The sequence below is a fragment of the Paracoccus seriniphilus genome, assembly GCF_028553745.1.
Taxonomy (GTDB): Bacteria; Pseudomonadota; Alphaproteobacteria; order Rhodobacterales; family Rhodobacteraceae; genus Paracoccus; species Paracoccus seriniphilus.
The window spans coordinates 1-115343 of record NZ_CP067131.1 but is presented as its reverse complement, the minus strand read 5'-3'; the positions used below and the strand labels follow the sequence as shown (position 1 = coordinate 115343).

The 115343-nt window shown below is 60.6% G+C and carries 96 protein-coding genes, 2 pseudogenes and 1 riboswitch (1 of these 99 running past the window's edge); of the genes and pseudogenes, 48 read left to right on the top strand and 50 right to left on the bottom strand.

The features are described 5' to 3' along the window. Window positions 1-301, bottom strand: partial view of a carbohydrate ABC transporter permease gene (locus JHW44_RS16905; protein ID WP_089345582.1) — the beginning only. 566 nt of this gene lie to the left of the window's left edge; only the first 301 of its 867 coding nucleotides appear in the window; it begins with the start codon at window positions 299-301; its stop codon lies off the left edge, out of view. Window positions 302-365: 64 nt separating this feature from the next. Beyond that, the gene (locus tag JHW44_RS16900; protein ID WP_089345583.1) at window positions 366-1589 is read right to left on the bottom strand and encodes an ABC transporter substrate-binding protein; all 1224 of its coding nucleotides are present in this window, start codon (window positions 1587-1589) and stop codon (window positions 366-368) included. Between the two features lie 140 nt (window positions 1590-1729). On the opposite strand from JHW44_RS16900, the gene JHW44_RS16895 reads away from it, so the two are divergent. The 6 genes from JHW44_RS16895 to JHW44_RS16870 all read left to right on the top strand — a co-directional run bounded on the left by JHW44_RS16895 (window position 1730) and on the right by JHW44_RS16870 (window position 9725). Beyond that, entirely contained in the window at window positions 1730-2761 is a 1032-nt protein-coding gene (locus tag JHW44_RS16895) for a LacI family DNA-binding transcriptional regulator (protein WP_089345584.1), read from the top strand. Beyond that, window positions 2758-3765, top strand: a complete 1008-nt coding sequence (locus JHW44_RS16890) for an ABC transporter ATP-binding protein (protein ID WP_089345585.1) — start codon at window positions 2758-2760, stop codon at window positions 3763-3765. The genes JHW44_RS16895 and JHW44_RS16890 overlap by 4 nt, the downstream gene beginning before the upstream one ends. Before the next feature lie 99 nt (window positions 3766-3864). Beyond that, a complete protein-coding gene (locus JHW44_RS16885) occupies window positions 3865-4377 on the top strand; it encodes a 2'-5' RNA ligase family protein (RefSeq protein ID WP_089345586.1) in 513 nt (170 codons plus the stop codon). 416 nt (window positions 4378-4793) lie between these two features. After that, complete coding sequence (locus tag JHW44_RS16880; protein ID WP_179217782.1) at window positions 4794-4949, top strand: hypothetical protein; 156 nt, start codon at window positions 4794-4796, stop codon at window positions 4947-4949. 112 nt (window positions 4950-5061) lie between these two features. Beyond that, window positions 5062-5904, top strand: coding sequence for a M15 family metallopeptidase (locus JHW44_RS16875; RefSeq protein WP_089345587.1), 843 nt, complete (start codon window positions 5062-5064; stop codon window positions 5902-5904). After that, on the top strand, window positions 5904-9725 hold the full coding sequence (locus JHW44_RS16870) for a peptidoglycan-binding protein (protein ID WP_089345588.1): 3822 nt from the start codon (window positions 5904-5906) through the stop codon (window positions 9723-9725). The genes JHW44_RS16875 and JHW44_RS16870 overlap by 1 nt, the downstream gene beginning before the upstream one ends. Before the next feature lie 71 nt (window positions 9726-9796). Here the strand turns inward: JHW44_RS16870 and JHW44_RS16865 are convergent, their stop codons facing one another. Continuing rightward, window positions 9797-9958: a hypothetical protein gene (locus tag JHW44_RS16865; protein WP_272850355.1), complete on the bottom strand. Its 162-nt coding sequence runs from the start codon at window positions 9956-9958 to the stop codon at window positions 9797-9799. 520 nt (window positions 9959-10478) lie between these two features. Between JHW44_RS16865 and hglS the strand changes: the two genes are divergently transcribed. Genes hglS through JHW44_RS16850 form a run of 3 tightly spaced genes read left to right on the top strand, consistent with a single transcriptional unit; the run spans window position 10479 to window position 14667 of the window. Beyond that, complete coding sequence (gene hglS / locus JHW44_RS16860) at window positions 10479-11870, top strand: 2-oxoadipate dioxygenase/decarboxylase HglS (protein WP_089345589.1); 1392 nt, start codon at window positions 10479-10481, stop codon at window positions 11868-11870. A 33-nt stretch (window positions 11871-11903) separates the two neighbouring features. Further along, window positions 11904-13430 carry an L-piperidine-6-carboxylate dehydrogenase gene (amaB, locus tag JHW44_RS16855; RefSeq protein WP_179217783.1) on the top strand — a complete coding sequence of 509 codons (1527 nt, stop codon included), beginning with the start codon at window positions 11904-11906 and terminating at the stop codon, window positions 13428-13430. A 7-nt stretch (window positions 13431-13437) separates the two neighbouring features. Further along, window positions 13438-14667 carry a pyridoxal phosphate-dependent aminotransferase gene (locus tag JHW44_RS16850; protein WP_089345590.1) on the top strand — a complete coding sequence of 410 codons (1230 nt, stop codon included), beginning with the start codon at window positions 13438-13440 and terminating at the stop codon, window positions 14665-14667. 66 nt (window positions 14668-14733) lie between these two features. On the opposite strand, the gene JHW44_RS16845 is transcribed toward JHW44_RS16850, so the two are convergent. The 5 genes from JHW44_RS16845 to JHW44_RS16825 all read right to left on the bottom strand — a co-directional run bounded on the left by JHW44_RS16845 (window position 14734) and on the right by JHW44_RS16825 (window position 18834). Next, the gene (locus JHW44_RS16845; RefSeq protein WP_089345591.1) at window positions 14734-15180 is read right to left on the bottom strand and encodes a DUF302 domain-containing protein; all 447 of its coding nucleotides are present in this window, start codon (window positions 15178-15180) and stop codon (window positions 14734-14736) included. Between the two features lie 114 nt (window positions 15181-15294). Continuing rightward, window positions 15295-15726, bottom strand: a complete 432-nt coding sequence (aroQ, locus tag JHW44_RS16840) for a type II 3-dehydroquinate dehydratase (RefSeq protein ID WP_089345592.1) — start codon at window positions 15724-15726, stop codon at window positions 15295-15297. An 81-nt stretch (window positions 15727-15807) separates the two neighbouring features. Further along, window positions 15808-16872, bottom strand: a complete 1065-nt coding sequence (locus JHW44_RS16835; protein WP_089345593.1) for a quaternary amine ABC transporter ATP-binding protein — start codon at window positions 16870-16872, stop codon at window positions 15808-15810. Further along, window positions 16865-17749, bottom strand: coding sequence for an ABC transporter permease (locus JHW44_RS16830; RefSeq protein WP_089345594.1), 885 nt, complete (start codon window positions 17747-17749; stop codon window positions 16865-16867). The genes JHW44_RS16835 and JHW44_RS16830 overlap by 8 nt, the downstream gene beginning before the upstream one ends. An 89-nt stretch (window positions 17750-17838) precedes the next feature. Further along, window positions 17839-18834, bottom strand: a complete 996-nt coding sequence (locus JHW44_RS16825; RefSeq protein ID WP_089345595.1) for an ABC transporter substrate-binding protein — start codon at window positions 18832-18834, stop codon at window positions 17839-17841. A gap of 381 nt (window positions 18835-19215) precedes the next feature. Here JHW44_RS16825 and JHW44_RS16820 point away from each other — a divergent pair, with 381 nt between their 5' ends. Both JHW44_RS16820 and JHW44_RS16815 read left to right on the top strand, forming a co-directional pair. Beyond that, complete coding sequence (locus tag JHW44_RS16820; RefSeq protein WP_089345596.1) at window positions 19216-19464, top strand: hypothetical protein; 249 nt, start codon at window positions 19216-19218, stop codon at window positions 19462-19464. A 155-nt stretch (window positions 19465-19619) separates the two neighbouring features. After that, window positions 19620-20501 (top strand): LysR family transcriptional regulator, encoded by an 882-nt coding sequence (locus JHW44_RS16815; protein WP_089345597.1) that lies wholly within the window; start codon window positions 19620-19622, stop codon window positions 20499-20501. 32 nt (window positions 20502-20533) lie between these two features. Here the strand turns inward: JHW44_RS16815 and JHW44_RS16810 are convergent, their stop codons facing one another. Next, window positions 20534-20803, bottom strand: coding sequence for an alpha-hydroxy-acid oxidizing protein (locus JHW44_RS16810; protein ID WP_089345598.1), 270 nt, complete (start codon window positions 20801-20803; stop codon window positions 20534-20536). Between the two features lie 72 nt (window positions 20804-20875). Next, entirely contained in the window at window positions 20876-22477 is a 1602-nt protein-coding gene (locus tag JHW44_RS16805; protein ID WP_089345599.1) for a thiamine pyrophosphate-binding protein, read from the bottom strand. Window positions 22478-22761: 284 nt separating this feature from the next. Between JHW44_RS16805 and JHW44_RS16800 the strand changes: the two genes are divergently transcribed. Both JHW44_RS16800 and JHW44_RS16795 read left to right on the top strand, forming a co-directional pair. Beyond that, window positions 22762-23661: a LysR substrate-binding domain-containing protein gene (locus JHW44_RS16800; protein WP_089345600.1), complete on the top strand. Its 900-nt coding sequence runs from the start codon at window positions 22762-22764 to the stop codon at window positions 23659-23661. Continuing rightward, a complete protein-coding gene (locus JHW44_RS16795; RefSeq protein WP_089345601.1) occupies window positions 23658-24395 on the top strand; it encodes a sulfite exporter TauE/SafE family protein in 738 nt (245 codons plus the stop codon). Before JHW44_RS16800 ends, JHW44_RS16795 begins: the two co-directional genes overlap by 4 nt. A gap of 95 nt (window positions 24396-24490) precedes the next feature. Here the strand turns inward: JHW44_RS16795 and JHW44_RS16790 are convergent, their stop codons facing one another. Continuing rightward, window positions 24491-25483 (bottom strand): taurine ABC transporter substrate-binding protein, encoded by a 993-nt coding sequence (locus tag JHW44_RS16790; RefSeq protein WP_089345611.1) that lies wholly within the window; start codon window positions 25481-25483, stop codon window positions 24491-24493. A gap of 655 nt (window positions 25484-26138) precedes the next feature. Between JHW44_RS16790 and JHW44_RS16785 the strand changes: the two genes are divergently transcribed. The 3 genes from JHW44_RS16785 to JHW44_RS16775 all read left to right on the top strand — a co-directional run bounded on the left by JHW44_RS16785 (window position 26139) and on the right by JHW44_RS16775 (window position 29641). After that, entirely contained in the window at window positions 26139-27368 is a 1230-nt protein-coding gene (locus tag JHW44_RS16785) for an aromatic ring-hydroxylating oxygenase subunit alpha (protein WP_089345603.1), read from the top strand. An 89-nt stretch (window positions 27369-27457) separates the two neighbouring features. Beyond that, window positions 27458-28525, top strand: a complete 1068-nt coding sequence (locus JHW44_RS16780; RefSeq protein ID WP_089345604.1) for an FAD-binding oxidoreductase — start codon at window positions 27458-27460, stop codon at window positions 28523-28525. Window positions 28526-28642: 117 nt separating this feature from the next. After that, window positions 28643-29641: a GlxA family transcriptional regulator gene (locus tag JHW44_RS16775; protein WP_089345605.1), complete on the top strand. Its 999-nt coding sequence runs from the start codon at window positions 28643-28645 to the stop codon at window positions 29639-29641. Between the two features lie 54 nt (window positions 29642-29695). Here the strand turns inward: JHW44_RS16775 and hisD are convergent, their stop codons facing one another. The 12 genes from hisD to JHW44_RS16715 all read right to left on the bottom strand — a co-directional run bounded on the left by hisD (window position 29696) and on the right by JHW44_RS16715 (window position 43246). Then, entirely contained in the window at window positions 29696-30979 is a 1284-nt protein-coding gene (gene hisD / locus JHW44_RS16770; protein ID WP_089345612.1) for a histidinol dehydrogenase, read from the bottom strand. A 64-nt stretch (window positions 30980-31043) separates the two neighbouring features. Then, complete coding sequence (cuyB, locus tag JHW44_RS16765; RefSeq protein WP_089345606.1) at window positions 31044-31736, bottom strand: cysteate racemase; 693 nt, start codon at window positions 31734-31736, stop codon at window positions 31044-31046. Beyond that, complete coding sequence (locus JHW44_RS16760) at window positions 31733-32941, bottom strand: DegT/DnrJ/EryC1/StrS family aminotransferase (protein WP_089345607.1); 1209 nt, start codon at window positions 32939-32941, stop codon at window positions 31733-31735. Before JHW44_RS16760 ends, cuyB begins: the two co-directional genes overlap by 4 nt. A 3-nt stretch (window positions 32942-32944) precedes the next feature. Beyond that, window positions 32945-33973 carry a D-cysteate sulfo-lyase gene (cuyA, locus tag JHW44_RS16755; RefSeq protein ID WP_089345608.1) on the bottom strand — a complete coding sequence of 343 codons (1029 nt, stop codon included), beginning with the start codon at window positions 33971-33973 and terminating at the stop codon, window positions 32945-32947. Window positions 33974-34044: 71 nt separating this feature from the next. Further along, the gene (locus JHW44_RS16750; RefSeq protein WP_272850354.1) at window positions 34045-35271 is read right to left on the bottom strand and encodes an ABC transporter permease; all 1227 of its coding nucleotides are present in this window, start codon (window positions 35269-35271) and stop codon (window positions 34045-34047) included. After that, complete coding sequence (locus JHW44_RS16745; protein ID WP_089346208.1) at window positions 35268-36074, bottom strand: taurine ABC transporter ATP-binding protein; 807 nt, start codon at window positions 36072-36074, stop codon at window positions 35268-35270. Before JHW44_RS16745 ends, JHW44_RS16750 begins: the two co-directional genes overlap by 4 nt. Window positions 36075-36134: 60 nt before the next feature. After that, window positions 36135-37130, bottom strand: a complete 996-nt coding sequence (locus tag JHW44_RS16740) for a taurine ABC transporter substrate-binding protein (protein WP_272850353.1) — start codon at window positions 37128-37130, stop codon at window positions 36135-36137. A gap of 82 nt (window positions 37131-37212) precedes the next feature. Next, complete coding sequence (gene purU, locus JHW44_RS16735; RefSeq protein WP_089346198.1) at window positions 37213-38097, bottom strand: formyltetrahydrofolate deformylase; 885 nt, start codon at window positions 38095-38097, stop codon at window positions 37213-37215. 52 nt (window positions 38098-38149) lie between these two features. Further along, on the bottom strand, window positions 38150-39040 hold the full coding sequence (gene folD / locus JHW44_RS16730; RefSeq protein ID WP_089346200.1) for a bifunctional methylenetetrahydrofolate dehydrogenase/methenyltetrahydrofolate cyclohydrolase FolD: 891 nt from the start codon (window positions 39038-39040) through the stop codon (window positions 38150-38152). Window positions 39041-39054: 14 nt separating this feature from the next. Next, window positions 39055-39984, bottom strand: a complete 930-nt coding sequence (locus JHW44_RS16725; RefSeq protein WP_272850352.1) for an electron transfer flavoprotein subunit alpha/FixB family protein — start codon at window positions 39982-39984, stop codon at window positions 39055-39057. After that, window positions 39984-40742: an electron transfer flavoprotein subunit beta/FixA family protein gene (locus JHW44_RS16720; RefSeq protein WP_272850351.1), complete on the bottom strand. Its 759-nt coding sequence runs from the start codon at window positions 40740-40742 to the stop codon at window positions 39984-39986. Before JHW44_RS16720 ends, JHW44_RS16725 begins: the two co-directional genes overlap by 1 nt. Window positions 40743-40825: 83 nt before the next feature. Continuing rightward, the gene (locus JHW44_RS16715; RefSeq protein ID WP_089346042.1) at window positions 40826-43246 is read right to left on the bottom strand and encodes a GcvT family protein; all 2421 of its coding nucleotides are present in this window, start codon (window positions 43244-43246) and stop codon (window positions 40826-40828) included. A 301-nt stretch (window positions 43247-43547) separates the two neighbouring features. Here JHW44_RS16715 and JHW44_RS16710 point away from each other — a divergent pair, with 301 nt between their 5' ends. Continuing rightward, window positions 43548-44558 carry a LysR family transcriptional regulator gene (locus JHW44_RS16710; RefSeq protein ID WP_089346043.1) on the top strand — a complete coding sequence of 337 codons (1011 nt, stop codon included), beginning with the start codon at window positions 43548-43550 and terminating at the stop codon, window positions 44556-44558. A 27-nt stretch (window positions 44559-44585) separates the two neighbouring features. On the opposite strand, the pseudogene JHW44_RS16705 reads toward JHW44_RS16710, so the two are convergent. After that, window positions 44586-44798 (bottom strand): annotated as a pseudogene (locus tag JHW44_RS16705) (IS66 family transposase zinc-finger binding domain-containing protein); the annotation flags it as partial. A 253-nt stretch (window positions 44799-45051) separates the two neighbouring features. On the opposite strand from JHW44_RS16705, the gene JHW44_RS16700 reads away from it, so the two are divergent. From JHW44_RS16700 to pdxR, 10 genes are all read left to right on the top strand, one after another. Continuing rightward, window positions 45052-46377 (top strand): MFS transporter, encoded by a 1326-nt coding sequence (locus tag JHW44_RS16700; protein ID WP_143811509.1) that lies wholly within the window; start codon window positions 45052-45054, stop codon window positions 46375-46377. 225 nt (window positions 46378-46602) lie between these two features. Then, window positions 46603-47607 carry a TRAP transporter substrate-binding protein gene (locus JHW44_RS16695; protein WP_089346045.1) on the top strand — a complete coding sequence of 335 codons (1005 nt, stop codon included), beginning with the start codon at window positions 46603-46605 and terminating at the stop codon, window positions 47605-47607. 78 nt (window positions 47608-47685) lie between these two features. After that, complete coding sequence (locus JHW44_RS16690; protein ID WP_089346046.1) at window positions 47686-48243, top strand: TRAP transporter small permease; 558 nt, start codon at window positions 47686-47688, stop codon at window positions 48241-48243. Next, a complete protein-coding gene (locus JHW44_RS16685) occupies window positions 48243-49583 on the top strand; it encodes a TRAP transporter large permease (protein WP_089346047.1) in 1341 nt (446 codons plus the stop codon). The genes JHW44_RS16690 and JHW44_RS16685 overlap by 1 nt, the downstream gene beginning before the upstream one ends. A 17-nt stretch (window positions 49584-49600) precedes the next feature. Continuing rightward, window positions 49601-50008 (top strand): nuclear transport factor 2 family protein, encoded by a 408-nt coding sequence (locus tag JHW44_RS16680; RefSeq protein ID WP_089346048.1) that lies wholly within the window; start codon window positions 49601-49603, stop codon window positions 50006-50008. An 8-nt stretch (window positions 50009-50016) separates the two neighbouring features. Next, complete coding sequence (locus JHW44_RS16675; RefSeq protein WP_089346049.1) at window positions 50017-51408, top strand: NAD(P)/FAD-dependent oxidoreductase; 1392 nt, start codon at window positions 50017-50019, stop codon at window positions 51406-51408. 13 nt (window positions 51409-51421) lie between these two features. Continuing rightward, a complete protein-coding gene (gene xsc, locus JHW44_RS16670; protein WP_089346050.1) occupies window positions 51422-53203 on the top strand; it encodes a sulfoacetaldehyde acetyltransferase in 1782 nt (593 codons plus the stop codon). A gap of 55 nt (window positions 53204-53258) precedes the next feature. Continuing rightward, window positions 53259-54281 carry a YeiH family protein gene (locus tag JHW44_RS16665; RefSeq protein ID WP_089346051.1) on the top strand — a complete coding sequence of 341 codons (1023 nt, stop codon included), beginning with the start codon at window positions 53259-53261 and terminating at the stop codon, window positions 54279-54281. Between the two features lie 93 nt (window positions 54282-54374). Then, entirely contained in the window at window positions 54375-55352 is a 978-nt protein-coding gene (gene pta / locus JHW44_RS16660) for a phosphate acetyltransferase (protein ID WP_089346052.1), read from the top strand. A 75-nt stretch (window positions 55353-55427) separates the two neighbouring features. Next, window positions 55428-56903, top strand: coding sequence for a MocR-like pyridoxine biosynthesis transcription factor PdxR (pdxR, locus tag JHW44_RS16655; RefSeq protein ID WP_089346056.1), 1476 nt, complete (start codon window positions 55428-55430; stop codon window positions 56901-56903). 14 nt (window positions 56904-56917) lie between these two features. On the opposite strand, the gene JHW44_RS16650 is transcribed toward pdxR, so the two are convergent. Genes JHW44_RS16650 through JHW44_RS16635 form a run of 4 tightly spaced genes read right to left on the bottom strand, consistent with a single transcriptional unit; the run spans window position 56918 to window position 61051 of the window. Further along, the gene (locus JHW44_RS16650; RefSeq protein ID WP_089346053.1) at window positions 56918-57706 is read right to left on the bottom strand and encodes an IclR family transcriptional regulator; all 789 of its coding nucleotides are present in this window, start codon (window positions 57704-57706) and stop codon (window positions 56918-56920) included. A 15-nt stretch (window positions 57707-57721) separates the two neighbouring features. After that, window positions 57722-59080, bottom strand: coding sequence for a TRAP transporter large permease (locus tag JHW44_RS16645; RefSeq protein ID WP_089346057.1), 1359 nt, complete (start codon window positions 59078-59080; stop codon window positions 57722-57724). Between the two features lie 9 nt (window positions 59081-59089). After that, complete coding sequence (locus JHW44_RS16640) at window positions 59090-59758, bottom strand: TRAP transporter small permease (RefSeq protein ID WP_089346054.1); 669 nt, start codon at window positions 59756-59758, stop codon at window positions 59090-59092. Window positions 59759-59812: 54 nt separating this feature from the next. Next, entirely contained in the window at window positions 59813-61051 is a 1239-nt protein-coding gene (locus tag JHW44_RS16635) for a TRAP transporter substrate-binding protein (protein WP_245847468.1), read from the bottom strand. Between the two features lie 67 nt (window positions 61052-61118). On the opposite strand from JHW44_RS16635, the gene JHW44_RS16630 reads away from it, so the two are divergent. Together JHW44_RS16630 and xsc (JHW44_RS16625) are read left to right on the top strand one after the other, a co-directional pair. Continuing rightward, window positions 61119-62759 (top strand): GMC family oxidoreductase, encoded by a 1641-nt coding sequence (locus JHW44_RS16630; RefSeq protein WP_089346055.1) that lies wholly within the window; start codon window positions 61119-61121, stop codon window positions 62757-62759. 36 nt (window positions 62760-62795) lie between these two features. Continuing rightward, complete coding sequence (gene xsc / locus JHW44_RS16625) at window positions 62796-64577, top strand: sulfoacetaldehyde acetyltransferase (RefSeq protein ID WP_089346050.1); 1782 nt, start codon at window positions 62796-62798, stop codon at window positions 64575-64577. 175 nt (window positions 64578-64752) lie between these two features. Here xsc (JHW44_RS16625) and purU (JHW44_RS16620) read toward each other — a convergent pair whose 3' ends face one another. From purU (JHW44_RS16620) to JHW44_RS16570, 11 genes are all read right to left on the bottom strand, one after another. Further along, window positions 64753-65637, bottom strand: a complete 885-nt coding sequence (gene purU / locus JHW44_RS16620) for a formyltetrahydrofolate deformylase (RefSeq protein ID WP_272850350.1) — start codon at window positions 65635-65637, stop codon at window positions 64753-64755. Further along, a complete protein-coding gene (gene folD / locus JHW44_RS16615; protein WP_089346173.1) occupies window positions 65634-66539 on the bottom strand; it encodes a bifunctional methylenetetrahydrofolate dehydrogenase/methenyltetrahydrofolate cyclohydrolase FolD in 906 nt (301 codons plus the stop codon). Before folD (JHW44_RS16615) ends, purU (JHW44_RS16620) begins: the two co-directional genes overlap by 4 nt. Before the next feature lie 3 nt (window positions 66540-66542). Further along, the gene (locus JHW44_RS16610; protein WP_089346172.1) at window positions 66543-67463 is read right to left on the bottom strand and encodes an electron transfer flavoprotein subunit alpha/FixB family protein; all 921 of its coding nucleotides are present in this window, start codon (window positions 67461-67463) and stop codon (window positions 66543-66545) included. Further along, entirely contained in the window at window positions 67463-68215 is a 753-nt protein-coding gene (locus tag JHW44_RS16605; RefSeq protein WP_089346171.1) for an electron transfer flavoprotein subunit beta/FixA family protein, read from the bottom strand. Before JHW44_RS16605 ends, JHW44_RS16610 begins: the two co-directional genes overlap by 1 nt. 52 nt (window positions 68216-68267) lie before the next feature. Continuing rightward, the gene (locus tag JHW44_RS16600) at window positions 68268-70712 is read right to left on the bottom strand and encodes a GcvT family protein (RefSeq protein WP_089346170.1); all 2445 of its coding nucleotides are present in this window, start codon (window positions 70710-70712) and stop codon (window positions 68268-68270) included. Window positions 70713-70727: 15 nt separating this feature from the next. Continuing rightward, window positions 70728-73169, bottom strand: coding sequence for a GcvT family protein (locus JHW44_RS16595; RefSeq protein WP_089346169.1), 2442 nt, complete (start codon window positions 73167-73169; stop codon window positions 70728-70730). 325 nt (window positions 73170-73494) lie between these two features. Then, window positions 73495-73848: a cupin domain-containing protein gene (locus JHW44_RS16590; protein ID WP_089346167.1), complete on the bottom strand. Its 354-nt coding sequence runs from the start codon at window positions 73846-73848 to the stop codon at window positions 73495-73497. A 41-nt stretch (window positions 73849-73889) separates the two neighbouring features. Continuing rightward, on the bottom strand, window positions 73890-75116 hold the full coding sequence (locus JHW44_RS16585) for an ABC transporter permease (protein ID WP_089346209.1): 1227 nt from the start codon (window positions 75114-75116) through the stop codon (window positions 73890-73892). Further along, the gene (locus JHW44_RS16580; protein WP_089346208.1) at window positions 75113-75919 is read right to left on the bottom strand and encodes a taurine ABC transporter ATP-binding protein; all 807 of its coding nucleotides are present in this window, start codon (window positions 75917-75919) and stop codon (window positions 75113-75115) included. Before JHW44_RS16580 ends, JHW44_RS16585 begins: the two co-directional genes overlap by 4 nt. Before the next feature lie 60 nt (window positions 75920-75979). Continuing rightward, window positions 75980-76978 (bottom strand): taurine ABC transporter substrate-binding protein, encoded by a 999-nt coding sequence (locus JHW44_RS16575; RefSeq protein WP_419182520.1) that lies wholly within the window; start codon window positions 76976-76978, stop codon window positions 75980-75982. A 259-nt stretch (window positions 76979-77237) separates the two neighbouring features. Next, window positions 77238-77738, bottom strand: coding sequence for a helix-turn-helix domain-containing protein (locus JHW44_RS16570; protein WP_272850349.1), 501 nt, complete (start codon window positions 77736-77738; stop codon window positions 77238-77240). A 17-nt stretch (window positions 77739-77755) separates the two neighbouring features. On the opposite strand from JHW44_RS16570, the gene JHW44_RS16565 reads away from it, so the two are divergent. From JHW44_RS16565 to nrdF, 5 genes are all read left to right on the top strand, one after another. Then, a complete protein-coding gene (locus tag JHW44_RS16565; protein WP_272850348.1) occupies window positions 77756-77956 on the top strand; it encodes a hypothetical protein in 201 nt (66 codons plus the stop codon). A 113-nt stretch (window positions 77957-78069) separates the two neighbouring features. Further along, window positions 78070-78255, top strand: a riboswitch (cobalamin riboswitch). Between the two features lie 95 nt (window positions 78256-78350). Then, window positions 78351-78572 (top strand): glutaredoxin-like protein NrdH, encoded by a 222-nt coding sequence (nrdH, locus tag JHW44_RS16560; RefSeq protein ID WP_089345017.1) that lies wholly within the window; start codon window positions 78351-78353, stop codon window positions 78570-78572. Between the two features lie 9 nt (window positions 78573-78581). Beyond that, on the top strand, window positions 78582-78995 hold the full coding sequence (gene nrdI / locus JHW44_RS16555; RefSeq protein ID WP_089345018.1) for a class Ib ribonucleoside-diphosphate reductase assembly flavoprotein NrdI: 414 nt from the start codon (window positions 78582-78584) through the stop codon (window positions 78993-78995). Beyond that, a complete protein-coding gene (gene nrdE / locus JHW44_RS16550) occupies window positions 78980-81103 on the top strand; it encodes a class 1b ribonucleoside-diphosphate reductase subunit alpha (protein ID WP_089345019.1) in 2124 nt (707 codons plus the stop codon). Before nrdI ends, nrdE begins: the two co-directional genes overlap by 16 nt. 86 nt (window positions 81104-81189) lie before the next feature. After that, window positions 81190-82146 (top strand): class 1b ribonucleoside-diphosphate reductase subunit beta, encoded by a 957-nt coding sequence (gene nrdF, locus JHW44_RS16545; RefSeq protein ID WP_372800498.1) that lies wholly within the window; start codon window positions 81190-81192, stop codon window positions 82144-82146. Window positions 82147-82296: 150 nt separating this feature from the next. Here nrdF and JHW44_RS16540 read toward each other — a convergent pair whose 3' ends face one another. Both JHW44_RS16540 and JHW44_RS16535 read right to left on the bottom strand, forming a co-directional pair. Then, entirely contained in the window at window positions 82297-82827 is a 531-nt protein-coding gene (locus tag JHW44_RS16540) for a GAF domain-containing protein (protein ID WP_089345021.1), read from the bottom strand. 402 nt (window positions 82828-83229) lie between these two features. Then, on the bottom strand, window positions 83230-83916 hold the full coding sequence (locus JHW44_RS16535; RefSeq protein WP_089345023.1) for a helix-turn-helix domain-containing protein: 687 nt from the start codon (window positions 83914-83916) through the stop codon (window positions 83230-83232). A 293-nt stretch (window positions 83917-84209) separates the two neighbouring features. On the opposite strand from JHW44_RS16535, the gene JHW44_RS16530 reads away from it, so the two are divergent. The 7 genes from JHW44_RS16530 to JHW44_RS16500 are packed head-to-tail and all read left to right on the top strand — an operon-like array spanning window position 84210 to window position 95014. Next, on the top strand, window positions 84210-86927 hold the full coding sequence (locus JHW44_RS16530; protein WP_089345024.1) for a nitrate/nitrite transporter: 2718 nt from the start codon (window positions 84210-84212) through the stop codon (window positions 86925-86927). A gap of 20 nt (window positions 86928-86947) precedes the next feature. Then, complete coding sequence (locus tag JHW44_RS16525) at window positions 86948-90766, top strand: nitrate reductase subunit alpha (RefSeq protein WP_089345025.1); 3819 nt, start codon at window positions 86948-86950, stop codon at window positions 90764-90766. Beyond that, a complete protein-coding gene (gene narH / locus JHW44_RS16520) occupies window positions 90763-92280 on the top strand; it encodes a nitrate reductase subunit beta (protein WP_089345026.1) in 1518 nt (505 codons plus the stop codon). The genes JHW44_RS16525 and narH overlap by 4 nt, the downstream gene beginning before the upstream one ends. Beyond that, window positions 92277-92963 carry a nitrate reductase molybdenum cofactor assembly chaperone gene (gene narJ / locus JHW44_RS16515; protein WP_089345027.1) on the top strand — a complete coding sequence of 229 codons (687 nt, stop codon included), beginning with the start codon at window positions 92277-92279 and terminating at the stop codon, window positions 92961-92963. Before narH ends, narJ begins: the two co-directional genes overlap by 4 nt. A gap of 13 nt (window positions 92964-92976) precedes the next feature. Beyond that, window positions 92977-93696 (top strand): respiratory nitrate reductase subunit gamma, encoded by a 720-nt coding sequence (gene narI / locus JHW44_RS16510; RefSeq protein WP_089345028.1) that lies wholly within the window; start codon window positions 92977-92979, stop codon window positions 93694-93696. A gap of 5 nt (window positions 93697-93701) precedes the next feature. After that, the gene (locus JHW44_RS16505; protein ID WP_089345100.1) at window positions 93702-94499 is read left to right on the top strand and encodes a peptidylprolyl isomerase; all 798 of its coding nucleotides are present in this window, start codon (window positions 93702-93704) and stop codon (window positions 94497-94499) included. 2 nt (window positions 94500-94501) lie between these two features. Further along, window positions 94502-95014 carry a DUF2478 domain-containing protein gene (locus JHW44_RS16500; protein WP_089345029.1) on the top strand — a complete coding sequence of 171 codons (513 nt, stop codon included), beginning with the start codon at window positions 94502-94504 and terminating at the stop codon, window positions 95012-95014. Window positions 95015-95017: 3 nt separating this feature from the next. Here JHW44_RS16500 and JHW44_RS16495 read toward each other — a convergent pair whose 3' ends face one another. Next, a complete protein-coding gene (locus JHW44_RS16495; RefSeq protein WP_089345030.1) occupies window positions 95018-97855 on the bottom strand; it encodes an FAD-binding and (Fe-S)-binding domain-containing protein in 2838 nt (945 codons plus the stop codon). 69 nt (window positions 97856-97924) lie between these two features. On the opposite strand from JHW44_RS16495, the gene JHW44_RS16490 reads away from it, so the two are divergent. Further along, entirely contained in the window at window positions 97925-98836 is a 912-nt protein-coding gene (locus JHW44_RS16490) for a LysR family transcriptional regulator (RefSeq protein WP_089345031.1), read from the top strand. Between the two features lie 232 nt (window positions 98837-99068). Here the strand turns inward: JHW44_RS16490 and JHW44_RS16485 are convergent, their stop codons facing one another. Beyond that, window positions 99069-99275 carry a cold-shock protein gene (locus tag JHW44_RS16485; RefSeq protein ID WP_089345101.1) on the bottom strand — a complete coding sequence of 69 codons (207 nt, stop codon included), beginning with the start codon at window positions 99273-99275 and terminating at the stop codon, window positions 99069-99071. Between the two features lie 322 nt (window positions 99276-99597). On the opposite strand from JHW44_RS16485, the gene JHW44_RS16480 reads away from it, so the two are divergent. The 5 genes from JHW44_RS16480 to JHW44_RS16460 all read left to right on the top strand — a co-directional run bounded on the left by JHW44_RS16480 (window position 99598) and on the right by JHW44_RS16460 (window position 105119). Next, window positions 99598-101499: a DEAD/DEAH box helicase gene (locus tag JHW44_RS16480; protein WP_089345102.1), complete on the top strand. Its 1902-nt coding sequence runs from the start codon at window positions 99598-99600 to the stop codon at window positions 101497-101499. Window positions 101500-102032: 533 nt separating this feature from the next. Then, window positions 102033-103397, top strand: a complete 1365-nt coding sequence (locus JHW44_RS16475) for a selenium-binding family protein (RefSeq protein WP_089345033.1) — start codon at window positions 102033-102035, stop codon at window positions 103395-103397. 57 nt (window positions 103398-103454) lie between these two features. Then, on the top strand, window positions 103455-103808 hold the full coding sequence (locus JHW44_RS16470; RefSeq protein ID WP_089345034.1) for a 2Fe-2S iron-sulfur cluster-binding protein: 354 nt from the start codon (window positions 103455-103457) through the stop codon (window positions 103806-103808). Continuing rightward, window positions 103805-104608 (top strand): DUF2182 domain-containing protein, encoded by an 804-nt coding sequence (locus JHW44_RS16465; RefSeq protein ID WP_089345035.1) that lies wholly within the window; start codon window positions 103805-103807, stop codon window positions 104606-104608. Before JHW44_RS16470 ends, JHW44_RS16465 begins: the two co-directional genes overlap by 4 nt. Before the next feature lie 241 nt (window positions 104609-104849). Further along, window positions 104850-105119: a helix-turn-helix domain-containing protein gene (locus tag JHW44_RS16460; protein ID WP_089345036.1), complete on the top strand. Its 270-nt coding sequence runs from the start codon at window positions 104850-104852 to the stop codon at window positions 105117-105119. A gap of 52 nt (window positions 105120-105171) precedes the next feature. Here the strand turns inward: JHW44_RS16460 and JHW44_RS16455 are convergent, their stop codons facing one another. Further along, entirely contained in the window at window positions 105172-106335 is a 1164-nt protein-coding gene (locus JHW44_RS16455; RefSeq protein ID WP_089345037.1) for an S-(hydroxymethyl)glutathione dehydrogenase/class III alcohol dehydrogenase, read from the bottom strand. 121 nt (window positions 106336-106456) lie between these two features. Between JHW44_RS16455 and JHW44_RS16450 the strand changes: the two genes are divergently transcribed. Continuing rightward, the gene (locus JHW44_RS16450) at window positions 106457-107479 is read left to right on the top strand and encodes a GlxA family transcriptional regulator (protein WP_089345038.1); all 1023 of its coding nucleotides are present in this window, start codon (window positions 106457-106459) and stop codon (window positions 107477-107479) included. A 34-nt stretch (window positions 107480-107513) separates the two neighbouring features. Here JHW44_RS16450 and JHW44_RS16445 read toward each other — a convergent pair whose 3' ends face one another. From JHW44_RS16445 to JHW44_RS16420, 6 genes and pseudogenes are all read right to left on the bottom strand, one after another. Beyond that, complete coding sequence (locus JHW44_RS16445; RefSeq protein WP_089345103.1) at window positions 107514-108161, bottom strand: DUF1826 domain-containing protein; 648 nt, start codon at window positions 108159-108161, stop codon at window positions 107514-107516. Window positions 108162-108184: 23 nt separating this feature from the next. Further along, the gene (locus tag JHW44_RS16440) at window positions 108185-108664 is read right to left on the bottom strand and encodes a phosphoribosyl-AMP cyclohydrolase (protein ID WP_089345039.1); all 480 of its coding nucleotides are present in this window, start codon (window positions 108662-108664) and stop codon (window positions 108185-108187) included. An 81-nt stretch (window positions 108665-108745) separates the two neighbouring features. Continuing rightward, window positions 108746-110669 (bottom strand): annotated as a pseudogene (gene thrS, locus JHW44_RS16435) (threonine--tRNA ligase). 308 nt (window positions 110670-110977) lie between these two features. Then, on the bottom strand, window positions 110978-112126 hold the full coding sequence (locus tag JHW44_RS16430; protein ID WP_089345040.1) for a CobW family GTP-binding protein: 1149 nt from the start codon (window positions 112124-112126) through the stop codon (window positions 110978-110980). An 812-nt stretch (window positions 112127-112938) separates the two neighbouring features. Beyond that, complete coding sequence (locus tag JHW44_RS16425) at window positions 112939-114042, bottom strand: ParB/RepB/Spo0J family partition protein (RefSeq protein WP_089345041.1); 1104 nt, start codon at window positions 114040-114042, stop codon at window positions 112939-112941. Continuing rightward, window positions 114039-115343, bottom strand: coding sequence for an AAA family ATPase (locus tag JHW44_RS16420; RefSeq protein ID WP_089345042.1), 1305 nt, complete (start codon window positions 115341-115343; stop codon window positions 114039-114041). The genes JHW44_RS16425 and JHW44_RS16420 overlap by 4 nt, the downstream gene beginning before the upstream one ends.

Genomic DNA, 115343 nt, shown 5'->3' with positions numbered 1-115343 from the left:
ACCGGCTGCCCGGCAGTTTCCCGTTTACCATCAGCGCCAATATCAGGCCGATGCCTACCTCGCTTACAGTTGCGAGAATGGCGAAAACCAGGGTGTTCCATGCTGCCGTGCGAAAGAAGCGATGCGCCAGCAAATCAGAGTAGTTTTCCAGACCGACATAGGTTGCATCCTCGAACCCGTAGTCGGTTGCAAACAGGGACAGCGCAAAGACCCGGATCAGGGGATAGATGGTCAACGCGACAAATAGCAGGATGGCAGGGGAAAGAAGCGCTATGGCCAGCGCCCCACTGTTTCTGTTCATGATACCGTTCCTTGAGAATGGGCGCCCGTCGTGCAGCAACGCGCGCCCGGCCTTGTCGATTCAGTTAGCGACGCAAGGCCTTGGCAATCTGCGCGTCCGCTTCTTCAAGCGCGACTTCAGGGCTGAGATCGCCGATCAGGGCAAGCTGCAGGTAATCGCCAAGAATGGCCTCTACCTTGTTCCATTGCTTGATACGGGGACGCGGCTTGGCATCTTTCAGTGCTGCCAGTTGGTTGGGATACCAGCGATATTTCGACACGACCTCTTCGTCGGTATAAACGCTTGCGCGGGTCGGCGGCTGGCCAATTTCCAAGGCGAGCTTCTTCTGGAATTCGGCAGAGGTAATGAAGTCGATGAATGCGCGGCCATTTTCCGGGTGCGGCGCATCGGCGGGAACCGCAAGCAACCAGGAGCCCAGCATCGGGCTGGAGCCGACATTCTGGCCAGGGGCCGCAATCACTTCGATGTCACCTGGTACACGGGATTTTTCCGGATCATCGAGAGAGGGCGCCCACGACGGCCAAAGTTCGATGGACATGGCCGTCGTGCCTTGCAGCAGCGCGTCACGCACTTCGGAAGAATTGTAGGTTTCGACACCCTTCGGTGCGTATTTCTTCAACTCGAGATACAGGTTCAGAGCTTCAAGCGCTTCGGGACTGTCGAGAGCGGATGTGCCGTCATCGGCAACCACTTTTGCGCCATGCGCCCAAAGGATCGGCAGAAAGCCTGTTACGATCGGATTTGCCTTGATGCCACGGAAAACGACTCCGGAAACGCCGTCATCGGCTTGGGAAACCTGCTTTGCCGCAGCAACAACATCCGTCCAGCTTTCGGGGCGCTCGATCAAGTCAGAGCGATAGGCGAACATCTCGACGTTGCCGACAAACGGAATGGCATAGAGCGGTCCATCCCCGGCCGGGTAGCGCGATACGCTTACCGTGGCGGGGACGAAATCCTCTTCGATTCCGCCACCCAACTGATCCAGATCGGCCAGCCAGCCACGGGACATGAATTCGGTCGCCCAGGTGTCATCCATCATGATGACATCATAGGCTCCAGCCTTTTCACGCATCGAGATCGTGGCCTTTTCCAGCAAACCGCCATAAGGCAATTCCAGCCGGTTGACCTCAATCCCCGGATTGGCGGCCTGATATGCCTCTACCGCCATGTTCAATGCCTGGGCATAACCGCCGTCACGGCCGGCAATCACAAGATCGGCAGCCGAGCTTGACCCGGCAGCCAATGCCGTCGCCGCCACACAGGCAAGCGCCTTCACCTTGAAAGTCATTCTTCCTCCTCCCACCCGAAAAGGGTCGTTGTGATGCCCTAATAAAACGGTTTCTCAAATCATGCAATAATTTTCTCAAAATCAATTTTTAGCCAATAAATTATCTTGAAAACGGTTTCTCACAATGCCATAGGTTCCGTATGAAACGCACAACCATCAAAGATGTAGCCGCATTAGCCGGCGTCTCCGCCGCAACAGTGAGTCGCGTGTTTTCCAAGGAGCCGTCCGTGTCACTTGAGATCGCCTCGAGGGTCAAAGAGGCGGCGCAGCAACTGAATTACCGGCCAAGCGTCATGGCGCGCAGCCTTACCAGTTCGCGGACGAATCTTGTCGCCCTGGTGGTGGGGCGTCTGCACAATCCCTTTGACGCAAAATTGGTCGAATCACTTTCTCAAGGCCTTCAGAAAAGCGGGCGACGGCTTTTGCTGGTGCCGGCAGATTATGGCGAAAACGATCCGGCAGCGATGGTTGCACTGGACTATCAGGTTGACGGGGTGATCGTCGCCGCTGGACATCTGTCCAAGGATTCCGCCGAACGTTTCGTGCAGCTTGGCGTGCCGGTCATTCTCTATGGCAGGACGCTTGACGCACCGGGTGTGGATTGCGTCGTCGCGGACAACCATCTTGGATCCCGCATGGTCGGAGAGCTTTTCAGGAAAACCGGCCTGAAACGCGCAGCCTTCGTGCGTCACGTTCGCAAGACTTTTTCTGACGACGAACGCGAAGCCGGCTTCAAGGCCGGGCTCGGGCCGCGGGTGGCCTGCGACGTCCTCAGGTTCACCAAGGACACCGCCCGGGAACTGTCGCTTGGCGTATTGTCCGCCGACGACAGACCAGAAGCCATTTTCTGTGCCAATGATGTATTGGCCTTTGGCGTCATAGAGGCCGCGGTGCAACTTGGTCTCGGGATTCCCGAAGATCTGAAGGTTTGCGGATTTGATGACATCGATATGGCGTCTTCGCCCTTCTACGACCTGACAACATTGCATCACTCACCAGCCGAAATAGCCGAGTGGATCGTATCGCGTCTAAATGTGCGCCTGTCTGACCCCGAAAGCGAAGTCGTGATCAAGCGCATGCCGGTTCGCCTCAAGCTGCGGCGGTCCACTCCGAATTCTTCTCAAATCGGCGGCGTCGCTGCTAAGAACCCTAGCCGAGAGGTAATTTCATGATCGAACTGTCCAATGTCGGGAAAGCCTACGGAAAGATAGAAGTAATCAAGAGCATTTCACTTTCGATTGCCAAAGGTGAATTCGTCGTTCTGGTCGGACCTTCGGGATCGGGGAAATCCACGTTGCTGCGAATGATCGCGGGACTCGAAGGTATTACCAGCGGCGACTGCTCCATTGCAGGAAAGCGCGTCAACAACCTTCCGCCCAAAGAGCGGGGGCTGGCAATGGTCTTTCAGAACTATGCTCTTTATCCGCATATGACGGTCTTTGATAATCTAGCCTTTGCGCTCAGGGTACAGGGCCTGTCGAAAAACGAGATCAAGGAACGGGTGGCGCGCGTTTCGGCTATCGTTCAGCTTGATCAATACCTGGATCGCAAACCCTCGCAGCTGTCAGGCGGCCAGCGACAGCGCGTGGCAATGGCACGTGCAATGGTTCGCGATACTGGTCTGTTCCTGTTCGACGAACCGCTGTCGAACCTTGATGCAAAACTGCGTGGGCAGATGCGGGTGGAAATCAGGAAGCTGCACGACAATCTGGGTGCGACATCGATCTATGTGACCCATGACCAGACCGAAGCCATGACGCTGGCCGACCGCATCGTCGTTCTGGACAAGGGGAATATCGAACAGGTCGGCACGCCTCACGAACTTTACGAGGATCCGAGAACCCGTTTTGTTGCCGGTTTTCTGGGATCACCTTCGATGAACTTTATCGATGGCGATATCGGCAACCTTCAAGCAAACGAAGCATATGGAGTTCGCCCCGAAAACATCAAGCTGTCTCCGACCGGCGAAGACGATCTGAAAATCATGTCTCGGCTGGAGCTGATCGAGTATCTGGGCTCCAGTGCGCTTTGCCATTGCAACTTCCACGGCCAGAACATTGTGGCCCAATTGCCGCCAGCCGAGGCATCAGCGCTGCAAGCAGGCGGGGATGTCGAACTTTACATCGCGCGAGACACGGCCATGAAGTTCAACGGCAATCAACGACTTGCAGCGTGAAACGGTCAAGCAGGTTCAGCGGACCTCTTTGATCCCAAGATGACCTTTGCTGCTTCGGCCAGTCGGTATCGGGCGAACAATTGACAGAAGGAAGCTCCATTGGGTTATTCCATTTGGCTGCAATTTTGCGAGCGTGGCGAGAAGCTTCTGCAGAACAAGATTCAGGAAATCGCTGACGAATGCGCCAGCCCCGTGTTCAAGCCGCATCTGACATTGGTCGGTGACATCGAAGTTGACCCAAGCACCATCAGGCAGCAGATGGAACTGCTCGCGCAAAAGATAGTGCAGTTCGATATGCCCGTGCGTGATATCGGTGCCTCGGACAGCTTCTTCATGGCATTGTACCTGTCTGTCGAAATCCCCCGCGCTCTCTTGAACATGCGTATTGAGGTCGCGAGGAAGCTGAAAGTTGATCTCTGCAACATCGACACGCCTCATGTCAGCCTGGCCTACGGAGATTCTCGGCAGCGCAGGGCGCTGAAGCAGCAAATCATGCTCGCTCAGGATCTCCGCGGCGCGATCCTGCGTGCAAAGGGGATAAGTCTGGTTCACTCCTCAAAGGATGTTCCGATCCAACAATGGAAGATCATTGAAACCCTCGCCTTTCAATAGATTGAATCTGCGGCACCCCCGAAGAGGTGGTCGCGAGATTTCGGACCAGTTGCCAAGCTGTAGCGACTGACGAAGGAACGAGCCAGATGGCGAAGCGAAGCCGCTATTGGGCGGAGTTCAAGGAGCTATGGCTGAAAATGGGTGATGCGGCCTGAGAGGGCGGCGTATCGTGGGGGAGGATTACCGACCCATCGCAACGGAAGTCCGAGCGGATCACTCTTGAACTCGCAGCGTGACCGGATCCAGATTCTTATGACCGGAATGCGCCGCCAGAGAATTGCCACCACCGCCGGATACGGTCCACCGCACGTTCGCGCACGTCTGGTGATTATTTGTTCGTTGTCTTGTTCATGATGCTCCAGCCTAGTCACGAGTTGGAGCCTCCGAAAAACCCGGCGCGGTTCACGTCCGGAACGGTGGAAGTACCAGATGGCAACCGGCGTTACTTGCTCAGCGTCGGTCAGGATCGCGGCTTCAATGCGGTCTTCGTGGCACCGAACGCCCTTGGTCAGCAGGACAACTTCATGGATGGCTTTGCCAGCCACGCCACCCGCCACATTGCATGGCCGTGAGCCAGGTTGCGAACGAGAAGCTTTATTCGTTGCGATTAAAGTGCAAGGATAAAGAGCACAATTACAGTTCGCTCCGATCTCATGGGAAACCGACACAGGACGGGGGGTGCCGATGTTTCGAGGTTCCGCCGCGGTGCTTGCGGTGGCCGTTTTGGCCTTCGGCCTGCTTGGCAGCAGTGCCGGCGCACAGCAATGCCCGGCGCGTGATTTCCTGAGCGAACCCATGCCCGCCGATTTTTCCGCTCCAGATCGGCGCGCAGCGATCCTGCAGGCCTATCCCGATCTGATGCCGGGTGAAGGCCCCGGCAGCTTGATTGGCCCGGACGGCAGCCTTTTCACGATATCGGGGCCCACCGACCGGGCAGCTCGCGCTCGCCTTGAAGCGCCAACGATGGGCGACCAGTTCATCCCGGTTTATCCCTTGTCGCGCGATCTGGACAGCCGCACCAAGCCTTTCTTCGATCCGGGCCGTGTGCGCGATGGCGCATTTTTCGCGATGCTTTACGGCAATGACCGTGCCCAAGTGGAGGCTGCGCTGGAAACGGTTGTCTTTGGCAACGCGCGTTTTCATGTGACGACACGGCATGGCGTGGCCTGTCAACTCCGCTCTGCCTTCGCAAGTCTGGAACCGCAGAAGACGGCGCTTGCCCCCTTCTTCGAAACCGTTGGAGGTGGCTATGCCTGGCGACCTATTTCCGGGACCAACCGATTGAGCCCGCATTCCTGGGGCATCGCGATCGACATAAACGCATCGCTTGGTGGCTATTGGCGCTGGACCGGTGCGTCCGAGGGCGCGGTTGGCGACTACGACAACCGCGTTCCGTGGAGTCTTGTCGAGGCGATGGAGCGATCAGGCTTCATCTGGGGCGGCAAGTGGCACCATTTCGACGGCATGCATTTCGAGTTTCGCCCCGAGTTGATCCTTTACGGGCGGATGGCGCAGGGAGACAGGTGATGACTGATCGGTTGAAGGCAGCAGCAGCGGGGGCGCTGATTGCAATCTTGCCCGCGAATGCAGGGGCGCAGGCGCTTCTGGAAACCTATCGCGCCGAGATCGCCCCGGTGGATCGCCGCAATTCCGCGGGTGCCGCGCTTACGGACCCGGGCGCGATCCTTGCCCAGGACCGTGCCAATGTGCATCGCTTTGGGCACAGGCAGGCTGGCGACACGATGGATGCAACCTTTTCTTCGCGCAATCTCCGTGCGGCGATGAGCAGGTTTCTTTCGCGCGGGTCTGTCAGCCCGGCGGCCTCGCAGGTGCTGCGCTCTGGAGGGGCCCTGCTTGAGGTCGGTATCTGGGGGCGTGCCGGATCGGTCAGCCATATCACCGTCGATGTCGCGCAGGACATGGCACCGCAGGGTGGCGATCCGGGCGATATGTTGTTGCCGCCAGCCGATATTGCTGAGAATGCCGCAGGTATCCAGGCAGCGCTGAACGCCAGGGGCTTCGACGCGGGCCCGGTTGACGGTCAGCCCGGTCGCCAGACACGTGATGCGATCCTGGCCTTCCAGCGAAGCCTCGGGCATCGCGCCACGGGTGCGTTGACCCGCTCGGAATGGGAGACGCTGACTGCCTTGGCGCGCGCTCCCGGGCCAAGCTTTGACTGCGCCCAGGCCGGCACCGCGACCGAGCGGGCGATATGCGTCAATCCTGCGCTGGCGGCGCTGGACCGTGCGCTTGGTGATGCATGGACTGCGCGGCGGCGGGTCGACAATTCCGAGGCCAGCCTCTCTGAGCAGCGCCGGTGGATTGCCGAGCGGGATAGCTGTCAGGGTGACATGACCTGCCTTCAGGCGTCGATGAGCGAACGCGTTGCGGTCTTGGGCGGAGAGGTTCCCGACCTTCCCGCCATGCCCACAGCGACAACGGACATTCCCGTCCATCATTCCGAAAACGAAGCCACGATGACGGTCGCCGCGCAAGGCGGTCTTGTCACCGTGGATGGGCGTATCCTTTACAGCGACGACCACTTGGGCGCGCTGATCGTGCCCCAACAAAGCAGCATCAGCTATCGCGATCACAAACAGGAACTGGAGCGTCGTCTGACCTATACGGAATGGTTGGTGGGTTCGGAAGATCTGGAGGCAGGGCTTGCGAAGGGAGAGACCGCGCTGCAGCGCTACTTTGACCAGATACCGCGCGCCGCACAGGACGAGATCGTCAGGCTGGCTTTGTCCACCTCGGGTGTGAGTGATATCACGAACGACCCCTGTTTCAAGAACGCGCGGTCATCACGTTACGGCTGCGCCATGAGAAATCTGACGACCGAATTCGATCGCCGGCGCTTCCAGCAGGCCGCGGCAAGAATCATCACCCGAACTGCCATGGCGGAACAGTTCGATCTGCCGCTTCGGGCGCGCGCATTCTGTGCGCTTGGCCCGATCGATCGTGCGTTCGATTTCGATACGGGCATGGTCGACTGGGCATCGATGATCGCAAACAGCTGCCAGTTCAACACAGCAGAGACCGATCTGGCCTCGGCCGTGCCGCAACAGTCGAAAATGGACCCCGCGCGGGTCGAAGACCTCGCGCGACGGTACAACGGTCGCGATGCGCGGGGACAACGCCGCCAGATGCCGCTGATGCTTGTTTTCGACGTCGAGCTGTCATTGAAGCGACACCCGAATGGGCGGATGGGACCTGATGGGGTGATGCAGACAATTCGAACGCTGCGTCGGACCGGCCCCGTCGAATTGCGCTGGAGCGGCGCGCCGGAAAAGCTTGTCCTGCAATTCGAAGCTCCGACCGGCAATCGACCACCCGAGGCGGTTGACCTGCGGCAGGCAGGTCCGGCCTTTCGCCTGTTGGAGCGCGCGCCAAAACTGGACGCAACGGATCTTGGTGCGGCATTGACCACTCATGCGTCGTCCAGCGATGGCATCATGGTTCGCCTGCCTGCCTGGGCCACCAGCCAAGAGCCTGCGCGCCTCTCCATCGCCAATTTCTTTCAGTCCGAGGGTGTGGCGCAACAGATTGCCGCTCTGACCGCTCAGCCATTGGAACATGTCGCCTGGACACAACTGTCTTCGCGTGAAAGGGGTGTGCCCGACATCGAATTGGTCCTGGTCTTTCCCACGCCTTTTGCCCTGGTCGAAAGCGCAGCCATCGATCCCGCGCTTGCGCAGCCGCGCAACGGCGAGGATCTGGCGCTGTTGGCCCGCATTTCGGAACCCATGTTGATGGAGGGCAGCGTGGACCCCGCGCTCGTTGCCGTTGTGCAGCCGGTCGCCTTCGAGATCACCGAACCGGGGATCGGCGGCGCAAGACAGGTCGTCGCGCGCCCTGAACTTGCCGAGGTCGAGGTGGATCCGAGGGAGCGGGTGTTCCTGCCGACAATCTGGTGGTTCGCTGCGAAGGCGGCCGAATTGCAAGGTCAGGATATCGACAAGTATCTGAACGCAGCCATGGATCGCGCAAACCTGCATCGCGGTGATACCTTTGCCCGGCTTGACGCCCTGGACGCAGCCAGAACAAAAGTTCAACAGGCCAGGCAGGCCAAGGAGGAAGCACCCTGGATCGCGGGGCGCATGACGCTTGGAGCCTATGATCTGGAAGGCAAGGCATGGCCCGTCAACGGCGTGCAACTTGTGCTGCCGGTTCAGGGCGCCACCGAAAAAGCCCTGATGCGCGGGGTCCAGCCCCGAATAGATGTGCGTGCCTTGACGATTCCCATGTCCATCGAGGAGGCCCGCGCTTTCGAGGCCGCGCGAGAAGCCGCCCGACGGGGATCAGGTCCACTTTCCTTCTATGCCCGTGTCGACATGCTGGCCCCGCAAGGGCCGGATCAGCTTGCAGCACAGGCCCATATACGCGAGTTGCTTCTGTTTGTTCCGCAAGGTTCGGCATCGCAGAAAATGAAGGTTTCGCCTGCGCTCGACCGGGATGCAGCCATTGCGCGGCTGGAGTTTGACCCGGTGCCCGAGGTCGAAGCCATGGAAAGCGCGCCTGCAAGAACGGCGGCGGCAGCACCCGTTTCCACCAGAACTGCGGCGTCGCAGGCTGCCTTGGCGGCAAGCAGCATTTCGCCAACCGCCACTGCGCCCTTGCCGGATGACGGCTGGCCCGAATTGCCGGAACTTGCGGTTGCGCAAAGCGACTGGGACCTGCTTGGACTTCGCACCGGCATGACCCTGCCCGTGGCCGAGGCCGCGCTGCGCGAGCGTGGTGGTATTCTTGCCGTGCTGGAACGGCCCAGAAGCGAACCAGACCCGGATCAGGTCCGCTCGACCCTGTACCAGCGGATGTATGTCGGCGCAGAGGGCACCGAAGCCATCACCCTGGCAGCGCCGGGACCAGAGGGACCGGTTCTGGCCATTCTGCGCCGGTTTCAGTTGCCGCGCGGTGATCTGCCCTTCGAGGCGATCCTGCAATCTCTGACCGAGAAATATGGCACGCCCGCGATGCAGGATGATTTGCCCGAGGGAGCCCGCATGTATTGGTTCGACGGTGCCCCTGGAGCAGCACAGGTGATTTGCCGACCGCATTTCTCTCGTCGCGTGGATGTGAGCAGATGGCGATCACTTGATGATGCTGACATCTCTTTCGACCTGTCGCAGCGGCCCGCGGCGTGGAATTGGGCCATCGCCGATATGCCGGTGGATTATGCCGAGCAGGCTTCGTCCTGCGGGCATGTGCTGGCATTCGAACCCGAAAGCATGGCGCAGCAGGGCGGAGCCGCCTTCACGATGATGCTGATCGACTACGAAGCCCTGCGAATGGTGGATGAGACATTGGCCAATGTCCCGGCAGCGCAACAACTCAAGATCGATTTCTAGTCCCCGTGATGGCAGAGTGAACTGGCTGGGTCGGCGGCCTCTCTTGCGGAACTCTCCGTTAGGGGGCTGCGTCAGATTGGCTGGCGATGGCGCTGCCGCAAACGTTCATGCCAGTCGACCAGAACCTGGAATGTGTCAGAGATATTCTCCGGCATGTCGGGCATTTCGCGACGCAAGGGCGCGACGGGCGGATCGCTCGCCAGGCGGCGAATGCTGCGCAGCCCTGATTGCACGGTGGCATAGCGGTCATCGGTTGACCTCGGAGAGAACCATGACCCTGGACGGACGGCTCGCTTTCCCGATTCACGATACCGCAATCAGAGGACCGGCCAGCGGCATGTCACGGTCGCACCTGAAAGGCCTGAAACAGATACACACCCGATCACATGTTCAGAAGGTCAAAAAAGTCTTGCATCGAAGGGGGCAACCAAACATGAGGCTCGGCGCCAGCCAACCTGGCGCAACCCTCGAACGAAGAATGCCGCCAAACCGGTCAGCGCACGCCGCGATCATCAGGTCTAACAGGGGCCGGGCCTCGTAGCGATCCGGTCACTCCTGAAACCATTGGTATTGGCGTCACGATCAAGCCGCGCGCCTTGCGACGGCAATCGGCCCCGATCATTTGAATGACAGCTTGGCTAAAAACACATTCCATTATGGAATGACAAAGCCACGAACCATCGTTTTTCATGACCGTCTGACCGGGCTAGCTTTCCCCCATCAAAACCCAACACGGGTCAGAACGGAGGCACCATGACCGATCCGAAATTTGCCCATCCCGACACGATCAGAGCCCGGTTTTCCGCGGCGATGTCCTATATGTATCGCAATGAAGTTCCGGCCTATGGCACGCTGATGAGCCTTGTCTCGGACGTCAACCAGCGTGTGCTCGACGCAGATCCCATTCTGGCAGGGAACATGCGCTGGACCGGACAACTGGCGCGGGTCTCGGAAGAACGCCATGGCGCCATCCGCGTCGGAACCGCAGAAGAGTTGTCCACGATCCGGCGGCTGTTTGCCGTCATGGGCATGCATCCCGTCGGCTATTACGACCTGACCGAAGCCGGAGTCCCCGTGCATTCGACGGCCTTCCGCCCCATTGGCGAAGAGGCCCTGCGTCGCAACCCGTTTCGGGTCTTCACCTCCTTGCTGCGTCTTGACCTGATCGCGGATGAAGATCTGCGGGCCGAGGCAGCGCGGCTGCTGGAGTCGCGCAAGATCTTTACCGACAGATGTCTGGTCCTGATCGAGCGCAGCGAAAAGCAGGGTGGCCTGACCGAAGAAGAAGCCGCCGATTTCGTCAATGAAGCGCTGGAAACATTCCGCTGGCATGCCGACGCCCTGGTGGACCGCGCACTGTATCAACGCCTGCATGACGCACATCGCCTGATTGCCGATGTCGTGTCTTTCCGCGGCCCCCATATCAATCACCTGACGCCGCGCACGCTGGACATTGACGCTGTCCAGAAAATGATGCCCGAACGAGGTATCTCCCCCAAGGCCGTCATCGAAGGGCCGCCGCGGCGCAAATGCCCGATCCTTCTGCGCCAGACCTCGTTCAAGGCGCTGGAAGAGGCCGTCAACTTTGCCGGAGAGCAGGGCCACCATACGGCACGCTTTGGCGAGATCGAGGCGCGTGGCCAGGCTTTGACGCCCAAGGGCAAGGCACTCTACGACCGTCTGCTGACCGAGACCCGCAACCGCGTGCAACCCAGGGCCGATGGCAGCAATGCCGCGGAATATGTCGCGACCCTGAACGAGGTCTTTGCCGCATTCCCCGATGATCTGGACAGCATCCGCAGCCAACAGTTGGGCTATTTCGAATATTCGGTCACGGAAAAGGCCCAGAACCTGTCGGGCAAGGTCTTTGCCGGGGATCCGGACACATTGATGGCCGCTGGCTATCTGCGCGCCGATCCAATCGTCTACGAGGACTTCCTGCCCGTCAGCGCGGCCGGAATCTTTCAATCGAACCTTGGAGATGAGGCCGGACAGGAATTCGAGGCCAGCCCGAACCAGACCCGCTTTCAAGAGGCTCTGGGGGCGCCGGTGCAAGATGAGTTCCAGCTGTATCAGGACATCCAGGATAGCTCCTTGGCGCGCTGCCTGAAGGTCTTGCAAGGACATGAACGCGAAATTGCCTGAAGGCACGCAACGACAAGAAAGGGAACTGAAACGATGAAAGATGCAATCACGATGGATCTGAAGGCCGAAGCCGCGAATATCCTGACCTCTCTGGGACTGGACGCCGCAATTCTGGATGCCGGCACCATGGCCAGCTTCAGCCCGGTCAACGGGCAGCAGATCGCCTCGCTTGCCGCGGATGATGCCGCATCGACCGCCGCTGCCATCGACCGCGCCGATGCCGCCTATCGCGCATGGCGTGACGTCCCCGCCCCGCGTCGCGGGGAGCTGGTGCGCCTGCTGGGCGACGAATTGCGCCAGCACAAGGCCGCACTGGGTCGGCTGGTGTCGATCGAAGCCGGAAAGATCGAATCCGAAGGTCTGGGCGAAGTGCAGGAAATGATCGACATCTGCGACTTTGCAACCGGCCTGTCGCGCCAGCTTTATGGCCTGACCATCGCCACCGAACGCCCCGGCCACCGGATGATGGAGACCTGGCATCCCCTTGGTGTCGTGGGCGTCATCAGCGCTTTCAACTTCCCGGTGGCCGTATGGTCCTGGAACACCGCCCTGGCGCTGGTCTGCGGCAATAGCGTGGTCTGGAAGCCGTCGGAGAAAACCCCCCTGACCGCTCTGGCCTGCCAGGCCATTCTTGATCGCGCATTGGCCCGCTTTGGCGATGCGCCGGAAAACCTGTCTCAGGTTCTGATCGGCGCGGCCGACGTTGGCGCAGCGCTGGTCGAAAGCAAGAAGGTACCGCTGATCTCGGCCACTGGCTCCACCCGCATGGGTCGGATCGTCGGGCCCAAGGTTGCCGAGCGCTTTGGTCGCTCGATCCTGGAACTGGGCGGCAACAACGCCGGCGTCGTCTGTGCCTCGGCCGATCTCGACATGGCCCTTCGCGCCGTCGCATTCGGAGCCATGGGCACGGCGGGACAGCGTTGCACCACCACAAGACGCCTCTTCGTGCATGAATCGGTCTATGATGCGCTGGTTCCGCGCCTGATCCAGGCCTATGACTCGGTGACCATCGGCAATCCGCTGACCACGAAGGCACTGGTCGGCCCGCTGGTAGACAAGCAGGCCTTCGACGCCATGGAATCCGCGCTCGAAGCCGCCAAGGAAGCAGGCGGCACCGTTCATGGCGGCGGGCGCTATGATGCCGGGGAACCGGATGCCTATTACGCCCGCCCTGCCCTTGTGGAAATGCCCGATCAATGCGGGCCGGTCACCGAGGAAACCTTTGCGCCGATCCTTTACGTCATGAAGTTCAGCGATTTCGATCAGATGCTGGAGGCACATAATGCCGTCGGCGCAGGTCTGTCTTCGGCGATCTTCACGACGGATCTGCGCGAAATGGAAACCTTCCTGTCCTCGCGCGGCTCGGATTGCGGCATTGCCAATGTCAATATCGGCACCTCCGGGGCTGAAATCGGTGGCGCATTTGGCGGCGAAAAGGAAACTGGCGGCGGGCGTGAAAGCGGCTCGGACGCATGGAAGGGCTATATGCGCCGCGCCACGAACACCGTGAACTATTCGCGCGATTTGCCGCTGGCACAGGGTGTCGTCTTCGACATCTGATGATCCGATGACACATATGAACCAGATCGAGGCCGGCTTCATGCCGGCCCACCGGATGCGGGGAATCGGCGTTTCTCTGATCCTTGAAATCGGGGCAAGGGCCGCGCAACTGAAACGCGCGGGCCGGCCCGTCATCATCCTGGGGGCCGGAGAGCCGGATTTCGACACACCAGAGCATGTCAAGCGGGCGGCCACTGCGGCCATGGATCGGGGCGAGACGAAATATACCGCTCTGGACGGATCGCCCGCGATGAAACAGGCGGTGATCACCAAGTTCAGTCGCGACAATGACCTGCATTTCGCGGCAGATGAGATCACCGTGGCATCGGGTGCCAAGCAGATCCTGTTCAATGCCATGATGGCCAGCTTGAATCAGGGCGATGAGGTCATCATCCCGACCCCTTGCTGGACCAGCTACTTGGACATCGTGCGGATCGCAGGCGGCACAGCTGTCACCCTGCCCTGCGATGACAGCGCCGGGTTCCGTCTGAATGCAGCGCAGCTGGAGGCCGCAATCACGCCACGCACACGCTGGCTGTTGCTGAACTCGCCTTCCAATCCGACGGGCGCCATCTATTCCGCCGAGGACTATCGTGAATTGAGTGCCGTTCTGCAGCGGCATCCGCATGTCTGGTTGATGGCCGACGACATGTATGAACATATCCTCTATGATGGGCGCCACTTTGTCAGCCCACTGAACGCCTGCCCCGAACTGCGCGAGCGTTGCCTGACGATCAACGGGGTCAGCAAGGCCTATGCCATGACCGGCTGGCGGATCGGCTATGCGGCGGGTCCGGCCGCGCTGATCAAGACCATGGCCGCCGTGCAGAGCCAGTCGACATCCTGTCCCAGTTCGATCAGCCAGGCCGCGGCCATTGCCGCTCTGGAAGGTCCGCAGGACCTTCTGGCCGAACGTGCCGCGTCGTTCCAGAAACGGCGTGACCTGGTCGTCGCAGCGCTGAATGACATCGACGGGCTGTCCTGCCGCATCCCGGAAGGCGCATTTTATACCTTTGCGAACTGTGCGGGCGTCATTGGTCGGACGGCCCCGGACGGGACACTGATTGACAGCGATACGAGCTATTGCCGCTGGCTGCTTGATCATGCCGATGTTGCCGTCGTGCCGGGGTCGGCTTTCGGCCAGTCACCCTATTTCCGCATATCCTATGCGACATCGCAATCGGAACTGACCGAGGCCCTGGGTCGCATTGCCCGCGCCACGGCAGAACTGCGCTGACAAGAAAACCGCGCCCGACCATACCGGGCGCGGTTCAATACCGGATGATGGCTGATAGCGCCCGCCCTATTCTGCGGCGGCGGCCTTTTGCGCGAACATCTTCATCGCGTTCTCCATCTTGGTCAGATAGGCCGCATCCTCATCGATATCGAGATCGTCAAACATCTCTTCCGGTTCTTCCCATGCGATATGGGTGGTGCCTTCCTTGCTGAAGACCAGCATTTTCAGCGGCAGATAAAGACCGGCGCGAATGTCATCCTGCATCGGCTGGCTGCCCAGCTTGGGATTGCCGAAAATCACCACTTCCGAGTCATCCAGCGCCATGTCGACAGACTTGGCACCTGCGGCGTGATCCACCCGCAGAAAGACCTTGGCACCGGCATCGGTGATTGCGCTTTCCAGACGGTCGGCCACCTGCGAGACCGAACCCTCGGCAGGGATTTCCTCGATATCGGCCAGTGCCGGCCCCGCAAGGGCAAGTGAGGCGATGAGTGCGGTAACGAGACGGGGCATTGCAATTCTCCTGTCTGACATATGCGTCACAAAACGGCGCGGACCGAAGAAGGTTCCGGTTCCACCAGATTGATGCCATGTAAATTCAAGGGCATCCACCCCGCCGGGCCCCAGTTAACCGGTTAGTGATAGAACCCGTCTGACCGCGGCCGGATAGCCCTCGACCCCGAATCCGGCCACGACCCCATCCGCACGCTGGGATACGTAGGAAAAATGGCGGAACGGCTCTCGCTTGTGGATCTGACTGATATGAACCTCGATCACCGGACCGTCGAACATGTTCAGCGCGTCCAGTACCGCCACCGAACTATGCGTCAGGGCGGCGGGATTGATGACGATGCCGCAGGCCTCGCCGCGTGCTTCCTGGATCCAGTCAACCAACTGGCCTTCCCAGTTGGTTTGGAGAAAACGGATTTGCGCCTTGTCTTCGGCGGCGGCGCGGCACATGGTTTCGACATCTGCCAGGGTCTCATGCCCATAGATTTCGGGCTGGCGCTGTCCCAGAAGGTTCAGATTGGGTCCGTTGAGAACATAAATGGTTTTCATGGGCTGTTCCCTGACTGAAATGGCGGCGCGCGCTGATCATAGCGCCGCCGCCAGAATTGATAAGTCCGAAAAGAACGCCGGTCAGGCGGTCAATGCGTCCGGGTTGACCTCTTCGCTGTCATCCGGCGCGATCATCTCTGCCACGGTCTTGGACAGGGTCACCATCCCGATATGCTGGCCCTGGCTGTCGACGACATTGGCGCGATTGGTCTCGGCATTCGTCATCGCCCGAGCCGCCTCTTCCAGAAGGGTTGTGACCGGAACGGTCACCGGCGTTTCCGCGCGCTGCCCCTTGCGCAGGATGGTGCGCACGGTGATCACATTGCCGCGCTTCACATCGCGCACGAAGCTGCTGATATAGTCATCCGCCGGGCGCAGAACGATCTGTTCACCCGTGCCCTGCTGGATGATGCGGCCATCGCGCAGGATGGCGATCTTGTCACCAAGGCGCAGCGCCTCGTCCAGGTCATGGGTGATGAAGATGATCGTCTTGCGCAACTCGGCCTGCAGATCAAGCAGGACCGATTGCATGTCGGTCCGGATCAAGGGATCCAGCGCCGAGAAGGCCTCGTCCATCAACAGGATTTCAGGGTCATTGGTCAGCGCACGGGCCAGACCGACACGCTGCTGCATCCCGCCCGAAAGCTGGTTGGGATAGCTTTCCTCGAAACCGTCAAGACCCACCCGGCTGATCCAGCGCCGGCCGCGCTCGATCGCTTCCTTGTCGCTGACCCCACGCAGCTTGAGACCATAGATCGTGTTCTCGAGCACCGTGCGATGAGGAAACAGTGCGAACTTCTGAAACACCATGCCGGTCTTTTCACGCCGGAATTGCAGCAATTCGCGCTCGGACATCTGGACGATATCCTGACCGTCAAAGACCACCTCCCCGGCGGTCGGTTCGATCAACCGGTTGATATGGCGGATCAGGGTCGATTTCCCCGACCCCGACAGCCCCATGACAACCTGAATCCGCCCGGCCGGAATGGTCAGATTGATGTCGTCCAGCCCCAGCACATGGTTGTATTTGGCCTTCAACTCGTCCTTGGTCATCCCGGCTTTCACCTTGTCGACATGGCTTGCGCCATTGGGACCAAAGATCTTGTAAAGGTGATTGATCTGAATATCGTGAATTGCCTCAGCCATGCACGGCCTCCAGATGTTTTTGCAGCCGTTTGCCATAGGCCTGGGTGGCCCGGTCAAAGATGATCGCAATCGCGACGATGGCCAATCCGTTCATCACCCCAAGGGTGAAATACTGGTTGTTGATGGCCTGCAGCACTGGCTGACCCAAACCGCGCACACCGATCATCGACGCCACGACAACCATCGCAAGGCTCATCATGATGGTCTGGTTGACCCCCGCCATGATCGTGGGCAGCGCCAGTGGCAATTGCACATCCTTCAGCTTTTGCCGCCCGTTCGAACCAAAGGCATCGGCGGCCTCAAGCACATCGGCAGGCACCTGCCTGATGCCAAGATTGGTCAGACGGATGATCGGCGGCACGGCATAGATCACGACCGCGATCACGCCAGGCACCTTGCCCAGACCAAAGATCATCACGACCGGGATCAGATAGACGAAGCTCGGCATCGTCTGCATCATGTCCAGGATCGGGGTGATGATCGAATTTGCACGATCAGAACGCGCCATCAGGATCCCCGAGGGGATACCGATCACCACGGCAATCAAGGTACAGACCGCAACCATCGCAATGGTGCGCATCGTATCTTCCCACATGCCGAAATAGCCGATCAGGCAGAGCGAGATGACAGTGCCCAGCACAATCTGCCAACTTCGGCTTAGCCCCCAGATCATCAGGGCCAATGCGGCAAGAACGATGATCCATGGCGTGTTGATCAGCAGGTTCTCGATAAAGATCAACAGGACCTGGATGGGATGGAACAGGTTCTCGAGCGTTTCGCCATAGGCCCGGGTGAACTCGCGAAAGGCGGTATCGATGGTAATCCGCAGGCCACGCAAGTCGGCCCGACCCATGGCAGGAAAATCGACAAAATCCATTATTCTTCTACTTTTCTTTAGACCTCATCCGAGGCCGGACATCTGATGGAAGGACGGGGCGCATCATGCGCCCCGCCTGATGTCCACGTTCAGAGAGCGTCCTGAACTTTGGCCGCCACATCTTCCGAGAGCCATGCGCTCCAGACCTCGGGATAGTTCTCGAGGAAGTAATAGGCACCGTCTTCATTCGTGGCCTGATTGTCGCCCATCCAGGCCAGCAGTTCGTTGACCGTGGCATTGGACCAGGCACGCTTGCCCAGATAGTCCATCGTAACCGGGTTGTTGTCGGCGAACTCCTTGGTCACCGCGGTGAACACGTCCGAACGCGACCATTCGTTCAGCTTGGGATCGGGGCAGTTGTTCACGACCGTGCAGTTGTCCCAGGACTCCTTGTCGTGCTCGACTCCGAGATCCAGCTTGGTCATGTCGTATTTGCCCAGGATCGCCGTCGGCGACCAGTAGTAACCCAGCCAGCCTTCATCCCGGTTGAAGGCCCGCGCGATCGAACCGTCCAGCCCTGCGGCCGAACCCGAATCGATCAGTTCGAAGCCTTTCTCCTCGGCATCCAGTGCGATGAACTGGTTCTGAGTGATGATCTGGCAAGCCCAGCCTGACGGACAATTGAAAAAGGCACCCTTGCTGGAATCCTCGGCACCAGGGAACAGTTCGGGATGCTCAAGCGCATCATGGATCGTCTTGATGCCATGTTCTTCGGCCAGCTTCGTGGGGATCCAGAAACCTTCGACACCGCCATCGGTCAAAATTTCCGAGGCGATCACGATGCGCCCTTCGGCGACTGCGGCATCCAGCGGCACCTTGACCGCATTGACCCATAGTTCCGGGGCGATGTCAGGCTCGGCCTTTTCGTTCATCGAGGTAAATGTTGGAACGGTATCACCCGTCACCAGGGCAACATCGCATCCATAGCCCTCTTCAAGAATGATCTTGTCGACCCAGGCGGCCAAACCCGCCGAAGCCCAATTCATCTCGGCCAATGTGACGTCGCCACAATCTTCGGCGGCATAAGCGGCAGGTGCCGCAACCATCAGGCCCAGAACCGCGAGTGCGGATTTCATTGCTGTCATGGAACTCCCCTTTGTCGTTTTTCGGACCATGTGTCGATCCGACCCATGATTGACCGCGTTGATGCGGTCGAAAGCTTAACTGCTTGCCTGAATGATAGGACAGCCAGCCCCGGATGTCACATCTTCGCGAAAGATTGTTCGTATCCTTTTGTTTTATGGCTGTTTTTTATACAGAGATTCGTGGATTTCCTCGCCTCAGGGCGACGAACTCGGCGAAAATTCCCGCCTGGCGGCGCGGTTTCACGACTTCAGATCCATTGTTCGAGAATATCGAACAGAGAAAGCGAAAATTGATGCCTAATCACTGGCGATCAAGCGGACTATCTCAGCGTCACGAAAGCGCAATAAAGCGCCGGAACAAACAAACCAAGGACGACTGATATGAAACGTTTTGCTTTTGCTCTTGCTGCACTGACCCTGGTCTCGGGCGCTGCCTCGGCTGCCACTTCGGACCACGAACGTCCCGAAGCAACTGTCCAACCCGTTCAAGCTGAAGAAACCGTTACAGTCCGCGCAGGTTCGGTCCTGACCGCAGTTGAACTGCACCGCGCGGGCCTGTCGGCTGACGAAAAACTGACCGTGACCAACTTCCCGTCGAGCGAATGGGCCATGACCCACTACGAGCGTTGATCGCCCTGTCAGAGACGCTTGCATCCATGGCAAGCGTCTCCTGACACGAGACAAGTAACAGGTCTGTGAAGGAGCCGCCGAATTTGGGCGGTTTTCCTTTTGGCGTTTTTGGCGCATGTACGCCAGGATCACGAGACAACGGATCTGACGCCTTCATGGAAACCACTGTTCTGCGTACCTTCATCGCCATTATTGATGAAGGCAGCTTTTCGGCTGCCGCCAGACGCATGGGTATTTCGCGCAGCATCTGCAGCAAATACATCACCGATCTTGAACATGATCTGGGGACGCGGCTTCTGACACGAACGACTCGCTCGGTCAGTCCGACAGCCATTGGTCTGGAATACAGTCGGCGCCTGCGCGAGGCATTGCGCCTGATGGATGAGGCCAATGAGGCGGTGCGCGTGGCCAGCGACCATCCTTCCGGCGTGCTGAAGATCGGTGCGCCCGTGGGCTATACGCTGAAGGTGCTGCAACCCCATATTCTGCACTTTACCCAGGAATTCCCGGAAATTCAGTTGGAACTGGTTCTGGATGATGGCCTTGCGAATCTGGTCAGCGACAGTTTTGACGCGGTGATCCGCATTGGCAATCTCGAAGATTCAACCCTGCATGCGCGAAAACTGGACGAGGCGGAAATCCTGCTGGTGGCCTCGCCTGATTATGTCAACAATCGCGGCATTCCGCAGGCGCCTGCGGATCTCCTGCAGCATGATTGTCTGCATTATACCAACCTGCGCGGCACCGGAACATGGCCCATGCGGCGCGACGGACAGGTCATCTTTCAACGCGTGCAGCCGGTCTTTGCAGCAAACAACTCGGAAATGCTTCACAAGATGGCGCTGAGCGGCCGCGGCGTGACTCTGTTGCCGAAATTCGCGGTGGCCGACGACCTGGCAGAGGGAACATTGGTCCCGCTGATGAGCGATTACCGCTTGCCGGGCATTCCCATTCACCTTGTCTATCCGACCGGCAAGCTGATGACGGCAGCCATGCGCAGTTTCGTGGATTTCATCACGCATCTGCCCCGAAACTGATCCCGGGCTGGCAATTTTTCCGACCGCCCTGCTCATTCTTGGAATGGGCCATGCCCGCAGATCTTCAGCGGCGTATCGTCACCACCCGCCTTGCGGATCTGCGGCAACTGGTCGATGGTGCCAGATCCGGCCTCGAATTGCGGGGCCGAATGGTTTGAAACGCAGGTGGCATCCACGCCAGAAGCCACCGGCCACCTCGCGTCGTCAGGGTTCAGCACGCCCTTGACCACAAGATCGCCAGGCCATTCGTCGCGGTTCATTCGCAGATGCGCAATCGGAGGGTGGAAAATACCCGGATCCATCAGTTGGCCTTTTTCATGCCCACCGAGGCATATTCCTTCGATTTCATCCCCCGGACAATACGCCCGTTGCGATCAATGCGCCGCACCGGATGGGGCAGGCAGTCCCTCGATCATCACGTTGACACAGGCCGGCTTGCCGCTTTGCACCGCGCGTGTCAGCGCGCCATCAAGCTGCTCCAGCTCGGTCACATATTCGCCATGTCCACCAAGAGCGGCGGCAGCCAGATCATAGCGCGCGCTGCTGAGCTGACAGCCGATCAGGCGGTCGCTGCCGTAATCGCGCATCTGGATCTGATGTTCGGCATTCCAGCGCATGTCGTTGCCAATGACCACGACACAGGGAACCCCTTCGCGGGCTGCGGTCTCGAACTCGGCAAAATGAAATCCAACCGTGCCATCCCCCATCAGCGAGAAGACGGTTGCATTCGGGCGCGCCAGACGCGCCGCAAGTCCATAACAAATTCCACCGCCGATCGCCCCCGATATCCCATTGATCACGCGTGCATTCCCCTTGGTCACGGCCTGCGCCCATTGCCCGAATTCACCACCGTCGCAAACAACGATGGAATCCGAGACCTGCTCGATCTGTCGCTGAACCGCCGCGCAAAGCTGGGCCGAGGTAATCTTGCCCGTCACGCCACCTGGGCAGAACCGCGTGGAGAGCAATGTTTCCACTCTGGCCCGCCAATCTGAATGGCTTGATCCCGCCGCCCCTCTGGCGATGAGGGCGCGCGCCATGTCACGGGCATCCGCGGCGATGCTGAGTGACAGGCGGTTGCCAAGATTGCGATGGGCGCGGCCACGCTCGGCCTCACAGGGCTGCACATCGATCCAGCGTATTTCCGGATGGAAGGATTCGGCCTTGCCGAAGGCCAGAGTGAAATCCACCCGCTTGCCCAGGTTAACGATCAGATCGGCCTGCCCGAGAATGGTGCTGATATCGCCAAGGGCCGGATCCTTGAGACCTCGCGGACTCTCCATGGGAATTACCGGCGCATCCAGCGCCTCGGCCAGGTCGTTCAGCCCGTCAAAGCGCGTATCATTCATCTGTGGTCCGCAAATCACCACGGGACGTCTGGCAGTTGATACCGCCTGAACGATGCTCTGCACATCGCCGTCGCGGGGATACATAGGCACACGCTGAAAGGCAGTGGCGTTGGGCAACTCGACGCTCTCTATACGTTCATTCACGACATCGAATGCCAGCGAAATATGAACCGGCCCGGGCCGCCCCGATTGCGCCACACGCATGGCTTGCGCGACGGCCTGGCCAAGTTGCGCCGCCCGGACCGGTCGCTGCGACAGTTTCGTCAGCGGTCCGATCATCGCCACCTGCGGCATTTCCTGAAATGCCCCCATCCCGTCCTGAGCGACCGGGCTGTCCCCGGTCAGCAGCAGCAACGGTGTTTCGCTTTCGCTCGCCACCAACAGCGCCCCGACCGCATTTGCCGCTCCTGCGCCTGCCGTCACCATCGCCACCCCGATCCGGCCGGTCAGTTGCGCATAGGCTTCGGCCATATAGACCGCCGCGGCCTCATGCCGCGTGTGCACGATCTCGATCCCCGCTTCCTGACAGGCATCATAGACCGGCATGATCTGGTTTCCAGAAAGCGAGAAAATCCGGGTTATGCCCGTTTTTGCCAGTGATTTCACAAGCAGATCTGCCCCACGCATGTCATTCCTCTCCTTCAGGCAGGCAGATGGCGCGAACTGCAATCCCGAACGCGGCCCGCGCCTTGCGCAGATCATCTGACGCCACGCCTTGGGCATCATGCCAGCCGGCTGGCAGGTTGGCTTTCTGACAAATTGACCGGATTGGCGACAGATCGTAAGGCACGGACAACACCTGCAATTATCTTTGACCTTATCTGCGTATTTGGTTAGAAGGATTTAATCCATAGGCTAGATCTTTCACTTAATGTAAGAATTTTTTACATTAAATCCGGCGAGGCAGACGCGTGTCGATTCGAATTCTGAAGACGCTGATTGCGGTTGCCGAACATGGCACCTTCAGCGGCGCCGCCAGTGCGGTCTTTGTCACCCATGCCGCCGTGTCCCAGCAGATGAAGGCGCTTGAAGAAGAATGGGGCGTGGCGATATTCGACCGTTCGAAACGCACGCCTGAATTCACGCCCGTCGGTCGCGCCATTCTTGAAAAGGCGCGCGAGGTCGTGCGCGCCTATGACGATATCGTGCCAAGCGTTCTGGGCGATGACGGATTGCGCGGCGTGCTGAAGATCGGAGCCTTGCCCACGCATATGACCGGGCTGATCCCATCGACAATCGCCATGCTCAAGGCCGATTATCCCGATCTTCACGTGCAGGTTCATCCGGCCCTGACGCCGGTTCTGATTACGCAGGTCGAACGCAACGAACTGGACGCCGCAGTCATCGCCAAGCCCAATCTTCTGCCCTTGACGGTCGATTGGGAGGAAATCGCCAAAGAGCCTTTCCAACTGGTCGCATCGACACAGGTCGAAAGCGACGATCCTTTCGAATTGCTGGCCACCAAGCCGTTCATCCGGGTGTCACGCAACGGTGTCACCGGCGGCATGATCGAGAACTGGTTGCTGGAAACCGGAATCCGCGTCAAGGACGCGATGGAACTTGAAGGAACCGAAGCCATATCCAGTTTGGTATTTTGCAATCTGGGCGTGTCCATCATGCCCCGGCTTGCCGTTTCGAACTATCATCCCATGCCGTTGAAACGGCTGTCACTGGGGGCCAACGCACCGGTGCGCTCGCTTGGGTTGATCGCGCGCAAGGACACGGCCCGGGGCCGGATGATTGATGAGTTGGAGCGCGTCCTGCTGCGCGCCGTCGAAATCGGTCATATCACGCCTGGCGGTGTCGCATGAACTGGCCGCTCTTCGTTGCCGGCGCGGCTGCCGGGGGATTCATCAACGGGCTGGCCGGCTTTGGCACCGCCTTGTTTGCCTTGGGATTCTGGTTGCAGTTCATGCCTGCCGAGCAAGCCGTCGCCATCATTGTCGTTCTGTCCACGGTCACCGGGCTGCAGGGACTGTGGATCGTTCGGCAAGCGATCTTTGACAATCCGCGTCGTCTGGCGCGCTTTCTTGTGCCCGCGATCCCCGGCATCCCCTTGGGCATCATGATCCTGTCCTCGATCCAGCCAGAGGCGCTGAAGATGGTCGTGGCCATCATGCTGCTGGTCTATGGCGGGTATTTCAGCCTGAGGCGAAAACTGCCGAAATTCGAACGCCCGACGCCGCTGACGGATATCGCCGTCGGCTTCCTGGGCGGCGTGCTTGGCGGGGCGGCGTCCCTGTCCGGGGCGCTTCCCACGATGTGGTGCTCGGTTCGGCCCTGGCCCAAGGCAGAAACACGGGCGGTTCTGCAGCCCTTCAACGTGGTTGTCCTGGGCCTGGCCTGCATCATGCTGCTGTTCGCGGGAAAATATGACGCCCAGACGATGTGGCTTCTGGCGATTTCATTGCCCATTGCACTGGTAGCCGCCCAGATTGGGATCGCAGTGTTCAGACGCTTGAAGGACGATACGTTCAGGCGGCTTCTGATTACCATGACCTTCTTGTCCGGAGCCGCGCTGATGGCCCGGGAATTGCTGGCCTGACCGGTCCGCCAACGCGGCAGGCGACTTGCCCTCGGGAAACCGCCGGGCCTTGCCAACAGGTGCAGCCCGACGGCGATTCACAGGTCGTCGGGGGTTTACTGCACCACCTCTTGCAGCGGTTGCGGGTCGATCAGCCCGGCATAGGTGGGCAGGACAGTGGGCAAGCGGCCCAGCTCATGGAAAAGCTGCGCAACCCCATCAAGATATGTGGCGACGCCTCCACCCAGCCAGGTTTCGGACAGCTGTTCTTCTGCAGTCGGGAACTGGAAATTGTCGATCACCGCGGCGGCATTGCCCTCGTCCATGCCCGCGTCCTTGGCGATGACCGGCAACATCACGTCACGGTGGTCGCCCGCGATCCACATTGCGTTCATCTCTTCGGTAACGGCCATGAAATTGGCCAGCAACTCGGCCTGATCAATGGCAAATTCCGAGGTGGTCGTGATCAGATCCGAAGAAAGAACGCCGATCTGTTCCTTTTCCGCGCCCGACAGCAGGACATTGCCATGCTCCTTCATCCGCGTAAGCCCGCCGCCCCAGCCACAGGCCATGTCGACATCGCCCTGCTCAAAGGCCACCGCGCCTTCGGCCGGCGCCATATCGACGATCGTCATGGTTCCCGTATCCACGCCGAAATATTGCATCTGTTGAAGAAAGCCGTAATGCGCGCCAGAGCCGACCGGCAGCGCCACCCGTGTTCCTTCGAGTTCAGAGACGCTGTCCTTGTCGATCTCAAGCCGCGCGGCGACGACGCAGTTCTCATTCTCGGGATAAGAGGCGGCAACCCCGACAACACGCAAATCCTGTCCGGCCGATGCAGCCGAGATGAAGGGCGGCACGCCCTGGCTGAGGGCGATCTGCACATCCCCCGCCGCCATTGCCGCAGACATGGCCGTGCCGGTATCAAAGGCCACCCAGTTGACCGGAACACCCAGCTTCTCGTCATAGATGCCTTCGACCTTTCCATATTGGAAGGGCATCGGCCATTCCAGGAAATAGGCGACGGTCAGCGGGGTCTGGGCAAAGGCGCCGGAGGCGGTGGCCAGGGCAAAGGCGGAAAAGGTTGCAAGTCCGAAAGCACGGTTCATTTGGGGCTCCTTGTTGGCTGCTGTCAGCAGTTTCATGTTCTTGTGGTTCTTTTGTTCCGGCGGCGGTCGCTTGACCGCACAAGCCCTTGCAGGGTGAAACCCCGTCACCCGAGGATCGGGGAACCCGTCCCCGACAACAGGCGGGACATATATCCATGCCGAGGGATCGCTCGGCGCGGTTCGCTTCAACTGACGCCCTTGCAGGGGCAACAGAACCTACGCGGCTGCAGACCGCCGGATTCAGCATGCGAAGCCATGCCCGAGCGGTCAAATGTTACTGCCAGGGTTCAGAAATTCAGAACATGCGGTACATAATCATGGAACTGCCGATCGCTTGGGTCAATGCCGTCTTCAACATTTGCAGGCACTTCCGCATTGAATATCCCCGATCTCGCCTTGGCAGCCGGAACGAATGACCATTTCAAGACGAAGTTTGTCGTTTTCGAGATGATCGGGAATTCTTGCCGCAGGTTATACAAGGTCTTGTAAGTTCTGGATGTTTCGGACGCCAATCGCCTTGAAAACCTGCCCGACATGTCTGAATGCGACGGCAAGGGCCAACACGTCCGCAACCCCGAACTTGCACATGTTTCACCCGCGATGACGGCCTAGCGCCGCACCGCCCCAATGCCGCCCTGCGCGGCCGGAGAGCCCCATGTGCCAGATGACGCAGCAACTGCTTGCCCGTCGCAAGCCGGGTTACAGTCTTGAAAGAGAGTTCTACACCGACGCGCAGATCTTTCGCGAGGACCTTGAGGCTTTTCACTACCGGGAATGGCTGTTCGTCACCCCGGCCTGCGAATTGCCCAAACCGGGCAACTACATCACCTACAAGATCGGTGAATATCAGGTTGTCGTCGTGCGCGGCGCGGATGGCGAAATTCGCGCCTTCCACAACACCTGCCGTCATCGCGGTTCGATCATCTGCAAGGCCGCAAAGGGCACGACGCCCAAGCTGGTCTGCCCCTATCACCAATGGACCTATGATCTTGACGGCTCGCTGCTGTGGGCACGCGACATGGGGCCGGATTTCAACCCGGCGGACCATGGCCTGCATCAGGTACATTGTCGAAATCTTGCCGGTCTGGTCTATATCTGTCTGGCCAAGGAGGCGCCGGATTTCGACAGTTTCGCCGATGTGATCCGTCCTTATCTGCTGCCCCATGACCTGGAAAATGCCAAGGTTGCCCATGAATCGCGCATCATCGAAAATGGCAACTGGAAGTTGGTCTGGGAAAACAATCGCGAATGCTATCACTGCTCGGCCAACCACCCCAGCCTGATCCGGACCTTCCCCGAAGACCCGCGGGTGTCCTATCTGGGCAATGGCGACATACCCGATTATATTGCCCGGCATTTCGCCGAATGCGAGGCTGCGGGCCTGCCGGCGTCATTCATGGTGCCTGAAGACGGGCAGTATCGGATGTCCCGGATGCCACTGGTGCCGGGAACCAAGAGCTTTACCATGGATGGGGCCTTCGCGGTGCCCAACAAGCGTCTGGGCAATGTCACGCTTGATCATGCCGGCGTGTGCAACAAATTCCATTATCCCAGCACATGGGCCTATTTCCTGCCCGACCATTGCCTGACCTTCCGCGTCACCCCCGTCAGCCCGACCGAGACCGAATTGTTGACCTGCTGGCTGGTCCGCAAGGATGCAGAAGAAGGTGTGGATTACGACCTCAAGCATCTGACAGAAGTCTGGGAGGCCACGAATGACGAGGACCGCCGCGTGGTCGAGGACAACCAGCTCGGCGTGAATTCTCCTGCCTTCGCGCCCGGCCCCTATTCGGCCGTGCATGAGGCCAGCGTCGATGCCTTTGTCGACTGGTATTGCAGCAAGCTGACGGAACGCCTGCCCGCCATGCTGTCCGCCGCCGAATAGCGGCTACGCGCCTTCTGTCCGGCACCGGCCTGATTTGCAGATCAATGGTGCCGGGCATCCCTTCCCGCCCAAGGCCAAGGAAACTCGCGATGAATCAGATTTCGACCATCACCGCCGATGTCTATTGGACCGATGACGAGCCGCTGGAATGCGTGTCGGTGGTCCCCGAAATTCCCGGCACATCCAGCTTTTCCTTTCGCGCTCCCTCGGGCCGTCCTTTCAACTTCCGCGCGGGCCAGTTCCTGACGCTGGAACTGCCGGTGCCTGATGAAACCCTGTATCGCACCTATACGATCTCCTCATCGCCCTCGCGTCCGCGCCTGATCACGATCACCGCCAAGGCGCAACCCGACAGCATCGGCACCCGCTGGATGATGGAAAATCTGAAACCCGGCATGCAGATCAATGCCCGTGGCCCGGCCGGACAGTTCACGCTGGATAGCGGCAAGGTCGAAAAGCTGCTTTTCATCTCGGCGGGGTCGGGCGTCACGCCAATGATGTCCATGACCACCGATCTCTGGGATGCGGGGCGCAGGCTGGATGTCGTCTTTATCAATTGTGCCCGCCGCCCCTCCGAAATCATCTTTCGTCAGCGGCTGGAGGAAATGGCCTGTCGAGAGCCGGGGCTGGATCTGAAATTCGTGGTCGAGGAACCTGATCCCTATCGCCCCTGGACGGGATATCAGGGCCGCTTCAACCAGTTGATGCTTGGGCTGATGGCTCCGGACTTTCTGGAACGCACCGTCTATTGCTGCGGCCCGCAGCCCTTCATGCAATCGGTCCGCGATGCGCTATCCGGCTTTGGCTATGACATGGCGGGCTATCACGAAGAGAGCTTTGGCGCGCCGCCCGATCAATCCTCCGCGCCGCCCGTAGCGGACTTGCCTGCCGATGACCTGCCCGAAATCCATTTCGCCACGTCAGGGCGGCACTATCGTTGTGAGCCGGAAGAAACGGTTCTGCTGGCGGCACGCAGCGCGGGTCTGCCCATCCCATCGGGCTGCACCTTCGGCATTTGCGGCAGTTGCAAGATCAGAAAGCTCTCGGGCGAGGTGCATATGGTTCACAACGGTGGGATCACGCCCGAGGACATCGAGGCCGGCTACATTCTGGCCTGCTGTTCGCAGCCCCTGGGCAAGATCTCGATCGAGGTCTGATCAGACAGACTGTCATCAACCGGAAGGGGGCAAGGCCACTACGAAGCGACGAGATATTGCAAAGTATAACGGCCGGGCTAACCTGCCCGAAAGACCCCGCCGCTGAGAGGCCCAGCCATGAGCCGCCCCCTGCCCTCTGAGGACCATTCTACGCCTGCGGATGACAACAAGGCGCGCGGCGTCAGTGTCATGATTCTGGTGGAACCGGGTTTTGTTCCAACCGAGCTTGGGCTGGCGCAGGATGTGCTGCGCATCGCCAATCGGCTCAGCAAGGCCGCTATTTTCGATGTCCGGCTGTGCAGTTCCTGCGATCAGGAACTTGTCGAAGGTCTGGGCGGCATGATGGCGCGCGTCGAAACGCTGCCGGATGCCAACCAACCACGACCCGATCATGTCGTGGTGCTGGGCGGAAACGGCGTAGGGCGCAACTTCAAGAAGCTGCAGACATGGATACGCGGGGTCGAGCGGCGGGGCAGCGAGGTGATCCTGCTGTCGGATGCTTCCTCTGAATGGAAAAAGCTGGATCCCGACAATCGCGATGTCACCACCCACTGGGAAAATCACCAGATACTGCGTGATGTGACCATGGCCCCGCATCTGTCGTTGCCGCTTTATTCGCGCAGCAACCGGATCATCAGCGCCGCGGGCATGATGGCCACTGCCGATGTCGTTTTGAACACGATCGTCGCACCGCGTTCGATCGGACTGGCGCATTCGGTCAGCCAGGTTCTGGTGATGCATGCGATCCGCGCGCCCGACATGGATCAGCCGCGCAGCGAAAACGACATCACCCCGTTTCGCCATGCGCGACTGGAGCGGGTCATTGAACTGATGGAAAACAATCTGGAAACGCCACTCAGCATCAGACAACTGGCAGAACTGTCCGGCTTTTCCATTCGTCAGCTCGAACGCCGTTTTCACAAGGCAGCGGGATGCAGCCCCAAGACCTTTTATCGCTCGATGAGGCTGAAACGCGGGCGGGCGCTGGTTGAACAAAGCAGCATGAGCATCACCGATATCGCGATCAGCCTTGGTTTCTCCAACAGCACGGTGTTTTCGCGCCTCTATGCCCGCGAATATGGCATTACGCCCGCACGAGCGCGGGCGTTGCGCTAGGCCGGGAACCGGCGCGGCGCAATGGGACGCCGTGCCAGCCCTAGGTGCTGCTGATCATGCAGATTTGCGATACTTCTCCAGCCGGATATCGGCGGTGCGGGCATGGCCCTCCATCCCCTCCATCCGCGAAATCCGGGCAGTCGCCTCGGCCAGCGGCACGACCGCATCAGGCAAGGCCCGCTGCCAGGTTACCAGCTTCATGTATTTGTGCACGGACAGCCCGCCGGTATAGCGCGCCGCGCCCGAGGTCGGCAGAACATGGTTGGTGCCCGAGGCCTTGTCGCCGAAAGCGACGGTGGTTTCCTCGCCCAGGAACAGGCTGCCATAACAGGTCAGCCGCCTCAGCCACCAGTCGCGGTCAGCGGCCTGCACATGCAGATGTTCCGGGGCCATCCTGTCGGACAGGGCAGCCATATCCTCGCGGTCATCGCACAGGAAAACCTCGGCATAGTCGCGCCATGCCGCCGCGGCATTCCGGGCGTTCAGTTCCGGCAGGGTCGCGATCAGTTCGGGCACACGCGCCATGACCTGTTCCGCCAGTGCCCGATCATCGGTAACCAGCCAGACGGGCGAGTTGTAGCCATGTTCGGCCTGACCGACCAGATCCCAGGCAACGAACTCGGGATCAGCGGTCCCGTCGGCGATGATCAGGCTGTCCGTCGGCCCGGCGAACATGTCGATGCCGACGCGCCCGAACAGAATCCGCTTGGCCTCGGCCACGAACTGATTGCCGGGACCGACAAGGATATCTGCCTTCGGCAGGCCGAACAGGCCGTTCGCCATGGCGGCGACGCCCTGCACCCCGCCCATGGCAAGGATGCGGTCGGCGCCGCAAAGATCGGCGGTATAGATGATCGCCGGGTGGACCCCTGTGCCCTTTTGCGGCGGCGAGCAGGCAATGATATTGCTGACCCCCGCGACCTTGGCGGTGGTGACCGTCATAAGGGCCGAGGCAATATGGGCATAGCGCCCGCCCGGCACATAGCACCCTGCCGTATTGCAGGGGATGGCGCGCTGACCAGCGAACAGACCCGGGCGCAGTTCCACCTCGAAATCGCCGATCGTGGCCTTCTGCGCCTCGGCGAAATTGCGCACATTATCATAGGCGTAGCGAATATCGTCCTTCAACTGCATGTCCAGTGAGGCCGAGGCCGCGTCGATCTCGTCCCGCGTCAGGATCAGATTGCCCGAGTAGCCATCGAAGCGTTCGGCATATTTGCGCGCGGCATCGTCGCCATTCAGCTCGATATCGGCCAGGATGGCACGAACGGCCTGTTCCACATCAGGCGCATCCTTTACGCTGCTGTGCGAGGCGGTTTTAAGCTGGGTCACGCCCATGGTCAGATCCTTCCGTTTGACTATCGAACATTCATGCAATCCCGATGCCGGCACGGGCCGGATATCATCGGGCAAATTCCACCATCGCCGCGACCAGAACATCCAGCGTGTCAAGGACAGCGGCCCGACTGGCCGCCGCATCGGCAATCAGCGAAAACTCTGTGCAGGCCACCAGTTGCAGTGCTGCACCCCTTGCCGCGACATCAGCGGCCGCATCGGCCAGTGCCGCCCGCGATTGGGCCGAGGGGCCGGATTGCTTGATCTGGCGGATCGCCCTCAACAGCCCGTCCTGATCGCTGGCATAGACGGCCTTGCAATCATGGCGGGCCAACGCCCGATCAAAGACGCCCACCTGCTGCAAGGCCGGCGATCCGAGAATTCCCACCAGTCCACCGCGGCCAACCTGCGCCACGGCCTGCGCGACCGACAGCTCGACCATATCCAGCAGCGGGATCGTCACCGCATCGCGAATGACCGGAGCGTAATGATGCGCGGTATTGCAGGGCATCGCCAAAGCCTGCGCCCCGGCCTGCTGCAATCCCGCTGCCATCTTCGCCAGCACCGGGCCGGGGTCCTCGCCACGGCCTTCGATCAGCCGTGCAATGCGCGAGGGAACCTGCGGGTTCATGTCAACCATCAACGGCAGATGATCGGCATCGTCCTTTGCGGGCGTGGCTGCGATCACGCGCGACATCAGCAGAACCGTAGCCTCGGGGCCCATGCCCCCCAACACCCCGATACGACGCGGCGCACTCATGATGCGTCACCCGCCATCTGCTCGGCGGCGCAGGCGACGATGATCTCGCCGATCTGGCGGCAATCCTCGACCGTGAAGGTCAGGGGCAGGCGCATGTCGAACAATCCTGCCAGAACGTCATCGGTGCGTGGCAACGACTGCGGCTCGACATAGTGCCAGCTGCTGTGGGCCGAGGTAAAACCGACCGGATCGCCAGCGCCAAACCATTTCAGTTCAACCCCCAGATCGGCCGCGCGGGCGATGAAGGCCTCGGCTCCTTGCGCCGAGATGCCGGGCAGACGGAACTGGATCGAACTGCCCACATAATCTTCCTGCGCAGGCCGCCGAGGCAAGACGATCTGCGGGCAGGTCGCCAGGACATTGGCCGTGACGCGGTAGCGGTCATTCCAACGGTTGATCGCATCCTCGATCCGCGCCAGCTGCGGACGCAGCAGCGCGGCGCGCAGATTGTCCATCCGCGCCGAGGTATTGGGCATGTCCAGTCGGGCCTGTCGGAAATGCTCTTCCGAGGGCGCGGCACCATGGCGACCATACAGCATGTAAGACCCCGACAGGATGATCGCGCGGGCCATGAAATCAGCGTCATCCGAGACCAGAAAACCGCCCTCGCCCGAATTCAGATGCTTGTAGGTCTGCGAACTGAAGGCCCCCGCCAGCCCGAAGGAGCCACTGCGCCGGCCATTCCATTTTGCCCCCATTGTGTGGGCGCAATCCTCGATCAGCGGCACCCCGGCCCTGTCGCAGATGGCGCTCAGGCGTTCCATGTCGCACAGATGTCCACGCATATGCGAAGCCATGACGGCCTTGGGCTGATGGGCCGCAATCTTGGCCTCCAGATCATCCAGATCCAGCCGCAGGTCTTCGGTGATCTCGACCAGAACCACCCGTGCGCCCACGGCGACAATGGCCCCCGGCACCGGTGCCAGCGTAAATGCATTGGTCAGCACCACGTCCCCGGCACCGATCCCCGCCGCACGCATTGCAATGCGCAATGCCGCGCCGCCTGAACTGCAGGCCAGCGCATATGCGCTGCCCTGCCATTGTGCCAGTTCGCGCTCCAGCGCCGAGACTTCGGCCTCCTCGCCCGGCGCGACATTGTAACGATGCAGCCGCCCCGAGCGCATGACCTCGACCGCTGCCGCGATCCCCTCTTCGGGGATCGGTTCCTGCTGGGTGAAGCTTTTGGAAAAGCGCGCTATCGTCATGGCTCAGGCTGCCCTGCTGCTGACGCGACGGTCCGAGAAATCGAAAGCCGCATCATAGCCGAACAGAGCCGCAGCACCGCCGGTATGCAGGAAGACAACCCGCTCACCCTTCTTAAAATGCCCCTTGCGGATCAGGTCGATCAGACCGGCCGCGCCCTTCGCGGAATAGACCGGATCCAGCAGTACGCCTTCCAGTTGCGCAAACATGGCAATGGCTTCCAGCCCGCTTTCCGTCGGAATGCCATAGCCTGCCCCGACATAATCACAATTGGCGACCACATCGCCGCGCTGCACCACATCGGGGGCGCCAATCTTTTGCGCCGTGGCCTGTGCCAGCTTGAAAACATTCTCTTCCTGTTTGTCCTTGGGCGCGCGCACCCCGATACCTAACAGCGGGATCTGGGCATTGATGGCCTTCAGACCGGTGATCAGACCAGCCTGCGTGCCCGCACTGCCGGTGGCGTGAACCAGGTGATCTATGACCAGCCCGCGATCATTGGCCTGACCGACCAGCTCATAGGCGCAGTTCACGTAACCCAGCGCCCCGGTCGGGTTCGAACCGCCACCCGGAATGGTATAGACCTTGCGGCCCCCGGCACGGATGCGATCCGCGACGGCCTCCATTTCGGCATTCATGTCCAGCCCGCCCTTGCAGACCTCGGTCGTGGCGCCATGCAGATGGTCCAGCAGCACATTGCCGTTGTGGTTGTAGTTGTGATCATTGCTGCCGGTGCGGTCTTCCAGCAGGATATGGCAGTCGAAGCCCATCTTGGCAGCAAAGGCTGCGGTCTGGCGGGCATGGTTGGACTGGGTCGCCCCCTGGGTCATGACCACCTCGGCGCCCTGCGCCTCAGCCTCGGCCATCAGGAATTCCAGCTTGCGTGTCTTGTTGCCGCCCGTCGACATGCCGGTGCAATCATCACGCTTGATCCAGATTTCCGGGCCGTCCAATTCCTTGGTCAGGCGATCCAGACGTTCCAGCGGCGTGGGCAGATGGGCAAGAAACTTGCGGGGAAAGCGAGAGAGCAACATGGATTGATTTCCTTTGGGTTGGTGACAGAATGCGCGACCCCGCCGGGGCCCGCGCGCAATGAAGAAACGCGTCAGCTTTGTCCTTTCCACGGGACGAGTTTTCGCTCTGCGAGTCTCATGAGGACGTCGATACCGTATCCGATGATTCCGATGAGGATGATTCCCATGAGGACGATATCGGTGAGCTGGAACTTGGAGGCGGCGATGATCATCATGCCCGCGCCCATCTGCGCGGCCACCAGTTCCGCCGCGACCACCGTGCCCCAGCAGACGCCCATGGCCACACGCGCCCCGGTAAAGATCTCGGGCAGGGAATTGGGCAGGATCACATGGCGCAGCAATTGCCATTTCGACGCCCCCAGGGAATAGGCCGCATGCACCTTGGTGATATTCACCCCCGACACGCCGGCTCGCGCCGCGATCGTCATCACCCACAGCGCCGCAAGGAACAGCAGCACAACCTTGCCGGTCTCCCAGATCCCGAACCAGATGATCACCAGCGGGATCAGCGCAAGCGGCGGCACCGGCCGCATGAACTCGACGATCGGATCGAACCAGCCCCGGAACCAGCCCGACAGGCCCATCGCATAGCCAAGCGGGATGCCCACCAGAGATCCCAGCGCAAAACCCGCCAGAACCCGCATCAGCGAGGCCCCCAGATGCTCCCACAGGGTAAAGTTCTGATAACCCGACTTGGCGATCTCGACAAAGCGGCCCGCCACCGCCTCGGGCGAGGGCAGCCAGATCGGCTCCATCTGCAGGCCCTTGTCCGCCGAGAAGCTCAGCGTGCCCTTGCCGGTCATCGAGACCGTGCCATGGGCCACATCCAGCGTCTCGCCCGGCGCGATCTCACGCCCGTCCACCGAGACCGCCTGCGCCCCCTCGGGCAGACGGATCAGCTGATCGCGCCCGCGCGGCACGCTGGCCACCACGGCGCCATCACCCGCAGGCTCGGCCGGGGCCTCGACACCGGCATAGACGACCACCCTGCCCGATTGCATCTGGCCGCTGTCGGTCCGCGCCTCATAGCTGAACGAGGTTTCCCCCAGAAACGGCCCCGGCACGTGGAAGGGCACCAGCTTCGACCCCGTGAACGCTCCCCACAGCAGGAACACCACCAGGATCGAGATGATCGAGGCCGCCCGGTCCGGACGGATCGCGCTTTCATCCCCGAAGGTCACGGTCTTCAGGCTGGTGAAGTCATTGCGCCGGCCATGGGCGCGACGGATCAGCCCGACCACAAGGGCCGAGCCCGCAAACAGGCCCGCATAGACCAGAAGAATTGCAAAACCGGTCATGCCGCTGCCCCCTGACGACCCATGATTTCCTCTTCCATGTTCCAGATCATCGACAGGATCTCTTCGCGCCGGGCGCCGAATTCCGGCAGCTTCTTGATCTCGCGCAGGTCATTGCCAACGCCCTGATCCGCAAAGGGAAGGTGATATTCCTTGTAGATACGCCCCGGACGCGGGGCCATGACGATCAGACGCTCGCCCAGAAGCAGGGCCTCTTCGACCGAATGGGTGATCAGGATCACCGTCTTGCCTGTCTCCTTCCACAGGTTCAGCACCATCGCCTGCATCTTTTCCCGCGTCAGCGCATCCAGCGCGCCCAGGGGCTCGTCCATCAGGATGACATCGGGATCATTGGCCAGACAGCGCGCCAGCGCGACGCGCTGCTGCATCCCGCCCGACAGCTCGTAGATCGCCTTTTCACGGAAATCCTGCAGACCCACCACCTCGATCAGGTGATCGACATGGGCGCCATATTCGGCCTCGCGCTGGCCCGCCATGCGCGGCCCGAAGGACACATTGTCCCGAACGTTCATCCATTCAAACAGCGCGCCTTTCTGGAACACCACGCCGCGTTCGGCATCCGGCCCGGTCACCGCATGGCCGTTCAGCGTGATCTGGCCGCCCGTGGGCGCCAGAAAACCCGCGATGATGTTCAGAAGCGTCGATTTCCCGCAGCCCGAAGGCCCAAGCACCGACAAGAGCTGGCCGGGTTTCAGATCCAGCGAGACATCCTGCAACGCCTGCACATGCGAGCCGTTGGCAAGATCAAAACGCATCGAGATATTCTTCAGCATCAGGCCGGACATGGGGCCATCTCCTTTTTGCCATGGCAGAAACGGAAGGCACCAAACGCCTTCCACCAAGCGTCAGCGGCCAGACACATCAGAAAGCGCCGACGTGTCGATCAGCGCACCATAGGACGGCAGCACCGAAGGCACGGTCCCATAGTCATGGAAAAAGGCCGCGGCACCGTCCAGATAGCTGCCGACGCGCCCGCCCAGCCATTTGTCAGACAGCAGTTCCTCGACCGGCAGGAATTCGAAATCATCGATCGTCTCGCCTGCCGCGGCCAGTTCCATACCCGCATCCTGGGCTATCACCGGCAGCATCTCGTCACGCTTGTCGCCAGCGTTCCACATCGCATTGGCATCCGCGGTCACCGCAAGGAAATCCGCCAGAAGCTGAGCCTCTTCAGTGGCAAAGCTTCCGGTGGTGGTGATCAGGTCGAAAGAGAGGATGCCGATCTCTTCCTTTTCGGCCCCCGTCATCAGGACATTGCCATATTCCTGCATCCGCGCCAGGGCTCCGCCCCAGCCACAGGCCATGTCCACATTGCCCTGAGACAGCGCCGCCGCACCTTCGGCCGGGGCCATGTCCACGATCGACATGGTCGAGGTATCAACCTGCAGATGCTTCATCAGTTGCAAAAAGGTGTATTGGGCGCCCGTCCCCATCGGAACGGCAACGCGCTTACCTTCCAGTTCCGAAGCACTGTCCTTGTCGATTTCCAGCTGCGCGGCGACGACGCAATTCTCATTGTCTGCGTAAGAGGCCGCGATATCGACGATCTTGAGATCCTGACCCGCCGATGTCGCGCCGATGAAGGGCAGCACCCCCTGGCTGACGGCGATCTGGACATTGCCCGCCGCCATGGCGGCCGACATCGCGGTACCCGAATCAAAGGCAACCCAATTGACCGGAACGCCCAGCTTTTCCTCGTACAGCCCCTTGGCCTTGGCATATTGGAACGGCATCGGCCATTCCTGGAAATAGGCCACCGTTACAGCGTCCTGTGCAAATGCTGGAGACACCGCACCGATCGCGGCCAAGGTCAATGCGGCCCTACCCAGAGAAAGTTTCATCTTCAGCTCCTTGTTGGCAGACAGGCGATGCGCGCCCGTTGCGGTCAATCGGTTTGCCCGATGTGGTTATGGATTGCGGTCGTCATCCCATTCGTTCGCTGCAGAACGATCCGGGCGAGGCCGGGAAGACAACGGTCTTGTTGCCGTTCAGAAAAACGCGGTGATGTGCATGGGCATGGATGGCACGGGCCAGCACCTGGCTTTCCACGTCGCGCCCCAGTGAAACGTAATCCTCAGCGGATTGGGCATGGGTGACGCGGGTGATATCCTGTTCGATGATCGGCCCTTCGTCCAGATCGGCGGTCACATAGTGGCTGGTCGCGCCGATCAGTTTCACCCCACGTTCATGCGCCTGCTTGTAGGGGTTCGCGCCCTTGAAGCTGGGCAGGAAAGAGTGGTGGATATTGATGATCCGGCCAGACATCTTCTGACACATCTGATCCGAAAGGATCTGCATATAGCGCGCCAGGACGATCAGCTCGGCATCGGTATCCTCGACCACGGCCATGATCCGTGCCTCGGCCTCGGGCTTGTTTTCCTTGGTAACCTTGATGCAATGAAACGGAATATCGTGATTGACCACGACCTTCTGGTAATCCATGTGGTTGCTGATCACCGCAACGATATCGATGGGCAGCGCACCGATGCGCCAGCGATACAGCAGATCATTCAGGCAATGGCCGAAACGGCTGACCATGATCACCACGCGCATCTTGCGGGATTCGTCATGGAATTCGTAATCCATCTTCCGGGGCGTGGCAGTTTCCGCGAAACCCTTGCTCAATTCCTCAAGCGAGTTGCCCTTTTCTGACACAAAGCTGACCCGCATGAAGAAACGCCCGGTCTGGGGATCGTCATATTGCGAGCTGTCCGTGATATTGCAGCCCTGCCGCGCCAGATAGTCGGCAATCGCGGCCACCACACCCCGCGTCGAGGCGCAGGTCACCGTCAGGCAGAATTTCGTCATGATGTCATTCCCTTGTTGCGCGACAGGTTGCAGGCGGAAATCGAAAGCAGGGTCATTGGGTCAGCCCCGCCGGTTCAGGCAGACCTCGGGCGCGGGCAAATGCGGTGACCGTATTGGCCAGCAGGCAGGCGATGGTCATCGGCCCGACGCCGCCCGGCACCGGCGTGATCGCACCGGCGACCTTGCGCGCCGAGGCAAAATCCACATCGCCGACCAGAACCTCTTTGCCTTCACGTTCCACCCGGTTGATTCCCACATCCAGAACCACGGCGCCCGGACGCAGCCAATGGCCGGGGATCAGCCCCGGCACACCGGTCGCGACAATCAGGATCTCGGCCTGACGAACCTCGGCCTCCAGATCGCGGGTGCGCGAATGGGCAATGGCAACGGTGCATTTCTCGGCCAGCAGAAGCTGCGCCATCGGCTTGCCGACAATATTGGACGCACCGACCACCAGCGCACGGCGGCCTTCGAGGCTGCCCAACTCGGCACGCAGCAGCATCAGACAACCCAGAGGCGTGCAGGGCACCAGCGCCTTCTGTCCCGTTCCCAGCAGACCGACATTGTTGATGTGAAATCCATCGACATCCTTGGCCGGATCGATGGCCTGAATGACCGCATGAGTGTCGATCTGCGCCGGCAAGGGCAGCTGGACCAGAATGCCATGCACGCTCGGATCGGCATTGAGCCGGGCGATCAGCGCCAACAGATCCTCTTGCGAGGTCTCTGCCGGCAATTGGTGCTCATGGCTCTGCATCCCCGCCTCACGGGTCTGGCGCACCTTGTTGCGCACATAGACATGGCTGGCCGCATCTTCGCCCACCAGCACGACCGCCAGGCCCGGCGTCTGCCCCGTGCTGTCGGCAAGGCGCGCCACTTCATCGCGAACGCGCGTCCGCAGATCAGCGGCAAAGGCGCGCCCGTCGATGACCCGCGCGGTGATGGGTTGTGCCATGGTCACGACAGGGCCTCCGCCATTTCCGGGACAGTCGAGAAGAGGTCACCGACGAGTCCGTAGTCCGCGACCTGGAAGATCGGGGCTTCTTCGTCCTTGTTGATGGCGACGATGACCTTGCTGTCCTTCATGCCCGCCAGGTGCTGGATCGCGCCCGAGATGCCCACGGCGACGTAAAGCTCGGGGGCGACGACCTTGCCGGTCTGGCCGACCTGATAATCATTGGGCGCATAGCCGGAATCGACCGCCGCGCGCGAGGCGCCGACCGCCGCGCCCAGCTTGTCGGCCAGTTTCTCGATGATCGCGAAATCCTCTTTCGAGCCGACGCCGCGACCGCCCGACACCACGCGACCCGCCGAGGTCAGCTCGGGGCGGTCACTGGTGACCACCTCGTCGGCAACCCAGCTGGACAGGCCCGGATCGCCCGCCGCGGCCACGGCTTCGACCGGCGCCGCGCTGCCGTCACCGGCGGCGTCAAAGCTGGCCGTGCGCACGGTCAGAACCTTCTTCGCATCCGCCGATTTCACCGTCTGGATGGCATTGCCGGCATAGACCAGGCGCTCGAAGGTCTCGCCATCCACCACGCCCGAGACATCCGAGATCACCATCACGTCCAGCAGCGCCGCGACGCGGGGCATGATGTTCTTGGCATCGGTCGTGGCCGGTGCGGCGATATGGTCGTAATCACCCGCAAGGCTGACCAGCAGCGCGGCGGCGGGCTCGGCCAGGCGATGACCATAGAGCGCATCCTCGGCCACCAGGACCTTTGCCACGCCCTCGATCGTGGCAGCCGCCTCGCCCGCGGCCTGTGCCGAGGCCCCGGCGCAGAGCACCGTCACATCGCCCAGGGATTTCAGCGCGCCGACCGCCTTGGCGGTGGCATCGCGGTTCAGCTCGCCATTCGTGACTTCACCCAGCAACAGAACAGCCATCACACAACCCCCGCTTCTTTCAGTTTCGATACCAGTTCATCGACCGAGCCGACCTTGATGCCGGCCTTGCGGCCCTCGGGCTCGCGCGTGTTGACCACGGCAAGGCGCGGGGTCACATCGACGCCCAGATCCGCGGCGGTCTTTTCCTCCAGCGGCTTCTTCTTGGCCTTCATGATGTTGGGCAGGCTGGCATAGCGCGGCTCGTTCAGGCGCAGGTCGGCGGTGACGATGGCCGGAAGCCGGACCTCGATGGTCTGCAGGCCGCCATCGACCTCGCGGGTGACCTTGGCGGCATCGCCCTCGATCTCCAGCTTGCTGGCAAAGGTCGCCTGACCCCAGCCCAGCAGCGCCGCCAGCATCTGGCCGGTCGCGTTCATGTCGTTGTCGATCGCCTGCTTGCCGGCGATCACCAGGCCCGGTGCCTCCTCGTCGATCACCGCCTTGAGGATCTTGGCCACCGCCAGAGGCTCGATATCGGTATGCACGTCATCGGCCGCAATCACCAGGATGGCACGGTCGGCCCCCATCGCAAGGGCCGTGCGCAGCGTCTCGGCCGCCTGCTTGACGCCGATGCTGACCGCGACAACCTCCGTGGCGACGCCCTTCTCCTTAAGACGGATCGCCTCTTCCACGGCAATCTCGTCAAACGGGTTCATCGACATCTTCACATTCGCAAGATCAACACCCGATCCGTCAGCCTTGACACGGGCCTTAACGTTGTAATCAATGACCCGCTTTACCGGTACAAGTACCTTCATAGTGACTCCTGCAGAGTTGGTCGGTTGGTCGGGCCCGTCTACGGCGCCCGAAACTGTCTGGCCCGAAGGCCAGACGCTGTTGCTCAAGCACGCATCAGGCTGTTCTGTGGATCATACAGACAGGGATCGACCACGCTGGCCTGGACTGGCTCGCCAATGACCTCGACGGAAAGCGCGGTTCCGATCTCGGCAAACTCCGGGTCGACAAAGCCCATGGCGATGTTCTTGTCGGTGCGATAGCCCCAGCCTCCCGAAGTGATCGTGCCGACGCATTTGCCATCCGAGAGGATGCTGTCACCGCCATGCGCGGGGGCATGGGTGCAATCCAGAACCAGACTGACGAATTTGCGCCGCGGCCCGGCCTTTACATGTTCTTCCAGCGCGGATTTGCCGATGAATTCGGGCTTGTCCAGTTTCACGAAACGATCCAGCGCGGATTCCAGCGGATCGAATTCGGTAATCAGATCCGCCTTCCAATGGCGATATCCTTTCTCAAGCCGCATCGATTCCACGGCTTGCGACCCGAACAGGCGCAGACCATGTTCTTCACCCGCCTTGCGCAATGCCAGATAGGCCGCGTAAAGCTGGTTGTTCGGAACATGGATTTCGTAAGCCAGTTCACCCGAGAAGCTGACCGACATGACCACCGCCGGCGCAATGCCGACAAAGGCATGACGCACCGAAAGCCATGGGAAGGCCTGTGCCGACCAGTCACCGCGTGACGCCGCAGACAGCACATCGCGCGATTTCGGCCCGGCCAGAACAAGAATCGTCCAGTCATTGGTCAAGGATTTCAGCGACACCGAGCCGTCATCGGGCAAATGTTTCTGCAGCCAGTCCATGTCATGGAATTCCGCCGCTGCAGCGGAACCGTACCAGACGGTATTTTCGTCCAGATTGGCCAGCGTTGCCTCGGCCTTGATATTGCCGTGGTCGTTGAGAAGATAGCTGAGCCCGACCTTGCCGATCTTTTTCGTGACGCGCCCGCAGGTCATCTTGTCCAGCCAGTCGCGCGCACCGGGGCCGGTGATCTCGATACGGTTGAAACCATTGACCTCGGTCAGGCCGACAGCGGTCTGCACGGCTTTGACCTCTTCACCGATGACATCGAAGGTCTCATTGAAACGGAAGCTGTGGGTTTCCTCGAAATCGGCGCTCGGCTTGATATAGGCAACACGCTCCCAGCCATTGACGACACCGAATTCCGCACCCTCGGCGGCCAGAACCGGCGTAAGCGGGGTGGTCTTGATCGGTCGCCCCGCCGGGCGGTGTTCATGCGGAAAGTGAAAGCGGAACTCGTTCTGATAATCCTCGATGGCCTTCAGCGCGGTCAGTTCGACATTGCCATGGCCGGTAAAGCGGCGCGGGTCGATGACCCAGGTGTCATAGCAGGCCTCGCCATGCACGATCTGCTGGGCCAGCAACCAGCCGTGGCCACCGCCCTCACCCAGACCGGCACGCAGGCCGATGATGCAGAAGGCATTGCGCTTGCCGGGAATCGGGCCGACCAGAGGCGCGCCATCGATCGTATAGGTGATCGGGCCGTTGACGATCGAGTGGATCCCCACCTCTGTCAGGGCCGGCATGCGTTCGAACGCGCCTTCCAGAACATCCATCACCCGGTCCAGATCGTCCGGGCATAGCGCATTGACGAAATTCGGGTCGATCCCGTCCATGCCCCAGGTCTTGCAGTCCTGTTCATAGAAGCCGACCAGAAGTCCGTTCTTTTCCTGGCGGCAATAGTAATCGCTGATCGGGCAGCGCAGCAGGGGCATGCGGAAATCGGATTCCTCGATGGCCTTGATCGGCTCGGTCAGGAAATACTGGTGCTCCATCGAGGCAACCGGATGATGCACACCCATCATCGCGCCGACCTCGTTCACGCGATAGCCACAGGCATTGACGACGATCTCGCACCGGATATCGCCCTTTTCGGTGTGGACCGTCCAGCTGTCATCCTTGTGCTGGGTCAGCCCCGTAACCGGGGTATGGCGGTAGACTTCGGCCCCGGCAAGCCGCGCACGGCGAGCCAACGCCTGACACAGTTGCGCCGGGTCGATGTCGCCATCCAGCGGATCCCACAGCCCGCCAAGCAGGTTGTCGGTCGAGATCAACGGATGACGACGTGCACATTCCTCGGCGTCGATCACCTCGAACTCGACACCCATGCCCTTGGCGACGCTGGCAAAATGGCGATAACCTTCCATCTGGCGTTCGGTATTGGCCAGACGGATGCCGCCATCGGCATGATGGTAGTTGATGGGATATTCGGGATCGTCGGCCAGTTCCTTGTACAGCTTGATCGAATGGCTTTTCAGACCGACCATCGTCTGGGTGGCTCCGAAATTGGTCACCTGCGCTGCCGAATGCCAGGTCGTGCCCGAGGTCAGCTCGTTGCGTTCGACCAGGACAACGTCAGTCCACCCCTCCTGGGTCAGATGATAGAGGGTCGAACATCCCGCGATCCCACCACCGATGACCACTACACGTGTCTGGCTCTTCATCACTACCTCTTGCGCTGCTATGCGTTGATCTGACCCTAGGTAACGGGCCGAACCACGTTTCGGTCAATCAGCCTGATACCAAGTTCAGAAAATCAGAACGAAGGCCTTGCAATCCTTGAACATCCAGCGCCGGAGGGCTGCCCCCAAGAAATTTATATACAACTGGAATTAATGACTTATTCTTTCGGAAACTGATCCTTAGCCACGCCATGGCCTCGCCGCGTGAAATGCATGTTTTTTAATCAGCCATGCAGCAGACGCGGTCGTAGCGCCAGGCCCACACAGGGAACCCCATGCGTCGATGACTCAGCCAACCCCCCAAGCAAGCGCCGTCCAGCAGACCACCGGTCGTCTTTCCCTGCGTGGCCTGAGGGTGTTCGTTGCCCTGGAGGAATTCGGTTCGGTGGCCGAGGCCGCCAAATCCCTCGGGATCAGCAAGTCCAATGTCTCCCAGCAGATCACCGCCATGGAAACCGGCATTGGCACCAAGCTTTTCGACCGTCGTCAAAAACCGATCACGCTGACTCCGGCGGGCCAGACACTCAGCCTGCATGCGCACCGTGTTCTGGCCACAGTCTCCATCGCCGAAGCCTCGCTCGCAGAATTGAACCTTGCCAGTCTTCCCTTGCTGAATTTCGCAATCATCGATGATCTGGACGCCTCTCTGACGCCGTCCTTGGCGGCCTCGATGCAGGCAAAGCTGCCACGCTGTTTCATCTGCACCTTTTCGGGCCGCTCGGACCAGGTGACTTCACGCCTGCTTTCGCGCGAGGCGGATATCGCGGTCACGGCCAGCATTCCCGCCCAGATGCACAAGTTTCAGGTGATGCAATTGTTGCGCGAGAAGTTTCTGCTGGTCACCGCGCGGGGCACCTATTCCGACAATCTCGACTGGCGCGGTCAGTTGGGTCAGCTGCCGTTCATCCAGTATTCCGATGCCATGCCCATGGGCCGGCTGGTCTCGGCCCATCTCAAGCGGATCGGACATCACTTTCCGCGCAGATTTTCCTTTGAAGCCAGCAGATCGGTCATTGCAACGGTCGCCAAGACCGGTGGCTGGACGATGACGACCCCGCTGAGCATCCTGGATTCGATCAGGTTCAAGGACAGTATCGACATCTGGCCCCTTCCCTTCACGGGGTTGTCGCGCCAGATCTATCTGATCAACCGAATGGATGAACTGGGTTCACTGCCCGAAACATTGGCGCAGCAATGCCGCAGCCTGCTGCAACGGGATGCGGTGGCCGAATTTGCAAGGCTGGCACCCCGGCTTGGCGACGCCATCGAGGTTTACAACGAAACGCTGATCTGAGGCAGATAGTTTCTGCAGATCATGCCTCTGGGTCACGCCATCGGTGCAGGCGCGGCAGGCGAATTTGGGGCGAACCGTGACGAGCACGCGCAGCTGGGCGGGCACGATGTCCAGCCGCGCGATGCGGTCCTCGCCGATCTTGTGCATCTCCCCGCAGCCACAAGGACATTGCAAGCTGTCCGGCTCGATCACGCGCTCGATGCGCGGCAGGTCCTTGGGTAGGTCGCCTCGATTGCGCCGGGCTGCACGCCGGGGTCGGCTCTCGGACGGCGCTTGATGTCTCCTTGAGGCTGACCCTCTCACCTTTGAGCTCCTCATGCCCGCGCAGCAGCGCGGCGACAGCTTCGCGCTGCGCCACGGGAACTGCTGCCAATGCTTGCGCCCGCGCTCTCGCATGGAGCTGGGTCACAGCGCGAGGAAACACGGAAACCTGCCCTGAAAACAGGCTGCGGGCAGGACGTGTAGCGCACCCTGACAGCCGCACAACCGCATCGTGACAAAAGCTCTTGCCGGTGGCATCAATGTGGCCATGTCGATCATCCCGTCGCCTTCCGACTCCCGTCCGTCTCTGCTGGCAACCGTTCGTTCGGTCTGGACGCTGTTGTTCGGCATCGGCCTGCTGATGATGGCAAACGGGTTGCAGGGCAGCCTTCTTGGCGTTCGCGCCGAGGTCGAAGAGTTCGACGCCGCCGTGATCGGCTTCATCATGGCCGGATTCTTCGCCGGCCTGCTGGCGGGGTCGCTGTGGACGCCACGTGCGGTTCGCGTCGTCGGCCATGTCCGGGTCTTTGCCGCGATGTCGGCCATCGCCTCGGTCGCGATCCTCCTGCATTCCCTGTTCGTGAACGAGATTGCCTGGTGGGCGATCCGCTTCGTCACCGGCTTTTGCTATGCGGGCATCTTCGTGGTGGCCGAAAGCTGGCTGAACGAACGTGCGCCGCAGCAAACCCGCGGACAGGTGCTGGCACTGTATCTGGCTGTGACCTTTGCGGGCATGGGCAGCGGACAGTTCCTGCTGAACCTTGCCAGCAGCCGTGCAGCAGACCTGTTCATGCTGGTCTCGGTGCTGATCTCGCTGGCGGTCGTGCCGCTTCTTCTGCGCGCAACCGCTTTGCCAAGCCAGGAAGCCGCGCGCAGCGTGTCCCTGCGCCGTCTGGCATCCGCATCGCCGCTGGGAGTATTGGGCGTATTCATTGCCGGCATCGCCAATGGCACCGTCTTCGGCATGGGGGCGGTCTTCGCCCGCCGCGCCGGCTTTTCCGTCGTTGACACGTCGCTTTTCATGGCGCTTCTGATCCTTGGCGCGGCGCTTTTGCAATGGCCGATCGGCAAGCTGTCCGATCTCATGGACCGGCGCAAGGTCATCACCGGCGTGACCATCGCGGCTGCAATCGCCTGCGTTCTCGCAACGGGCATTTCCGATATAGGCTCGGCACATGCGGCGGCTCTGGTTGCGCTTACCGGTGGTTTGTCGCTCTCGATCCATTCCCTCTCGCTTGCCCATACCAATGATTATCTCGACGCAGAGGAACTGGTCGGCGCCAGCAGCGGCCTGGTGCTTACGCTTGGGGCCGGATCGGTCCTTGGGCCGATCATGGTTGGTGTGGCGCTTGCCTTGCTGGGTCCGTCAGGATTCTTTCTTTGGCTGGCGCTTTGCCATGTTGCTCTGGCCGTCTTTGCCCTTTGGCGCATGATCCGGCGTGAAGCCATGCCGATGTCGGAACAGGGGCCATATGTCCCTGCCCCCCTGCAGGGCACCGAGATTGCCACGGCTGTTGCCGAAGAGGCCTCGCTTGGGGACGACAAGGATCCGTCTTGACCGGGCTACCGCCCCCTCTCGTTCGGGCGACGACGACCGGGGCATCCACAAAATGAACATCAAAGTTTGGAATTGCCCGTTGGATTCCAAGGCACAGCCGAAATTCGGAAAAACTGGATCTATAAAATGGCAAAACTGGACATAGGCTTAACTGGCCACAACTGAGACATTCCTTCTCGTTACGACACCGCGATCAACGTGGTGCGCAAAACAGGGAAATGTCCGATGACCTATATGAAACGCCTGCTGACCGGCACCGTAGCGGCCCTTGCGCTGGCCCTTCCCGCCGCGGCAACCGAATATCGTATCGCGGTCGGCGATGGCGCCGGCGGCACGCAAGAGGCGCTTGGCAAGGCATTCATTGCCGCGCTCGAGGAAGAATCCGGCGGTGAAATGACCGGCAAGCTGTTTCTGAACGGCCAGTTGGGGGATGAGCAGGACACCGTGACCGCCGCCGCCACAGGCACGCTGGATTTCTCGATCCTTGCAATCAACAACATCACCCCGTTTTCGCCCTCGGTGGGCACGCTGACGCTGCCCTATGTGATCCTGTCGCAAGAGGATGCCGAGACCTTGACACAGGGTGAAATCGGCCAGCAGATGATCGAACAGACCATCGAAGATGCAGGCGTGCGTATCATCGGCTGGGGCTATTCCGGGTTCCGGGTTCTGACCAACTCGAAGAAACCTGTCTCGACGGTGGAAGACCTGAAGGGGCTGGTGATCCGGGTTCCCAAGAACGAGATCATGATCGAGACCTACAAGAGTTGGGGTATCAACCCGACGCCAATGGCATGGGGCGAAACCTTCGCGGCTCTGCAGCAGAAGGTCGTGGACGGTCAGGACAACCCTTACATGACTGTCTATGCGATGAAATTTGATGAAGTGCAGAAATATGTCACCGATCTGCATTACATCTTTTCCATCGAACCGTTGATCGTCAGCGAAGCCATGTTCGAAAGCCTGTCCGAAGAGGAGCAGGCGCAGGTGCTGGCCGCCGGCGAAGCAGCAACCCAGGCTTCCGCGCAATTCCTGCGCGATCAGGAAGCCAAGATCCGTGAGGAACTGATCGCCCGTGGCATGGAAATCTCCGAGCCCGCCGACGGAGAAAAGGAGTTCATGGAACTGGCAACCTCAGCGGTCTGGCCCAAGTTCTATGACCAGATCGGTGGCAAAGAGGTTCTGGACAATGTCCTGACTTCGCTGGGACGCGAACCCGCCGCCGACTAAAGCAGGGGCGCCCAAGCGCCCCCACTCCCCCGCCTCTCATCCCTCTCTTCCCGTCGCCCTCCAATTCCGAGGTCCGCCATGACTGCGCTCTGGTCGTTTCTCGACAGGTTCGAAAGCCATGTCTGCCGCATCCTGCTGGCCTGTTTCGTGACCCTGCTTTTCGTGCAGATCGTCGCCCGCCAGATCTTTGGATTTTCAATCACATGGATCGAAGAGCTTTCGATCATCCTGTTCGTCTGGTTCGCCTATTTCGGGGCCTCTTACGCGGCGCGGATCGCGGCGCACAACCGGGTGGGCTTTCACCTGGGGTTCATGTCACGCCCCAAGGCCCGGATCATCGAGGCCATTGGTGATGCCTTCTGGATCATCTTCAATCTGGTCTTCGTCTGGTATTCGGTCGAATTCATCAGCCGTCTGAAACCCTTTGTGAAGGTGCAGACGCTTGGCTGGGAAATGCGCCATGTCTACCTGGCCCTGCCCATCGCCTTTGCCCTGATGACCCTGCGCATCCTGCAGGTCAATTACCTCAAGCTGGTGCGTGGCATTGACCCCACGGATCCGGACAAGGCCGGTGTCGAAGCCGCGCTGGAACTGGCTGCCGAAGAACAGCGCAGCTTCGAACGGGGGAACCACTGATGGATTCCTATCTGATCGAAATCCTCTTCGGAGCCTTTTTCGGACTGCTGGTGCTGGGCGCACCAATATCGGTCGCGCTGGGGATCTCGTCGCTGACGGCCATGCTGTATCTTGGCGACAACCCGATCAAGATGGTGCAGATGGCATGGTCCTCGGTCGGGTCGTTCCCGCTGATGGCACTGCCCGCATTCATTCTGGCAGGCGCATTGATGGAGGCTGCCGGCCTGTCGCGCCGCCTGATCAACGTTGCCGAAAGCCTTGCCGGCCCCTTCACCGGCGGCCTGTCCGCCGCGACCGTGATGGCCTGCCTGTTCTTTGGTGCCATCTCCGGTTCCGGCCCGGCGACGACCGCTGCCGTCGGCATGCTGATGATCCCTGCCATGGTGCGGCAGGGCTACGGGGCGGGCTATGCCGCCTCGGTCACTGCAGCCGCCGGCGGGCTGGGCATCATCATTCCGCCCTCGATCCCGATGGTCATCTACGGCATCTCCGCCATGGGCATGCAGCCGCCCGAAGCCGCGGTCGAGGCTCACGGAATGTTCCAGTCGGTGTCGATATCCAAGCTGTTCATCGCCGGTTTCCTGCCCGGTGTGGTGATGGCCGGTGGCCTGCTGACCATGAACTATATCCGCTGCAGGATTCGCGGCTTTCACGGCTCGTCCGAGCCGCTGTCGGTCCGCAAGATCCTTGAGGCCTGCTACCATGGGTTTTGGGCGCTGCTGGCTCCGGTGGTGATCCTGGGCGGAATCTATTCCGGCTTTTTCACCCCGACCGAGGCCGCCATCGTCGCGATCTTCTACACGCTATTCGTCGGTGCGGTGATCTATCGCGAATTGAACCTGCGCGAACTGATCAAATCGCTGGACACAACCACCTGGCTGGCTGGCCGCGTGCTGCTGGTCCTGTTCACCGCGACAGTCTTTGGCCGCATCCTGGTGGAAAACGACGTTCCCGGCGCGATCGCAGGCGGTATCCTGTCGCTGACGGACAATCTGTATCTGATCTGGGCGATGGTCATCGGCATGCTGCTGATCATCGGCATGTTCATGGAAACGCTGGCCGCGATCATGATCCTCGTGCCGGTCATGCTGCCCGTCGCCTATATGATGGGAATCGATCCGATCCATTTCGGCATCGTCATGATCTGCACCCTGTCGGTCGGCTTCCAGACCCCGCCCCTGGGTGAAAACCTGTTCATCGCCTCGGGCATCTCGGGAGTTTCGATCGAACGGATCAGCCTGCGCGCGATCCCCTTCGCGATCGCCTCGATTACCGCAATCTTCATCATCGCCATCTTCCCGGAAATCGCCCTCTGGCTGCCGCGGCTGATGGGATATTGACACAAAGGAGTCCCCCTATGACCGCCACGACCACACGCACGCTGACCGCCGATGACCTCAAGGCCACCTTTGACGCGTTCAACCGGCATGACCTTGACGGGGTGATGACACATTTTGCCGAAGATTGCGTGTTCTTCACTGTCGCGGGTGACCATGAATATGGCAACCGGATCGAGGGCAAGGAAGCCATCGCCAAAGCCTTCGAAGGCGTCTGGACCGCCATGCCCGACGTGCAATGGGCCGATCACAGCCATTTCATGTCCGAAGACGGCACGCGCGGCGTCAGCCAGTGGACCTTCCGTGCCACCAATCCCGACGGCACCCGGACCGAGGTGCAGGGCGCTGACCTGTTCCGCATCCGCGACGGCCAGATCATCGAGAAACAGGCAATCCGCAAACAACGCCCTGCCGTTCCTGCGAAATGAGGGACGAAATGGATACAACCGCAAAACGATCGGCCAGCGTGCCCTTTGATCCGCTGTATGATCCAATGACGGCCCGCAAGCTGGGTCCGGGCAGTGACTACGCCCCGACCTACTGGATCGGAACCGCAGGCACCCCCCCCGCAGACGATGGTCCCGTCACTGCGGACATGGATGTCGATGTTGCGGTGATCGGCTCTGGGTATACAGGCCTGTCCACGGCCATTCATCTGGCCAAGATGCATGGCATCAAGGCGACCGTGCTCGAGGCCAATGGCGTGGCCTATGGCTGTTCCACCCGCAATGGCGGACAAGCACAGATCAGTTCGGGTCGGCTCAAGCGCAGCGAATGGATCAAACGCTGGGGTCTGGACAGCGCCCGCGCCCTGCATGACGAGGTCGTCGAGGCTTTCGACCTGTTCCGCGGCCTGATCCGCGACCACGCGATTGACTGCGATCCCCAGGATGGTGGCCATTACTATATCGCACACAAGGCCTCGGCCATGCCGTCTCTGGAAAGCGAAACCCGGCTGCTGAACGAGACATTCGGCTATGGCGCGCGCATGCTTGACCGCGAGGAATTGCATCGCACCGTGGTCCGCGATGCCGAGGCCCATGGCGCCATGTGGGAACCGGACGGCGTGTCGATCCATGCCGCCAAGCTTGCCTTCGGTTACCTGCGGGTGGCCCGCGAACTGGGCGCGACCGTGCATCCCGACAGCCCCGTCCAGGGCTGGGAACTGAAAGATGGCGTGCATCACCTGCGTACGCCGGGGGGCATCGTCCGGGCCCGCCGCGTTGCGGTGGCCACGGCGGCCTATGCCCCGCGCAATCTGCACCCGCGCCTGAAGGACCGGCTGATGCCGATCATGTCCAACAGCATCGTGACGCGTGTGCTGACACCCGAAGAACTGGAAGCGGTCGGCATCCAGAAACGCTCGCCGCTGACCGATACACGGACCCTGCGCCACTATTACCGGCTGCTGCCCGACAACCGGCTGCAGATCGGTTCCCGCGCGGCAATCACCGGACGCGATGCCGCCAACCCCGTGCATCTGGAGGCGTTGCGTGAAGGCATGGCCCGCAAGTTTCCGGCGCTGCGCGGCATCGACCTTGACTATAGCTGGTGGGGTTGGGTGGATGTCAGCCACGACATGATGCCCCGGATCACCGGCCTGCCCGATCTCCCCGGCGCCTTCTATGCCCTTGGCTATGGCGGCAACGGGGTGATGTATTCCGCAATGGCCGGGCGCCGCATGGCGCAACTGGTCGCGGGCGAAGCGATCCGCGATCTGCCGATCTTCAACAACGAATTGCCGCATGAGGGATGGAGGACACCCTTCCGGCGGCTGGGCCAATGGGGCCTCTACAAGCTCTACCATTTCCGCGACGAACGCAAATAAGGAAGCGAACGCCATGAAGATGACGACTGAAGAAGCATTTGTGAAGGTTTTGCAGATGCACGGGATTGAGCATGCCTTTGGGATCATTGGCTCGGCGATGATGCCGGTCAGCGATCTTTTTCCGAAGGCGGGGATCCAGTTCTGGGACTGCGCGCATGAGACCAATGCCGGTCTGATGGCGGATGGTTTCACGCGTTCGACGGGCAAGATGTCGATGGCGATCGCGCAGAACGGACCGGGCGTGACCGGTTTCGTGACGCCGGTCAAGACCGCCTATTGGAACCATACGCCGCTGCTGCTGGTGACGCCGCAGGCGGCCAACAAGACCATCGGTCAGGGTGGTTTCCAGGAAATGGAGCAGATGCGGCTGTTTGCCGATTGCGTCTGCTATCAGGAAGAGGTCCGCGATCCCTCGCGCATCCCCGAGGTGCTGAACCGGGTGATCATGCAGGCCTGGCGCAACAGCGCCCCCGCGCAGATGAACATTCCGCGCGACATGTGGACCCAGGTCATCGATGTCGAACTGCCCCAGGTGGTCAGCTTCGAACGTCCCGCGGGGGGCGAGACCGCCGTCTCCGAGGCCGCCAAGCTGCTGTCGGAAGCCAAGTTCCCGGTGATCCTCTCGGGCGCGGGCGTGGTCCTCTCGGGCGCCATTCCCGATCTGGTCAAGCTGGCCGAGCGTCTGGATGCGCCGGTCTGCTCGAACTATCAGCACAATGACAGCTTCCCCGGCAGCCACCCGCTGGCCATGGGCCCGCTGGGATACAACGGCAGCAAGGCCGGCATGGAGATCATCGCCAAGGCCGATGTGGTGCTGGCCCTTGGCACCCGGCTGAACCCCTTCTCGACCCTGCCCGGCTATGGGATCGACTATTGGCCCAAGGACGCCAAGATCATCCAGGTCGATATCAATGCCGACCGCATCGGCCTGACCAAGAAGGTCACCGTCGGCATTCAGGGCGATGCCGCCAAGGTCGCGCGCGGGATCATGTCGCAACTGGCCCCGACGGCCGGAGATGACGGTCGTCAGGAACGCCGCGATCTGGTCGCCCAGACCAAATCGCGTTGGGCGCAGGAACTGTCCAGTCTGGATCACGAGGATGACGATCCCGGCACCGAATGGAATGCCGGCGCGCGCGAGCGTGACAAGGATCTGATGTCGCCCCGTCAGGCCTGGCGCGCCATCATGCAGGCGGTCCCGAAAGAGGCCATCGTCAGCAGCGACATCGGCAACAACTGCGCCATCGGCAATGCCTATCCCAGCTTCGAGGCCGGCCGGAAATATCTGGCCCCGGGCCTGTTCGGTCCCTGCGGCTATGGCTTCCCGGCCATTCTGGGTGCCAAGATCGGCAATCCCGACACGCCGGTGATCGGCTTTGCCGGCGACGGGGCCTTCGGGATCTCGATGAACGAGATGACCGCCTGCGGCCGCGACGACTGGCCCGCCATCACCATGGTGATCTTCCGCAACTATCAATGGGGTGCGGAAAAGCGCAACACGACCTTGTGGTATGACAACAACTTCGTGGGCACCGAACTGGACCGCGACACCTCCTATGCCGGCATCGCCAGGGCCTGCGGCGTGAATGGCGTGCAGGTGCGTGGCGCCGAAGAACTGACCCATGCCCTGCATGAGGCAGTCGAACGCCAGATGAAGGAAGGCCAGACCACCTTCATCGAGGTGCTGCTGAACCAGGAGCTGGGCGAGCCCTTCCGTCGCGACGCAATGAAGAAACCCGTCGTCGTCGCTGGCATCGACCCCGCAGACATGCGCCCCCAGAAGGGCGCAGCCTGATCACGAAAAGGCCCGGCGGAAACAGCCCGCCGGGCCAACCCAAAGGAGTTCAAACATGACAAGCATCGCCGCGCGCCTCGCTGCAACTGACCGACTGCGCGAGCTCTTTCCCGGCTTTGCCGTCTCGGCCCTTGTCGCGGCCACTGCGCAGTTCCTGTCAGACCATTACGGCGCGCCCGCGATGTTGCTGGCGCTGCTTCTGGGCCTGGCATTGAACTTTCTGGCCGAGGACGGCACCCGTACAGCGCCGGGCATCGCGGTGACGGCGCGCAGTGTCCTGCGGCTGGGCGTCGCGCTGCTGGGTGCCCGGATCAGCGTCGACATGCTTGCAGGTCTGGGCGGACCGGCCATCGCATTGGTCATCGCCGGTGTCATTCTGACCATCAGCTTTGCGCTGCTGGCCAGCCGTTTCGTTGGCCGAGGCTGGCGTTTTGCGCTGTTGACCGGCGGTTCGGTCGCGATCTGTGGCGCCTCGGCGGCCATGGCCATCGCGGCAGTTCTGCCCAAACATGAAAAATCAGAACGCGATCTGGTCTTTACCGTGCTGTCTGTCACGGTGCTGTCAACCGTGGCCATGGTCGTCTATCCGATGCTGGCCAATCTGTTCCAGTTCGACGCCCGTGATTCCGGTGTGTTTCTGGGCGGCACCATCCATGATGTGGCCCAGGTGGTGGGTGCAGGCTTTTCGATCAGTCCGGAAACCGGGGAAACCGCGACGCTGGTAAAACTGATCCGGGTGTCGATGCTTGCGCCGGTGGTGCTGTGTTTCTCGCTGGTGATCCGGCAGATGGGACTGGCCGATCAGGATGCTGAAAAACGCCCGCCGCTGTTGCCGGGCTTTGTCGTCGGCTTCCTGATACTGGCGGCGCTGAACTCGCTGGGGCTGATCCCGCCGGTTCTGGCCGATTGGGCCAGCACATTCAGCCGGTGGGCTTTGCTGATCGCCATTGCCGCGGTCGGTATCAAGACCTCGCTTGGCCGGATGCTGGAGGTCGGGCCCGTTGCCGTGATCCTGCTGGTCGCCGAAACCGTCTTTCTGGGCGTCTTCATCGTGACGGGGCTTCATCTGTTGGGATAGGCGCCACTCCCTGTCCTGAAACCGACACATCCGGGGGCGGCCGCACCGCCCCCGTTCCGCACTGATCCCGCTTTTCCTGAAAGGGTATCCGCCATGAAACCGCTAGATCGCATTCACGACGCCGCCCGCGCAAATCCCCGCCATATCATCCTGCCCGAGGGCGATGATCCCCGTGTGGCTGATGCCGCGGCCCGCCTGACACAAGAGGGACTGGCACGCGTGACGCTGATGAATGGCCCGGAAATGCCTGGCGTCACGGCCCTGCGCCCGGCAGAAGCCCCCGATCTGGCCGAACTGGCCGATCATTGGCACCAGATGCGCGCGGCCAAGGGGCTGACCGCCGCCGCCGCGCTGGAAGAAATGCGCGACCCCATCCGCCAGGCCGCGATGCGGGTGCGTCTGGGTCAGGCCGATGGCACTGTCGGTGGCGCGGTCGCCACCACCGCCGACACAGTGCGCGCGGCCCTGCAGATCATCGGACGTGCGCCGGATGCCTCGATCGTGTCCAGCTTCTTCCTGATGCTCTCCTGCGGACCCGACGCACCGATCAAGGGGGGGATGATCTTTTCCGATTGCGGGCTGGTGATAGATCCCAACGCCGAGGAACTGGCCGCCATCGCCCGATCGGCCGCGCAATCCTGTCGTCAGGTGCTGGCCGAGACCCCGCGCGTGGCGCTGCTGTCCTTCTCGACGGCGGGATCGGCCAACCATCCCAGCCTTGACAAGATCCACAAGGCGCTGGCCCTGATCCGCGAACAGGAGCCGGAGCTGGAGGTGGATGGCGAAATGCAGTTCGACGCCGCGCTCGACGACGCCATCCGCGCCCGCAAGGCACCGGGAAGCCGCCTGACAGGGCGTCCCAATGTCTTCATCTTCCCCGATCTTGCGTCGGGAAATATCGGCTACAAGATCGCCCAACGCCTTGGCGGCCTTACCGCCATCGGACCCATCCTGCAGGGCCTTGCAAAGCCCGCGAATGACCTGTCGCGGGGATGTACGACCGAGGACATCGTCTCGGCGGCCTTGATCACCGCGATCCAGACCAAGAAGACGGTCATGCAGGAAAGCTGATCACCGGCAGGCAATTGCCTGCGATCCCGAGAGGGCCTATTGTCTGCCGACTTTCCCGAGTTGGCAGGTTCTGACGTGGCGATCCCTCCTGAAGTGTTTCTTTTGCCTGCTCGAAGCGACGCGACGCTGCAACAGCAGATCCAGCAGGTCGTGGCCGAGGCCATCGTCTCGGGCCGCTGCGCGCCGGGCGAGAAAATGCCTTCGACGCGCCGCCTGGCCGAACATCTGGGCGTGTCCAGAATCACGGTAACGCTCAGCTACACCGAACTGGTGGCGAATGAATATCTGGTGTCGCGCGACCGCTCGGGCTACTACGTGGCCGATACCGCACCCACACGCCCGATTTTTGCCGATCCGGCGCGCAGGGATCAGGGCGGTGTCGACTGGCAGCGCAAGTTGCCGCGCCCGACCCCGCTGCGCGAAGACATCCTGCGACCGCCAAACTGGAACGATTACAAATACCCCTTCATCTACGGTCAGTCGGATCCCGACCTGTTCGACCACGGCAACTGGCGCAACTGCGCGATGCGCGCGGTCGGGCGGCGCGATTTCGACACGCTGGCGCAGGACCACTACCAGAATGACGATCCGATGCTGGTCGAATTCATCCTGCGGCAGATTTTGCCCCGACGCGGTATCAGCGCCAATCCCGATGAAATCCTGATCACTCTGGGCGCGCAGAACGCCCTGTGGATGATTGCCCAGGTCCTGCTGACCGAGGGGCAGAGAGCCATTCTGGAAAACCCCTGCTATCCGGGATTACGCAAGATCCTGGACCATATGCGCTGTATCGAAACCCCGGTCGATGTCGATGCGGGCGGGCTGCCGCCGGACATGATCCCACCGGACACCGATGTCGTCTTTACCACACCCAGCCATCACGCACCGACCAATGTGACCATGCCACTTCCACGCCGGCTGGAAATGCTGGAGCGCGCCCTGCAGGACGACTTCCTGATTGTCGAGGATGACTATGAATTCGAGATGTCCTTTCTGAATCCGCCCTCGCCCGCATTGAAATCGCTGGATCACGCGGGCTCGGTCATCTATCTGGGATCATTCTCGAAATCCATCTTTCCGGGGCTGCGGCTGGGATATGTCGTCGGGGCCCCGCCGCTGATCCAGGAAATGCGCCGCCTGCGCGATGTCGTGATGCGCCATCCTCCCAGCCATATCCAGCGCACGACGGCCTATTTTCTGTCGCTTGGCCATTATGACAGCCAGCTCAGCCGCATGGCGCGCGTCTATGGCAAGCGCCGCGCGATCATGGAGGAATGTATCAACGAATTCGGGCTGACACCTGCGGGCAAGGCGATGCATGGCGGGTCATCCTTGTGGATGAAGGCCCCGCCGGGCGTCGACACCACGCAGCTTGCACTGGAACTGCGCAAGTCGAGCGTCCTGATCGAGCCGGGTAACGCTTTCTTTGCGCGCAGGAACCCGGACAAGTCACACTACCGGATCGCCTATTCCTCGATCAATGCCAATCTGATCCGCGATGGAATGGGTCTGCTGGCCGAGGCCATCCGGGATGCCGAGAGAAAAGCCTGAAGCAGGCGCGGCCTTCACACCGTCGCGGCCAGTTCCGCGGCGGTCTGTTTCAGCAGCGGCAGATATTGCAGCGCATCCTCGGGCTGCAGCCGCTGCACGGGCGCATGAAAGGACAGCGTCCCGAACATGCGATCCAGATCGTCCCGGATCGGCACGGCCAATGCGATCATCCCGTCCACCATTTCCTGATTGTCCGCGCCATAACCGCGCTCGCGCGTCAGGGCGATTTCCGCCGACAGCGCCTCGGGCGAGGTAATGGTGCGCGGCGTGCGTGGCGACAGGTCCAGCCGCCGCAGCAAACGGTTGAACTGGGCTGTCGACAGGGTAGACAGATAGGTCTTGCCCGCCGAGGTGCAATGCAGCGGCACGCGGCTGCCAATCGGCAGACGGATGCGCAGTGGCCAATGCGTTTCCACCCGGTCAACATAGATCATCGCATCGCCATCGGGCATCGAGATATTGCAGGTCTCACCCACTTCTTCGGCCAGACGCTGCAATATGGCGATGCGCTCCCGGCGCAAGCCAGGGCCGCTGAAGGTATTGGCAGACATCCGGCGCAGCATATGCCCGGCGACAAAGCCACGTCCGCCAAGATCGCGCATCAGCCAGCCGTCCTCTTCCAATGTCTGAATCAGACGATGGATGGTGGGCTTGGGCAAATCCAAGGCCGCACCCAGATCGGCAGCCGACAGCGGAACGGCGGCTTCGGCCACGGTTCTCAGGATATACAGAGGGCGCAGATTGGTCTGTGGCACCTTGCCGGCATTTTCCTGGCCCTCTTCATCCGGATTTCCTGTCCGCATCCGCACCGTCCTTTCCTATCGTCCCGGCAGCAGGATCGTCGCCAGCGGGGGCATCACCGCAACCAGGATCCAGACGGTCAGCAGCGCTGCAAGATAGTAGAGCGCATAGCGCAGCAACCGCATATAGGGAACCCCGGTCACGCTGGAGGCTACATAGAGGTTCAGCCCGTAGGGCGGCGTCACGAAACCGATCGAGGCTCCGACCAGGAAGATCACCGCGAAATGGATCGGATCCATGCCGTTTGCCGCAGCAAGAGGTGCCAGGATCGGCGCCAGGATAATGGTCACGGGAAGGCTTTCCAGCACCATTCCGGCAACAAAGATGATCGCCATCGAGGCCGCCAGCACGATCCAATAGCCCCCCAGCCCTGCCACCCAGGTGCCGATTGCTTCTTGCGCGCCCAGCAGCGACAGGATTTGCTGCATCACGACCGAAATTCCGATCAGCGGCGCAAGAATGCCGGTGATCTGTGCCGAGCGCATTGTGATCGAAGGCAGGTCGCGAATGCGGAACCCTTCGACCAGCAGGCTGGCACCATAGCTGGTAGGGCGGCCTTCCTGATCCACGCCCGAGGCGACCAGCGGGAACAGCCAATGGCTGAGAACGCCGACGATGACGCAAAATCCGACCGTGACCGCTGCGGCCTCGGTAGGTGAGAACTTGCCCGTATAGATTCCCCACAGAACCAGCCCGATGGCAAAAAAGCCCAACCAGGCCCCGAATGCCGTCCGCAGAACCCGGGTGATGTCAAAGGGGATGATATGGCCCCAACCATTATATTTGGACAGCACCCAGCAGACCAGCTGCATGCCGACGACCATCATCACGCCGGGAATGATACCGGCGACGAACAGGTCCGAAATCGGCAGGTTCATCAGGAAGCCATATACGATGAAGATGATCGAGGGCGGAATGATGATGCCGACCGTGCCACCGGCCGCAGCGGTGGCGGCGGCAAAGCGTGTGTCATAGCCTCCCTTGACCATCTCGGGATGCATCATCGAGCCGATGGTGGCGGTGGTGGCGGAATTCGATCCCGAGATCGCCGCGAACAACCCGCAGGCTCCGATAGCTGCCATGGCCAGGCCACCGCGCAGCCAGCCCAGAATGGAATAGGCGAAATCGGACAGCCGCCGGGCAATGCCAGCCTTGTTGATCAGATCGCCGGTCAGGATGAACAGCGGCATGGCCAGCAGCGCGAAGCCGTTCGAAAAGGCATAGGTCAGGGCAGCACCGATATTGTCAAAGGTCATGCCCAGCACGACCGAACACCCTATGACCCAATAGGCGATCACCAGAAAGACCGGGACGCCCAGCATGAACAGGCCGGTGACGCCCAGGGAAATCAATGTGATCCAGGTTGAATCAGTCATCATGGCCTCTTAACTGTCGCCCATCTTGGGCATTGCGATCAATTGCGCACCTTCGCGAAAGCGGCGCATGTCCTCGATCATGTTTTCCAGTGCACGCGCGGCCAGAATGGTGAAGGCGACAGGAACCAGAATCACGAACCACCAGATCATCACGTGATCGGTGCCCAGCAGCATCTGGAAATTCGAGGCCGAATTCGCCGTCAGGCGCAATGTCGTGGTAATCACGATCCATGCCATGCCCAGCCACAGGACATTGTCCAGAAACAGGCAGATCAGCTGGATGCTGCGGGGCATCCGGTTGCGGAACTCGGTAAATGACAGATGTGCGCGCAGCTTGACGTTGAAGGCGCAGCCAAACCAGGTCAGCAACAGGAACAGATAGGGCGGCAGGGTCGTTGACCAGGGTTCCTGCTGGCTGAGAACAAAGCGGCGGATCACCTCGACGAAGATGATGCCGGCAATGGCCAGATAGACCACGACCATCAGCGTGCGTTCCAGATGCCTGTCCAGCACAGGTGCGGCCTTGAACAACAACAGGATCAACACCGCGCCAAGGATCATGACCAACAACCCAAACCCCCAGCTTCCCGGCTGGCCAAGCGCATTGCTGATCTCCCAGCTATCCCCTGCCGCCAAGGCGGCAAAGATCGCGCCGATATCGGCGATATAGCTTCCCATATTAGATTATCCTCCCAGATGGCGGCGCCGCTCCACCGGCGCCGCGGGTTCAGCTCAGGCCGAACGCCACCAGCGACGCGCCTCGACATCCTCGGGCTTTGTATCTGCCGGGATCTCGCGCGCGATACGATAGATTTCCTCATAGGTATCGATCCCGCCGGACCACTGCATCAACCGCTCGCGCCACTTGCTCCAGGGATCGGGATTGAATTTCGGCGAACACATCTCTTCGGCCTTCTTGCGTTCCTCATCTGACAGGAAGGCACAGCGCACGCCGTTTTCGGCAAAGACGGTTCCGGGCATCTGCGGGTCCGAGAAGCCAACTGTCTTGATCAGTGCGGCTTCATTGGCCGCCTGGGCCTGGACCTGCGCCAGATAGGCCGATTCCATCACCGCATCCTGCAGATGTGGTTCAAGTGAATCGAAGACCTTGGACGACATGGCGCAATGTTCGGTGCCGCAGAAAAAGCGCAGATCCACCGACTGGCTGACCACCGGTGCCATATTGGCATAGGCCACGGCCGAGGCCCATGTCTCGGCACCGTCCAGCAGTCCCTGCTTCAGCCCGTCAATCGTTTCCTCCCAGGCGATCGGAACCGGGTTCAGATTGAGTAGCTGCATCGCGATCCGGCCAAGCTGGGTGCCCGTCACGCGGTTCTTCGTGCCCGCCAGATCATCGACGCTGGTGACAAGCGGCTTGTCCTTCCATTTCAACCCCAACTGAATGCCGCGCAACTCGCAATGCGAGAACAGGAACTTGATTCCATGGCGTTTTTCCAGCGGATCACGCAGGATGCGCTGGCTTTCGGGACTGTAAAGGAAATGATACTGCGAAGCCCGCGTCGGGAACATGTAGGCAAAGTCCAGCACGTTGTAATAGGGTGCCACACCCGCCGAGTTCTGGGTCGAGGCCGCAAAGAACTCAACGACGCCGAGCTGGGTCTTTTCAACGCAATCCAACTGACCGCAGATCTGGTTGTCGCCGATGAACTCGATCCGGATTTCTCCGTCGGTGCGTTCTTCCAGGTCACGTGCGAACTCCAGAAAGCCCGCGCGCTCGATCAGCAGATTGCGGGCGTTGAAACCCGAAGCCCCCATCTTGAAGGTGTATTTCGCCTTTTTCGAAAACCGCTTTTCATAGGTCGATTGTGCCGCAGCCGCCAACTCTGCGGTCGTCAGCAGACCTGCCGCGCCGGCGAATGCCATTGCCGTCGAGGTCATCCCGAACCGTCCCGCCACGCGCAAAAGATCGCGACGCGATACGGCACCAGCCTTGTCCAGTCTTGCCACCATTGCATTTCCCTCCCCAGAAATGAATTTTTGAGACTTGCATTATCATTTTTCGCATTTTACGTTTTGAATGCAAGAGAAATGTGAACTTCTCGATTGCAATCTTTGGGGGAGGAAAGAATTGGAAACCGACTATCTTGTCGTGGGCGGCGGCTCTGCAGGCTGCGCGATCGCCAACCGACTTTCTGCCGATGCCGACGTGACAGTGACCCTGCTCGAAGCCGGGTCCTGGGACTGGAACCCGTGGATTCATGTTCCGGTCGGCTATTTCAAGACAATGAACAATCCATCCGTGGATTGGTGCTATCGGACCGAACCGGATCCCGGGCTGAACGGGCGACAGCTGGACTGGCCGCGCGGCAAGGTCATGGGCGGCTCCTCCTCGCTGAACGGCCTGCTATACGTGCGCGGACAGCCCGAGGATTATGACCGTTGGGCACAGATGGGCTTCTCGGGCTGGTCCTGGGAAGATGTGTTGCCGCTGTTCAAACGTGCCGAGAATCAGGAACGCGGTGAAGATCCCTATCACGGCACAGGCGGGCCGCTGAATGTCTCGGACATGCGCCTGTCTCGGCCGATCTGCGACGCCTGGGTCTCGGCTGCACAGGCGGCAGGCTATCCCTATAACCCCGATTACAATGGCGCCACGCAGGAAGGCGTCGGCTATTTCCAGCTGACCACCCGCAAGGGCCGCCGTTGTTCCGCCGCGGTGGCCTATATCCACCCGATTCGCAAACGTCCGAATCTGCGCATCATCACCCGCGCGGCCACCCGTCGCGTGGTGATCGAGAATGGCCGTGCCGTGGCCGTCGAATATACTGACCGTTCGGGAAAACTGCAGAAAATCAACGTGCGGGGCGAAGTGATCCTGTCTGCGGGGGCCATCGGCAGCCCGCAGATCCTGATGCTTTCAGGCATTGGCGAGGCCGCGCATCTGGCGGAACATGGCATTCCCGTCGTCGCCGATCTGCCCGGCGTGGGACAGGGTCTGCAGGACCATCTTCAGGCCCGGCTGGTCTATACCTGCAACGAACCGACCCTGAATGACGAGGTCCGCAAGCTGTGGCAACAGGCCCGGATCGCGCTGAAATACGCAATGTTCCGCTCGGGTCCGATGAGCATGGCCGCCAGCCTTGCCACGGGTTTCATGCGCACCAATGATCGGGTCGCAACCCCCGATATCCAGTTCCATGTGCAGCCCTGGTCTGCCGACAGCCCCACCGAAGGCGTCCACCCCTTTTCGGCCTTCACCATGTCGGTCTGCCAACTGCGTCCGGAAAGCCGTGGCCGCATTCGCCTGAAATCCTCGGATCCCACCGTCTATCCGGCGATTCACCCGAATTACCTGGCCACGGAAACCGACTGTCAGACCATCGTTGAAGGCGTCAAGATCGCCCGGAGAATCGCCAAGGAACGCCCTCTGGCCGGCAAGATCACCGGCGAAATGCGCCCGGGCCCCGAGGCCGATGACGATGCCTCGCTGCTGGATTGGGTGCGAAATTCGGCCGGCACGATCTTTCATCCAACCGGCACCGCTGCGATGGGGCCGGTTCTGGACGAGCGTCTGCGCGTCAAGGGCGTCCGCGGCCTGCGGGTCGCCGACTGCTCGATCATGCCCGAGATCGTCTCGGGCAATACCAACGCCCCTGCGATCATGATCGGCGAGAAGGCCGCCGATCTGCTGCGCGAAGATCGCAGGCGCGGAGCCTGAAGGCAGCGCAAAATTTACGGGAGAGAGGAACAGCCCATGAAGATGACGACTGAAGAAGCATTTGTGAAGGTTTTGCAGATGCACGGGATTGAGCATGCCTTTGGGATCATTGGCTCGGCGATGATGCCGGTCAGCGATCTTTTTCCGAAGGCGGGGATCCAGTTCTGGGACTGCGCGCATGAGACCAATGCCGGTCTGATGGCGGATGGTTTCACGCGTTCGACGGGCAAGATGTCGATGGCGATCGCGCAGAACGGACCGGGCGTGACCGGTTTCGTGACGCCGGTCAAGACCGCCTATTGGAACCATACGCCGCTGCTGCTGGTCACGCCGCAGGCGGCCAACAAGACCATCGGCCAGGGCGGTTTCCAGGAAATGGAGCAGATGCGGCTGTTTGCCGATTGCGTCTGCTATCAGGAAGAGGTCCGCGATCCCTCGCGCATCCCCGAGGTGCTGAACCGGGTGATCATGCAGGCCTGGCGCAACAGCGCCCCCGCGCAGATGAACATTCCGCGCGACATGTGGACCCAGGTCATCGATGTCGAACTGCCCCAGGTGGTCAGCTTCGAACGTCCCGCGGGGGGCGAGACCGCCGTCTCCGAGGCCGCCAAGCTGCTGTCGGAAGCCAAGTTCCCGGTGATCCTCTCGGGCGCGGGCGTGGTCCTCTCGGGCGCCATTCCCGATCTGGTCAAGCTGGCCGAGCGTCTGGATGCGCCGGTCTGCTCGAACTATCAGCACAATGACAGCTTCCCCGGCAGCCACCCGCTGGCCATGGGCCCGCTGGGATACAACGGCAGCAAGGCCGGCATGGAGATCATCGCCAAGGCCGATGTGGTGCTGGCCCTTGGCACCCGGCTGAACCCCTTCTCGACCCTGCCCGGCTATGGGATCGACTATTGGCCCAAGGACGCCAAGATCATCCAGGTCGATATCAATGCCGACCGCATCGGCCTGACCAAGAAGGTCACCGTCGGCATTCAGGGCGATGCCGCCAAGGTCGCGCGCGGGATCATGTCGCAACTGGCCCCGACGGCCGGAGATGACGGTCGTCAGGAACGCCGCGATCTGGTCGCCCAGACCAAATCGCGTTGGGCGCAGGAACTGTCCAGTCTGGATCACGAGGATGACGATCCCGGCACCGAATGGAATGCCGGCGCGCGCGAGCGTGACAAGGATCTGATGTCGCCCCGTCAGGCCTGGCGCGCCATCATGCAGGCGGTCCCGAAAGAGGCCATCGTCAGCAGCGACATCGGCAACAACTGCGCCATCGGCAATGCCTATCCCAGCTTCGAGGCCGGCCGGAAATATCTGGCCCCGGGCCTGTTCGGTCCCTGCGGCTATGGCTTCCCGGCCATTCTGGGTGCCAAGATCGGCAATCCCGACACGCCGGTGATCGGCTTTGCCGGCGACGGGGCCTTCGGGATCTCGATGAACGAGATGACCGCCTGCGGCCGCGACGACTGGCCCGCCATCACCATGGTGATCTTCCGCAACTATCAATGGGGTGCGGAAAAGCGCAACACGACCTTGTGGTATGACAACAACTTCGTGGGCACCGAACTGGACCGCGACACCTCCTATGCCGGCATCGCCAGGGCCTGCGGCGTGAATGGCGTGCAGGTGCGTGGCGCCGAAGAGCTGACCCATGCCCTGCATGAGGCAGTCGAACGCCAGATGAAGGAAGGCCAGACCACCTTCATCGAGGTGCTGCTGAACCAGGAGCTGGGCGAGCCCTTCCGTCGCGACGCAATGAAGAAACCCGTCGTCGTCGCTGGCATCGACCCCGCCGACATGCGCCCCCAGAAGGGCGCAGCCTGATCATGAAGAGGCCCGGCGGAAACAGCCCGCCGGGCCAACCCAAAGGAGTTCAAACATGACAAGCATCGCCGCGATGCCTGTCATGTCGGACAGACCAGAACAGAGTTCAGCGCCGAAGCTGACGGTCGGCGCTGAACTTCATTGTGTCGATTTCTCAGCGCCCTGAGAGGTGCCGTTATCCCATCCGCTCGCTGGAGAAGGACCCGGGCGAGGCCGGGAAGACAACGGTCTTGTTGCCGTTCAGGAACACGCGATGATGGGCATGGGCGTGGATGGCACGCGCCAGCACCTGGCTTTCGACATCACGGCCAAGACTGACGTAATCCGAGGCGCTCTGGGCATGGGTCACACGCACGATGTCCTGTTCGATGATCGGGCCTTCGTCCAGGTCGGCGGTCACGTAGTGGCTTGTCGCGCCGATCAGCTTCACACCGCGCTCATAGGCCTGCTTGTAGGGATTGGCGCCCTTGAAGCTGGGCAGGAAGGAATGGTGGATATTGATGATCCGGCCCGACATCTTCTGGCACATCTCATCCGAGAGGATCTGCATGTAGCGTGCCAGAACGATCAGCTCGGCCTCTGTATCCTCGACCACCTTCATGATCGCGGCCTCTGCCTGGGGCTTGTTTTCCTTGGTCACCTTGATGCAGTGGAAGGGAATATCGGCATTCACCACCACCTTCTGGTAATCCATATGGTTGGAAATCACCGCGACGATTTCCACCGGCAGCGCACCGATCTTAACCCGGTACAGCAGGTCGTTCAGGCAATGCCCGAAACGGCTGACCATGATCACCACGCGCATCTTGCGGGCCTCGTCATGGAACTGGAAGGTCATCGCGAATTTCGCCGAAACGGCTTCAAATGCCTGCGACAGGCTGGCCAGATCGGTCTCTTCTTCCAGCACGAAGCTGACGCGCATGAAGAATTGCCCGGTTTCCTGATCGTCGAACTGGCTGCTGTCGGTGATATTGCAGCCATGATCGGCCAGAAAAGAGGAAATCGCGGCCACGATCCCGCGTTGCGAGGGGCAGGTGACAGTTAGGCAGTATGTGGTCATGAGGGATCCTGTTCATCAAGAAGAAGCGGCAGATCGGGCAGGTCGTGCTGGTGGCAAAAGGCGCTGAGCGTATTGACCAGCAGGCAGGCGATGGTCATCGGGCCGACGCCACCGGGAACCGGCGTGATCGCCCCGGCGACCTTGCGCACATTGTCGAAATCGACATCGCCGACCAAAGCCGGCTTGCCAGCGCGCTGGATGCGGTTGATGCCGACATCGATGACGGTCGCGCCGGGCTTGATCCATTCCGCCCGCACCAGTCCCGGCACCCCGGCCGCCACCACAATGATATCGGCCAGACGCGCCAGTTCGGGGATATTGGTCGAGGATTTATGCGCGATCATCACCGTGCAATCGGCATTCAGCAGCAATCGCGCCATCGGTTTGCCGACGATATTGGAATGGCCGATCACCAGCGCGGTCTTGCCCCGGAAATCGTCATGATACTGGCGCAGCATGATCATGCAGCCAAGTGGGGTGCAGGGCACGATTGCATCCTGCCCGGTCCCCACCATCCCCACGTTAGAGATATGGAACCCGTCCACATCCTTGGTGGGTGAAATCGCGTTGATGACGGCACGGGCATCCAGATGTGGCGGCAGCGGCAATTGCACCAGGATGCCATGCACATGCGGATCGTCATTCAGCCGGGCTATCAGGTCCAGAAGCTCGGCTTCCGCAGTGTCGGCAGGCAGACGATGTTCGAAGGATTTCATCCCCGCATCAACCGCCTGACGTCCCTTGGAACGGACATAGACCTCGGAGGCCGGATCCTGCCCGACCAGCACCACCGCCAGCCCCGGCGTCAAACCGGTATCGGCGTGCAATGCGGCAACGCGGTCGCGCACACGGGCGCGAACCGTCTCTGCATAGGCCTTGCCGTCGATCAACTCGGCGGTCATCGGTTACAGTGTCCCTGTCAGTTCGGGCACGGCATCGAACAGATCCGCGACAAGTCCGTAATCGGCGACCTGGAAGATCGGGGCTTCTTCGTCCTTGTTGATGGCGACGATGATCTTGCTGTCCTTCATGCCTGCCAGATGCTGGATCGCGCCGGAAATGCCAACCGCCACATAGAGATTGGGCGCCACCACCTTGCCGGTCTGCCCGACCTGATAGTCATTGGGCGCATAGCCGGAATCGACCGCCGCGCGCGAGGCACCGACGGCGGCACCCAGCTTGTCGGCCAGCCCGTTGATCAGCGCGAAATCCTCTTGCGAGCCGACACCGCGTCCACCCGAGACGACCACCTCGGCCGAAGCCAGTTCGGGCCGGTCGCTCTTGACGACCATATCCTCGACATGGCTCGACAGGGCCAGCGGATCGGCCAGCGTCACCTGTTCGACCGGTGCGGCATTGCCGGAAGCGGCAGGCTCGAAGGCCGCCGTGCGCACCGACAGGATCTTGACCGCATCCGTGGATTGCACCGTCTGGATGGCGTTGCCGGCATAGATCGGGCGCTTGAAGGTCTGTGCATCAAGGATTTCCGTGACATCCGTGATCACCATCGCATCCAGCAGCGCCGCCACGCGGGGCAGCACGTTCCTGCCGGAATTGGTCGCCGGGGCGACGATATGGGTCACGCCCTGTGCCTGTTGCAGCACCAGGGCCGCGACATTTTCCGCCAGGCCATTGGCGACGGCTGCATCCTCGCAGACCAGCACCCTGTCGATACCGGCGATCTCTGCCGCGGCCTGTGCGGCGGCGGCGGGTCCGCAGACCAGCGCCGTGACCGAACCCAGTTTCGCCGCTGCCGTCGCGGCCTTGGCCGTTGCATCCAGCGCCAGTGCGCCCCCAGCAACCTCGGCAATCAGAAGAATGGACATCAAACCACCCCCGTTTCCTTGAGTTTCTCGACAAGTTCACCGACCGAGCCAACCCTGACCCCTGCGGCACGGGCGGGGGGTTCCTCGGTCGCGACCACCTTCAGACGCGGGGCTGTATCGACCCCATAGTCCGCCGCCGTCTTTTCCGCGACAGGTTTTTTCTTGGCCTTCATGATATTGGGCAGGCTGGCATAGCGCGGCTCGTTCAGACGCAGATCGGTGGTGACAATGGCGGGCAAGGATACCTCGATCTTTTGCAAACCGCCGTCAACCTCGCGCGTGACCAGCGCCTTGCCGTCCTTGACCTCCATTTCCGAGGCAAAGGTCGCCTGACCCCAACCCAGCAGCGCCGCCAGCATCTGGCCGGTCGCGTTCATGTCATTGTCGATGGCCTGCTTGCCGGCGATGACCAGCTGCGGCTGTTCCTCGTCAATCACCGCTTTGAGGATCTTGGCCACGGCCAGAGGCTCGACCTCGGTGGCTTCGGCAGCTTCGACCAGGATGCCGCGGTCGGCCCCCATGGCCAGCGCGGTGCGCAGGGTTTCGACCGATTTCTTGTCGCCCACCGATACGACGACAATCTCCGAGGCTGTTCCGGCCTCTTTCAACCGGATCGCGGCCTCGACCGAAATTTCGTCAAAGGGGTTCATCGACATCTTGACATTCGCCAGATCCACGCCGGAACCATCGGCCCGGACCTTGACCTTCACGTTGTAATCAATGACGCGTTTGACGGGGACCAATATCTTCATGGTCACAGCATTCCTTTCGCTTGGAAATTCCCGATTGGCCTTTGCGGCTGGCTCACAACTTCACCAGTTCGGATTTCGGGTCATAGAAGGGTTTCAACGAGGCTTCGGCCGCGATCCTGCGCCCGGCGACTTCGATCTGATATTCCGAGGCCAGCAGATCCTGCACGCTTTCACCGGCACAGGGCACATAGCCCATCCCCAATGCCGCCCCCAGATGATGCCCGTATCCGCCCGAGCTGAGATAGCCGACAATCCGGCCATCGCGCAGGATCGGTTCGGCATGATACAGCAGCGGTTCGGGATCGGTCAGCATGAATTGCACCAGTCGGGTCTGCAGACCTGCCTCGCGTTTGCGCAGCACGGCGTCGCGACCGATGTAATCCTTGTCGTTCTTCTTCAGGGCAAAGCCCAGTCCGGCCTCAAGGATGTGATCCTCGGCCGAGATGTCATGCCCGAAGTGGCGAAAGCCCTTTTCCAGCCTGCAGCTGTCCATCATGTGCAGACCGCAAAGCTTGGCGTCCATCTCGCGTCCGGCTTCGCGCAGAACCTCGAAGACATGGGCAGCCATATCGGTGGAAACATAGATCTCCCAGCCAAGCTCTCCGACATAGGTCACGCGATGGGCGCGGGCGACGGCCATGCCGATTTCGATATCCTGCCATGTACCAAAGGGATTCACGGCATTCGAGAAGTCGTTGGGCGACACGCGCTGAAGCAACGCCCGCGATTGCGGACCCATGACACAGATCACCGCTTCGGCGGCAGTCATGTCGGTCAAGGTGACACGGCGATCACCAATATGGCGGCGCATCCAGGCCTGATCGGCCTGCCGGGTCGCAGCGGGCGTCACCACCAGATAGGCGGTTTCCGACAGCCGGTTGATGGTCACATCGGCCTCGATCCCCGCCGAGGCGTTCAGGAACTGGCTATAGACGATCTTGCCCACCGGCACGGACAGGTCACTGCCGGAAATGTAGTTCAGGAAGTCCTCGGCATCCGGGCCTTCGACCCTGATCTTGCCAAAGGAAGACATGTCATAGATGCCGACATTCTCGCGGATCGCCTTGTGTTCGCGCGCAGCATTGTCGAACCAGTTCTGGCGTTTCCAGGAATATTCATATTCCGCCTTCTGACCCGGATCTGCGAACCAGTTGGCGCGCTCCCATCCGGCCAGTTCACCCATGACGGCACCTTCGGCCTTCAGGGCCTCATGCAGGGGAGAACGGCGAATCCCGCGCGCCGTGGCCTTTTGCCGATAAGGGAAGTGATCGGCATAGAGAAGCCCCAGCGTTTCCTTGGACCGTTCGAAGAGATAGGTCTTGTTGCCCTGGAAAGGTTGCATCCGCGCGATATCGACATCGCCCAGATCAAAGGGTTTTTCGCCGGTATCCATCCATGACGCCAGCGCCATCCCCGCGCCACCGGCCGACTGGATGCCGATCGAGTTGAAACCCGCCGCAACCCAGACATTGTCCATCTCGGGCGCAAGGCCAAGGTGATAGGCATCATCTGGCGTGAAACTTTCAGGCCCGTTGAAGAAAGTGTGGATGCCGGTTTCCGCAAGGATCGGCAGTCGGTTGACGGCCATTTCAAGGATCGGCTCGAAATGGTCGAAATCCTCGGGCAGCTGATCGAATTCGAAATCCTCGGGGATGCCCTTCATCGCCCATGGCTTTGCCACCGGCTCAAAGGCACCCAGCAGGATCTTGCCCGCGTCTTCCTTGTAATAGGCGCATTCCTCGGGGACACGCAGGACCGGCAATTGCTGCAGGTCGGGAACGGCATCGGTGACGATGTAGAAATGCTCGCAGGCATGCAGCGGCACATTGATGCCCATCTGGCGGCCGACCTCATGGCCCCACATGCCCGAACAGTTCACCACGTGATCGCAGGCAATGGTGCCCTCGGCCTCATCGGTCTGCCAGGACACGCCGGTGATGCGGCGGCCTTCGAGCTGGAAACCCGTGACCTTGGTGCGTTCCAGCACCTTGGCACCGCGCTGTCTTGCGCCCTTGGCCATGGCCAGCGCGATATTGGCCGGGTCCCCCTGCCCGTCCTTGTCCAGATAGACCGCCGTCTTCACGCCCTCGATATTCACATGCGGATAGCGCGACAGCAGTTCGCTCGGGCTGATCTCTTCGACCTCGACACCGAAGGCGCGCGCCATCGAGGCCTGCCGCAGAATCTCTTCGCTGCGCTCATCCGACAGCGCCACGGTGATCGAGCCATTGCGGCGAAATCCCGTAGCCACACCGGTTTCCTCTTCCAGGCTGCCGTAAAGCTCCTGACTGTATTTCGCCAGGCGCGTCATGTTCTGAGAGGCGCGAAGCTGTGCGATCAACCCTGCCGCATGCCATGTTGTGCCCGAGGTCAGTTGCTTGCGTTCCAGCAGCACGACATCGGTCCAACCCAGTTTTGTCAGGTGATAGGCGACCGAACACCCGATCACCCCACCACCGACAATGACGACGCGTGCTTTCTTGGGGGGCAAAGCCATGTCATTCTTCCTTGTTTATGCGCGGATGCGGCTGTTGTCAGCGTCCCAGAGGCACGCCGTTTCCTGGACGGTCGCAGTCACCCGCTGACCGTAAACTTCAATTTCGACCTCGGTTCCCGGCGTTGCGGCATTCACATCAAGCATCGCCATGACAATGGCAGCATCAACGCGATAGCCATAGGCCGCAGACAGAACCTCGCCTGCGCGTTTGCCATCGGCGAAGACCGCAGCCATATAGGGAGCGTCCTGCTGGCCGGGCTGCGCGATCAAGGTGCACAACCTGCGTGAGGGGCCTTTCTTGGCCTCGGCCTGAAGGGCGGCCTTGCCCGGGAAGTCCTGCGGCTTGTCCAGGCGGACAAAGCGGTCCAGACCGGTTTCCAGCAGGCTGTAGTCGCTGGACAGATCACCCTTCCAGGTCAGATAGCCCTTTTCGATCCGCATCGAGTTCAGCGCATACATGCCAAAGGGCACAGCCCCTGCATCACGGATCGCATCGTAGATATGGGCGGCCTCGGCCGGATCGGCGTGAACCTCCCACCCCAGTTCACCGGCAAAGGAGACACGCGCCAGCAGCGCGGGTTTGCCAGCCACGGTGGCATTCTGATGGCTCAGCCAGCCAAGCGACAGATCCGCATCCGAGAGGCCCGCCAGCAGATCACGCGACTTTGGCCCGGTCACCAGCATCGAGGTCACCTCCTCGGTGCGATCCGTCAAGTTCACGCCTTCGGGCAGCTTTTGCGACAGCATGTCGAAATCATGCCATTGCGCCACGGCGGCAGTCATCAGGGTAAAGCTGTCGTCGCCATGGCGGATACATGACATCTCTGTCAGCACGCGACCGCGATCATCGGGGAAATAGATCAGGTTCATCCGCCCGACCTTCGGCAATCCGCCCGCGATCAGCCCGCGCAGGAATTCGGCCGCGCCGTCCCCCTGCAGATCAAAGCGCGAGAACCCGCAGAGATCGATCACCCCGACCCCGTCGCGCACGGCCTCGACCTCGGCCTTGATGCGCGGCTCCCATGGGCCATTGCGGTCCCAGGTCAGCGTTGCCTCTTCCGAGGTGTCGTCGCCGGGCCGGGCAAACCAGTTCGCGCGTTCCCAGCCGTTATAGGCGCCCATCTGCCCGCCATCCGCGACCAGTCGGTCATGGTTGGGCGACAGCCGGCGGTTGCGCTCGGCCGGCCATTCGTGATGCGGGAAATGCATCGCATATTCGTGCCCATAGGTTTCCAGCGCCTTGCCAAGCGAATAAGACGCATCGGCATAGCCGGTGAAGCGGCGCGGATCGACCGACCACATGTCCCATTCGGTATGGCCATGCATGATCCATTCCGACAACACCTTGCCGGCGCCGCCGCCCTGCGCGATGCCGAAGGTAAAGCTGTGTGCCTCGAAGGCATTTGGCACGCCCGGCATCGGGCCGATCATCGGCAAGCCGTCAGGGGCGTAGGGGATCGGGCCGTTGATATTGCGCTGAACTCCCTGCGTGCCCAACAGCGGCACCCGCGCCATGGCATCCTCGATATACCATTCCAGCCGATCCAGATCGTCGGGATACAGCTGGAAGCTGAAGTCCTCGGGCATCTGGTCGTTTTCCGTGACCCAGGCGGCCTGGCAATTGAGTTCATATGGCCCGAGGTTCAGCGAATGCGTGTCCTGCCGCAGGTAATATGAACTGTCCACATCGCGCAGCATCGGCAGCTTGCGACCGTGTTCCTTTGTCCATGCGGCAACCTCGGGGATGGCTTCGGTCAGGAAATACTGGTGGCTCATCACGGTCAGCGGCACTTCGCGGCCGCCATGAGGCAGGAACCATTCGCCCACCCGCGCGGCGTAATAGCCCGCCGCATTCACCACATATTCGCAGCGGATATCGCCCTTTTCGGTATGCACGACCCATTCGCCATCCTTGCGGCTGACGCCAGTTGCCGGGGTAAAACGCGCGATCGTTCTCCCATGGGCCCGTGCCCCTTTTGCCAGAGCCTGAGTCACCTGGCTGGGATCGATATCGCCATCCAGCGGATCCCACAGACCGCCTTCCAGATCATGGGTCTCCATGAAGGGAAAATGTTGCTGGAGTTCCTCGGGCGTGCACATGTCCATGGTCAGCCCCATATGGGCCGCCATGCCCCGCACGCGTTCGAATTCCATCATGCGTTTGTGGCTGTGGGCCAGACGGATCGCGCCGGTCACGTGATAGTTGATTGGATAATTCACCTCTTCCGCCAGCTTGCGATACAGCGCCAACCCGTAGCGCTGCATGTTCATGACGCTGTAGTTTGCCGCAAAGTTCGGACAGTTTCCTGCCGCATGCCAGGTCGAGCCCGCCGTCAGTTCGTTCTTTTCAAGCAGGAGGCAATCGCTCCAGCCAGCCTTGGCCAGATGATACAGCGCCGAAACGCCCACCACCCCGCCACCAATGATGACCACGCGCGCCGTAGAAGGAAGAACCATTTCAAGACCTCATAAAAGGGGAAGAGATGACCCGAACCGCCATGGCGGGGTCGTGAAGGGGATAAAAAGCAGCGATAGAGTCGTTCTCTGCCATTGGCATGCTACCCTTGCCTTGTTGCGCCTGCAGGTCTGACCTTTCATCGCATATGAAAATAGTGACCGATTCTTCACAATCTGGCAATGAAATTTTTGCCATTTTTTTCATTTTATCTGAATCGCCATCTGCCGGTGTCAGATCGCGAACGCAAAACCTCCGCCCCGGAAAAAATCGGGGCGGAGGAAACACGGATTTCCGTCGCCAGAGGCCGCGCGGTGCAGCAAAGGCTCAATGTTCGCGGATGACGAAGTGCTTTGTCGTCGTTTCGATGATCTCCCAATAGCCCCTGAAACCATTGGGGATCAGAAAGGACTGACCGGCCACGAACTCGCGTCGCTTGCCGTCACTGGAAATCAAGGCACAGCGTCCCGAAATGATGTGGCAAAACTCGTCACGATCCGTGAAGGCATGCCATTTTCCCGGGGTCGAGGTCCAGGTTCCCGCGATCAACGCCCCGTCCGGACTGCGGAAATGCAGCTCGGTCTGGTGTTGCGGGTCGCCTTCGACGACGCGGTCAGGAAGATCGGCAAGACGGCGCTGGCTGCTCTCCAGCGGTTCGTCGGAAAAATCAATGATATCCATTCTTGCTCCTTGGACATGATGTCGGATGCCGCGGCACAGCGTCAGCTTTGTCCTTTCCACGGGACGAGTTTTCGCTCTGCGAGTCTCATGAGGACGTCGATACCGTATCCGATGATTCCGATGAGGATGATTCCCATGAGGACGATATCGGTGAGCTGGAACTTGGAGGCGGCGATGATCATCATGCCCGCGCCCATCTGCGCGGCCACCAGTTCCGCCGCGACCACCGTGCCCCAGCAGACGCCCATGGCCACACGCGCCCCGGTAAAGATCTCGGGCAGGGAATTGGGCAGGATCACATGGCGCAGCAATTGCCATTTCGACGCCCCCAGGGAATAGGCCGCATGCACCTTGGTGATATTCACCCCCGACACGCCGGCTCGCGCCGCGATCGTCATCACCCACAGCGCCGCAAGGAACAGCAGCACAACCTTGCCCGTCTCCCAGATCCCGAACCAGATGATCACCAGCGGGATCAGCGCAAGCGGCGGCACCGGCCGCATGAACTCGACGATCGGATCGAACCAGCCCCGGAACCAGCCCGACAGGCCCATCGCATAGCCAAGCGGGATGCCCACCAGAGATCCCAGCGCAAAACCCGCCAGAACCCGCATCAGCGAGGCCCCCAGATGCTCCCACAGGGTAAAGTTCTGATAACCCGACTTGGCGATCTCGACAAAGCGGCCCGCCACCGCCTCGGGCGAGGGCAGCCAGATCGGTTCCATCTGCAGGCCCTTGTCCGCCGAGAAGCTCAGCGTGCCCTTGCCCGTCATCGAGACCGTGCCATGGGCCACATCCAGCGTCTCGCCCGGCGTGATCTCACGCCCGTCCACCGAGACCGCCTGCGCCCCCTCGGGAAGACGGATCAGCTGATCGCGCCCGCGCGGCACGCTGGCCACCACGGCGCCATCACCCGCAGGCTCGGCCGGGGCCTCGACACCGGCATAGACGACCACCCTGCCCGATTGCATCTGACCGCTGTCGGTCCGCGCCTCATAGCTGAACGAGGTTTCCCCCAGAAACGGCCCCGGCACGTGGAAGGGCACCAGCTTCGACCCCGTGAACGCCCCCCACAGCAGGAACACCACCAGGATCGAGATGATCGAGGCCGCCCGGTCCGGACGGATCGCGCTTTCATCCCCGAAGGTCACGGTCTTCAGGCTGGTGAAGTCATTGCGCCGGCCATGGGCGCGACGGATCAGCCCGACCACAAGGGCCGAGCCCGCAAACAGGCCCGCATAGACCAGAAGAATTGCAAAACCGGTCATGCCGCTGCCCCCTGACGACCCATGATTTCCTCTTCCATGTTCCAGATCATCGACAGGATCTCTTCGCGCCGGGCGCCGAATTCCGGCAGCTTCTTGATCTCGCGCAGGTCATTGCCAACGCCCTGATCCGCAAAGGGAAGGTGATATTCCTTGTAGATACGCCCCGGACGCGGGGCCATGACGATCAGACGCTCGCCCAGAAGCAGGGCCTCTTCGACCGAATGGGTGATCAGGATCACCGTCTTGCCGGTCTCCTTCCACAGGTTCAGCACCATCGCCTGCATCTTTTCCCGCGTCAGCGCATCCAGCGCGCCCAGGGGCTCGTCCATCAGGATGACATCGGGATCATTGGCCAGACAGCGCGCCAGCGCGACGCGCTGCTGCATCCCGCCCGACAGCTCGTAGATCGCCTTTTCACGGAAATCCTGCAGACCCACCACTTCGATCAGGTGATCGACATGGGCGCCATATTCGGCCTCGCGCTGGCCCGCCATGCGCGGCCCGAAGGACACATTGTCCCGAACGTTCATCCATTCAAACAGCGCGCCCTTCTGGAACACCACGCCGCGTTCGGCATCCGGCCCGGTCACCGCATGGCCGTTCAGCGTGATCTGGCCGCCCGTGGGCGCCAGAAAACCCGCGATGATGTTCAGAAGCGTCGATTTCCCGCAGCCCGAAGGCCCAAGCACCGACAAGAGCTGCCCGGGTTTCAGATCCAGCGAGACATCCTGCAACGCCTGCACATGCGAGCCGTTGGCAAGATCAAAACGCATCGAGATATTCTTCAGCATCAGGCCGGACATGGGGCCATCTCCTTTTTGCCATGGCAGAAACGGAAGGCACCAAACGCCTTCCACCAAGCGTCAGCGGCCAGACACATCAGAAAGCGCCGACGTGTCGATGAATTCAGCGTAGCTGGGCAACGCCGAGGGAAGGTTCCCAAGCTCGTGAAACATCGCCGCCACGCCACTGAAATAGCTTGCAACGCGTCCGCCCAACCAGGTCTCGGAAAGTTGCTCTTCGGGCGAAAGAAACTTGAAATTGTCGATGACGGCAGCCGCAGAAGCCTCGTCCATGCCGGCATCCTGGGCTATCACCGGCAGCATCTCGTCACGCTTGTCGCCAGCGTTCCACATCGCATTGGCATCCGCGGTCACCGCAAGGAAATCCGCCAGAAGCTTTGGATTCTCTGCAGCGAACCGGGCCGAGGTCGTCGTCAGGTCGAAGGCCAGAATACCTGCCTCTTCCTTTTCTTCCCCGCTCAGCAGCACATTGCCCTCGGCCTTCATCCGGTCCAGCGCACCGCCCCAGCCACAGGCCATGTCGATGCTGCCCTGGCCAAAGGCCGCAGCCGCCTCGGCCGGGGCCATGTCCACGATGGTCATGGAGGCCGGATCGACACCGAAATGCTCCATCTGCTGCAGGAAACCGTAATGGGCGATGGTCCCCACGGGCAGCGCCACGCGTTTGCCCGTCAGTTCGCCCGCGCTGTCCTTGTCGATTTCCAGCCGCGAAGCGACAACACAATTGTCATTGTCGGAATAGGAGGCGGCAATATCGACAACCTCGAGATCCTGCCCCGCCGAAACCGCCACCACAAAGGGAGGCACCCCCTGACTTATGGCGATCTGCACATCTCCGGCCGCCATGGCGGCCGACATCGCGGTACCCGAATCAAAGGCAACCCAATTGACCGGAACGCCCAGCTTTTCCTCGTACAGCCCCTTGGCCTTGGCATATTGGAACGGCATCGGCCATTCCTGGAAATAGGCCACCGTTACAGCGTCCTGTGCAAATGCAGGAGACACCATCCCCAGCGAAATCAGGGACAACAGACCACTGATGGCTTTTGTTCGCTTCATTCTGTTCTTTCCTCTGTTGGCATGACTCATCAGCCCCGGGAATCCTGGTCGAGGTCATTGAAACGCCGCCGGTTGAGCCGGCGATCTGATTGATGTTCAGGGTCCGCGCAAAGCCTGATCGCGGAAGGGTATGACCCTCCATCACATGGCTGCGGGGTGATCAGAATCCTCCGCGAATCTTCGGCCAGACGCCGATCCCCGCGGAACAATGATGATCATGGATTCCTATGTTGGCACATTGCGACGTCGAAGGTCCTTTCTAGTAGATCGGCGGCGAAATTACCCACAGTGCCACTGCGGTTTCACGATAGGGATTTGCCCAGAGATAGGGCTCGTTACGGATCCGGAAACTGTCCCCCGGACCCACGGTGAATTTCTGGTCGCCGAAGCTGAGATCCAGCCGTCCCGACAACATGAAGCCGACTTCCTGCGTCTCGCGATGCACAGGCTCGGGCAGCGCCTTCCCGGGCAGGAAGGTCGAATGGACGATTTCGAAACTGTCGGTCAGGTCCGGAGAGATCAGCGCTTCGATCAACCCGTCATGACGGTGTCCGAGCGAACGGCGGCGGTCAGCCCGAACGATACGGCCTTCTTCCCGTGGCGTCTCGGCCTTGGGCTGGATCAGCAGCGACGGCGCCACATCAAGGATCTGTGCCAGCTTGGCCAAATCCTCGGCACTGATCCGCGAGACATCGCGTTCGACTTGCGACATCCAGCCCAGGGACCGGCCCATGGCTTCGGCGAGCTGCGCCAGGGTCAAGGCGCGGCTCTTTCTCAATGTCCGCAGATCAGCACCAGAAGTCACGAATCACTCCCTCTTCATCGAATATCGATCTTGCCACCGGAAATGAAATTATCAACATTTTTTTCATTCCTGCTTTGCAGATCAGGGACGCCCCCGAAATTTTCAAAGGCAACGAAGCCTTGAAACGACATTTTCAACCCCGCCCTGAAGGCTTGACCAGCGCGGCGGTCTGACCCACACGGGATCCTGAATTGCAAAGCATTGGAATCACTGGACGCGGCAGCATTGTCCCCAGAAAATTTCCTTGGTCCCGACACCACATATTGACATTATACCCGCTTGGATGGCTAAGTGATGTGGCTATGGTGCCAATGACATCCGTCAGAGGTGAAAAGGGAAGTCGGTGAAAAGCCGGCACTGCCCCCGCAACTGTAAGCGGTCGGATCGACTGATGAAGCCACTGGATCACTCCGGGAAGGCCGGTTGTCCCATGTCCGCGAGTCAGGAGACCTGCCATGGCAAAAAACGACTACGGGCGGTGGGCCCGGCAGCGTGGCTGTTGGCGGATCTTCGCCAGCAGTCAAGCGCGGGACCGCCATCCAGACATAGAGACCAGGAGCCGAGCGCATGACCATCACCGTCTATTCCAAACCCGCCTGTGTGCAATGCACCGCCACCACCCGTGCTCTTGATGCCCGCGGCCTGAACTACGACATCGTCGATCTGACCCAGGACGCCGAAGCCATGGAGCGGGTGACGGCATTGGGATACCGTCAGGCGCCCGTCGTCATCGCCGGTGAGAACCACTGGGCAGGCTTTCGTCCGGACATGATCGGCCAGTTGGCCTGATCATTCGCGATGGTGGGGCTGGTCTATTTCTCATCGGGATCGGGCAACACCGCCCGCTTTGTGGCGGCCCTGGGGTTGTCGGCAATGCGCATTCCCCTGCGCAGCAGCGATCCGATGCCGATGCCGGACCGGCCCTATGTGATGATCTGCCCCACATATGCCGATGGCGAAGGTCGCGGTGCGGTGCCCAAGCAGGTCATCCGCTTTCTCAATGATGAAGCGCGTCGGGCCGGATTGCGTGGCGTGATCGGCGCGGGCAATCGCAACTTTGGGCAAACCTATGCCTTGGCCGCGCGCGTGATTGCCGATAAATGCCGCGTTCCCGTGTTGTATCGATTCGAACTGGCGGGAACACCAACCGATATTGCCCGTGTCCGCGACGGGCTGAAAAAACTGCAGGAAATGGAATGCTTGACAGTGTGAAGCCCGACCTCGACTATCACGCGCTGAACGCGATGCTGAACCTTTATGACGACAAGGGGCACATCCGCTTTGAGGCCGACCGCATGGCGGCGCGGCAGTATTTCCTGCAGCACGTCAACCAGAACACTGTCTTCTTCCACAGCCTGGACGAGAAGCTGGATTACCTGGTCGACGAAGGCTATTACGAGCCGCAGGTTCTGTCCGACTATCCGCGCGAGTTCCTGCACCGGATCTGGGCGGCCGCCTTTGCCAAGAAGTTCCGTTTTCCAACCTTCCTTGGCGCGTTCAAATATTACACCAGCTATACACTGAAGACCCGAGACGGGCAGCGCTACCTGGAGCGTTACGAAGATCGCGTGGTCATGGTGGCGCTGGCACTGGCGCGGGGCGATCAGGATCTGGCCATGAAGTTCATGGATGAAATCCTGTCGGGTCGTTTCCAGCCCGCCACGCCGACCTTTCTGAACGCGGGCAAGAAATCGCGCGGCGAGCTGATTTCCTGTTTCCTGCTGCGCGTCGAAGACAACATGGAATCGATCGGCCGGGCGATCAATTCCTCGCTGCAACTGTCGAAACGCGGCGGCGGCGTCGCCCTGATGCTGACCAACATCCGCGAATCCGGGGCCCCTATCAAGGGGATCGAGAACCAGTCTTCAGGCGTGATCCCGATCATGAAGTTGCTGGAAGACAGCTTCAGCTATGCCAACCAGCTGGGTGCACGCCAGGGCGCGGGTGCAGTCTATCTGAACGCCCATCATCCCGATATCCTCAGCTTCCTGGACACCAAGCGCGAAAACGCGGATGAGAAAATCCGCATCAAGACGTTGTCCCTTGGCGTGGTGATCCCTGACATCACCTTCGATCTGGCCAAGCGGAACGAGGATATGTATCTGTTCTCGCCCCATGACGTTCAGCGCGTCTATGGCGTACCCTTCTCGGAAATCTCGGTCACCGAGAAATATGCCGAGATGGTCGACGACAAGCGTATTCGCAAGAAAAAGATCAATGCACGCCAGTTCTTCCAGACGCTGGCCGAGATCCAGTTCGAAAGCGGCTATCCCTACATCATGTTCGAGGACACGGTGAACCGCGCCAATCCGATCGACGGGCGCATCACCATGTCGAACCTCTGTTCGGAAATACTGCAGGTGAACGAGGCGTCGGAATTCAACGAAGATCTCAGCTATGCCCATATGGGCACGGATATTTCCTGCAATCTGGGATCACTGAATATCGCCAAGACAATGGATGGTCCCGACTTCGGCGCCACGGTCGAAGCCGCCATCCGTGCCCTGACTGCCGTCAGCGAAATGTCGGCCATCGATTCCGTGCCCTCGATCCGCAAGGGCAATGACGAGGCCCATGCCGTGGGCCTGGGCCAGATGAACCTGCACGGTTTTCTGGCACGCGAGCGCATTCACTATGGCAGTCCCGAGGGCATCGAGTTCACCAGCGTCTATTTCGCCGCCATAGCCTATCACGCCATCCGGGCCTCGAATCTGTTGGCGCAGGAAAAAGGCGCGACCTTCAAGGGATTCGAAAAATCGACCTATGCCGATGGCAGCTTCTTTGACAAATACACCAACCGCGACTGGCTGCCGGTCATGCCGGAAGTGACGCGGCTGTTCGCGGGGATCACGCTGCCGACCCGCACGGATTGGGAGGCGTTGAAGGCCGATGTGATGAAGCATGGGCTTTACAACCGTAACCTGCAGGCAGTGCCGCCAACCGGATCGATCAGCTATATCAACAATTCGACCAGTTCGATCCATCCGATTGTCAGCAAGATCGAGATCCGCAAGGAGGGCAAGATCGGCCGCGTCTATTATCCGGCCGCCTTCATGTCGAATGAGAACCTGGAGTTCTATCGCGACGCCTATGAAATCGGCCCGCAAGCCATCATCGACACCTATGCGGCTGCGACCGAACATGTCGATCAGGGCCTGTCGTTGACCCTGTTCTTTCCCGCCGAGGCCACGACCCGCGACATCAACCGCGCGCAAATCTATGCGTGGAAAAAGGGGATCAAGACAATCTACTATATCCGGCTGCGCCAGACCGCACTGGAAGGGACCGAAGTCGAAGGCTGCGTGTCCTGCACGTTGTAAGCGAGGCCGGGGGCCCGCCCCCGGACCCCCGGGGTATTTGTGACAAAGAAGAAGAGAGGGGTTCTTCGATCATGAAGGATCAGGTGATGCGTCAGGTTCAGCGCGCCGTGAACTGGAACCGGCTGCAGGACGAGAAGGATCTGGAGGTCTGGAACCGACTGACGGTGAACTTCTGGCTGCCGGAAAAGGTGCCATTGTCCAATGACGTGCAAAGCTGGGCGACCTTGCGTCCGGAAGAGCGCGAATTGACGATCCGCGTCTTTACCGGATTGACGCTGTTGGACACGATCCAGAACACGCTTGGGGCACCACGATTGATGGGTGATGCCCAGACCCCGCATGAGGAAGCGGTTCTGTCAAATATCGCCTTCATGGAAGCGGTCCACGCGCGCTCCTATTCATCGATCTTCTCGACACTCTGTCTGACCAAGGAAGTGGATGAGGCGTTCCGCTGGTCCGAGGAAAACCCGCATCTGCAACAGAAGGCGCGGCTGATCCTGGACGAATATGATGCTGGCGCCGATCCGATGAAGCGCAAGATCGCCAGCGTATTCCTGGAAAGCTTCTTGTTCTATTCGGGTTTCTATTTGCCGATGTATTGGTCCAGCCGTGCCAAGCTGACCAATACTGCCGATCTGATCAGACTGATCATCCGGGATGAGGCCGTTCATGGCTATTACATCGGCTACAAATACCAGCGCGCCCTGGAAAAGCTGGATGAGGCGAAAAGGGCCGAATTGAAGGACTTTGCCTTTGCACTGATCTTCGATCTATATGACATCGAGGTCAAATATACCGCCGAACTGTACGATGGAATCGGGCTGACCGAGGACGTGAAGGCGTTCCTGCATTACAATGCCAACAAGGCACTGCAGAATCTGGGCTATGAGGCGCTGTTCCCGCCAGCGGCCTGCGAGGTGAACCCCGCGATCCTGGCCGCATTGTCGCCCGACAGCGAAAACCATGACTTTTTCTCGGGGTCTGGATCGTCCTATGTCATTGGCAAGGCCGTCGCTACCGAGGATGAAGACTGGGATTTCTGAAGTTGCCCCCTCCGGGGCAAAAATCTAAAATCGTCCCGCGCAGCCTCTTCTGGCATGTTGAGAGGATTGCGCGGGTCACGGACGAGAATAGCGACGCGTTGCTTCCGAACCGTGACCTAGTGACCTGATCGGCTCAGACACCTCTTTGATCTAAGGGCCAGCGTCCAGCGAGTCTCCGACAAGCTTGGCGAACAGACGCATCATGTCCCTGACGCGCGATTCATTGAGCCGGTGCGGTTCGGGATCAAGTCCGCAAATGGTGCCAAAGAACTCGCCGTCCTTGCGATAGACCGGAAACGACAGGTAGCTGCGGAAACCATAGTCCCGCGGGGTATGGTGATCGCAATAGACCGGATGAGAGAAAACATCGTCGATGACGATCTCGTTGCGCGACTTCTCGACATCGCGGCACAGGGTGGTTTCGATCAGCAGTTCATCGCCGGGCTTCAGCCCGAATGACAGATGATCGACGACGCAGCAGGTCACCCAGTTCCGGTCGGTCACCCGCGCAATCGCGGCAAAACGCAGACCGGTTGCCATGCACAGTGTTTCAAGCATCGTGGCATTCGACGGGTTGGACAGGACGGCGACAATATCGCGCCGAAACGCCTGATCCGGGAAACTGTCGGATGCCGAGGCGTCCGGATCGGACCTGCAAAGGTCATCAGGCAGGTCGGTCACGGGGCATATCCCTGATTGTCTTCATTCTTGTTTCCATGTTGCGGCACGGCCGCACGAAGAACAGTCATGCTCGACTGTCCGGGAGAGAATAGCTGAAAGCGGGTGCGCTTTCCACGTCTCCGGGCAAAAGATGCCGCACCGTCATTCACGACCGTTACATCATCGCAGACGCGCAAGGCATGCACGAATTCAACAGATTAACGGATCAATCATGTGATCCATGCGCATGGCCTGACCCGTTACTTGATGAAACAGCGCGGCCAGGATGATGCAATACACTTCGACGTGACCGCGGACCTGGACGTGAACTGCCGGGCTGGTCCGGATTCGTCGCAAATCCAGCGTTTTCCGATGCGGACATACGACGAGTTCTGGATGCAGGATTCGCCCAAGGCAATCGTCCTAATCGATCAGATCGCTGGGTTCGGCCAATCGCCGCAGTCGGCCGAAGTCGGTGATCGTCACCCTGCTGCCCGCCACATGGACGCCGTGATCGGCCAGGGCCTTGAAGGATCGCGACAGGCTTTCGGGCGTGACGGCCAGATAGGCCGCCAGCAGACGCTTTTCATAGGGAAGGGTAAAGCCGGCAGCCCCGGAATGCCTGTTCGATTGCACCAGCAGATAGGCCGCCAGCCTCTCGCGGGCATTGCGCAGTTTCAAATTCTTGGTATGGCGCACCATGCGGCGATAGTCGGTCGCCAGTTCATCCAGAACGCTGATCGAGAAGGCCTGATCCTCGCGAAAGGCACTGCGGATATCCTCGGCCGGGATCATCACGATCCGGCTTGGCTCGAGGGTACGTGCCGACATCAGATGTGCGGCATCGCGAATGCAGGCCGCCAGAATGAAACTGGTCACCGGCCCAATGATCCCCATGGTCGCATCGCGGCCCTTCCATTCGGAATACAGTTCGACCGATCCCTGCGTCACTACATGCAGAAAATTCGCTCGTGCGCCTTGTCGGATCATCTCGAGACGCGCGGGAAATTCCTGCGCATAGGCCGCCTGCATCAACTTGTCGAAGCTGGAGGGGGCCATATCGCGAAACAGACGCAGATCGCGGACCTCGTCCTTGTCTTTCTCGAACATCACAATTCCTTCGAATCAATCGAGGCGGGAACAGAGATCCGAGGTTAGCGTTTCGCCGCATCAAGGGACTTGACGCAGATCAATTACGCAACGTCATTTTGTCAGATCTGCGAATTGCGTTGGTCATGTCAATTATCGTCAATTCGAGGGCAGAGGCGCGTAATCGGGCAATTTTTGTCGGAATGGCCGGTCGATCACGAACATATTGACCCAGATCAAATTACCGTTTCATGCCACAGGTGATGCCTGCTTTCGAACTGCCTTGCCTGCCAAGGCCCAACGGAGCGGTAGAAATGACGGACCACATCAGTGCGTCGCCCGGCGAACAGCAAAAGGCCCTATGGCTCAGCACCACGGCCTTTACGCTTTGCTTTGCCGTCTGGACGATCTTTTCCATCATCGGTCTGCAGATCAAACAAGAACTTGGTCTCTCCGAATTCCAATATGGCCTGCTGATCGCCACGCCGATCCTGACCGGGTCGCTGACACGGCTGATCCTGGGGGTCTGGACCGAGCGTTTTGGCGGACGCATCGTTTTTCCGCTTCAGATGATCCTGACCGGCGCGGCCACCTGGGCACTGACCTGGGCAAACAGCTATGAAACCTTTCTTGTCGCCGCATTGGGCGTAGGTCTGGCCGGTGGCTCTTTCATCATCGGGGTGGCCTATGTCTCGAAATGGTTCCCGCCGCAGCGGCAGGGCACGGCGCTTGGCATTTTCGGCATGGGCAACGTCGGCGCGGCCGTGACCAAATTCCTCGCTCCCTTCGTATTGGTTGCCTGGGGCTGGGAAGCGGTTGCACATATCTGGGCCGCAGCCATCGCCATCATGGGGGTGATCTTCTTTGTCATTGCCCGCGATGATCCGGCCTTTCGCGCCCGGCGCGAACAGGGCGTCAAGGCCCCCAGCCTTGCCCAGCAGTTCGCGCCGCTGAAGAACCTGCAGGTCTGGCGTTTTTCACTGTATTATTTCTTTGTCTTCGGCGGCTTTGTCGCGCTGGCGCTGTGGCTGCCGCACTACCTGACGGATGTCTATGGTGCCGAGGTCCGCGTGGCCGGCATGTGCGCCGCAGCCTTCAGCCTTGCCGCCAGCGTGTTCCGTGCCTATGGCGGCGTGCTGGCGGACCGGTTTGGCGCGCGCACGGTCATGTATTGGACTTTCGGCTTCTGCGCCGTGCTGTTGTTCATGCTGTCCTATCCACCGACTGATTACGTCATTCACGGCAAGGACGGGCTGATCCGCTTTTCCACGCAAATGGACATGGTCCCCTTCGTGATCACACTGTTCGTCCTTGGCTTCTTCATGAGCCTGGGCAAGGCGGCAGTGTATAAACATATCCCTGTCTATTATCCCGATCATGTCGGCGCTGTCGGTGGTCTGGTCGGCATGATCGGTGGTCTTGGTGGCTTCATCCTGCCCATCATCTTCGGCGCGCTGCTGGACCTGACCGGTGTCTACACCTCCTGTTTCGCGTTGCTGTTCCTGATCGTGATCGTCTCGGCAGGCTGGATGCATCTTTCGGTGCGCGCCATGGAGCGCAAGAGCCACGGCGAGGCGCTGGACAGCCTGCCCAGCTTCCCCGAACTTGCTGAAATCCACGACCCCGAGCGCACGAAAATGCCGTCGGTCCTGGAGGAATGGCATCCCGAGGATCCGGAATTCTGGGCCACAAAGGGCCGCAGGATCGCACGACGCAATCTTTGGATCTCGATCCCGGCTCTGCTTCTGGCATTCTCGGTCTGGATGGTCTGGTCCATGGTCGTCGCACGCCTGCCCGCCATTGGCTTCGAATTCTCGACCGGGCAGCTGTTCTGGCTGGCAGCCCTGCCGGGCCTGTCGGGTGCGACGCTGCGGATCTTTTACAGCTTCATGGTGCCCATCTTTGGCGGACGCCTGTGGACGACGCTGTCCACCGCCTCGCTGCTGCTGCCCGCATTGGGCATCGGCTATGCGGTGCAGAACCCGGATACGCCCTATCTGATCTTTCTGACGCTGGCGCTGCTCTGTGGCTTTGGCGGCGGGAACTTTGCTTCGTCGATGGCCAATATCGCCTTCTTCTTCCCCAAGTCCGAAAAGGGCAATGCCCTGGCGATGAATGCCGGTCTGGGAAATCTGGGCGTCTCGGTCATGCAGTTTCTGGTGCCCCTGGTCATCACCGCCGGTGTCTTTGGCGCGATGGGCGGCGCACCGCAGGAACTGGCCGATGGCGGAAAGCTGTGGATGCAGAATGCCGGCTTCGTCTGGGTGCCCTTCATCCTGCTTTCAACGGCGGCAGCCTGGCTGGGCATGAACGACATCGCCGATGCCCGTGCCAGTTTCCGCGAACAGGCCATCATCTTCACGCGCAAGCATAACTGGCTGATGTGTATCCTTTACACCGGCACATTCGGAAGCTTCATCGGCTTTTCCGCAGGCTTCCCCCTGCTGACCAAGCTGGCCTTCCCCGAGGTGAACGCCATCAACTTTGTCTTCCTGGGGCCGCTGGTCGGAGCGCTGAGCCGCGCCGGGACCGGATGGATCAGCGACCGCTTCGGCGGGGGGCGCGTCACCTTCTGGACCTTCCTCGGCATGATCGTGGCAACCTTCGCCGTGATCTCGGCCCTTGGTGCGGGCAGCTTCATCGCCTTCTTCGCGGCCTTCATGGCGCTGTTCTTCCTGACAGGCGTCGGCAATGCCTCGACCTTCCAGATGATCCCGATCATCATGAGCCGCGAAGTGCCCCGCCTCATGCCGGAACTGAAGGGCGAAGAACTGCGCAGGCAGGCCGGGCGCGAAAGCGCTGCGATCATCGCCTTTACCTCGGCCATGGCCGCCTATGGCGCCTTCTTCATCCCCAAGGCTTACGGAACCTCGCTGGCCATGATGGGCAGCCCTGTCGGTGCTCTCTGGGGCTTCCTGATCTTCTACGTCCTGTGCCTGGTCATCACCTGGGCCTTCTACACCCGTCGCGGCGGTCTGCTGCATGACATCGAACGCGGACAAGGGGCAGCTTCTGTCCCCCAGGCCGCCTGAACATCAAAGGAGACAGCAAGATGAGCCATCTTCTGGATCGCCTGAACTTCCTGAAACCGAACCGCAAGGACGTGTTTTCCGAAGGTCACGGCCAGACCACCACTGAAAGCCGCGACTGGGAGGAGACCTATCGCTCGCGCTGGCGGCACGACAAGATCGTGCGCTCGACCCATGGTGTGAACTGCACCGGGTCCTGCAGTTGGAAGATCTATGTCAAATCCGGCATCGTCACTTGGGAAACCCAGCAGACCGATTATCCGCGCACCCGGCCCGATCTGCCCAATCACGAACCGCGCGGCTGCGCACGCGGGGCCTCCTACAGCTGGTATCTCTATTCCGCCAATCGCGTGAAAACCCCGCTGATCCGGGGGCGGCTGATGAAGCTGTGGCGTGAAAAGCGCAAGACCATGGAACCCGTAGCCGCCTGGAAGGCGATCCAGAGCGACCCCGAGGCCCGCGCCAGCTACACCCGCATTCGCGGCAAGGGCGGCTTCGTGCGCGCCACATGGGAAGAGGCCACCGAGATGGTCGCCGCGGCCAATGCCTATACGGCAAAGGAATACGGCCCTGACCGGGTCTTCGGCTTCTCTCCCATTCCCGCCATGTCGATGATCTCTTATGCGGCTGGCACGCGATATCTGTCGCTGCTGGGCGGCACCTGCATGTCCTTCTACGACTGGTATTGCGATCTGCCGCCCGCCAGTCCGCAAACCTGGGGCGAACAGACCGATGTGCCGGAATCGGCCGACTGGTATAATGCCGGTTATCTGCTGCTGTGGGGCTCGAACGTGCCGCAGACACGGACACCGGACGCACATTTCTATACCGAGGCGCGCTACAAGGGCACCAAATCGGCGGTGATCTGCCCCGATTACTCCGAAGCTGCCAAGTTTGGCGACATCTGGCTGAATGCAAAACAGGGCACTGATGCCGCCCTCGGCATGGCATTCGGCCATGTCATCCTGCGTGAGTTCCACCTGGATCGGCAGGTTCCCTATTTCGAGGACTACTGCCGCCGCTACAGCGACATGCCCATGCTGGTCCGCCTGGACCGGCAAGGCGAGCGGCTGGTGCCGGGGCGGCAACTGCGCGCCGCAGATCTGGTTGACGGATTGGGTCAGGCGGAGCATCCCGAATGGAAGACCGTCGCGATCGACGAGATCAGCGGTGATCTGGTCGCGCCGAACGGCTCGGTCGGGTTCCGCTGGACCGATGAGGCCAACAAGGCCGCTGTCAAGGACGCCGGCACCAAGACCGGCGTGTCCCAGGGCGAAGACATGCAGACCGCGCGCTGGAATCTTGAAGAAAAGGCCGATGGACGCGATGTGCGGCTGAAGCTGTCGCTGGTGCTGGACGAGGACCGCGACGACATCGCCGCCGTCGACTTCCCCTTCTTCGGCGGCGCGGCCACCAACGGCTTCGAGGTCGACGCACGGGGCGAGGTTCTGACCCGCAATGTGCCGGTTAAACGTGTCACGCTGGCCGATGGTTCTGAGGCGCTGGTTGCCACGGTCTTTGACCTGCTTTGCGCGAATTACAGCCTTGATCGCGGATTGGGCGGCGATCATGTCGCCAGCGATTATGACTCTGACACGCCGTTCACGCCCGCATGGGCCGAGCGCATTACCGGAGTGCGACGTGACAAGATCATCCAGGTCGCGCGCGAATTCGCCAATAATGCCGAAAAGACCAATGGCCGCAGCATGGTCATCATCGGCGCGGCGATGAACCACTGGTTCCACATGGACATGAACTATCGCGCCGTCATCAACATGCTGGTGATGTGTGGCTGCGTGGGTCAGTCCGGCGGTGGCTGGGCGCATTACGTGGGTCAGGAAAAACTGCGCCCGCAGACGGGATGGACCGCATTGGCCTTTGCGCTGGACTGGTCGCGTCCGCCACGGCACATGAATTCCACCAGCGCCTTCTATGCCCATACCGATCAATGGCGCTATGAAACCGTGAACAGCTCGGAAATCCTGTCTCCAACCGCGCCCGAGGGCGATTGGAACAAGCTCTCTCTGATCGACTATAACATCCGTGCCGAGCGGATGGGCTGGCTGCCCTCGGCGCCACAGCTGAAAAGCAACCCGCTGCAGGTCGGACGGGAAGCACGCGAAGCCGGTGTCCCGGTCAAGGATTATGTCGCCGAACGTCTGAAATCGGGCGATCTGCAAATGTCCTGCGAAGACCCCGATGCCCCGGAAAATTGGCCACGCAACATGTTCGTCTGGCGCTCCAACCTGTTGGGATCGTCAGGCAAGGGGCATGAATATTTCCTGAAACATCTTCTGGGCACCGATCACGGCGTTCAGGGCAAGGATCTGGGCGAACAGGGCCGCCAGAAGCCCGTCGAAGCGGTCTGGCACGACGAAGCACCGGAAGGGAAACTGGACCTGCTGGTAACCATCGATTTCCGCATGTCCACCACGGCGGTCTATGCCGATATCGTTCTGCCCACGGCGTCCTGGTATGAAAAGGATGACATGAACACCTCGGACATGCATCCCTTCATCCATCCGCTGCAGGCGGCGGTGGACCCGGCCTATGAATCCAAATCCGACTGGGAAATCTTCAAATCCATCGCACGCAAATTCTCGGAAGTGTCACCCGAGGTTCTGGGCGTGGAAACCGATGTCGTGCAACTGCCGCTGCAACATGACAGCGCAGGCGAGATCGCACAGGATTGCGTGCGCGACTGGAAACAGGGCGAATGTGACCTGATCCCCGGTCAGACCGCCCCCGGCTATATCGAGGTCACGCGCGATTATCCGAACCTCTACAAGCGCTTTACCGCGCTTGGCCCGCTGATGGAAAAGATCGGCAATGGCGGCAAGGGAATTTCCTGGGACACGAAGCCCGAGGTCCATCACCTGCAGGCACTGAATGGCACTGTCACCGACGAAGGTGTCACCAAGGGCATGGCCCGCATAGATACGGCCATTGATGCCGCCGAAGTGGTTCTGATGCTGGCACCGGAAACCAATGGCGAGGTCGCGGTCAAGGCATGGGATGCGCTGAGCAAGGCCACCGGTCGCACACACCGGCATCTGGCCGAGGTCAAGGAAGATGAAAAGATCCGCTTCCGCGACATTGCCGCCCAGCCGCGCAAGATCATCTCCAGCCCGACGTGGTCGGGGATCGAAAGCGAAGAGGTCTGCTATAACGCAGGCTGGACCAATGTGAACGAGTTGATCCCCTGGCGCACCCTGTCAGGCCGCCAGCAGCTTTATCAGGACCATGAATGGATGCGCGCCTTTGGCGAGTTCTTCGTGACATGGCGTCCGCCGGTCGATCTGAAGACCGTCGGTGCCGAGGCCACCAAATCGCTGGCCAGCGGTGAAAAGCATGTCGTGCTGAACTTCCTGACCCCGCACCAGAAATGGGGCATCCATTCGACCTATACCGACAACCTGCTGATGCTGACGCTGAACAGGGGCGGGCCGGTCGTCTGGATATCGGAAACCGACGCCAGAACGGCAGGCATCGTCGACAACGACTGGGTCGAGGTCTTCAACAGCAATGGCGTCATTGCGGCCCGTGCGGTGGTCAGCCAGCGCATCAAGGAAGGCAGCATGTTCATGTATCACGCGCAGGAAAAGATCGTGAACACGCCGGGCAGCCAGATCACCGGCAAACGCGGCGGCATCCACAATTCGGTCACCCGCATCGTGCCCAAGCCCACCCATATGATCGGCGGCTACGCGCAGCTGTCCTATGGCTTCAACTATTACGGCACCGTCGGATCGAACCGCGACGAATTCGTGATCATCCGCAAGATGGAAAAGATCGACTGGCTCGACCAGCCCGCAACCCACGCAACGGAGGCAGCGGAATGAAAGTGCGCGCACAAATCGGCATGGTCCTGAATCTGGACAAATGCATCGGCTGTCACACCTGTTCTGTGACCTGCAAGAATGTCTGGACCTCACGCGATGGCGTCGAATACGCATGGTTCAACAATGTCGAGACCAAGCCCGGTATCGGCTATCCCAAGGACTGGGAAAACCAGAAGCGCTGGAATGGCGGATGGAAGCGCAGCAAGGCCGGCCATCTGCAACCCAGACAGGGCGGCAAGTGGCGGATTCTGGCGAATATCTTTGCCAATCCCGATCTGCCCGAGATCGACGATTTCTATGAGCCCTTCGATTTCGACTATGACCACCTGAAATCCGCGCCGGAAATGCAGGCATTCCCGACCGCCCGGCCGCGCTCGAAGATCAGTGGCGAGCGGATGGAAAAAATCGAATGGGGCCCGAACTGGGAGGAAATCCTGGGCGGTGAATTTGCCAAACGCTCGAAGGACTACAATTTCGAGGGCGTGCAGAAAGAGATCTATGGCGAATATGAAAACACCTTCATGATGTATCTGCCGCGCCTGTGCGAGCATTGCCTGAATCCGGCCTGCGTCGCCTCCTGCCCCTCGGGCGCGATCTACAAGCGCGAGGATGACGGCGTGGTCCTGATCGATCAGGACAAATGCCGGGGCTGGCGGATGTGTGTCAGCGGCTGTCCCTACAAGAAGATCTATTACAATTGGTCCACCGGAAAATCGGAAAAATGCACGTTGTGTTATCCGCGTCTCGAATCCGGCCAGCCGACCGTCTGTTCAGAGACCTGCGTCGGGCGCATCCGCTATCTGGGCGTAATGCTGTATGATGCTGACCGTATTTCCGAGGCTGCCTCGGCCGAAAGCGAACAGGATCTGTATGACGCCCAGCTTGGCGTGTTCCTGGACCCCAATGATCCCGAAGTGATCGCGGCGGCGCGTGAAGAAGGCGTTCCCGAGGACTGGATCAAAGGGGCACAGAACAGCCCGATCTGGAAAATGGCGATGGAATGGAAGATCGCCTTCCCGCTGCATCCCGAATATCGCACCCTGCCGATGGTCTGGTATGTGCCGCCGCTGTCACCCATTCAGAACGCCGCCGAGGCCGGAATGATCTCGGCGCAAGACGACATGCCGGATGTCCGTTCGCTGCGGATTCCGCTGCGCTATCTGGCGAACATGCTGACGGCGGGCGACGAGGCCCCGGTCGCGGCGGCGCTGGAGCGCATGCTGGCCATGCGCTCTTACATGCGATCCAAGACGCTGGACGGGATCGTCAATCTGGGCGTCGCCAAGCGCGTCGGCCTGAGTCCACAGCAGATCGATGACATGTATCAGCTGCTGGCCATCGCAAATTACGAGGATCGCTTCGTCATCCCGACGACCCATCGCGAACTGGTCGAGGACGCCTATGACCTCAAGGGCGGCTGCGGATTCACCGATGGCCATGGCTGCTCCTCGGGCAACAGCGGCTCGCTGTTCGGTGGCAAGAAGTTCCGCAGCCCGCAGGAGTTCATCGCATGAAAACCTTCAAGGCACTTTCCGCGCTGCTCTGCTATCCTTCCGAGGATCTGATCGCGGCACTCCCGGCCATTGATGCAATCCTGCATGAAGAGGGTCTGCTGGGCCCCCATCGCATGCAGGAATTGCGGGTTCTGCTGAATCGTCTGGCAGAACAGGACCTGTATGAGCTGCAAGAGAACTATGTCCTGTTGTTTGATCGCTCGCGCACCTTGTCGCTGAACCTCTTCGAACATGTTCACGGCGAAAGCCGCGACCGCGGTGGGGCCATGGTCGACCTTCTGGAAACCTATCGCGCCGGCGGTTTTGACCTGGCGGGCAGCGAATTGCCCGACCATCTGCCGGTGCTGCTGGAATTCCTGTCCACCCGTCCCCTGGCCGAGGCACGCGCCCTGCTGGCGGATGCGGGTCATATCCTGACGGCGCTAAACGAAAGGTTGATCCGGCGCGACACGCCCTATGCGGCGGTCCTCTCGGCGCTGATCACCCTGTCGCAAACCGAATGCGAGACACCCGCCGAACTGGCCGATATCCCCGATGACGACCCCGAGGATCTGGCCGCTCTGGATGCCGTCTGGGAAGAGGCGCAAGTGACCTTTGGCCCCGATCCCAATGCAGGCTGCCCCGTCAGCCGCGACATTCTTGCCCGCATGGACCCGCGCACCCCCGCGCAGGCCGTCAAATGAACGAGGCATCGCCATGAACCATCTGCTTTTCGGAATTTATCCCTATATCGCCATCACGGTCATGATCCTCGGGTCGATCATCCGCTATGATTACGATCCCTTTTCGTGGAAATCGAAATCCAGCCAGTTGCTGCGCAAGCGGCAATTCGTCATCGGATCGGTGCTGTTCCATGTCGGCATCCTGATCATTCTGGGCGGACATCTGGTCGGCCTGCTGACGCCCATCGTGGTCTTTGACACGCTGGGGATCAGCCATGGCGCCAAACAGATCCTGGCGATGACCGCCGGCGGCATCGCGGGATTGATGGCGCTGGCCGGGGGCGCCATCCTGCTGCATCGTCGCCTGACTGACCCCCGTGTTCGTGCGCATTCCACCCTTGCCGACAGCGGCATCCTGATCCTGCTGCTGGTGCAACTGATACTGGGCTTGCTGACGATTCTCGTATCGATGCGCCATCTGGACGGGCATGAAATGGTCCGGCTGATGGAATGGGCGCAGGGCATCGTCTATCTGCGCGAGGGGGCCTCGGATCACATGATCGGCGTCAATATCCTGTTCAAACTGCATATCTTTCTGGGTCTGACGATCTTCCTGCTGTTCCCCTTCACGCGGCTGGTCCACATGATTTCGGCACCGGTCCGCTATCTGTGGCGTCCGGGCTATCAGATCGTGCGCAGCCGCAAACTGGCAGCGACGAAACAGCCCAAGAATGACCTGACACCGGCGGAGTGATGACAATGGAAATGAAACCGCTCTTGCCGCCGGTCACGGTCAACGGGGTCTCGATTGACCCCGCGCTGATCGCAGCCGAAGCCCAGAACCACCCTGCCCCGAAGGGCAAGCCGGGATTGGCATGGAAAGCCGCCGCCCGCGCGCTGGCGATCCGCGAATTGCTGCTGCAAGAGGCGCGGCGCCGCGACATTCGCGCTGCCCCACAGGAGCTTTCGCCCGGTCAGTGGGAAACCGAGGACGAGGCTATGATCCGCGACCTTCTGGATGAGGCCATCACCCCCGAACCGGCAAGCGAAAGTGACCTTCGGGCAATCTATCTGGCCCATCCCGACCGGTTTCGGGCGCCATCTCTCTATGAAGCGGCACATATCCTGTTCGCCGCAGCGCCGGAAGACAGGTCCACCCGTGATGCGGCCAAGGCGCGTGCCAAGGAAATCCTGCCCGAACTGGTGCAGAACCCGCGCCGCTTTGCGGATCTGGCGATCGAACACAGCGCCTGTTCGTCGAAAACCAGCGGCGGTGTGCTGGGCCAGTTGTCCTCGGGCGATACGGTCCCGGAATTCGAGGCCGCGCTGGCCGGGATGGATGAGGGTGAGATCACCATCGCCGAAACCCGCTATGGCGTGCATGTCATCCGCCTCGACGCCCGCGCCAAGGGCGACGTGCTTCCCTTCGAGGCGGTGCTGCCGTATCTGCAAGAGGCCCATGACAAGGCGGCCTGGGCACGTGCCAGCCGCATTTTCATTGCCAAGCTGGCATCATCAGGGCAGATTGTCGGCATTGATCTGGCACCCGAGGCATGACGATGAAACTGGCCTATATCAGCCTGCCCGGACGGGGCGCGAATGACCGGTTCCTGGCCGGCATCGCCACCGCGCTGCAAGATGACGGGATCAGGCTTTGCGGCACCGTGCAAAGCAATATCGAACGGACCGATCGCGCGAAATGCGACATGGACATCATGGTTCTTCCCGACGGTCCGGTCTTGCGGATCAGTGAGGACCGGGGTGACCTGGCGCGCGGCTGCCGTCTGGATGCCGACGCCCTGGAAACCGCCGTCATTGGCGTGGCCGCCGCCCTGCCCCACGCGCATATGATGATCGTGAACAAATTCGGCAAACAGGAATGCGAAGGCCGCGGGCTGGCCACGCTGATCGCCGATGCGGTCGAACGCGGCATTCCGGTATTGGTCGGAGTCAACGGTCTGAACCTTCCGGCTTTCCGCGCCTTTACCGGCGGCGCGGAAACCGCCTTGCCGCCCGAGACGGATGCCGTCCTGACCTGGTGTCGCCGTCAGCTTGCAGAGATCGCCGCCTGACCTTCAGACGAGATCTTCATTGCCACCCAGCACCCGCGCGATCAGTCCAAGTGGATGACGCGGGCTCTGATCGCTTAACCGTTCGCTTTGGCAGCGGCAGGAAAATCCCGTCGCGACCACCTCTTTGTCAGATGTCATATGCTGGCGCCAAGACATGTCGAAGAGTTTGCGACTGACCTCTTGATGGCGCTTGTGATGGCCAAACAGGCCAGCCATGCCGCAGCACCCCGTGGTCGGCGTCTCCAGCGCGATTCCAATCGCCTCGAAGACCGCGGCCCATTGTCGGCCCGATTGCGGCGTCGCGGTGCTTTCGGTGCAATGCGCCAGCAGCTTCGCCGAAAACCTTTGGCTGGCACGCGGCAGGCGGCCCTGTTCTGCCTCGCTGGCCAGAAACTCCTGCGCCATCATGATTTGCGGCAGGCGGATGCCCTCTTTGACGTATTCCTGCCTCAGCATCATGCCAAAGGCTGGCTCGAAGGCGATCAGAGGGGCCCCCGTTGCCGCCGCCCGGTGCAGAACCTTTGCCAGACGTTTGGCCAAGTTGCGGAAGTTCCTGAAATCCCCTGCCGCATAAGCCGCCTTTCCTGCCGGCTGCATCTGCAACATGCGCGGCTTGTAGCCAAGCGCCTGAAACCCCGCGACCACGTCGCGTTGGGTCTCGGGATCAAACAGCGCCGTAAACCAGTCCTGCACCAGAATGACGGTCCGCTCGGGCAAGGGGGCATCCAGATCCCGCCGACGCAAGCGCAGATGTGCCGGCAGCCCCCGCGCAAGACGACGCGGCATGTCGGTGCTGTCGGTGATATGTTCGCCAAGGCGCGACAGGACAGGCCAAACGGCAGACAAAAGCGGCGACATTCGGGCGATATACGGGCTGAAACGCTCGGCCAGCAGCGGCGCCTGTTCCGCCAGCGGGCGGCGATGGCGGGAAAAGTAATCCTCGTAAAAGGCGGAACGCATCGACGGGATATCGACCTGAACCGGGCAGGATGAGGCGCAGGCCTTGCATCCAAGGCAGCCATCCAGGACCCGCATCAGATCCGCTTCGCGCTGATGCCTTTCGGCAGGGGTATCGTCCCGGGCCTGATGCCAGGCACGCAGCGCATCCGCGCGACCCTTTGGGCTGTGGCGCAGATCGGCAGTTGCCTTGAAGGACGGGCACATGGGCACTGATGCCGCATAGCTGAGGCATTGCGCATTGCCGTTGCAGCGAAATGCCTTGTGCAGCGGATCGCTGTCTGGAACGTTGAAGGACCGAAAAGGCGTGGTCGCAATGCCCATCACCGGCGCATCGTTGGACACCAGCTTGCCCGGATTATAGCGCCCCTGCGGATCAAAGGCGGCCTTTACCCCCTGCAGCGCGCGATAGGCCTGCGGACCGATCCAATCCTGCAGATAGGCGCCACGCACGCCCTTGCCATGTTCACCCCAGAAGATGCCGCCATATTTGCGGGTCAATGCATAGACCGCGTCAGATACCGCCACCAATCGTTCGCGATCCTCAGCCTGATCAAGGTTCAGCGCCGGGCGGATATGCAGACAACCGACATCGATATGCCCATAAATTCCGAATCCCAGCCCGTTCCGGGTCAGCACCGCCAGAAACTCATCGACAAAGGCGGGCAGGTTTTCCGGGGGCACGACGGTATCCTCGACAAAGGCGACCGGACGCGCTGCGCCATCAACCTTGCCCAGCAGGCCGACCCCGGCAGAGCGAACCGCCCAGAGTTCCCTGATTTCTGCCAGATCACCGGCCAGATGCATGGCCCTGACGCCCGGAATGGATGCCAGAAGCTGACGGCAATTCGCGATTTGCTGTTGCAGGGCTGCAGGATCCTGACCGTTGAATTCGATGAACAGATAGGCAAGTGGCTGACCATCACCCGGGCGCAATGCCTCGGGCAATCTGTTGAGAATCCCCGACTTCCGGGCCAGTTCCTGCACCGTTTCATCCATCACCTCGACCGCTGTCGGATCAACCTCGAGCAATGGCGAGGCCGCCTGAAGCGCGGTGCGGAAGCTGTCAAATGCCACCACCAGAAGACGCTTTTCCGGCTCGATCCGGCGCAGTTTGACGCGAATGCGCGAGATCAGCCCCAATGTGCCTTCGGCCCCCAGAAACAACCGCCACCATTCGAAACCACCTTCCGGGGGGCAGGCCCGTTCAAGGTCATAGCCGGTAAAGCGCCGGTTGAGTCTGGGCGTGTTCCGAATGAAGGCCTCGCGCCCCGTTCGGGCTGCGTCCTCGGCCCTGGTCAGCATGTCGCGGGCCCAATCCGGTGTTTCCGCCATGCTGGAGAGGATACCCTTGGCATGGGCAATCTCGAGTCCCAGAATATTGTCCGAGGTCTTGCCGTAGATACGCGACCCCTTGCCCGAGGCATCCGTGCTGACCATGCCGCCAATGGTGCAGCGCGTCGACGTCGAGGTTTCGGGCGCGAAGAACCAGCCGCTGGCGCGAAGCCGATCATTCAGATCGTCCAGCACCATCCCCGGCTGGACATCAGCCCAGCCCTGTTCTGCGTCAACTGTGATCAGCCCGTTCATGTGGCGACGCATATCGACAACCACCCCGCGATTGAGGCTTTGCCCGTTGGTGCCGGTTCCGCCGCCACGACCCGTCAGCGCGACGGACGCGAATTCGGGCCGGTCCAGGACCTCCAGCAACATCTGCAGATCATTCTCATCTCGCGGCGCCACCACAAGATCGGGGGTGATCTGATAGACCGAGTTGTCGGTTGCCATGGCCGCGCGCAGGGCGGTGTCGGATTCGACTTCGCCACGAAAGCCCGCTGCGCCAAGCGCCAGAGCCAATGCGTCGGTTTGGGAATGATCCAGCATGAAAAAGACTCCGTATCGCGCCTCTTTCCTGTTGAAACATAAACGCTCTATTCTTAAAAACGAAATTAAATGAAGATAAATTCAGAAAATCTGAACATCAATCTGCGGCATATTCGGGCGCTGCACATGATCGCGCAAGAGGGCAGCTTCAGCGCTGCCGCCAGCCGGTTGGGGGTGGTGCCTTCGGCCCTGTCCGATCTGATCAGGCATATCGAAGAGACGATCGGCGCATCGCTGTTTGATCGCTCGGTCAGGCCGGCGGCGCTGACCCCTCTGGCACGGGAATTCATCACGGAAACGCTGCCCCTGATCGGCGGGCTTGATCAGGCTGTAACACGGCTGCGTCAGAGCGCCGATCTGGAGCAGGGATCACTCTCCCTGGGGGCGTCCCCCTCCGCCATATCCGAACTGGCCGGACCGGCACTGGCCGCATTTCATCGCGCCCATCCCGGCATCAGATGTGTTCTGCATGATGATCTGGCCGAAAACCTGGCACAAATGGTGTCGGATGGGCGGCTGGATATCGCCATAGCAGGTCGGGCTCGCCATTCCTCCGATCTGCGCCAGAGCGCGATCATGAAGGACAGGATCGGTTTGGCCTGCCGCAGCGACCATCCGTTGACAGGGCGAGGTCATGTGTCGCTGGCCGATATCGACCCCGACAACGTCATCGGGCTGAACCCGCATACCGGAACCCATCACCTGTTGACGCAATGCGAACAGATCCCGCGGGCCTTTCTGACGCCGCGGCTGTCGGCACATTCCACTATCGCCCAGCTTTGCATGATCCGCGCCAATATGGGCGTGGCCTTGCTGCCTGAAAAGGCGGTGCTGTTGTTCCGCGATCCGCAGATCCGCTTCTTGCCGATTATAGATCTGGACCTGTGGCGGCATCTCTACTTGCTGGAACCGGCCAGACGAGCACAGTCCCATGCAGCGACAGTCTTTGTCACGCAGTTGAACAAGCTGATTTCAGTCTGAAGACCGTCTTTGAACCAGAGGTGCCTTTCGCTGCCAGGAACAGGACAGCAACATCACGCCTCAAACGCAAAAATACGCCATGCACGGATAGGCAAGCGCATCAAGTCCACGGATGATAGGTACACGATGGGCGAACTGGCATCGATGAAATGCGGCTCAAGCCCTGCCTTGCCGGAATCGATATCCGGGCAATATGGACCCGCCCCTGCAAAGGGACGGGTCCGCAATCGGATCAGGCCAGAGCCAGATTCGTAGCCGACTGACGGCCGTCACGGCCGCTTTCGACGTCAAAAGTCACGGCTTGGCCGTCGTCCAGCTGACGAATGCCGGCGCGCTCAACGGCCGAGATGTGGACGAAAATGTCTTTGCCACCTTCGGCAGGTGCAATAAAGCCGAAGCCTTTGGTTTGGTTGAACCACTTCACGGTGCCATTAGCCATCGTGATATCTCCATTCATTCATGCTGCCCGCGAAATGCAACAGCCCGGCTCAGTCAGTTCGAATAGCAAACTGAAGCCGGTAAGGGAGACAGGGTGCAGTAAGGAATCAACGTAGCGGGATCGGGTATCCCATATTGCCCCGAGTCGTGCAAGTCTGATTTTGCGGGAAATTTCCAAAGGGGCTTTACTTCGTCCTTAAGGCAATCTAGAAGCCTCGCCTTCAGGCTCCTTAGTCCTGCGGTGATGGGCTGAGGCTTAACCATCACTCGTCAGGTTGGCGCCATCCTCCGGGTGCATGGCGCCCCTTTTTCTGGCGAAGATTATGATTAGTGAAAATATCGCGCAGCCCCTGGCTGCGGCACTGGCATCCAAAGGGTATGCCAGCCTGACAGCTGTTCAGGATTCCGTTCTGACCCCCGAAGCGGCGAACCGGGATCTTTTGGTTTCCGCCCAGACGGGCTCTGGCAAGACCGTGGCGTTCGGCCTGGCAATTGCCGACGACATTCTGGGCGCGGGCGCGCAGCTTGACCCCACCGACCGGCCGCTCGCCCTGGTCATTGCCCCCACCCGCGAGCTGGCCTTGCAGGTCGCCCGCGAATTGTCCTGGCTGTATGAACAGATGGGCGCACAGATCGCAACCTGTGTCGGCGGCATGGATTTTCGCAATGAACGCCGGGCACTGGCACGCGGCGCGCATATCGTCGTCGGCACCCCCGGTCGTTTGCGTGACCATATCGAGCGCAGCAGCCTTGACCTGTCCGGCCTGAAAGCCGCCGTTCTGGACGAAGCCGATGAAATGCTCGATCTCGGCTTTCGCGAGGATCTGGAGTTCATCCTGCAATCGGCACCTGTATCACGCCGGACGTTGATGTTCTCGGCAACGGTGCCCAATGCCATCGAGAAACTGGCCAAGGAATTCCAGAAGGACGCCCTGCGGATCGTGGCCGCGGGTGAATCGCGCCAGCATGGTGATATCGAATATCGCGCGCTGAATGTTGCGCCGCGTGACCGTGAACCGGCCATCTTCAACCTGCTGCGCCTGCACGAAGCCCGCACCGCCATCGTCTTTTGCAAGACGCGCGCCAATGTGAACCATCTGCTGGCCCGCATGGGCAATCGCGGCTTCAAGGCCGTGGCACTGTCGGGCGAGCTGAGCCAGCAGGAAAGAACCCATGCCCTGCAGGCCCTTCGCGACGGACGGGCACAGGTTTGCGTTGCCACCGATGTGGCTGCCCGCGGCATCGACCTGCCGGGGCTGGAGCTGGTGATCCATGCGGATCTTCCCTCGAACTCGGAAACCCTGCTGCACCGTTCGGGCCGGACCGGACGCGCTGGCGCTAAGGGCGTCTCGGCTCTGATCGTGCCGCCGGCGGAACAGAAGAAGGCGCAGCGCCTGCTGAAAACCGCTCGTCTCGAGGCCACATGGGGCCCCGCCCCTTCAGCCGAAGATGTGCGCGCCAGGGATGACGCCCGCATCATGGACCATCCCTCGCTGCAAGATGCCGAGGACGATAACGAGGCGCTGTCCAAGACCCTGCTGGAGCAATTCGGCGCCGAACGGGTTGCCGCAGCATTCATCCGCTTGTGGCGTGATGGACGGCCCACGCCGGAAGAACTGCAGGCCCCGCGTCTGCAACAGAACCAGACCCCTTCAGCCCCCCGCGAGCGTGGCGAGTTCGGACCTTCGGTCTGGTTCTCTCTCTCGGTGGGTCATACCGGCCGCGCCGAAGCGCGCTGGCTGCTGCCCAAGATCTGTGAAGCCGGTAATATCACCAAGGACGGGATCGGTGCGATCCGTGTCCGCGAAGATGAGACCTTCGTTCAGATTTCCGAAGAACTGGCCTCGCGCTTCGGCCCGCAGTCCGAACTGGAACCCGATCTGACCATGACCCGTCTTGAAGGTCAGCCCAGCCTCGACCGGCCCGCGCCATCCTTCAGCCGGGACAAGCCGCGTCACAATGCCAAGCCCTCCGGCCCGCGCAAGGAGTTCAGCAAGGACAAGGCGCGCGCCCCCCGGGCTGCCGAAGCCGCTTCTGACGGCGAGGGCAAACCTGCACGGGCCCGCAAGGAACGCTGGACGCCAACTGACCGCAAGGAAAAGGCCGTGCGTGATGGTGCCTTGAAGCCCAAGAGCAAGAAGCCGGCAGCAGGCAAGGCGCGTTGGGCCAAACCCGCAGCCTCGGGGCGCAATGCATCTGCCAAGAGCGCTGGCCGTCGCGGCTGATCCAGACTCGGCCCAGGAAAGTTGACTGTCAAAAGATAGCGCCAGAGTGGGGTCTCCCTTGCTCTGGCGTTCCTGATTCAAACTCCGGGTCCGCAACACTGTTCGTGACAGGCGCGATTCTTGCCTCCTGGCCGGGGTCCGGGTCGACCTCCCCGCCCCGCCTCTCTTTGAAACGGCCAGCATGCGTCGCGACATTGCACGCCCTGAACGGGGCGGTCACGCATCTGTTCTTGAACTGATGGGGGCGACTAAGGTCGGAGGCGGCCGGAATTATCTCTTGCGCCGAGGCCATGCAGAGGATCATCATTCAAGACAATTGCGATATTCACGAGACTGATCATGCATTTGAACCGTCTCATAGCAATTCTGAAGATTGTTGCCCTTGCCGATCGCGGGAGGACCACGGCGCGGAGGCAAAAGGCAACGGGATCGTCGTGCCGCTGCGAACTCGGCGCCGCGACGACGCAACGTTGAAACCCACGGAAGGACAAGCAAAGCGCCCACCGCGTCAACACCAGAGGAGGAGGAATGACATGACTGAGAGCAACGGAAGCTGCTGTGCCGGCCCCGGCTATGCGTCGCCGCAAGAGGCGATCAAGGCCCCGCGCGAAAAAGTCGTCTACACGATCTGCATCTATACCGGGACCGGGGTCGAGAAACCCGACTATCTGGCCACCATCGACGTTGACGAGGAAAGCGCAACCTATGGCAAGGTGATCCATCGAACGGAAATGCCGGTCGTCGGGGATGAGTTGCACCATATGGGCTGGAACGCATGTTCCTCGTGCAACACCGACGGCAGCATGGAGCGCAAATACCTGATCATCCCCGGCGTGCGCACCACGAATTTCCACATTGTCGATACCGCCACAGATCCGCGCAAGCCGACGTTGTTCAAGACCATCGACGGAGAGGAGATCAAGGCCAAGACCAACCTGTCCGCTCCGCATACCGTTCATTGTCTGGGCGCTGACATCATCGTGTCGATGCTGGGCGATGCCGATGGCAACGGCCCCGGCGGTTTCCTGCATCTGGACAAGGACTTCAACATCGTCGGGCGCTGGGAGAATGATCTGGCCGACATGAAGTACAATTACGACTTCTGGTACCAGCCGCGCCACAACATGATGATCTCGACCGAATGGGCCTCGCCCAACACCTTCATGCCGGGCTTTGATCTCGAAGACGTGGCGCGGGGAAAATACGGCCAGCACATTCATTTCTGGGACTTCAAGAACCGCAGGGTGGAACAGTCGATCGACCTGGGCGAGGAAGGGTTGATCCCGCTGGAAGCCCGGTTCCACCATAATCCCGACAGCACGCATGGTTTCGTCGGAGCGGCCCTGGCCTCGAACATCTTTCACTACCACAAGGACAACGGAAAGCTCGAGATCAACAAGGTCATCGACGTGCCGCCCGTGGATGTGGAAGGCTTCCCCGTCCCGATGCCAAGCCTGATCACCGACATATTGGTATCGATGGACGACAGGTATCTGTACTTCTCGAACTGGTTGCACGGGGATCTGCGCCAATATGACATTTCCGATCCGTCCAACCCCAAGCTGACCGGTCAGGTCTGGATCGGCGGCCTGCTGGGCAAGGCGCCAGAGGTGAACGGTCGCACCGTGGATGGCGCGCCGCAGATGATCCAGCTGTCGCTGGACGGCAAGCGACTGTACGTCACGACATCTCTTTTCTCGACCTGGGACAATCAGTTCTACCCGTCGATGAAAGACAAGGGCGGTGTCATGCTGATCGTGGATTGCGACAATGAAAACGGCGGCATGAGGATCCGTGACGATTTCCTTGTCGATTTCGGCGAAGAACCGCACGGACCAGCGCGCGCCCATGAAACGCGCTATCCTGGCGGCGACTGTTCGTCCGATATCTGGATCTGAACGTTCCGTGCCATTCCCGGCCCTTCGGGGCCGGATCTCTATCTGCAAGGAGGAGAGATGCGCAGGCACAAGGTGACATTTCGAAACCGCGGCGGAGCGTCTTTCGAGGTTGGCGAGGACGAGCCGATCATTGATGTGGCCGAGGCGGCAGGGCATGTCCTGCCGATTGCCTGCCGTTATGGCGGCTGCATCACATGCGCGGCCAAGATGATTTCGGGCTCGGTCCGCCAGCCAAAGGGCACCGCATTGAACAGGCGTCAGTCCAGGGAAGGTTACGTCCTGCTCTGCGTAGCCCGCCCAAAGGAAGACTGCGTTTTCGACGTTGGTGTCGAAAGCCACGACAAGCTCTATGTCAATCCCTTTGCCAGCGCCGCTGCCGTCGAGCAACTGGCACGCCTGCGCAAGAAATGAAGCCTGCGGCGAATAGCAGACACGATCCGGACAGCGGACGGGGCAGGCATATTCTGCTCGTCTCGCTCATCCTTCTTGGCTGGGCCTTTGCCTTCGCCCAGCTGTTGACGATCGACACGCCCGGCTCGCTTGCCGATGCGGGCCCCGGCATGCAGATCTTCGCCTTTGTGAAGGCGTATGTGTTTGGCGATCCGTTTGCGTTCCAAAATGCGCTGTCCTTCTGCGCCAGCGGAACCCGCGCGTGGGGCGCGGCGGACGTGCTTAAATCAGCCGCGATGTGGCTGGGCATGATCATGGCCATGATGCTTCCGGTCATGTTGCCGCATCATCACAACGCAACGCGGTTCGGGCCACCGCCACGCGCAACAGCCGCCAGCCTGGCGGGCTATCTCGTGGCCTGGCTGCCTTTCTGCGCATTCGGAGTGGTCACGCAATGGGCGTTGCATCGCGAAGGGCTGCTCAGCGCCCATCACGTCCTGCAACATGATGGCCTGAAGGTATCAATCCTGCTGTTCGTGGCGCTGATCCAGCTTTCAGGGCTGACCACACGACACGAAAGACCCCCGCAGGCCACCGCCTCGACCGGTTCCTATCGCGACGGCCTGAGCTATGGGGCAAATTGTCTTCGTTGCTGTGCACCGCTGATGATCGTGATGTTCATCACGGGGTTGATGAACCTGGTGGCGATGGGGGTTCTCACCCTTCTCATGAGGGTTACCATGTCGGGATCCAACCGTTCACTCTCGACCGCCATCGGAATATCTGCATTGGCAGCAGCCGGCGCTCTGTTCGTGACCTGATCCCCGATGGCCGTGATACGCCGCCCATCATCAAGCCGCGCGCCCAACCAATTTCATTGACCGGCAACACCCAATCACCGACCGAGCCCTATCGGGGTTGCCCCCAGCAAGCGCGGAAAGGAAGGTTGCGACAGCGGGGAAATCAAGCAGGTAGGCCCGATCCGAAGCGGCCATGGCACGACTTGTGCGACTTCCTCGTCGCGCTGCTGAACTGAATGATATTGGAACGAAGGAAGACCCCATGCTGACCATACTGCCCGAACGTGTTCAGGAACTGCGCCGGGCGCGGGGATTGGGACGGAGCAAACTGGCCAAGCTTTCAGGGCTGACCGAACGCCAGGTCGCCCGCCTTGAAGGCGCGTTGCCGTGGAAAGGAGAGCTGACTGCCGACATGGCAAATCGTATCGCCGCCGCGTTGCAAGTGCAGCCCGAAACCCTGTTGGGCGATCAGCCCCTGACCGAGGTTGATCTGGCTGCGGCCCCGCGGACCCGCAGCTGCAGCTGCTGTTGACCCCTCGAAGGCCCGCCACCGCGGCGGGCCTTCGAGGCCTTTGCCGCCTCTGTCAGGTCGGAACGATGACACCGGGCAGGTTGTTCACCAGCATGGTTTCAGATGGCTGGAAATGGATCACCGAGCGGATCGACTCGCCCGCGCGCAACAGGTCGAACGCGGTGTTGATCTGCTCGTGGGTCATGTTGTGCGTGATATAGGGATCGACGTCAAAGTCCCCCCGCAGCCACTCATCCACCATGCCGGGCAACTGGCTGCGCCCAAGCACGCCGCCAAATGCCGAGCCGCGCCAGACGCGGCCCGTGACCAACTGGAAGGGTCGCGTCGCGATTTCTTCGCCCGCGCCCGCCACGCCGATCACGGTGCATTCGCCCCAGCCCTTGTGACAGCATTCCAGAGCCGCGCGCATGACATTGACATTGCCGATGCACTCAAAGGAATAATCGACACCGCCGTCGGTCATCTCGACGATCACATCCTGAATCGATTGCGCGAAATCGGACGGGTTGATGCAGTCATGCGCGCCAAGTGACCGAGCCAAGGCAAACTTGTTCGGATTGGTGTCAATACCGATGATGCGGGAGGCACCCTGCATCTTGGCACCCTGGATGACTGCCATACCCACGGCCCCAAGACCAAAAACCGCGACCGTCGCGCCCGGCTCGACCTTGGCCGTGTTGCGCACCGCGCCCATGCCCGTCGGAATGGCACACCCCATGACCGAGGCCTTGGCCAGCGGAGCGTCCTTCGATATCCGGGCCACGGCAATTTCGGGCAAGACGGTATATTCGCTGAAGGTCGATGTGCCCATGTAGTGATGGATCATCTTGCCCTTGTAGCTGAACCTCGAGGTGCCATCGGGCATCACCCCCTGCCCCTGGGTCTTGCGGATGGTCTGGCAAAGATTGGTCTTGCCGGACTTGATGTAGGGGCAGTTCGGATCCTCGGGGGTATAGAGAGGGATGACATGGTCGCCCGGTTTCACCGAGGTCACACCCTTGCCCAGTTCCTCGACGATGCCGACCGCTTCATGACCAAGAACGGCGGGAAACAACCCTTCGGGATCGGCACCCGACAGGGTGAACATGTCGGTGTGGCACAGGCTGGTCGTGACGATACGAATGAGGACTTCGCCCTCTTTCGGTCCGTCAAGGTCAATCTCTTCGATCTCCAGCGGTCGGTTGGGCTCCCAGGCGATGGCGGCGCGGGTCTTCATGGAATTTCTCCTGTTAAGGCGCTATCGCTTGACGTTATACTATCACGAAATGTGGTCGAGACCTGCGACCCCTTTCATCTGGCCAATCAGCAGGCCCTATTGGCCACATCGAGGGATAGGCATGCCGAAAGATCAAAGTCTTGCATGCAGGATGGACCAGCGGCGGCGGTTGGCGCTGATTGTCTATCCGGGTTTCAAGACACTGGAGGCGACCGGGCCGCTGAGCGTATTGGGCTATGCATCGCGCCATCTGGCCGATGCCGGTTACGCCGGCGGATATGATATCACCATCGCAGCGCCCCATGTCGGTCACATCCCCTCGGATACGGCGATGTCACTGGAGGCCACACAGGATCTCGAAGGTTTCGACGCGCCCGACACGGTGTTGATCGCGGGCGCCGCCCGGATCGAGGAAGTCCTCTGCGCGCAGCGGGCGCTGGTGGCCTGGTGTCGTGCGAACGGACCCCGCTTCAAGCGCTGCGCTGCATTCTGTACGGCATCCTTCCTTCTGGCCGAAGCCGGTCTTCTGGATGGGCAGCGCGCCGCCACCCACTGGAACTATGTTGACAGATTGCGAAGACGTTTCCCGCGAGTCGATGTGGATGCCGACGCGATCTTTGTGCAGGCCGGCCGCTTCTGGACCTCTGCCGGGGTAACGGCAGCCATCGACCTGACACTTGCCTTTGTCGAACAGGACTACGGCCGCGACATCGCACTGGCCGTGGCGCAGGACATGGTGATGTACCTCAAGCGCCCCGGCGGGCAATCCCAGTTCAGCACGTTGCTGACCGGGCAGATGTCTGGCACGCCCGGCATGAATGAAATGCTGACCTGGATGAGCGAGCGGTTGGACCAACCGTTGACCCTGAATGACATCGCCAAGGAACGCGGGATGAGCATCCGCAGCCTGACCCGTGCCTTCACGGCCGAATTCGGGGCCTCGCCCATGGCCATGCTGGAAGGACTTCGCTGTGAACGCGCCAAGGTCTTGCTGCTCGATACCGAACTGCCACTGAAGACCCTGGCGTATCGCGCCGGCTTCCGATCAGACGAGCAGATGCGCAAGGCCTTTCGTCGCCGATTTTCACTTTCCCCAAGCGACTACCGTGCACGATTTGCGACCTCTGGCACGAAGCAGGACTAGCGCCCTGCCCTGCGCCGACCGCGAAGTGCAGGGATCAGTGGATATATGCGGTTTCGGCTTCCAGTTCGGGATCCTCGATGGGGTCGAGCACCAGCAACAGGCGCGTTTCACCGGTCCCCGCAATCGGTGGCGAACGGTGCAACAGACCCGAAAGCGGCGTTTCTGGCCAACGCGTGCCGCGCAGGATGATCGGAGAGCCCGTCGGCACAGTCACGATCCGCTCTGGATCATCGCCATTTTCAGAAATGCCATATTGCGTGCCTGTTCCGCGATAGGTGCAGACCAGCCGGGCCGTCACGGCATCGACGTGAAACTTGCGGCAAGCGTTCGTGTTGATCACGTCAAACCGCAGTCGAAGATAGGCGCTGTCCATAATGTTGGCAAATATGGATGCCAGGGCAGAGGCATCCTCGATAAGGAGGTTTCGCTCGGAACAATCCGGCGTTCCACATTGGCGGACAATATTGATCAGCGCGTCGCAAACCGCCTCGGGCCGCAGGATCATTCGTGCTTTTGGCAGGTGCTCGGGTGGCAGAGTGTCGATCCAACGCTGGAAACGGGGCAACGGATCACGCTGCCAGACCGTCGCGCCGCAGGCTGGCCGACGGATGGTCGACAGTCCTTCGGGCGCGGATACAGAGGTCGTGCAACCATCGAGTTCCGGGATTTTGTCAAGGATCATCAGGCGATCTCCATTATCGGGCATCAGCCCTGAGGTTGGTAGGGCAATGACGAATGATGCAGAACGATGCGCAGAGTGCCGGTCTCGTCCTTCTTGTAGCCAAAGCTCTTGTCGACCGTGGTGACAGACCCGTCCTTGTTGGTCAGCTTGATCCAGCCCATCCACATCGCGACATCGTTCTGGATGAAGCTGGCCGAGGTGATGCTCTCCATCGCCCTCCAGCCCATGATCGCGAAACCGTTGTCGAGCGGATATTCCTTGGAATGGCCACAGAAATAGGCCAAGGCGCCTGCCTTGGTCGGGCGGAAGGTCTGCTCGCCGCTCGCCATGGTCGGTTTGAACAGGACCGGCCCAAGGTTGTAGCCATAATAGTTGTCGATATTCGCGGAAGCGACCCTGCGGGCGGCCTCGATACCGCCTTCCTCGAAAGCCTTCGAGATGGCAATCTTTCCATTGCCCCAGATGGCAAGAGCCTTTTCGATGTCGTCTTCGGTAATCTGCAAGGGGTATTCCTCTTTCCTGTGTTGCTTATGAGGAATGGAAGCACGTCGCGTGCGACATTCCCCTGACCTTTCCATCCGCCGTCAGTTCTGTCCGCCAGGAGGTTGCGCCTGAGCGAGTAGTGCCTGCACTGCCTCGTCCAGTGGCAGAGTCCGGGTCTTGTCGGTTCCATGTCGGCGGATCGTGACGGTGCCCTCTTCGGCCTCTCGCCCGCCAAGGGCGATCTGCACGGGGATCTTCTGCAGCGCATGTTCGCGCACCTTATATCCGATCTTTTCATTACGCAGGTCTGTTTCCACCCGCAGCCCGGCCAGCTTCAACGCGGCTGCGAGCTCCCTCGCCCAATCATCCGCTGCGCCGGTCACCGTGGCCACAACCGCCTGCACCGGCGCCAGCCAGAGCGGCAGGTGCCCCGCGTGGTGTTCAATCAGGATTCCGGTAAACCGCTCCAACGAACCAAAGAGCGCCCGATGCAGCATGACCGGTGCCAGTTTTTCGCCCGAAGGGGCAACATAGGTCGTGCCGAACCGTTCGGGTAGGTTGAAATCCACCTGAAGCGTTCCACATTGCCAATCACGCCCGATGGCGTCACGCAGCACGTATTCCAGCTTGGGTCCGTAGAACGCGCCTTCTCCCTCAAAGATCGTATAGGGATGGCCAGCCTGATCCAGTGCCGTGCGCAATGCGTCCTCGGAGCGATCCCAGCTTTCATCACTGCCGATCCGATTCTCGGGACGGGTGGAAAGCTTGATCCGGACATCCTCGAAATCAAAGTCGCGATAGATCGATATGACCAGATCGTTGACCTTCAGACATTCCTCGGTCAGCTGCTCCGGCATGCAGTAGATATGCGCATCATCCTGGGTGAAGCTGCGCACGCGAAGCAGGCCGTGCAAGGCGCCCGACGGCTCGTAGCGATGCACCTTGCCGAACTCCGCGATTTTCACCGGAAGGTCGCGATAGCTTTTGGTGCCCTGCCCGTAGATCAGCATGTGCCCGGGGCAGTTCATCGGTTTCAACGCATAGTCGCGATCATCCTCGGTCGTGGCGAGGAACATGTTCTGGCGATAGTTCTGCCAATGACCCGAAGTTTCCCAAAGGGCGCGTTCCATGATGTCAGGTGAATTGACCTCGACATAGCCGGCATCTTCCTGACGATCCCGTCGTGTAGCCGATCAGCGTCTGGAACAACCGCCAGCCTTTGGGATGCCAGAAGACCGAACCCGGCGCGACCTCTTCGAAATGAAACAGGTTCATCTCGCGCCCCAGCCTGCGATGATCGCGCTTCTCGGCCTCGGCCATCATGGTCATATGCGCATCAAGTGCCGCCTTGTCTGCAAAGGCGACCCCATAGATGCGGCTGAGCATCTGGTTGTTGCTGTCGCCGCGCCAATAGGCCCCCGCGACGCGGGTCAGCTTGAAGGCATTGCCGGCATCGCCGGTGCTGCGCATATGCGGTCCCCGACACAGATCAAGCCAGTCACCTTGGTGATAGATCTTGACTGCCTCGCCCGCGGGAATGGCATCAAGCAACGCCAGTTTGTAAGGCTCGCCCGCTGCTTCGAAGTGCTGTCGAGCCTCTTCGCGTGACCATTCGTCGCAGGTAAAAGGGGTCTTGGCCGCGATGATTTCGCGCATCTTCTTTTCGATGACGGGCAGATCTTCGGGCGTGAACGGCGTGTCGCGTTCGAAGTCATAGTAAAAGCCGTGCTCAATCGTCGGGCCGATGGCCGTCCTGGTTCCGGGCCAGAGCGCCTGCACCGCTTCGGCCAGAACATGGGCCAGATCATGGCGGATCAGGTCCAGCGCACGCGGATCATCACGCGACATCAGTTCGACCGCCGCGCCATCGGGCAGCGGCGCGGACAGATCGCAGACCTTGCCATCGATGACGGCAGCCACCGTGCGTCTGGCAAGGCCCGGGCTGATGGCAGCGGCAAGATCGGCGGCAGTGCTGGCAGTATCAAGCGCACGGATCGCGCCATCGGGCAGACGGATATGGATCATTCAGGGGTCTTTCTTTCGCAGAACGGGGGTATCGGGTTGTCTCCGGTGCTGCCAAACCAATAGCAGCGAGGAAGGCGACCGAGCGTCGATCATGGACCGCGCAGCGGTCCATATGGTCTGGGTGCCGCGATCGCATTGGCGGAACAGCAGTTTTCAAAACGGCAAGCCTGGCCCGACCGCGGCAACGACGGCAGGCGCAATCCGCAAAGGCGCAGGATCATGGCCCCGGCGGAAATCTCGCCGAACACACCGCGCCTGATTACCGGCGCGACGGGGCGCCTGGACTGGATACAGCAGGCCGGCATCGATCAGAACGGCATCTCGAAGGTCTCGACCATCATGCCTCCGGACGGCTCCTTCTTGCTCGCCCTCTCGTCGGACCGCAGCAAGAGCATTTGGAGGCTGGCCTCAAGCTCGGCCTCCTCCATGTCGCGCGCGATGACCACGACGCGGCTGGTGGTGTCCCGGCCCGACCAGTTTTTCAATGGCACAGGCGCATCGAAGATATGCTGCACTCCGTGAAAGACAAACGGCTGGGCCAACCCCTCGACATGCAGGATGCCCTTCATGCGCAGGATGTTCGGCCCCTTGAGTGCGATCAACGTGTCCAGCCAGAAGTCGAAGACATTTGCAGGAATTGGCTCTGTCAACTCGATGGATGCGGAACTGATCCGGTGATCATGCCGATCATATGTTGTTGGCGTTGACTGACCTAAGGTCATCGGTGCAGCGGGCTTGGCCGTGAACCCGGAAAGAGCGTCCAGCGGATCAGCTTTGGTCAGCTCGGGCAGCATTCCCAGCCAACTGTCCACTTCGGCAGACGTCACATCTGTGCGCATGGCGGACAGGCCAAACAGCGTCCCAACGGGAACATGCCCCTTGTCCGCACGGATGCGCCGCGCCGAAGCGTTGAGTCCCTCAAGCCGTTTCTCAAACCGAAACAGATCGAATGAATCGACCAGATCGATCTTGGACAGGATCAATACATCAGCCATCGCAACCTGGTGAACGGCTTCGAATTGCTGGTCGAGTGTTTCCATCCCCGTTGCCGCATCCGCGAGTGTGACGACACCATCCAGCCGGTATGCCCGTGCAATCTGATAATCCGTCGCCAGTGTGTGAACGATCGGCCCCGGATCGGAGACTCCGCTGGTTTCAATCACGACCCGATCAAAATCGACGTTTCCGGCAGCACGCCTTGCGATCAGGTCCCCAAGCGTCTTGGCCAGATCCCCAAGGATTGCACAGCACAGGCATCCCGATTGCAGCAGGACGGTTTCTTCTGTCGATTCCGCGATCAGGTCATGATCGAGACCCACATCTCCGAATTCGTTCATGATGACAGCGATCCGTCCGGCCTCGGGGTCGCGGATCAGGTGGTTTAGCAAGGTTGTCTTCCCGGCCCCAAGAAACCCCGTCAGCAAGGTGACCGGAATGCGTTTGGCTTCGATTGTCATCGCGAAAGCGGCCTTTTTGAGGTGTGGTTTCCCTGCCTCGCGAAAAATACGTTATAACATTTCAACCATCAAGGGAGCGAGACGACACAGCTGAAGCCTTGCCCTGCCAAACAGTTACAATCGTGCGCATTGCGGCGAGTCTTTTGATCTCACAACCGGCCAGGCCACACACACAGCCTGACTGTAACGCCATATCCACCATGGTTTGCGCCTGGCCTGCAGGACGCCTGAGACTACAGTGAATGAAAACGGACCCTGATAGCTGAACGGCCTCTGATGGTGGCAGTTTAGGGCCTCTCATCATTCATTGGCTTGAAATTCTTGTCCGCAATAATGCAGATTAATGCGGACTATTAAGAACCTCGGCCTGCAAGCCATATTCATGCGAGGACAATGCCCGTTCTTCAGAGGGCTAAAGCTCAGGCCTTTCTCGACTGCCAACAACAGTATGGTGCTGCAGCTATTCCGTTTATCGTCTTGCCAGATCCCTCTGAGACGAGGCCATCGGAATTTCATAGACATTCTGTGCCCCTCGCCTGTCAGGACCGGATCGGCCATGGCTTTATCGGCAACCGCGATGCCGTTGTGCCTTCCCGAAATAAAGGTTGATGCTGGCAATTCTTCGGGTGCTCAGTATGGCGAACCGCGCATTTGCATATGAACCACCAAGAGCCTTGCGCGCCCTGCCAGAGTCTTTTCCCGGCGCAGTGCCATTCATCAGAGAATTTGGTAACGCACATTACCCTCTCGCGACAATGGCCTGGCGTCATCGTGAGAGGGTCATTGGTTCACGACCTTCCCCGTGGGGAAGGTCAGCTGATCTGCCGAAGCATCTCGGCGACTGCGGCCTCAAGTTGGCGACGGTCAACGGTCGAGAAATCTCGTGGCAGACGGATTTCAAGTCGCCCGTTCGCAGCGATGCATTTTGCGCTGCCTTCGGGGCGTGCGACCTGAAAGGTCGTCTTGGCCTTTCCTTCCGGAACCGGACGATGAAGCGGTGTAGAGGCCCGCTTTGAACGTGCTGACGTCGAAGCTCCCTGCCCCGCATATTCCCTCAACACGTCCAACTCGTCCTTGGATGACCGGTCTTCAAAAGATTCGAGTTCGGAAACAATCGACGTGACGATACTGGGAACCTCGGCCATGCGCTGTGACAAGGCCAATCCAAGCGCCCGCGGAATATCCTGAGGATAACGCAGCACGCCACCTAGGGCCTTTACCACCGGGATGAAGTTGCGAATATACGTCCGCTTTTGATAGCCCGCCGACTTGAACAGCACCGCCACGGCCTTTTCGGGGTCACCGATTTCGGTCTGAGGATCCGCAGCATATTGCAAGGCAAGTTGCGCCATCTCGGCAAATGAAATGTCCTTGCGCACCAGGTTCTCATCAACCATCCGACGATAGAGCTGCTCCAGCTGATCGCCCTTGGCTGAAATTCCCGCCGGGATACGCCCCCAACGTTCGACATCACCCGTCTCTTCCAGCAGCGCGCGATACGCGGCCAAACGCCGCCACCCCTGAATCAACTCGTAGCGACCTTGGGCGGCAGGTTCGACGCGCACCGGATTTGACAGGCCAATTTCTCGGATCGACTGAATCAATTCGGGCAGTTCATCATCCTGCCCAGAAACACGATCGCGGATAAGCTTGTCTGCATCAATCGCGTCCAACGGGATCATATCCGTGATCAGCCCGGCTCGTTTCAACCGAACATGTTCCTGCGCCAAGGCGTCATTCTCGGCCCTGATCTGGGCTTCAATCCGCGCCCGATCCCGACTGGATTCGACGGTTTCCGCAATCGCCGTTGCCATCGGACCACGGCGCGCCTCCTTGTCTGCAGACTTCCCCGCGGGGAAGATCTCGGAGTCATCCTGGGGAACCTCGATATCGAACATCCTTCGTTTACGGCTCATACCTCATCCTCCAGCGCATCCCATGCCAGCAACACGTGCTCCTTGAATTCCTCATACGCCTGATCGAATGTCGCCCTTGCACGCCGCCAGGTTCCACGAGTCATCTCGCGATAGTCGATTTCATAAATCGAACTGAGGAAACGACCGGATTGTTCGACGGCACGGGTCATCTCGACCGGGTGTTCTGCCATACGCTCGCCAAACACCTGGCGGAAGGCATTGAACATTGCCTGATGAAGTTCATTCGAAGGTTCGTATCGCGTCATCAGGAAACGAATGTCCAGGAACGCCTTTGGCAATGCGATCTTCCCCGTGGGGAAGTTCTCGAAACCATGAGACAGGTCTTCCAACGCTTCGGACAACTGACCAATGAAACTCGTGGTCGAGTCATATTCCCAGTATCCCGGACCGGATGGAATATACAGCATGTCAGCCGCAAAGACCGCATTCATCGATTGATAACCGATGGCGGGCGGGCAATCGAACAGGATCAGATCATAGGCATCATCAGCCAAGCCATCGAGAAAGCGCGACACGGCACCAAAAAATGTCCATTCGGGATTAAGGTGCCGGTACTGCGCACTGGCGAATTCCACGAAGGCTGCATTTGCACAGCTGGGTACGATGTCGATGGTTGGCCAGGCCGTCGGCTTGATGAAATCAGCTGGACGCAGCGTCCCCAGACCCATGTCTCGAATGGAAGCAGGCAACTTGCGCTGGGGCAGGGCGGTTCCGCTTTCAGCCCCCGCCGCCGCAGCATTCATCCGGTCCGTTTCCCGCTCAAGGTCACGCGCCATGATCCCCCAGACGGTGTGATCTTCGCCTACATCCGACAACCCCATTGAATGCGAGAGCGTCGCCTGCGGGTCGAAATCGACCACCAGAACCCGATAGCCGTCCAGCGCCGCAGCATGGGCGAAATGCAATGCCACCGTCGATTTTCCGGCCCCTCCCTTGAAGTTCGCGATTGCCGCGCGGAAGGCCCGCTTTCCAACCGGGCGAGGGGGCAGAAGGCTGCGCTTTCCGACCCGCACCCGGCGGCGCAGTTCATTTATCTCTTCCAGAGAGAACCAGCGCTGACGACCATCCTCTTCAACTTCCCCGAGGGGAAGGTTCGGGTCAGCAGCCAACTTGCCGCGAAAGGTCGACTGATTGATCCGGAAGATCAGTTCCGCGACTTCCCAACTGGAAAATCGCCGCAGGGTTTTCTCATTTGCCGGGCTGAAGGTCTGGCGGCGAATCCAGCCTTGCATCTTCAGAGATTGCGCCTGCAACCGGGCAAGATCTTCGTGTGTGTACAT

Excerpts from the sequence above, each read along its gene's own strand:
- JHW44_RS16780 (WP_089345604.1), top strand. The coding sequence starts at position 27,458 with ATGAATCAGATTTCGACCATCACCGCCGATGTCTATTGGACCGATGAC.
- JHW44_RS16585 (WP_089346209.1), bottom strand. The coding sequence starts at position 75,116 with ATGACCGGTTTTGCAATTCTTCTGGTCTATGCGGGCCTGTTTGCGGGC.
- JHW44_RS16875 (WP_089345587.1), top strand. The coding sequence starts at position 5,062 with ATGTTTCGAGGTTCCGCCGCGGTGCTTGCGGTGGCCGTTTTGGCCTTC.
- JHW44_RS16725 (WP_272850352.1), bottom strand. The coding sequence starts at position 39,984 with ATGGCTGTTCTGTTGCTGGGTGAAGTCACGAATGGCGAGCTGAACCGC.
- JHW44_RS16600 (WP_089346170.1), bottom strand. The coding sequence starts at position 70,712 with ATGGCTTTGCCCCCCAAGAAAGCACGCGTCGTCATTGTCGGTGGTGGG.
- JHW44_RS16635 (WP_245847468.1), bottom strand. The coding sequence starts at position 61,051 with ATGGTGGCAAGACTGGACAAGGCTGGTGCCGTATCGCGTCGCGATCTT.
- JHW44_RS16825 (WP_089345595.1), bottom strand. The coding sequence starts at position 18,834 with ATGACAGCAATGAAATCCGCACTCGCGGTTCTGGGCCTGATGGTTGCG.
- JHW44_RS16895 (WP_089345584.1), top strand. The coding sequence starts at position 1,730 with ATGAAACGCACAACCATCAAAGATGTAGCCGCATTAGCCGGCGTCTCC.
- amaB (WP_179217783.1), top strand. The coding sequence starts at position 11,904 with ATGAAAGATGCAATCACGATGGATCTGAAGGCCGAAGCCGCGAATATC.
- JHW44_RS16590 (WP_089346167.1), bottom strand. The coding sequence starts at position 73,848 with ATGGATATCATTGATTTTTCCGACGAACCGCTGGAGAGCAGCCAGCGC.
- JHW44_RS16455 (WP_089345037.1), bottom strand. The coding sequence starts at position 106,335 with ATGAAGACCCGCGCCGCCATCGCCTGGGAGCCCAACCGACCGCTGGAG.
- JHW44_RS16465 (WP_089345035.1), top strand. The coding sequence starts at position 103,805 with ATGAAGCCTGCGGCGAATAGCAGACACGATCCGGACAGCGGACGGGGC.
- JHW44_RS16565 (WP_272850348.1), top strand. The coding sequence starts at position 77,756 with ATGTCCGCAGATCAGCACCAGAAGTCACGAATCACTCCCTCTTCATCG.
- xsc (WP_089346050.1), top strand. The coding sequence starts at position 62,796 with ATGAAGATGACGACTGAAGAAGCATTTGTGAAGGTTTTGCAGATGCAC.
- JHW44_RS16530 (WP_089345024.1), top strand. The coding sequence starts at position 84,210 with ATGACGGACCACATCAGTGCGTCGCCCGGCGAACAGCAAAAGGCCCTA.
- JHW44_RS16740 (WP_272850353.1), bottom strand. The coding sequence starts at position 37,130 with ATGAAACTTTCTCTGGGTAGGGCCGCATTGACCTTGGCCGCGATCGGT.
- JHW44_RS16820 (WP_089345596.1), top strand. The coding sequence starts at position 19,216 with ATGAAACGTTTTGCTTTTGCTCTTGCTGCACTGACCCTGGTCTCGGGC.
- JHW44_RS16815 (WP_089345597.1), top strand. The coding sequence starts at position 19,620 with ATGGAAACCACTGTTCTGCGTACCTTCATCGCCATTATTGATGAAGGC.
- JHW44_RS16460 (WP_089345036.1), top strand. The coding sequence starts at position 104,850 with ATGCTGACCATACTGCCCGAACGTGTTCAGGAACTGCGCCGGGCGCGG.
- JHW44_RS16505 (WP_089345100.1), top strand. The coding sequence starts at position 93,702 with ATGGAAATGAAACCGCTCTTGCCGCCGGTCACGGTCAACGGGGTCTCG.
- JHW44_RS16630 (WP_089346055.1), top strand. The coding sequence starts at position 61,119 with ATGCAAGAGAAATGTGAACTTCTCGATTGCAATCTTTGGGGGAGGAAA.
- JHW44_RS16750 (WP_272850354.1), bottom strand. The coding sequence starts at position 35,271 with ATGACCGGTTTTGCAATTCTTCTGGTCTATGCGGGCCTGTTTGCGGGC.
- JHW44_RS16445 (WP_089345103.1), bottom strand. The coding sequence starts at position 108,161 with ATGATCCTTGACAAAATCCCGGAACTCGATGGTTGCACGACCTCTGTA.
- JHW44_RS16710 (WP_089346043.1), top strand. The coding sequence starts at position 43,548 with ATGACTCAGCCAACCCCCCAAGCAAGCGCCGTCCAGCAGACCACCGGT.
- nrdH (WP_089345017.1), top strand. The coding sequence starts at position 78,351 with ATGACCATCACCGTCTATTCCAAACCCGCCTGTGTGCAATGCACCGCC.
- JHW44_RS16480 (WP_089345102.1), top strand. The coding sequence starts at position 99,598 with ATGATTAGTGAAAATATCGCGCAGCCCCTGGCTGCGGCACTGGCATCC.
- JHW44_RS16790 (WP_089345611.1), bottom strand. The coding sequence starts at position 25,483 with ATGAACCGTGCTTTCGGACTTGCAACCTTTTCCGCCTTTGCCCTGGCC.
- JHW44_RS16575 (WP_419182520.1), bottom strand. The coding sequence starts at position 76,978 with ATGAAGCGAACAAAAGCCATCAGTGGTCTGTTGTCCCTGATTTCGCTG.
- JHW44_RS16640 (WP_089346054.1), bottom strand. The coding sequence starts at position 59,758 with ATGGGAAGCTATATCGCCGATATCGGCGCGATCTTTGCCGCCTTGGCG.
- JHW44_RS16420 (WP_089345042.1), bottom strand. The coding sequence starts at position 115,343 with ATGTACACACACGAAGATCTTGCCCGGTTGCAGGCGCAATCTCTGAAG.
- JHW44_RS16760 (WP_089345607.1), bottom strand. The coding sequence starts at position 32,941 with ATGACGATAGCGCGCTTTTCCAAAAGCTTCACCCAGCAGGAACCGATC.
- JHW44_RS16650 (WP_089346053.1), bottom strand. The coding sequence starts at position 57,706 with ATGCGGACAGGAAATCCGGATGAAGAGGGCCAGGAAAATGCCGGCAAG.
- narH (WP_089345026.1), top strand. The coding sequence starts at position 90,763 with ATGAAAGTGCGCGCACAAATCGGCATGGTCCTGAATCTGGACAAATGC.
- JHW44_RS16690 (WP_089346046.1), top strand. The coding sequence starts at position 47,686 with ATGACTGCGCTCTGGTCGTTTCTCGACAGGTTCGAAAGCCATGTCTGC.
- JHW44_RS16680 (WP_089346048.1), top strand. The coding sequence starts at position 49,601 with ATGACCGCCACGACCACACGCACGCTGACCGCCGATGACCTCAAGGCC.
- JHW44_RS16805 (WP_089345599.1), bottom strand. The coding sequence starts at position 22,477 with ATGCGTGGGGCAGATCTGCTTGTGAAATCACTGGCAAAAACGGGCATA.
- JHW44_RS16495 (WP_089345030.1), bottom strand. The coding sequence starts at position 97,855 with ATGCTGGATCATTCCCAAACCGACGCATTGGCTCTGGCGCTTGGCGCA.
- xsc (WP_089346050.1), top strand. The coding sequence starts at position 51,422 with ATGAAGATGACGACTGAAGAAGCATTTGTGAAGGTTTTGCAGATGCAC.
- purU (WP_089346198.1), bottom strand. The coding sequence starts at position 38,097 with ATGACGAAATTCTGCCTGACGGTGACCTGCGCCTCGACGCGGGGTGTG.
- JHW44_RS16595 (WP_089346169.1), bottom strand. The coding sequence starts at position 73,169 with ATGGTTCTTCCTTCTACGGCGCGCGTGGTCATCATTGGTGGCGGGGTG.
- JHW44_RS16605 (WP_089346171.1), bottom strand. The coding sequence starts at position 68,215 with ATGAAGATATTGGTCCCCGTCAAACGCGTCATTGATTACAACGTGAAG.
- JHW44_RS16850 (WP_089345590.1), top strand. The coding sequence starts at position 13,438 with ATGACACATATGAACCAGATCGAGGCCGGCTTCATGCCGGCCCACCGG.
- JHW44_RS16830 (WP_089345594.1), bottom strand. The coding sequence starts at position 17,749 with ATGGATTTTGTCGATTTTCCTGCCATGGGTCGGGCCGACTTGCGTGGC.
- JHW44_RS16845 (WP_089345591.1), bottom strand. The coding sequence starts at position 15,180 with ATGCCCCGTCTCGTTACCGCACTCATCGCCTCACTTGCCCTTGCGGGG.
- purU (WP_272850350.1), bottom strand. The coding sequence starts at position 65,637 with ATGACCACATACTGCCTAACTGTCACCTGCCCCTCGCAACGCGGGATC.
- JHW44_RS16870 (WP_089345588.1), top strand. The coding sequence starts at position 5,904 with ATGACTGATCGGTTGAAGGCAGCAGCAGCGGGGGCGCTGATTGCAATC.
- JHW44_RS16645 (WP_089346057.1), bottom strand. The coding sequence starts at position 59,080 with ATGACTGATTCAACCTGGATCACATTGATTTCCCTGGGCGTCACCGGC.
- JHW44_RS16610 (WP_089346172.1), bottom strand. The coding sequence starts at position 67,463 with ATGTCCATTCTTCTGATTGCCGAGGTTGCTGGGGGCGCACTGGCGCTG.
- JHW44_RS16475 (WP_089345033.1), top strand. The coding sequence starts at position 102,033 with ATGACTGAGAGCAACGGAAGCTGCTGTGCCGGCCCCGGCTATGCGTCG.
- JHW44_RS16715 (WP_089346042.1), bottom strand. The coding sequence starts at position 43,246 with ATGAAGAGCCAGACACGTGTAGTGGTCATCGGTGGTGGGATCGCGGGA.
- JHW44_RS16720 (WP_272850351.1), bottom strand. The coding sequence starts at position 40,742 with ATGAAGGTACTTGTACCGGTAAAGCGGGTCATTGATTACAACGTTAAG.
- JHW44_RS16485 (WP_089345101.1), bottom strand. The coding sequence starts at position 99,275 with ATGGCTAATGGCACCGTGAAGTGGTTCAACCAAACCAAAGGCTTCGGC.
- JHW44_RS16675 (WP_089346049.1), top strand. The coding sequence starts at position 50,017 with ATGGATACAACCGCAAAACGATCGGCCAGCGTGCCCTTTGATCCGCTG.
- folD (WP_089346173.1), bottom strand. The coding sequence starts at position 66,539 with ATGACCGCCGAGTTGATCGACGGCAAGGCCTATGCAGAGACGGTTCGC.
- hglS (WP_089345589.1), top strand. The coding sequence starts at position 10,479 with ATGACCGATCCGAAATTTGCCCATCCCGACACGATCAGAGCCCGGTTT.
- narJ (WP_089345027.1), top strand. The coding sequence starts at position 92,277 with ATGAAAACCTTCAAGGCACTTTCCGCGCTGCTCTGCTATCCTTCCGAG.
- JHW44_RS16535 (WP_089345023.1), bottom strand. The coding sequence starts at position 83,916 with ATGTTCGAGAAAGACAAGGACGAGGTCCGCGATCTGCGTCTGTTTCGC.
- aroQ (WP_089345592.1), bottom strand. The coding sequence starts at position 15,726 with ATGAAAACCATTTATGTTCTCAACGGACCCAATCTGAACCTTCTGGGA.
- cuyB (WP_089345606.1), bottom strand. The coding sequence starts at position 31,736 with ATGAGTGCGCCGCGTCGTATCGGGGTGTTGGGGGGCATGGGCCCCGAG.
- JHW44_RS16685 (WP_089346047.1), top strand. The coding sequence starts at position 48,243 with ATGGATTCCTATCTGATCGAAATCCTCTTCGGAGCCTTTTTCGGACTG.
- JHW44_RS16580 (WP_089346208.1), bottom strand. The coding sequence starts at position 75,919 with ATGTCCGGCCTGATGCTGAAGAATATCTCGATGCGTTTTGATCTTGCC.
- nrdI (WP_089345018.1), top strand. The coding sequence starts at position 78,582 with ATGGTGGGGCTGGTCTATTTCTCATCGGGATCGGGCAACACCGCCCGC.
- JHW44_RS16450 (WP_089345038.1), top strand. The coding sequence starts at position 106,457 with ATGCCGAAAGATCAAAGTCTTGCATGCAGGATGGACCAGCGGCGGCGG.
- JHW44_RS16500 (WP_089345029.1), top strand. The coding sequence starts at position 94,502 with ATGAAACTGGCCTATATCAGCCTGCCCGGACGGGGCGCGAATGACCGG.
- cuyA (WP_089345608.1), bottom strand. The coding sequence starts at position 33,973 with ATGTTGCTCTCTCGCTTTCCCCGCAAGTTTCTTGCCCATCTGCCCACG.
- nrdE (WP_089345019.1), top strand. The coding sequence starts at position 78,980 with ATGCTTGACAGTGTGAAGCCCGACCTCGACTATCACGCGCTGAACGCG.
- JHW44_RS16775 (WP_089345605.1), top strand. The coding sequence starts at position 28,643 with ATGAGCCGCCCCCTGCCCTCTGAGGACCATTCTACGCCTGCGGATGAC.
- JHW44_RS16810 (WP_089345598.1), bottom strand. The coding sequence starts at position 20,803 with ATGGATCCGGGTATTTTCCACCCTCCGATTGCGCATCTGCGAATGAAC.
- JHW44_RS16525 (WP_089345025.1), top strand. The coding sequence starts at position 86,948 with ATGAGCCATCTTCTGGATCGCCTGAACTTCCTGAAACCGAACCGCAAG.
- JHW44_RS16835 (WP_089345593.1), bottom strand. The coding sequence starts at position 16,872 with ATGGCTGAGGCAATTCACGATATTCAGATCAATCACCTTTACAAGATC.
- JHW44_RS16425 (WP_089345041.1), bottom strand. The coding sequence starts at position 114,042 with ATGAGCCGTAAACGAAGGATGTTCGATATCGAGGTTCCCCAGGATGAC.
- pta (WP_089346052.1), top strand. The coding sequence starts at position 54,375 with ATGAAACCGCTAGATCGCATTCACGACGCCGCCCGCGCAAATCCCCGC.
- JHW44_RS16795 (WP_089345601.1), top strand. The coding sequence starts at position 23,658 with ATGAACTGGCCGCTCTTCGTTGCCGGCGCGGCTGCCGGGGGATTCATC.
- JHW44_RS16665 (WP_089346051.1), top strand. The coding sequence starts at position 53,259 with ATGACAAGCATCGCCGCGCGCCTCGCTGCAACTGACCGACTGCGCGAG.
- JHW44_RS16470 (WP_089345034.1), top strand. The coding sequence starts at position 103,455 with ATGCGCAGGCACAAGGTGACATTTCGAAACCGCGGCGGAGCGTCTTTC.
- JHW44_RS16890 (WP_089345585.1), top strand. The coding sequence starts at position 2,758 with ATGATCGAACTGTCCAATGTCGGGAAAGCCTACGGAAAGATAGAAGTA.
- nrdF (WP_372800498.1), top strand. The coding sequence starts at position 81,190 with ATGCGTCAGGTTCAGCGCGCCGTGAACTGGAACCGGCTGCAGGACGAG.
- JHW44_RS16695 (WP_089346045.1), top strand. The coding sequence starts at position 46,603 with ATGACCTATATGAAACGCCTGCTGACCGGCACCGTAGCGGCCCTTGCG.
- narI (WP_089345028.1), top strand. The coding sequence starts at position 92,977 with ATGAACCATCTGCTTTTCGGAATTTATCCCTATATCGCCATCACGGTC.
- JHW44_RS16490 (WP_089345031.1), top strand. The coding sequence starts at position 97,925 with ATGAAGATAAATTCAGAAAATCTGAACATCAATCTGCGGCATATTCGG.
- JHW44_RS16785 (WP_089345603.1), top strand. The coding sequence starts at position 26,139 with ATGTGCCAGATGACGCAGCAACTGCTTGCCCGTCGCAAGCCGGGTTAC.
- JHW44_RS16900 (WP_089345583.1), bottom strand. The coding sequence starts at position 1,589 with ATGACTTTCAAGGTGAAGGCGCTTGCCTGTGTGGCGGCGACGGCATTG.
- hisD (WP_089345612.1), bottom strand. The coding sequence starts at position 30,979 with ATGGGCGTGACCCAGCTTAAAACCGCCTCGCACAGCAGCGTAAAGGAT.
- JHW44_RS16745 (WP_089346208.1), bottom strand. The coding sequence starts at position 36,074 with ATGTCCGGCCTGATGCTGAAGAATATCTCGATGCGTTTTGATCTTGCC.
- JHW44_RS16430 (WP_089345040.1), bottom strand. The coding sequence starts at position 112,126 with ATGACAATCGAAGCCAAACGCATTCCGGTCACCTTGCTGACGGGGTTT.